Origin of the sequence: Chitinolyticbacter meiyuanensis (assembly GCF_008033135.1) — a bacterium.
Lineage (GTDB): Bacteria > Pseudomonadota > Gammaproteobacteria > Burkholderiales > Chitinibacteraceae > Chitinolyticbacter > Chitinolyticbacter meiyuanensis.
The window spans coordinates 2,314,935-2,428,241 of the sequence record NZ_CP041335.1; the positions used below are offsets into that span (position 1 = coordinate 2,314,935).

General features: G+C 62.3%; 104 protein-coding genes (2 of these 104 running past the window's edge). 51 read left to right on the forward strand and 53 right to left on the reverse strand.

Going from position 1 to position 113,307, the window contains the following annotated elements:
- The 6 genes from dapD to FLM21_RS11065 form a co-directional block, all read right to left on the reverse strand.
- On the reverse strand, positions 1-550 hold the 5' portion of the coding sequence (gene dapD, locus FLM21_RS11040) for a 2,3,4,5-tetrahydropyridine-2,6-dicarboxylate N-succinyltransferase (protein WP_148715618.1). It extends 269 nt beyond the left edge of the window; the window shows 550 of its 819 coding nt (coding positions 1-550); the start codon lies at positions 548-550; its stop codon lies off the left edge, out of view.
- A 23-nt stretch (positions 551-573) separates the two neighbouring features.
- Positions 574-1,767, reverse strand: coding sequence for a succinyldiaminopimelate transaminase (dapC, locus tag FLM21_RS11045; protein WP_148715619.1), 1,194 nt, complete (start codon positions 1,765-1,767; stop codon positions 574-576).
- Between the two features lie 169 nt (positions 1,768-1,936).
- Positions 1,937-2,464: a peptide-methionine (S)-S-oxide reductase MsrA gene (gene msrA, locus FLM21_RS11050; protein ID WP_222846680.1), complete on the reverse strand. Its 528-nt coding sequence runs from the start codon at positions 2,462-2,464 to the stop codon at positions 1,937-1,939.
- Between the two features lie 228 nt (positions 2,465-2,692).
- Entirely contained in the window at positions 2,693-3,313 is a 621-nt protein-coding gene (locus FLM21_RS11055; protein WP_148715620.1) for a Smr/MutS family protein, read from the reverse strand.
- Positions 3,314-3,340: 27 nt separating this feature from the next.
- On the reverse strand, positions 3,341-4,744 hold the full coding sequence (locus FLM21_RS11060) for a sensor histidine kinase (protein ID WP_148715621.1): 1,404 nt from the start codon (positions 4,742-4,744) through the stop codon (positions 3,341-3,343).
- Positions 4,741-5,412 (reverse strand): response regulator, encoded by a 672-nt coding sequence (locus FLM21_RS11065; protein WP_148715622.1) that lies wholly within the window; start codon positions 5,410-5,412, stop codon positions 4,741-4,743. The genes FLM21_RS11060 and FLM21_RS11065 overlap by 4 nt, the downstream gene beginning before the upstream one ends.
- Positions 5,413-5,576: 164 nt before the next feature.
- On the opposite strand from FLM21_RS11065, the gene FLM21_RS11070 reads away from it, so the two are divergent.
- From FLM21_RS11070 to FLM21_RS11080, 3 genes are all read left to right on the forward strand, one after another.
- Positions 5,577-6,683: an ABC transporter substrate-binding protein gene (locus FLM21_RS11070; RefSeq protein WP_148715623.1), complete on the forward strand. Its 1,107-nt coding sequence runs from the start codon at positions 5,577-5,579 to the stop codon at positions 6,681-6,683.
- A 128-nt stretch (positions 6,684-6,811) separates the two neighbouring features.
- Positions 6,812-7,447, forward strand: a complete 636-nt coding sequence (locus FLM21_RS11075; protein ID WP_148715624.1) for a carbonic anhydrase — start codon at positions 6,812-6,814, stop codon at positions 7,445-7,447.
- 11 nt (positions 7,448-7,458) lie between these two features.
- Positions 7,459-9,171 carry a SulP family inorganic anion transporter gene (locus tag FLM21_RS11080; RefSeq protein WP_148715625.1) on the forward strand — a complete coding sequence of 571 codons (1,713 nt, stop codon included), beginning with the start codon at positions 7,459-7,461 and terminating at the stop codon, positions 9,169-9,171.
- A gap of 71 nt (positions 9,172-9,242) precedes the next feature.
- Here the strand turns inward: FLM21_RS11080 and FLM21_RS11085 are convergent, their stop codons facing one another.
- From FLM21_RS11085 to crcB, 3 genes are all read right to left on the reverse strand, one after another.
- Entirely contained in the window at positions 9,243-9,611 is a 369-nt protein-coding gene (locus FLM21_RS11085; RefSeq protein WP_148715626.1) for a VanZ family protein, read from the reverse strand.
- A gap of 42 nt (positions 9,612-9,653) precedes the next feature.
- Positions 9,654-10,607: a thioredoxin-disulfide reductase gene (trxB, locus tag FLM21_RS11090; protein ID WP_148715627.1), complete on the reverse strand. Its 954-nt coding sequence runs from the start codon at positions 10,605-10,607 to the stop codon at positions 9,654-9,656.
- A 160-nt stretch (positions 10,608-10,767) separates the two neighbouring features.
- Positions 10,768-11,151: a fluoride efflux transporter CrcB gene (gene crcB, locus FLM21_RS11095; protein WP_148715628.1), complete on the reverse strand. Its 384-nt coding sequence runs from the start codon at positions 11,149-11,151 to the stop codon at positions 10,768-10,770.
- 81 nt (positions 11,152-11,232) lie between these two features.
- On the opposite strand from crcB, the gene FLM21_RS11100 reads away from it, so the two are divergent.
- From FLM21_RS11100 to FLM21_RS11210, 23 genes are all read left to right on the forward strand, one after another.
- Positions 11,233-11,922, forward strand: a complete 690-nt coding sequence (locus FLM21_RS11100; RefSeq protein WP_148715629.1) for an MlaE family ABC transporter permease — start codon at positions 11,233-11,235, stop codon at positions 11,920-11,922.
- On the forward strand, positions 11,922-12,521 hold the full coding sequence (locus FLM21_RS11105; RefSeq protein WP_148715630.1) for a hypothetical protein: 600 nt from the start codon (positions 11,922-11,924) through the stop codon (positions 12,519-12,521). Before FLM21_RS11100 ends, FLM21_RS11105 begins: the two co-directional genes overlap by 1 nt.
- A complete protein-coding gene (locus tag FLM21_RS11110; protein WP_148715631.1) occupies positions 12,508-13,476 on the forward strand; it encodes an MlaD family protein in 969 nt (322 codons plus the stop codon). Before FLM21_RS11105 ends, FLM21_RS11110 begins: the two co-directional genes overlap by 14 nt.
- 4 nt (positions 13,477-13,480) lie before the next feature.
- The gene (locus FLM21_RS11115) at positions 13,481-14,272 is read left to right on the forward strand and encodes a hypothetical protein (RefSeq protein ID WP_148715632.1); all 792 of its coding nucleotides are present in this window, start codon (positions 13,481-13,483) and stop codon (positions 14,270-14,272) included.
- 147 nt (positions 14,273-14,419) lie between these two features.
- Entirely contained in the window at positions 14,420-15,139 is a 720-nt protein-coding gene (gene rpsB / locus FLM21_RS11120; RefSeq protein WP_148715633.1) for a 30S ribosomal protein S2, read from the forward strand.
- Positions 15,140-15,224: 85 nt separating this feature from the next.
- The gene (tsf, locus tag FLM21_RS11125) at positions 15,225-16,109 is read left to right on the forward strand and encodes a translation elongation factor Ts (RefSeq protein WP_148715634.1); all 885 of its coding nucleotides are present in this window, start codon (positions 15,225-15,227) and stop codon (positions 16,107-16,109) included.
- 102 nt (positions 16,110-16,211) lie between these two features.
- Positions 16,212-16,931, forward strand: coding sequence for a UMP kinase (gene pyrH / locus FLM21_RS11130; protein WP_148715635.1), 720 nt, complete (start codon positions 16,212-16,214; stop codon positions 16,929-16,931).
- 93 nt (positions 16,932-17,024) lie between these two features.
- Entirely contained in the window at positions 17,025-17,582 is a 558-nt protein-coding gene (gene frr / locus FLM21_RS11135) for a ribosome recycling factor (RefSeq protein ID WP_148715636.1), read from the forward strand.
- Positions 17,583-17,598: 16 nt separating this feature from the next.
- The gene (gene uppS / locus FLM21_RS11140; protein WP_222846855.1) at positions 17,599-18,357 is read left to right on the forward strand and encodes a polyprenyl diphosphate synthase; all 759 of its coding nucleotides are present in this window, start codon (positions 17,599-17,601) and stop codon (positions 18,355-18,357) included.
- Positions 18,351-19,151 carry a phosphatidate cytidylyltransferase gene (locus FLM21_RS11145; protein WP_148715638.1) on the forward strand — a complete coding sequence of 267 codons (801 nt, stop codon included), beginning with the start codon at positions 18,351-18,353 and terminating at the stop codon, positions 19,149-19,151. Before uppS ends, FLM21_RS11145 begins: the two co-directional genes overlap by 7 nt.
- A 16-nt stretch (positions 19,152-19,167) precedes the next feature.
- Complete coding sequence (gene ispC, locus FLM21_RS11150; RefSeq protein ID WP_148715639.1) at positions 19,168-20,379, forward strand: 1-deoxy-D-xylulose-5-phosphate reductoisomerase; 1,212 nt, start codon at positions 19,168-19,170, stop codon at positions 20,377-20,379.
- On the forward strand, positions 20,373-21,710 hold the full coding sequence (gene rseP, locus FLM21_RS11155) for an RIP metalloprotease RseP (protein WP_148715640.1): 1,338 nt from the start codon (positions 20,373-20,375) through the stop codon (positions 21,708-21,710). Before ispC ends, rseP begins: the two co-directional genes overlap by 7 nt.
- Before the next feature lie 22 nt (positions 21,711-21,732).
- Positions 21,733-24,018, forward strand: coding sequence for an outer membrane protein assembly factor BamA (gene bamA / locus FLM21_RS11160; RefSeq protein WP_148715641.1), 2,286 nt, complete (start codon positions 21,733-21,735; stop codon positions 24,016-24,018).
- Positions 24,019-24,045: 27 nt separating this feature from the next.
- On the forward strand, positions 24,046-24,540 hold the full coding sequence (locus tag FLM21_RS11165; protein WP_246120707.1) for an OmpH/Skp family outer membrane protein: 495 nt from the start codon (positions 24,046-24,048) through the stop codon (positions 24,538-24,540).
- Between the two features lie 7 nt (positions 24,541-24,547).
- The gene (lpxD, locus tag FLM21_RS11170; RefSeq protein WP_148715642.1) at positions 24,548-25,582 is read left to right on the forward strand and encodes a UDP-3-O-(3-hydroxymyristoyl)glucosamine N-acyltransferase; all 1,035 of its coding nucleotides are present in this window, start codon (positions 24,548-24,550) and stop codon (positions 25,580-25,582) included.
- A complete protein-coding gene (gene fabZ, locus FLM21_RS11175) occupies positions 25,579-26,031 on the forward strand; it encodes a 3-hydroxyacyl-ACP dehydratase FabZ (protein WP_187359867.1) in 453 nt (150 codons plus the stop codon). Before lpxD ends, fabZ begins: the two co-directional genes overlap by 4 nt.
- Positions 26,032-26,051: 20 nt before the next feature.
- Complete coding sequence (lpxA, locus tag FLM21_RS11180) at positions 26,052-26,828, forward strand: acyl-ACP--UDP-N-acetylglucosamine O-acyltransferase (protein WP_148715643.1); 777 nt, start codon at positions 26,052-26,054, stop codon at positions 26,826-26,828.
- Positions 26,829-26,844: 16 nt separating this feature from the next.
- Positions 26,845-28,026, forward strand: coding sequence for a lipid-A-disaccharide synthase (gene lpxB / locus FLM21_RS11185; protein ID WP_148715644.1), 1,182 nt, complete (start codon positions 26,845-26,847; stop codon positions 28,024-28,026).
- Positions 28,023-28,598, forward strand: a complete 576-nt coding sequence (gene rnhB, locus FLM21_RS11190) for a ribonuclease HII (RefSeq protein ID WP_148715645.1) — start codon at positions 28,023-28,025, stop codon at positions 28,596-28,598. The genes lpxB and rnhB overlap by 4 nt, the downstream gene beginning before the upstream one ends.
- A 96-nt stretch (positions 28,599-28,694) precedes the next feature.
- Complete coding sequence (motA, locus tag FLM21_RS11195; RefSeq protein WP_148715646.1) at positions 28,695-29,555, forward strand: flagellar motor stator protein MotA; 861 nt, start codon at positions 28,695-28,697, stop codon at positions 29,553-29,555.
- Between the two features lie 18 nt (positions 29,556-29,573).
- Positions 29,574-30,473 carry a flagellar motor protein MotB gene (gene motB, locus FLM21_RS11200; protein ID WP_148715647.1) on the forward strand — a complete coding sequence of 300 codons (900 nt, stop codon included), beginning with the start codon at positions 29,574-29,576 and terminating at the stop codon, positions 30,471-30,473.
- Position 30,474: 1 nt separating this feature from the next.
- Positions 30,475-31,197, forward strand: coding sequence for a hypothetical protein (locus FLM21_RS11205; RefSeq protein ID WP_148715648.1), 723 nt, complete (start codon positions 30,475-30,477; stop codon positions 31,195-31,197).
- A complete protein-coding gene (locus FLM21_RS11210) occupies positions 31,185-32,651 on the forward strand; it encodes an HDOD domain-containing protein (protein WP_148715649.1) in 1,467 nt (488 codons plus the stop codon). Before FLM21_RS11205 ends, FLM21_RS11210 begins: the two co-directional genes overlap by 13 nt.
- Positions 32,652-32,659: 8 nt before the next feature.
- Here the strand turns inward: FLM21_RS11210 and FLM21_RS11215 are convergent, their stop codons facing one another.
- From FLM21_RS11215 to metG, 12 genes are all read right to left on the reverse strand, one after another.
- Positions 32,660-35,749, reverse strand: coding sequence for an error-prone DNA polymerase (locus tag FLM21_RS11215; RefSeq protein ID WP_148715650.1), 3,090 nt, complete (start codon positions 35,747-35,749; stop codon positions 32,660-32,662).
- Positions 35,746-37,182, reverse strand: a complete 1,437-nt coding sequence (locus FLM21_RS11220; protein ID WP_148715651.1) for a Y-family DNA polymerase — start codon at positions 37,180-37,182, stop codon at positions 35,746-35,748. The genes FLM21_RS11215 and FLM21_RS11220 overlap by 4 nt, the downstream gene beginning before the upstream one ends.
- Complete coding sequence (gene imuA / locus FLM21_RS11225; protein ID WP_148715652.1) at positions 37,127-37,807, reverse strand: translesion DNA synthesis-associated protein ImuA; 681 nt, start codon at positions 37,805-37,807, stop codon at positions 37,127-37,129. Before imuA ends, FLM21_RS11220 begins: the two co-directional genes overlap by 56 nt.
- Positions 37,808-37,941: 134 nt before the next feature.
- Complete coding sequence (locus FLM21_RS11230; RefSeq protein WP_148715653.1) at positions 37,942-39,195, reverse strand: DUF1615 domain-containing protein; 1,254 nt, start codon at positions 39,193-39,195, stop codon at positions 37,942-37,944.
- 68 nt (positions 39,196-39,263) lie between these two features.
- A complete protein-coding gene (locus tag FLM21_RS11235) occupies positions 39,264-40,754 on the reverse strand; it encodes a sensor histidine kinase (RefSeq protein ID WP_148715654.1) in 1,491 nt (496 codons plus the stop codon).
- A 57-nt stretch (positions 40,755-40,811) separates the two neighbouring features.
- The gene (locus FLM21_RS11240; protein ID WP_148715655.1) at positions 40,812-41,474 is read right to left on the reverse strand and encodes an energy-coupling factor ABC transporter permease; all 663 of its coding nucleotides are present in this window, start codon (positions 41,472-41,474) and stop codon (positions 40,812-40,814) included.
- A 1-nt stretch (position 41,475) separates the two neighbouring features.
- On the reverse strand, positions 41,476-42,123 hold the full coding sequence (locus FLM21_RS11245; RefSeq protein ID WP_148715656.1) for an alpha/beta hydrolase: 648 nt from the start codon (positions 42,121-42,123) through the stop codon (positions 41,476-41,478).
- 11 nt (positions 42,124-42,134) lie between these two features.
- A complete protein-coding gene (locus FLM21_RS11250) occupies positions 42,135-42,446 on the reverse strand; it encodes a (2Fe-2S) ferredoxin domain-containing protein (protein WP_148715657.1) in 312 nt (103 codons plus the stop codon).
- Between the two features lie 7 nt (positions 42,447-42,453).
- Positions 42,454-43,536, reverse strand: a complete 1,083-nt coding sequence (locus FLM21_RS11255; protein WP_148715658.1) for a hypothetical protein — start codon at positions 43,534-43,536, stop codon at positions 42,454-42,456.
- Positions 43,537-43,832: 296 nt separating this feature from the next.
- On the reverse strand, positions 43,833-44,108 hold the full coding sequence (locus FLM21_RS11260) for an acylphosphatase (RefSeq protein WP_148715659.1): 276 nt from the start codon (positions 44,106-44,108) through the stop codon (positions 43,833-43,835).
- A gap of 84 nt (positions 44,109-44,192) precedes the next feature.
- Positions 44,193-44,327 (reverse strand): DUF3096 domain-containing protein, encoded by a 135-nt coding sequence (locus FLM21_RS11265; protein WP_148715660.1) that lies wholly within the window; start codon positions 44,325-44,327, stop codon positions 44,193-44,195.
- A gap of 148 nt (positions 44,328-44,475) precedes the next feature.
- On the reverse strand, positions 44,476-46,641 hold the full coding sequence (metG, locus tag FLM21_RS11270; protein ID WP_148715661.1) for a methionine--tRNA ligase: 2,166 nt from the start codon (positions 46,639-46,641) through the stop codon (positions 44,476-44,478).
- A gap of 126 nt (positions 46,642-46,767) precedes the next feature.
- On the opposite strand from metG, the gene FLM21_RS11275 reads away from it, so the two are divergent.
- The 3 genes from FLM21_RS11275 (at position 46,768) to FLM21_RS11285 (ending at position 48,483) form a co-directional block, all read left to right on the forward strand.
- Entirely contained in the window at positions 46,768-47,142 is a 375-nt protein-coding gene (locus FLM21_RS11275) for an Hpt domain-containing protein (protein WP_187359868.1), read from the forward strand.
- A 94-nt stretch (positions 47,143-47,236) separates the two neighbouring features.
- Positions 47,237-47,863 carry a trimeric intracellular cation channel family protein gene (locus FLM21_RS11280; RefSeq protein WP_148715663.1) on the forward strand — a complete coding sequence of 209 codons (627 nt, stop codon included), beginning with the start codon at positions 47,237-47,239 and terminating at the stop codon, positions 47,861-47,863.
- Complete coding sequence (locus FLM21_RS11285) at positions 47,860-48,483, forward strand: CoA pyrophosphatase (protein ID WP_148715664.1); 624 nt, start codon at positions 47,860-47,862, stop codon at positions 48,481-48,483. The genes FLM21_RS11280 and FLM21_RS11285 overlap by 4 nt, the downstream gene beginning before the upstream one ends.
- A gap of 63 nt (positions 48,484-48,546) precedes the next feature.
- Here FLM21_RS11285 and FLM21_RS11290 read toward each other — a convergent pair whose 3' ends face one another.
- Both FLM21_RS11290 and FLM21_RS11295 read right to left on the reverse strand, forming a co-directional pair.
- Positions 48,547-49,761, reverse strand: coding sequence for a branched-chain amino acid ABC transporter substrate-binding protein (locus FLM21_RS11290; protein WP_148715665.1), 1,215 nt, complete (start codon positions 49,759-49,761; stop codon positions 48,547-48,549).
- Positions 49,762-49,866: 105 nt separating this feature from the next.
- Positions 49,867-50,106 (reverse strand): hypothetical protein, encoded by a 240-nt coding sequence (locus FLM21_RS11295; protein ID WP_148715666.1) that lies wholly within the window; start codon positions 50,104-50,106, stop codon positions 49,867-49,869.
- 186 nt (positions 50,107-50,292) lie between these two features.
- On the opposite strand from FLM21_RS11295, the gene ggt reads away from it, so the two are divergent.
- Complete coding sequence (ggt, locus tag FLM21_RS11300; RefSeq protein WP_148715667.1) at positions 50,293-52,026, forward strand: gamma-glutamyltransferase; 1,734 nt, start codon at positions 50,293-50,295, stop codon at positions 52,024-52,026.
- A gap of 47 nt (positions 52,027-52,073) precedes the next feature.
- On the opposite strand, the gene cobA is transcribed toward ggt, so the two are convergent.
- From cobA to FLM21_RS11325, 5 genes are read right to left on the reverse strand one after another with little or no spacing between them, the layout of a single operon-like run.
- A complete protein-coding gene (gene cobA / locus FLM21_RS11305; protein ID WP_246120708.1) occupies positions 52,074-52,829 on the reverse strand; it encodes a uroporphyrinogen-III C-methyltransferase in 756 nt (251 codons plus the stop codon).
- Entirely contained in the window at positions 52,808-55,582 is a 2,775-nt protein-coding gene (locus tag FLM21_RS11310) for a nitrate reductase (protein WP_148715668.1), read from the reverse strand. The genes cobA and FLM21_RS11310 overlap by 22 nt, the downstream gene beginning before the upstream one ends.
- A gap of 28 nt (positions 55,583-55,610) precedes the next feature.
- Positions 55,611-55,934, reverse strand: coding sequence for a nitrite reductase small subunit NirD (gene nirD / locus FLM21_RS11315; protein WP_148715669.1), 324 nt, complete (start codon positions 55,932-55,934; stop codon positions 55,611-55,613).
- A complete protein-coding gene (nirB, locus tag FLM21_RS11320) occupies positions 55,931-58,393 on the reverse strand; it encodes a nitrite reductase large subunit NirB (protein ID WP_148715670.1) in 2,463 nt (820 codons plus the stop codon). The genes nirD and nirB overlap by 4 nt, the downstream gene beginning before the upstream one ends.
- Before the next feature lie 13 nt (positions 58,394-58,406).
- On the reverse strand, positions 58,407-59,624 hold the full coding sequence (locus tag FLM21_RS11325; RefSeq protein ID WP_148715671.1) for a nitrate/nitrite transporter: 1,218 nt from the start codon (positions 59,622-59,624) through the stop codon (positions 58,407-58,409).
- A 359-nt stretch (positions 59,625-59,983) separates the two neighbouring features.
- Here FLM21_RS11325 and FLM21_RS11330 point away from each other — a divergent pair, with 359 nt between their 5' ends.
- Complete coding sequence (locus FLM21_RS11330) at positions 59,984-61,054, forward strand: hypothetical protein (RefSeq protein ID WP_148715672.1); 1,071 nt, start codon at positions 59,984-59,986, stop codon at positions 61,052-61,054.
- A 9-nt stretch (positions 61,055-61,063) separates the two neighbouring features.
- Here FLM21_RS11330 and FLM21_RS11335 read toward each other — a convergent pair whose 3' ends face one another.
- Positions 61,064-61,768 carry a UPF0149 family protein gene (locus tag FLM21_RS11335; protein WP_148717529.1) on the reverse strand — a complete coding sequence of 235 codons (705 nt, stop codon included), beginning with the start codon at positions 61,766-61,768 and terminating at the stop codon, positions 61,064-61,066.
- 45 nt (positions 61,769-61,813) lie between these two features.
- Positions 61,814-65,209 (reverse strand): transcription-repair coupling factor, encoded by a 3,396-nt coding sequence (gene mfd / locus FLM21_RS11340; RefSeq protein WP_148715673.1) that lies wholly within the window; start codon positions 65,207-65,209, stop codon positions 61,814-61,816.
- A gap of 162 nt (positions 65,210-65,371) precedes the next feature.
- Here mfd and FLM21_RS11345 point away from each other — a divergent pair, with 162 nt between their 5' ends.
- Together FLM21_RS11345 and rlmB are read left to right on the forward strand one after the other, a co-directional pair.
- On the forward strand, positions 65,372-67,891 hold the full coding sequence (locus FLM21_RS11345) for a bifunctional diguanylate cyclase/phosphodiesterase (protein ID WP_148715674.1): 2,520 nt from the start codon (positions 65,372-65,374) through the stop codon (positions 67,889-67,891).
- Positions 67,892-68,023: 132 nt separating this feature from the next.
- Complete coding sequence (gene rlmB / locus FLM21_RS11350) at positions 68,024-68,770, forward strand: 23S rRNA (guanosine(2251)-2'-O)-methyltransferase RlmB (RefSeq protein WP_148715675.1); 747 nt, start codon at positions 68,024-68,026, stop codon at positions 68,768-68,770.
- 1 nt (position 68,771) lies between these two features.
- Here rlmB and FLM21_RS11355 read toward each other — a convergent pair whose 3' ends face one another.
- The 7 genes from FLM21_RS11355 to FLM21_RS11385 all read right to left on the reverse strand — a co-directional run bounded on the left by FLM21_RS11355 (position 68,772) and on the right by FLM21_RS11385 (position 74,166).
- Positions 68,772-69,290, reverse strand: coding sequence for a WG repeat-containing protein (locus tag FLM21_RS11355; RefSeq protein WP_187359869.1), 519 nt, complete (start codon positions 69,288-69,290; stop codon positions 68,772-68,774).
- A gap of 65 nt (positions 69,291-69,355) precedes the next feature.
- Positions 69,356-69,754: an OsmC family protein gene (locus tag FLM21_RS11360; RefSeq protein WP_148715677.1), complete on the reverse strand. Its 399-nt coding sequence runs from the start codon at positions 69,752-69,754 to the stop codon at positions 69,356-69,358.
- Between the two features lie 36 nt (positions 69,755-69,790).
- Positions 69,791-70,405: an NAD(P)H-binding protein gene (locus FLM21_RS11365; protein WP_187359870.1), complete on the reverse strand. Its 615-nt coding sequence runs from the start codon at positions 70,403-70,405 to the stop codon at positions 69,791-69,793.
- Positions 70,406-70,416: 11 nt separating this feature from the next.
- Positions 70,417-71,256, reverse strand: coding sequence for a phosphoserine phosphatase SerB (serB, locus tag FLM21_RS11370; protein ID WP_148715679.1), 840 nt, complete (start codon positions 71,254-71,256; stop codon positions 70,417-70,419).
- 117 nt (positions 71,257-71,373) lie between these two features.
- On the reverse strand, positions 71,374-72,138 hold the full coding sequence (locus FLM21_RS11375; RefSeq protein WP_148715680.1) for a ParA family protein: 765 nt from the start codon (positions 72,136-72,138) through the stop codon (positions 71,374-71,376).
- A gap of 103 nt (positions 72,139-72,241) precedes the next feature.
- The gene (locus FLM21_RS11380; protein WP_187359871.1) at positions 72,242-73,648 is read right to left on the reverse strand and encodes a PhoH family protein; all 1,407 of its coding nucleotides are present in this window, start codon (positions 73,646-73,648) and stop codon (positions 72,242-72,244) included.
- Between the two features lie 59 nt (positions 73,649-73,707).
- Positions 73,708-74,166 (reverse strand): peroxiredoxin, encoded by a 459-nt coding sequence (locus FLM21_RS11385; RefSeq protein ID WP_148715681.1) that lies wholly within the window; start codon positions 74,164-74,166, stop codon positions 73,708-73,710.
- Between the two features lie 160 nt (positions 74,167-74,326).
- On the opposite strand from FLM21_RS11385, the gene dcd reads away from it, so the two are divergent.
- The 6 genes from dcd (at position 74,327) to FLM21_RS11415 (ending at position 81,498) form a co-directional block, all read left to right on the forward strand.
- Complete coding sequence (dcd, locus tag FLM21_RS11390) at positions 74,327-74,902, forward strand: dCTP deaminase (protein WP_148715682.1); 576 nt, start codon at positions 74,327-74,329, stop codon at positions 74,900-74,902.
- 15 nt (positions 74,903-74,917) lie between these two features.
- The gene (locus FLM21_RS11395) at positions 74,918-75,727 is read left to right on the forward strand and encodes an AraC family transcriptional regulator (protein ID WP_148715683.1); all 810 of its coding nucleotides are present in this window, start codon (positions 74,918-74,920) and stop codon (positions 75,725-75,727) included.
- 70 nt (positions 75,728-75,797) lie between these two features.
- Positions 75,798-76,412 (forward strand): LysE family translocator, encoded by a 615-nt coding sequence (locus FLM21_RS11400; RefSeq protein ID WP_148715684.1) that lies wholly within the window; start codon positions 75,798-75,800, stop codon positions 76,410-76,412.
- 83 nt (positions 76,413-76,495) lie between these two features.
- Complete coding sequence (mgrA, locus tag FLM21_RS11405) at positions 76,496-77,539, forward strand: L-glyceraldehyde 3-phosphate reductase (protein WP_148715685.1); 1,044 nt, start codon at positions 76,496-76,498, stop codon at positions 77,537-77,539.
- A gap of 74 nt (positions 77,540-77,613) precedes the next feature.
- A complete protein-coding gene (cysS, locus tag FLM21_RS11410) occupies positions 77,614-78,993 on the forward strand; it encodes a cysteine--tRNA ligase (protein WP_148715686.1) in 1,380 nt (459 codons plus the stop codon).
- Positions 78,994-79,179: 186 nt separating this feature from the next.
- Entirely contained in the window at positions 79,180-81,498 is a 2,319-nt protein-coding gene (locus FLM21_RS11415) for a serine/threonine protein kinase (protein ID WP_148715687.1), read from the forward strand.
- Between the two features lie 33 nt (positions 81,499-81,531).
- Here FLM21_RS11415 and FLM21_RS11420 read toward each other — a convergent pair whose 3' ends face one another.
- From FLM21_RS11420 to FLM21_RS11430, 3 genes are all read right to left on the reverse strand, one after another.
- Complete coding sequence (locus FLM21_RS11420) at positions 81,532-81,960, reverse strand: hypothetical protein (protein ID WP_148715688.1); 429 nt, start codon at positions 81,958-81,960, stop codon at positions 81,532-81,534.
- 109 nt (positions 81,961-82,069) lie between these two features.
- A complete protein-coding gene (gene adhE, locus FLM21_RS11425) occupies positions 82,070-84,688 on the reverse strand; it encodes a bifunctional acetaldehyde-CoA/alcohol dehydrogenase (protein WP_148715689.1) in 2,619 nt (872 codons plus the stop codon).
- A 512-nt stretch (positions 84,689-85,200) separates the two neighbouring features.
- The gene (locus FLM21_RS11430) at positions 85,201-86,202 is read right to left on the reverse strand and encodes a DNA-binding protein (protein ID WP_148715690.1); all 1,002 of its coding nucleotides are present in this window, start codon (positions 86,200-86,202) and stop codon (positions 85,201-85,203) included.
- A gap of 281 nt (positions 86,203-86,483) precedes the next feature.
- On the opposite strand from FLM21_RS11430, the gene FLM21_RS11435 reads away from it, so the two are divergent.
- From FLM21_RS11435 to FLM21_RS11445, 3 genes are all read left to right on the forward strand, one after another.
- Complete coding sequence (locus FLM21_RS11435; RefSeq protein WP_246120709.1) at positions 86,484-87,170, forward strand: NYN domain-containing protein; 687 nt, start codon at positions 86,484-86,486, stop codon at positions 87,168-87,170.
- A gap of 413 nt (positions 87,171-87,583) precedes the next feature.
- On the forward strand, positions 87,584-87,850 hold the full coding sequence (locus tag FLM21_RS11440) for a hypothetical protein (protein ID WP_148715692.1): 267 nt from the start codon (positions 87,584-87,586) through the stop codon (positions 87,848-87,850).
- Positions 87,851-88,090: 240 nt separating this feature from the next.
- The gene (locus tag FLM21_RS11445) at positions 88,091-88,975 is read left to right on the forward strand and encodes a sugar phosphate isomerase/epimerase family protein (protein WP_148715693.1); all 885 of its coding nucleotides are present in this window, start codon (positions 88,091-88,093) and stop codon (positions 88,973-88,975) included.
- Here the strand turns inward: FLM21_RS11445 and FLM21_RS11450 are convergent.
- Both FLM21_RS11450 and FLM21_RS11455 read right to left on the reverse strand, forming a co-directional pair.
- The gene (locus FLM21_RS11450; RefSeq protein ID WP_148715694.1) at positions 88,909-89,625 is read right to left on the reverse strand and encodes a hypothetical protein; all 717 of its coding nucleotides are present in this window, start codon (positions 89,623-89,625) and stop codon (positions 88,909-88,911) included. The genes FLM21_RS11445 and FLM21_RS11450 overlap by 67 nt on opposite strands.
- Positions 89,626-89,685: 60 nt before the next feature.
- The gene (locus FLM21_RS11455) at positions 89,686-90,294 is read right to left on the reverse strand and encodes a LysE family translocator (protein ID WP_148715695.1); all 609 of its coding nucleotides are present in this window, start codon (positions 90,292-90,294) and stop codon (positions 89,686-89,688) included.
- 327 nt (positions 90,295-90,621) lie between these two features.
- Here FLM21_RS11455 and FLM21_RS11460 point away from each other — a divergent pair, with 327 nt between their 5' ends.
- From FLM21_RS11460 to FLM21_RS11470, 3 genes are all read left to right on the forward strand, one after another.
- Positions 90,622-91,698: an HPP family protein gene (locus FLM21_RS11460; RefSeq protein ID WP_148715696.1), complete on the forward strand. Its 1,077-nt coding sequence runs from the start codon at positions 90,622-90,624 to the stop codon at positions 91,696-91,698.
- Between the two features lie 200 nt (positions 91,699-91,898).
- On the forward strand, positions 91,899-92,705 hold the full coding sequence (locus FLM21_RS21335; RefSeq protein ID WP_246120710.1) for a MarR family winged helix-turn-helix transcriptional regulator: 807 nt from the start codon (positions 91,899-91,901) through the stop codon (positions 92,703-92,705).
- 5 nt (positions 92,706-92,710) lie between these two features.
- On the forward strand, positions 92,711-94,414 hold the full coding sequence (locus FLM21_RS11470) for a chloride channel protein (protein ID WP_148715698.1): 1,704 nt from the start codon (positions 92,711-92,713) through the stop codon (positions 94,412-94,414).
- Between the two features lie 294 nt (positions 94,415-94,708).
- Here the strand turns inward: FLM21_RS11470 and thpD are convergent, their stop codons facing one another.
- From thpD to ectA, 4 genes are all read right to left on the reverse strand, one after another.
- Complete coding sequence (thpD, locus tag FLM21_RS11475) at positions 94,709-95,608, reverse strand: ectoine hydroxylase (protein WP_148715699.1); 900 nt, start codon at positions 95,606-95,608, stop codon at positions 94,709-94,711.
- 65 nt (positions 95,609-95,673) lie between these two features.
- Positions 95,674-96,069, reverse strand: a complete 396-nt coding sequence (locus tag FLM21_RS11480) for an ectoine synthase (RefSeq protein ID WP_148715700.1) — start codon at positions 96,067-96,069, stop codon at positions 95,674-95,676.
- Positions 96,066-97,340, reverse strand: a complete 1,275-nt coding sequence (gene ectB, locus FLM21_RS11485) for a diaminobutyrate--2-oxoglutarate transaminase (RefSeq protein WP_148715701.1) — start codon at positions 97,338-97,340, stop codon at positions 96,066-96,068. Before ectB ends, FLM21_RS11480 begins: the two co-directional genes overlap by 4 nt.
- 23 nt (positions 97,341-97,363) lie before the next feature.
- Entirely contained in the window at positions 97,364-97,876 is a 513-nt protein-coding gene (gene ectA, locus FLM21_RS11490) for a diaminobutyrate acetyltransferase (protein ID WP_187359872.1), read from the reverse strand.
- A gap of 296 nt (positions 97,877-98,172) precedes the next feature.
- On the opposite strand from ectA, the gene FLM21_RS11495 reads away from it, so the two are divergent.
- On the forward strand, positions 98,173-99,333 hold the full coding sequence (locus tag FLM21_RS11495; RefSeq protein WP_148715703.1) for a mechanosensitive ion channel family protein: 1,161 nt from the start codon (positions 98,173-98,175) through the stop codon (positions 99,331-99,333).
- A 354-nt stretch (positions 99,334-99,687) separates the two neighbouring features.
- Here FLM21_RS11495 and FLM21_RS11500 read toward each other — a convergent pair whose 3' ends face one another.
- The 3 genes from FLM21_RS11500 to FLM21_RS11510 form a co-directional block, all read right to left on the reverse strand.
- Positions 99,688-100,326: an SDR family oxidoreductase gene (locus FLM21_RS11500; RefSeq protein ID WP_148715704.1), complete on the reverse strand. Its 639-nt coding sequence runs from the start codon at positions 100,324-100,326 to the stop codon at positions 99,688-99,690.
- Between the two features lie 72 nt (positions 100,327-100,398).
- Entirely contained in the window at positions 100,399-101,334 is a 936-nt protein-coding gene (locus FLM21_RS11505) for an alpha/beta hydrolase (RefSeq protein ID WP_148715705.1), read from the reverse strand.
- A 70-nt stretch (positions 101,335-101,404) separates the two neighbouring features.
- The gene (locus FLM21_RS11510) at positions 101,405-102,319 is read right to left on the reverse strand and encodes an alpha/beta hydrolase (protein WP_148715706.1); all 915 of its coding nucleotides are present in this window, start codon (positions 102,317-102,319) and stop codon (positions 101,405-101,407) included.
- Between the two features lie 122 nt (positions 102,320-102,441).
- Between FLM21_RS11510 and FLM21_RS11515 the strand changes: the two genes are divergently transcribed.
- The 3 genes from FLM21_RS11515 (at position 102,442) to FLM21_RS11525 (ending at position 105,668) form a co-directional block, all read left to right on the forward strand.
- Positions 102,442-103,362: a LysR family transcriptional regulator gene (locus FLM21_RS11515; RefSeq protein ID WP_148715707.1), complete on the forward strand. Its 921-nt coding sequence runs from the start codon at positions 102,442-102,444 to the stop codon at positions 103,360-103,362.
- 139 nt (positions 103,363-103,501) lie between these two features.
- On the forward strand, positions 103,502-103,639 hold the full coding sequence (locus FLM21_RS21695; RefSeq protein ID WP_222846683.1) for a YegP family protein: 138 nt from the start codon (positions 103,502-103,504) through the stop codon (positions 103,637-103,639).
- A gap of 232 nt (positions 103,640-103,871) precedes the next feature.
- Entirely contained in the window at positions 103,872-105,668 is a 1,797-nt protein-coding gene (locus FLM21_RS11525; RefSeq protein ID WP_148715708.1) for a 2-isopropylmalate synthase, read from the forward strand.
- A gap of 390 nt (positions 105,669-106,058) precedes the next feature.
- Here the strand turns inward: FLM21_RS11525 and FLM21_RS11530 are convergent, their stop codons facing one another.
- A complete protein-coding gene (locus FLM21_RS11530; protein WP_148715709.1) occupies positions 106,059-107,669 on the reverse strand; it encodes a methyl-accepting chemotaxis protein in 1,611 nt (536 codons plus the stop codon).
- 492 nt (positions 107,670-108,161) lie between these two features.
- Between FLM21_RS11530 and FLM21_RS11550 the strand changes: the two genes are divergently transcribed.
- Positions 108,162-110,882: a glycosyl hydrolase family 18 protein gene (locus FLM21_RS11550; RefSeq protein ID WP_246120711.1), complete on the forward strand. Its 2,721-nt coding sequence runs from the start codon at positions 108,162-108,164 to the stop codon at positions 110,880-110,882.
- A 98-nt stretch (positions 110,883-110,980) separates the two neighbouring features.
- Here FLM21_RS11550 and FLM21_RS11555 read toward each other — a convergent pair whose 3' ends face one another.
- Positions 110,981-111,202: a cysteine hydrolase family protein gene (locus FLM21_RS11555; RefSeq protein WP_222846684.1), complete on the reverse strand. Its 222-nt coding sequence runs from the start codon at positions 111,200-111,202 to the stop codon at positions 110,981-110,983.
- A 41-nt stretch (positions 111,203-111,243) separates the two neighbouring features.
- On the opposite strand from FLM21_RS11555, the gene FLM21_RS20830 reads away from it, so the two are divergent.
- Positions 111,244-111,408 (forward strand): hypothetical protein, encoded by a 165-nt coding sequence (locus FLM21_RS20830; RefSeq protein WP_187359873.1) that lies wholly within the window; start codon positions 111,244-111,246, stop codon positions 111,406-111,408.
- Between the two features lie 17 nt (positions 111,409-111,425).
- Here the strand turns inward: FLM21_RS20830 and FLM21_RS11560 are convergent, their stop codons facing one another.
- Together FLM21_RS11560 and FLM21_RS11565 are read right to left on the reverse strand one after the other, a co-directional pair.
- Positions 111,426-111,668, reverse strand: coding sequence for a hypothetical protein (locus tag FLM21_RS11560; protein WP_148715710.1), 243 nt, complete (start codon positions 111,666-111,668; stop codon positions 111,426-111,428).
- A gap of 75 nt (positions 111,669-111,743) precedes the next feature.
- Positions 111,744-113,307, reverse strand: the 3' portion of a protein-coding gene (locus FLM21_RS11565; RefSeq protein WP_148715711.1) for a Na+/H+ antiporter. It continues 74 nt past the right edge of the window; the window shows 1,564 of its 1,638 coding nt (coding positions 75-1,638); its start codon lies beyond the right edge, outside the window; its stop codon occupies positions 111,744-111,746.

The window sequence follows — 113,307 nt, forward strand, 5'->3', positions numbered from 1 at the left end:
CGATGAAGCAGTTGTCCTCGATGATGGTGGGGTTGGCCTGCAGCGGCTCCAGCACGCCGCCGATGCCGACGCCACCGGACAGGTGCACGTTCTTGCCGATCTGGGCGCAGGAGCCGACGGTGGCCCAGGTATCGACCATGGTGCCTTCGTCGACATAGGCGCCGATGTTCACGTACGACGGCATCAGCACCACGTTCTTGGCAACGAAGGAGCCCTTGCGCGCCACGGCGTTCGGTACCACGCGGAAGCCGCCAGCGCGGAAGTCCGCTTCGGTGTAGTCGGCGAACTTGCTCGGCACCTTGTCGAAGTACTGGGTGCAGCCGCCGGCCAGTGGCACGTTGTCGTTGATGCGGAACGACAGCAGCACCGCCTTCTTGATCCACTGATGGGTCTGCCAGTCGCCGGCAATCTTCTCGGCGACGCGCAGCTTGCCGGTGTCGAGGCCATTGATGACTTCGTTGATGGCATCGCGCAGCTCGGCGGAGACGGAGGCCGGCGTGATGTCCGCGCGGTTTTCGAACGCGGTTTCGATGACGTTTTGCAGGCTCATGGTGGTTCCTGGTTGGGGATGATTTACAGGCGGCCGACGAGGCGCACGATGCGCTCGGCGGCGTCGATACAATCGGCCAGCGGGGCTACGAGGGCGATGCGCACGTAGCCGGCGCCCGGATTCACGCCGTGGGCTTCGCGGGCGAGGAAGCTGCCCGGCAGTACGGTCACGTGCTCCTCGGCATACAGCCGGCGCGCGAAATCGGTGTCGGACAGGCCGGAGGGCGTCTTCGCCCACAGGTAGAAGGCGGCATCGGGCAAGGACACCTCGAGCACCTGGCCGAGCTTGGCGGTCACGGCCTCGAATTTGGCGGCGTACTGCAGCCGGTTGTACTCGACGTGGGCCTCGTCATTCCAGGCTGCCGCACTGGCGGCCTGCACGGTGGGGCTCATCGCGCAGCCATGGTAGGTGCGATAGAGCAGAAACTGCTCGAGCACCTTGGCGTCGCCGGCAACGAAGCCCGAGCGCAGGCCGGGCACGTTGGAGCGCTTGGACAGCGACGAGAACATCACGATACGGCTGAAATCGCGACCGAGCTTGATCGCGGCTTCCAGGCCGCCCAATGGCTTGTCACGACCGAAGTAGATTTCCGAGTAGCACTCATCGCTGGCGATCACGAAACCGTAGCGATCGGACAGCGCGAACAGCGTGCGCCAGTCGTCCAGGCTGGCCACCGCACCGGTCGGATTGCCTGGCGTGCAGACATAGACCAACTGCGTGCGCGCCCAGACTGCTTCGGGCACGCTGTCCCAGTCTGGCTGGAAGCGGTTTGCCGCGAGGCAGTTCACGTAATAGGGTTCGGCTCCGGCCAGCAGTGCCGCACCCTCGTAGATCTGGTAGAACGGGTTGGGCGAGATCACCACCGGCTGCGGCGCGGTCGGGTCGATCACTGCCTGGGCGAAGGCGAACAGCGCTTCACGGCTGCCGTTGACCGGTACCACTTCGGTGGCCGGGTTGGGGGCGGCGATGCCATAGCGTTGCGCAATCCAGCGCGAGATGCTCTGGCGCAGCGCATCCGAACCCAGTGTGGCCGGGTAGGCGGCAAGACCATCCAGATTGTCGACCAGCGCATCCTTCACCAACTGCGGCGTCGGATGCTTGGGTTCCCCGATCGACAGGTTGACGTGGCTCAGCGCCGGATTGGGCGTGAGGCCGGCAAACAGTTCACGCAACTTCTGGAACGGGTAGGGATGCAGCTCGGCAAGGCGCGGCGACATGGCAGCAGGCGTAGGGGAAAACGCCGATTATAGCGGCGCGGACATCTTGCCGTAACCCGCGATGCACGCACTGTATGGCTCAGCGCCCGCCGCTACGCACTGCCGGTGCGTATGGATTGAAGCAGATATGGCGCAGCGACGGTGCCCTCTAGCGAGTTGATGCCGGGGATTACTCCGTGACCAGTGGCGCGAAATATTGCTTCAGTTTCTGCACTTTGGGCGCTGCCACGGCCATGCAATACGGCTGATTGGGGTGTTGGTTGTAATAGTTCTGATGGTGATCCTCGGCCGGATAGAAGGTCGGGGCAGCGACCAGCTCGGTCACGATGGGCACCGGCAGGCTGCTGGCGAGGCCCGCCAGCGTATGCTTGGCAACCACTTCCTGCTGCAACGTATGCCAGTAGATGGCCGAACGGTACTGCGTGCCGACGTCATTGCCTTGGCGATTCAGCGTGGTCGGATCGTGAATGGTGAAGAAAATGTCGAGTAGTGTCTCGTAGCTGACCACGGCCGGATCGAAGTGGAGCTGGACCGCCTCGGCATGGCCGGTGCTTCCCTCGCACACGCTGCGATAGTCCGGATCGGGCACATGGCCACCGATGTAGCCAGATACCACGCGTTCGACGCCGCGCACGCGCTGGAATACCGCCTCCAGGCACCAGAAACAGCCACCGGCCAGGGTTGCGATCTCGCTCATGATTGCTTCTCCTTGGATTGCGAAGTGCGCGTTAGTGGCACGTGGAAGCCAGATGGGGCCATGCACCCCCAATGCCAAGCTTGGCGCCGCCAGCAAAACCCCAGCGCAGCGGTTCTGGCAGGAGGTGCGAAACGGTCTGAGGGTCGGTCCGGACTTCGGTCAATTTAGATGCTACAAGACGTACGGCAAGGGAGCGCGACGTAGTCCGACGGGTTTTGTTTGCGTCTCTTAGTGCTCGCGCCAGCCCTTGAGCAGTACCAGCACCGCGCCACTGCCGCCGTCGACCGAGCGGGCCTGAGCAAAGGCCAGTACTTCGTCGCGCTGCGCCAGCCAGTTCTTCAGTTTGAGCTTGAGCACCGGCTGCTTCTGCTTCGAGCCCAGACCCTTGCCATGGATGACCCGCACGCAGCGATGGTTGCGGTGGCGGCAGCCCAACAGGAATTCGGCAACCGCCAGCCGCCCGGTGTCGACGGTATGGCCATGCAGGTCGAGCTCTGCCTGTACCACCCATTCGCCACGACGCAACCGCTTGAGCGTGTCGAGTTTCATGCCTGGCCGCAGGTAGAGCAGTTCCTCGCCGCTTTCCAGCTCATCCCAAGGCCAGAAATCGCTCATCGCCTCGGACATCACGCGCGCTTCGTCCTGCCAGCGTTGCAGCGGCCAGGGGCTGGGCCGCTTGGGTGGGTGGATGTAGCGATCCCAGCTGATGGGCTTGGCACCCGCCACCGCGGCGAGGAACAGCTCGTGATCGCTCGGTGGTGGTGGCGTTGCCGGCCGCACGACCGGCGCGGGTACCGCGCGCAGCGTTTTCTTCAGTTGCTTGAGCAGGCGCTTGGCGTCGTCGTCCATGCCAGGGCGTCCGGGATTGAGGTGCGCCTAGGTTAGCACGGGCCACGGCGCCGCCAGCGGCAGGGCGATACGCACGGTGAGGCCGCCGCCGGGAGAGTCGTCGAGTTGTACCTGTGCCTGATGGCGGGCGGCGACCTCCGCGACGATGGCAAGGCCCAGGCCGCTGCCGTCACCCTGCGCGGTGGAGCCGCGGTGAAAGCGTGAAAACACCAGCTCCCGTTCGGCAGGCGGGATGCCTGGCCCGTTGTCCACCACCACGATCACGGCGCATTCCGCGTCACGCTCGACGCTCAGCGTGATGGCGCTGCCAGGACCGGCGTAGCGGATGGCGTTGTCGATCAGGTTGCCGACCATGTCCTGCAGCAGTGAAGGATGGCTGCGCACCAGCAGGCTGGCGCAGTCGCCAAGGCCCAGGTCGACGCCCTGGCGCCGTGCCAGGGCCACCCAGTCGAGCGCGCATTGCCGTAGCGCGGCCGAGAGGTCGAGCACCGTCAGCGGCAGCGGGCCAGTGGCATCCTGTTCCAGCCTGGCCAGTTTCAGCAGCTGGCCGACGCCGTGCGATGCATCCTCCAGCGAGCGGCGCATGGTGCCGAGGCGGCCGCGCATGCTGCGGCTGTCCGGTTCGCGTTCGGCGAGCTCGGCCTGGGCGGTCAGTACCGCCAAGGGGGTCTTCAACTGGTGGGCGGCATCGGTGAAGAAGCGCTGCCGCGCCTTCAACATGCGCCGCAGCCGTTCCAGGTACTGGTTGAGCGCCGCCACCAGCGGCATGAGTTCTTCCGGGCGCTGCTGGGTGGGGAAGGGCGCGAGGTCATCCTCGCCGCGCCCGCGCACTTCCCGGGTGAGTAGCCACAGCGGCGCCAGACCACGCCGCAGGGCGGCGAGCACGATGGCGGTCATCAGTGCCATCAGCAGACCCTGGCGCCACAGCGCGTCGAGCAGCATGCTGCGGGCAAAGGCGCGGCGCAGCTCGCCGCTTTCGCCGACGATGACCCAGACCACGCGCGAGGGCATGGCCGCTACCGCGTGTACCGGTTGGCGCATCGCGATCAGCCGCAGCCGCTCACCGTGGTAGTCGGCATCGTAGTAGCGCGGCTGATAGAGCTCTGGCGCCGGGCCTTCCGGGTGCGGCAGGTCGCCATAGCCGGTGAGCAGCAGGCCGCGCTCGTCGCTAATGCGGTAGAACACCCGCACCGCTGCGCTGTCGTCGAAGTATTCGAGCGCCTCATGCGGCAAGGCCACATGCAGCTCGCCACGGCGTAGGGAGATACCGTCGAGGATGCTGCGTGCCGAGGCATACAGCGTGCGATCGAACCCGGTGTAGGCACCTTCCAGCGCCCGGTGATAGACGATGACCGCGTCGAGCACCAGCACCAGCAGCATCGGCAGCAGCAAGGCGACCGCCAGGCGCCGCCGCAGGCTGCGCGGGGTCATGCTGCCGCTTGCGCTTCGAGCATGTAGCCGATGCCACGCAGGGTGACGATGCCGACATCGGCGTCGCTGAGCTTGCGGCGTAGCCGGTGTACATAGATCTCGATCGCTTCGGCACTGCCCGATTCCATGCCGAACACCTGGTCGGTCAGCGTTTCCTTGGCCACCGCGCGGCCGGCGCGCAGCATCAAGAGCTCCAGCACCGAGTGCTCGCGTGGCGTGAGCGCCAGCGGGCTGCCCTTGAGCGTGAACAGCCGGCCCAGTGTGTCGTAGCCGAGCGAGCCGTAGGCCAGCTGGGCCTGTTCCAGCCCATGGGCGCGGCGGATCAGCGCGCGGGCGCGGGCTTCCAGCTCGGCGAGCTCGAACGGTTTGGCGAGATAGTCGTCGGCACCGAGATCGAGACCGCGCACCCGGTCTTCGATGGCACCGTGGGCGGTCAGGATCAGCACCGGCACGCGATTGCGCCGGTTGCGCAGACGGCGCAATACCTCCCAGCCATCGAGCCGGGGCAATGCGAGATCGAGCACGACCAGTTGATAGGACTGGGTGAGCAGTACATGGTCGGCTTCGGCACCATCGACCGCGTGATCGACTGCGAAGCCTGCCTGCTTCAGCGCCGTGACGATGGCTTCTGCCAGGGTCTTGTGATCTTCAACCAGCAGGATGCGCATGGCAGGGCTCCGGGGTGAGGCTGCGGCGAATGTGAACGAAAGGTTTCATCCTTGCTACTGCCTTCAGTCGCGGCCAGATGGTGCGCTGGTTGAAAGCGGATTGCAGGTTAAGTTGCATTACGATGTATGAAAAAGTGGATGCGTATTCTGCCACCGGAGCGCGCATGCCCTTGCTTTTCCCCTGTTCACGCCACCCGTTGCTGGCAGCGCTGAGCATTCCCTTGTTGTTGCTGCTGACCACGATCGCGTTGCTGGCGCTGCCCTCACCCGAAAAAGCGCTGTATCACCAAGCGCGCGAGGAAGGCCGCCTGCTGATCTATTCGGTGACCGACGCGCAGCGCGTGGCCCCACTGATCGCCCGCTTCACGGCCCGCTACCCCGGCATCGACGTCATCTATCGCGAGATGGGCAGCCTCGCCATGCACCGCCGCTTCCTCGACGACCTGACGCATCGCCACGCCGGCGCCGACCTGCTGTGGAGTTCGGCGATGGATCTGCAGATCAAGCTGGTGAACGATGGCCATACCCAGCCTTATCGCAGCCGCGAGCGCGCGGCATTGCCGGAATGGGCGAACTACCGCGACCAGGCCTGGGCCACCACCTTCGAGCCGGTGGTGATCGCCTACCATCGAAAGCGCCTGCCGGAGGCCCAGGTGCCGCACAGCCATCTCGCGCTGGCGCGGCTGCTGCAGGCGCAGCCGGCACGCTGGCGCGGTCGCATTGCCACCTATGACATCGAGCGCTCAGCGGTCGGTTTCAGCTTCCTGGCACAGGACGAGCGCATCGGCGGCGAGGCGATCTGGCAACTGGTGCGCCGGCTGGGCGCAGCCGATGTACGCCTGAGTACCACCACCGAGGCAATGGTCGATGCGCTGGCCAGCGGCGAGGTCGACCTCGTCTACAACGCGATCGGTTCGTACGTGCTGGCGCACGCGCAACGCAATCCGGACATCGGCTTCGTATTCCCGCGTGACTACACGCTGGTGATGAGCCGCATCGCAGTGATCCCACGTACCGCGCCGCATCCGAACGCGGCCCGGTTGTGGCTGGATTTCCTGCTGTCGCGCGAGGGCCAGCAGTTGCTCAGCGCCCAGCAGCTGTTGTCGATCCGGTACGACAGCGACGACGCACTCGGCGCGAGCGGCCTTGCCAAGGTACTGGGCGACAGCCTCAAGCCGATCCAGCCGGGGCTGGGCTTGCTGGCTTTCCAGGACCAGCGCAACCGGGCGGCATTGCTGGAGCGCTGGCGACGCGAAATCGGCCATCGCTGAGTGCTGTCGGGATGAGTGGCGCAAAACCAAGGTTGAACGTCAAATCAGTGTTGGGAAACAGACAGCTTCGATTCGGATACTGGCGCCTCCTTCGCCATGCTGCGGAGCAACACCACAAGGAGATTCCCATGCAGAAGCTGTTCGACGGTACCCGCCGTTTCCGCACCGATACCTTCCCACGTCGCCGCGAATTGTTCGACCGACTCTCGGCGCAGCAGCAGCCGGAAGTGCTGTTCATCACCTGCTCCGATTCGCGCATCGATCCCAACCTGCTGACCCACACCGAACCCGGCGATATCTTCGTGCTGCGCAACGCCGGCAACATCGTGCCGCCGCACGGCGCCAGCAGCGGCGGCGAGGAGGCGACCATCGACTACGCGGTGCAGGTGCTGGGCGTGGCGCACATCGTGGTCTGCGGCCATTCCGATTGCGGGGCGATGAAGGGCCTGCTGCACCCGGAAAAGCTCGATGAACTGCCCACGGTCGGCCGCTGGCTGGCCCATGCCGAGGCCACCCGTAGCGTGGTGCGCTGCACCTGCCATGATCGGCCGGATCATGAAAAGCTCGATGAAGCGATCCGCCAGAATGTCCGGGTGCAACTCAACCACCTGCGCACCATCCCGTCAGTGAATGCCCGTCTGGCTCAGGGCCGGCTGCAGCTCCATGGCTGGGTGTACGACATCGCCTCGGGCCAGGTCCATGTGGTCGACGAGCTCACCGGTCGCTACATCGCCAGTGCCGATGCGGCGCTGGCCACCAACTGAGGGCCGGCGCCATGCAAGCAAGCAATTCGTCCATCGCGGTCGATGACCTCGACACCGTGCTCGGTTTGCCCAGCGACAGCGACGTGCGCTTCCAGCAGCAACAGCGACAGCGCGGTGAAGGCTGGCTGGCTGGCGTGCTGGGCTGGCGGCGCACTGCCGCCGCAGACACGCTGGCGTCGGTGGTGGTGTTCCTGGTGGCGCTGCCGTTGTGCATGGGCATCGCCATTGCCTCGGGCGTGCCGGCTGCCACCGGCATTCTCACCGGCATCATCGGCGCGCTGATCGTCGGTCCGCTGGCGGGCTCGCCGCTGCTGGTGAGCGGGCCGGCAGCGGGGCTGGCGGTGATCAACTGGGAACTGGTGCAGCAGCACGGCATCATGGCACTGGGCCCGGTGGTGCTGGCTGCCGGCCTGATGCAGATGGCGGCCGGCTCGCTGCGGCTGGGCCAGTGGTTCCGCGCGGTGTCGCCCTCAGTGATCCACGGCATGCTGGCCGGAATCGGCGTTTCCATCGTCGCGGCGCAGCTCTACATCATGCTGGACATGAAGCCGCTGGGGAACGGCCTGCGCAACCTGTCCAGCTATCCCGAGCAGCTCGGCACCGTGTTGGCCGGGCTGGTGGCGGCGCCGGCCAGTCTGCTGGCTCCGGTCAATGGTTCCAGCGCGCATCTGGCTGGCCTCGTCGGCGTGGTGACCATCGTGCTGATGGTGGCCTGGGGCAAATTTGCGCCCAGGTCGATGAAGCTGATGCCGGCGCCACTGGTAGCGGTGATCGGCGGTTCGCTGTTCGCTGGCGTACTGGCTTTGCCGATTCGCTACGTGGACGTGCCGGCCAACCTGCTGGAAGGGGTGAACCTGATCAGCCCGCTGGAAATGCCCAGGCTGCTGTCGGGCGAGCTCCTGATGGCTGCGCTCGCCATGGCCTTCATTGCCAGCGCGGAGACGCTGCTGTCGGCGGTGGCGGTCGACAAGCTGCATGATGGCGCGCGCACCAAGTATTCCAAGGAGCTGTTTGCCCAGGGCGTGGGCAATACCTTGTGCGGATTGCTGGGTGCGTTGCCGATGACCGGCGTGATCGCCCGTTCCAGCGCCAACGTGCAGGCGGGCGCGAAGAGCCGCGGCTCGACCATCCTGCACGGCGTGTGGCTGCTGTTGTTCGTTGCCCTGTTGCCTTTCGTGCTGCGCAGCGTGCCCATTGCCAGCCTGGCGGCGGTGCTGGTGGTGATCGGCTGCAAGCTGATCAGCCCCAAGGATATCGTCAAGCTCAAGGAATTCGGCAAGGTGGAGCTCGGCATCTACCTGGTGACGCTGCTCGCCATCGTATGCTCGGACCTGCTCGACGGCGTGATCCTCGGCATCGGCCTTGCCTTTGGCAAGCTGCTGTACGACCTGCTGCATCTGGAAACGCGGCTGCGCATCGACCAGGCGTCACGCCGCGCGGTGCTCAAGCTCAAGGGCGCGGCCACCTTTGTGCGGCTGCCGACGCTGGCCAAGTCGCTGGAGCAGGTGCCGCACGATGTGGAGCTGCACGTGAACATCCGCGAACTCAGCTACATCGATCCGGCTTGCCTGGAACTCCTGGAGGATTGGGGACACCAACATCGCGCCACGGGGGGCTCGGTCGTGATCGAGTGGGATTCGTTGCTCGCCAAGTACCGGCGCAATACCCGCACCGGGTTGCAGCAGTTGCACGGCAGCGTGGCATCTCAGCCCGCCAAGGCTTGATTTTGTTTTCCTCCCAGTGACTATCGAGGGTAGTCCGATTTGCGCGGCGCAAGCCGCGCTTTTTTTTGCTGCTACGAGGCGCGGCGGCGCAGCGCGAGCGCGGCCAACAGCCAGAGCAACACGCCGAGCGCGGCGCCGCTGCCATTGGCCAGCATATCGAGCGCTTCGAACTGGCGGAATGGCGTGAGCAACTGGGCGAACTCGACAGCGATGCCCATCAGCGTGGCGCCGATCCATACCGGCCAGGGCCGGCGCACGGCCCACATGCCGAGCAGGGCGAGCACACCATAGCCGACAAAGTGATGCAGCTTGTCGCCGCCGGGGGCGACGGGCGCGGTGAGCGGCCACAGTGAACCGATCCAGATGGCGGCGGCCCAGAGGGCGAAGAGGGACTTGGCGAGCATGGAAATCCTGATGACGGTGAGGGCCGCGATGGTCATGAAAAAGCCGCCCGAAGGCGGCTCTTTCATCGCGCGGAGCGCTTAGCGCAGCGATTCCAGGTACTTGTCGGCATCGAGCGCGGCCTGGCAGCCCGAGGCGGCCGAGGTCACAGCCTGGCGATAGATATGATCCTGCACGTCGCCGGCGGCGAACACGCCGGGGATATTGGTGCCGGTGGCACCGCCTTCGCGGCCGCCCTTGGTGATGATGTAACCGGTCTGATCCATCTCGACCTGGCCCTTGAAGATGTCGGTGTTGGGCTTGTGGCCGATGGCGATGAACACGCCGGCAAGCTGCAGTTCGCGCGTTGCGCCGTCCTGGCTCGACTTCAGGCGCGCGCCGGTCACGCCGCTGGCATCGCCCAGCACCTCGTCCAGCGTTTCATTCAGCGCCAACGTGATCTTGCCGGACTCGACCTTTTCCATCAGGTGGTCGACCAGGATCTTCTCGGCGCGGAAGGTGTCGCGACGGTGCACCAGGGTGACATGGTCGGCGATGTTGGCGAGGTACAGCGCCTCTTCCACGGCGGTATTGCCGCCGCCGATCACGGCGACCTTCTGACCACGGTAGAAAAAGCCGTCGCAAGTGGCGCAGGCGGATACACCCTTGCCGGCGAATGCCTCCTCGGACGGCAGGCCCAGGTACTGGGCTGAAGCGCCGGTGGCGATGATCAGCGCATCGCAGGTGTATTCGCCGGCATCACCGATCAGCTTCTTCGGTGTCGACTTCAGGTCCACCGTGTGGATGTGGTCGAAGATCATCTCGGTGCCGAAACGCTCGGCATGCTTCTGGAAGCGTGCCATCAGTTCCGGGCCTTGCACGCCGTCGGCGTCGGCCGGCCAGTTGTCGACATCGGTGGTGGTCATCAGCTGGCCGCCCTGGGCCAAGCCGGTGACCATCACCGGCTTGAGGTTGGCACGAGCGGCATAGACGGCGGCGGTGTAGCCGGCCGGGCCGGAACCGAGAATCAACAAGCGGGCGTGTTTGGTGGCCATGGGCGTGGTTCCAGAGTCAGTCTGCGAAAGGCCCGTAGTGTAAACGGCGGGTACGGGCCGGGCTAATCGGAATTGTTTATGGGGTCGATTGACGGATTTCTCCAGTCACCCGGCATGTGCATGGCGTTACGGCGCGCAACGGCCCCAGACGCTACCGATCTCAGCCCTTGAGCCAGTCCACGGTGCGCAATCCCAGCCAGGTCAGCGTGAGCGAGCCTGCCACGTGGGCCATGATGCCGCCCAGCGCCCATAGCGGCTGCTGGCGCAGCATCAGCGTGGTGATTTCGGCCGAGAAGGTAGAGAAGGTGGTCAACCCGCCGAGGAAACCGGTGGTGACCAGCAGCTTGAATTCATCGGGTAGCGTTTGCCACAGGCTGAAGACGCCCAGCGCGATGCCCATCAGGTAACCGCCCACCCAGTTGGCAGCGAGCGTGCCCATGGGTAGTGCGGGAAACAGTGGGTTGAGCATCACGGAGAGCCCCCAGCGCGCCCAGGCACCCAGGGCGGCACCCAGGCCGATCAGCAGGAAAGCAGTTGGGTTCATCGCGGCAGGTTGTAAGCAAGTTTTGGCCGATTATAGGCGCGCTTTGCTATAGTCGGCGCTGATCCCCGTTTCCTGTCGGCCATGCCGCTTCCCACCGTCCTGACTTCGCTGCTCGAGTTGCGCCGCCCGCCGGTGCGCCGGGTGCTGCTGAAACAGATCTATTTCACTGGCAACGAAGCCGCCTTCATCGTGCTGCTGATCGGTTTTGCGCTCGGCGGCATCGTGGTGAGCCAGTTGCACGACCAGTACGGCCAGAGCCGTGAGGCGGCACAGCGCCTGCTCGCCATGTTGAGCTTTCGCGAGATCACGCCGCTGATGGTGGGACTGGTGCTGATCGCGCGTTCGTCGTCGGCGGTGGCGAGCGAGCTGGCCAGCATGCGCGTCCATGGCGAGCTCCGCAGCTTGATGCGCTTCGGCATCGACCCTGTTGCCTATCTGATCCTGCCGCGCGTGCTGGGTATGACCATCGCTTCGGCACTGCTGGGCTTCCTGCTGGCGACCTCGGTGCAGATCGGCGGCGCGGTGTTCGCATCCGGAGCCGATGTCAGCTACGAACTATTGCAGGTTGATCGGGTGCTGACCCCTGGCATGGTGCTCACTTGCCTTGGCAAATCCGCGTTGTTCGGCATGGCGGCCTCGTTGGTCGCCTGCGTGGTCGGGCTGCGCGCCAAACCGTATGTGACCGAGATCCCCAAAGCCTCCTCCCGCGCCGTGGTGCGCGGCCTGATCGCGGTATTCCTGATCGACCTCGTCTGGTCACTGGTGGGGTGATGGCGGACACCGACTACACCTTGCCGCTCGATCTGCCATTCGCCGTTCAACTCGGCGAGCGCTACTGGCTGGAAGTGGCTGGCGAGCACCAACGCGAGCGCCAGCTCGACCTGCTGGCCGCCGCGGCACAGCGTGTGTGGCCGGGCCTCGTTGCCAGCCTGGATGGCACTGGCGGTCTGGTTGCCAACCTGCGGGTGTGGGAGAACCTGATCTTGCCGGCCTGGTACCACCACGCCGAACCGCTCGGCTTGCTGGAGGCCGAATTGCTGCAGCTGTTCGACGAAGTCGGAATCAATGACGACGAAGCGGCCAAGCTGTGCCAGGGCCTGCCGGCTGCTTTGGCACGCGAGCACAAGCGTGAGCTGGCGCTGCTGCGGGCGGCACTGTTGAAGCCGTATTGCCTGATCGTGGATGGTGACTGGATCAGCTTCCTGTCGTATGGTCGGGGCCTGGCTTGCCGCGCGCTGTTCGAGCGGATCGCACAATCAGCGGTGACCTTTGTCGCCGCCGCGTATCCGCCCGCCGAGGCAGGCTATCGCCGCCTGGTGCTGGACGAGGCCGGGCAACTCATCGTATCGGGCGAACATGAAACTGCTTAAGGACACCGATCCCCGTTTCCAGTGGCTGAGCTGGCGCGTTGGCGCCTTCGTTGGCAGCGCACTGATGCTGGTGCTGGTGGTGATCGCGCTGCTGGGCTACAAGCAAGGCTACTTCGTGCCCAAGAACCGGCTGCACTTCGTGGCCGAGAACGGCAACGGCATGGTCGCCGGCATGCAGGTGCGGCTGTCGGGTTTCAAGATCGGCGTGGTCGACCGGGTGGCGCTGAATGATCAGGCCAAGGTCGATGTCGAGCTCCTGATCGAGGAGCGCCACATGAAATGGATCAAGCCCGATTCGACTGCGCTGATGCAGCAGGAAGGCTTGATCGGCGACCATTACATCGAGATCGCCGGTGGCAGCCCCAATGCCAAGCCGGTGGAGGATGGCGCCAAGCTCACCTACGCGCCAACGCTCGGGCTGTCGGAAATCGCCCTCGACCTGCGCCAGCGCACCATCCCGGTGATCGATTCGGTGCAGAGCACGCTTGACTACCTGAATGATCCACAAGGCGACCTGCGTGGCACGGTAGCCAATGTGCGCAAGCTGACCGAGGAACTCAGCACCACGCGCGCCGCCATCGACCAACTGCTGGCCAACCTGGACAAGCTGTCCGGCGAACAGGTGCCGCAGGCCGTGGCGCAATTGCAGGGCACCTTGCAGCGCACCGAACGGATCGCTGCCGAAGTCGAAGGCAAGCTGCCCGGCGTGATGGACAAGCTCGATGGCACCCTGAAGGAAGCGCAAGGCGCCGCCAGCGAAGCGCGCGCCGCCGCGACCACCGCGCGCAAGGCGGTGGACGAGGCCGCGCCGCGCCTGCCGTCGCTGGTGCGCAATGCCGATGATCTTGTCAGTACCGGCAACGATGTGCTCGACGGCGCCAGCCGCAGCTGGCCGCTCAAACTGTGGCTCACGCCCAACGATGCCTCGGCGCCGGTCGCCGCGAGCCGGGAGTAGGGCGATGCGCAGCCTGATTATTGTGGTGGCCCTGTTGCTCACTGCCTGTGCCAGCGAACCCAAGGTGACGCCACCGCCGCGTCTCGCCACCGCCGAATCGGCGATGAAAGCAGCGCAGCGCGCCTGGCAGGGCGAACGGTATGCCGATGCTGCTGCATCGTGGCAGGTGGCGTTCGAAGCCTATCGCAGCATCGATCATTGGCCAGGGCAGGGCGAGGCCAGGTTGGGCTTGGCCCAGGCTTTTTCCCGTCAAGGCGAAACCGCTGCGGCGCGCAATGTGCTGCTCGGCATGCCGGAGCAGGCTTTGTTCCCGGCGCCGCTGCGCACGCGTGCGGCCTATCAATTGGCATTGCTGGCAGTTTCGGCACCACCAGAGGCCGATGCCCGGCTGGCGCAGGCACGGGCGCTGTGTGCCGCGCCCTGCGCTGTGTCGGCCCAGCTCGATAATCTTGAGGCTCGCTTGAACCTGCAGCGCGATCCGGCACTGGCCGCACAGCGCGTCGCTGCAGTACTGGTGCTGGGCGAAGTGGCTCCGGCGGCCGAGCGGGCGCACGCTCTTCGTTTGCAGGCCGAGCTGTTGCTCAACGACGGTGATGCCACAACGGCGCGCATCTCGCTGCTGCAGGCGATCACCATTGACAAGCAACTGGCAGAATCCATGTTCCTTGCCGACGATTTTGCGCTGCTGGTGCGGGTGCAGCAGGCTCTGGGCGATGCAGCCGGCCAGCGCGAAGCCGAGGCCAGACTGGCCAGCCTGTGCGCGGCATTCAGGGCACCTGCTTGCCGCAATCTCTGACACGGCTTGTGGTCGACTGCGCTTGCACGCTATACTTGCACGTTCCGCAAGTCGCGGAAATCTTCCCGGTTCGCCCTTAAGGGTGCCCTGCTTGATGCAGGGTGTCGCGCGAACGGTAGGCCATAACCCTTAGTTAGGAAAAAAGTCATGTCGATCAGCATGCGCGAAATGCTCGAGGCCGGTGTTCACTTCGGCCACCAAACCCGTTACTGGCACCCGAAGATGGGTCAATTCATCTTCGGCGCTCGCAACAAGATCCACATCATCAATCTGGAAAAGACCCTGCCGCTGCTTGAAGACGCGCTGAAGTACGTGCGTCGCCTGTCGGCCAACAAGGGTTCGGTGCTGTTTGTCGGTACCAAGCGCCAGGCCCGCGAAATCGTCGCTGAAGAAGCACAACGCGCCGGCGCTCCGTTCGTCTCGCATCGTTGGCTCGGCGGCATGCTGACCAACTTCAAGACGGTCAAGCAATCGATCAAGCGCCTGGAAGAACTGCAAGCCGTGCTGGCTGATGAAAACAGCGGCTACGGCAAGAAGGAACTGCTGGACATCACCCGCGAAGTCGAGAAGCTTGAGCGCTCGCTCGGCGGCATCAAGGACATGAAGGGCCTGCCGGACGCCATCTTCATCATCGATACCGGCTACCAGCACGGCACCGTGGTCGAAGCCAAGAAGCTCGGCATCCCGGTCATCGGCGTGGTCGATACCAACAACGACCCGCAAGGCATCGACTACGTGATCCCGGGCAACGACGATTCGTCGCGCGCCATCCGCCTGTATGCCCGTGCCGTGGCCGACGCTGTACTGGAAGGCCGCAACCAGGCTGTGACCGAAATCGTCGAAGCGGCTGCTGAAGTCCAGGCGTAATCGTTCGCGGTTAGCATTCAGCGAAAAAGGGGCATTCGAGGCCCCTTTTTCGTAATCGTAAAATCCCAGAATTCAGGAGAACACCATGGCGGAAATCACCGCAAAGATGGTTGCCGAGCTGCGCGAAATGACCGGCCTTGGCATGATGGAGTGCAAGAAGGCACTGGTGGAATCGGACGGCGACGTCAAGAAGGCCGAAGAGCTGCTGCGCATCAAGTCGGGCAACAAGGCTTCCAAGATGGCTGGCCGTACCGCCGCCGAAGGCGTGGTTGTTGCCTATATCAGCGATGACAAGAAGCTGGGCGCCATCGTTGAAGTGAACTGTGAAACCGACTTCGTCGGCAAGGACGAAACCTTCGTCGCGCTGGCCAAGGCTGCCGCCAAGGCTGTTGCCGTGCACAACCCGGCCAACATCGAAGCGCTGGCCGGCTGCGCCACCGATTCGGGCGAAACCGTCGAGGACGTGCGCAAGGCGGCCATCGCCAAGCTGGGCGAGAACATGACGCTGCGCCGCTTCGAGCGCTACACCACCGAAGGTCAGCTGGCTTCGTACCTGCACGGCGCCAAGCTGGGCGTGCTGATCGACTACACCGGTGGCGACGAGCAACTGGGCAAGGATCTGGCTATGCACATCGCTGCCAGCAAGCCCAAGGCCCTCGACGCTTCGGGCGTTGATGCCGAGCTGATCGAAACCGAGCGCCGCGTCGCCATCGAGCGTGCCAAGGAATCCGGCAAGTCGGGCGAGATGCTGGACAAGATCGCCGAAGGCACCGTAAACAAGTTCCTGAAGGAAGTGACGCTGCTGAGCCAGGTGTTCGTCAAGGCCGAAGACGGCAAGCAGACCATCGAGCAACTGCTGAAGTCGAAGTCCGCCGCGGTGAATCGCTTTGCCCTGATCGTGGTCGGCGAAGGCATCGAAAAGGCCGTGGTCGATTATGCTGCCGAAGTGGCAGCGGCCGCCAAGCTGTAACCGTATCAAACGGCCCAGCGGGGCCGTTCATCCCCCGCAACACGCCGCGCGGCAACGCGCGGCGTTTCTACGCCCAGAGTCCCTATCGATAAGGAAATCCGCATGAGCCAGGCACCCAAGTACAAGCGCATCCTGCTGAAACTCTCCGGCGAGGCCCTGATGGGCGAGGATAGCTATGGCATCAACCGCGCCACGATCGAACGTATCGTCGGCGAAGTGAAGGACGTGGTCGACCTAGGGGTGCAGGTCGGCGTTGTCATCGGTGGAGGCAATATCTTCCGCGGCGTTGCGCCGGCCGCCGCCGGCATGGACCGCGCCACGGCCGACTACATGGGCATGCTCGCCACCGTGATGAACGCGCTGGCGCTGCAGGATGCGATGCGCCACGCCGGTATCGTCTCTCGCGTGCAATCGGCCTTGACCATCCAGCAAGTTGCCGAGCCTTATGTGCGCGGCAAGGCCATTCGCTACCTCGAAGAGAACAAGGTCGTGATCTTCGGCGCCGGTACCGGCAACCCGTTCTTCACCACCGATACCGCCGCCGCGCTGCGTGGCATGGAAGTGGGTGCGGACATCGTGCTCAAGGCCACCAAGGTCGATGGCGTGTATACCGACGATCCCAAGAAGAATCCGGATGCAGTGCGCTACCAGACCGTCACCTTCGACGAGGCCATCGGCCGCAACCTGAAGGTAATGGACGCCACGGCCTTTGCGCTGTGCCGCGATCAGAAGATGAACATCGCCGTCTTCAGCATCTTCAAGCAAGGCGCGCTCAAGCGCGTCGTACTTGGGGAAGACGAAGGCACGCTGGTACACTGCTGAATTCGCGACGCAGTCCATCGCCAGTCGTCCGCAAGCATTGCAAGAACAGGCGGCATCCCCGCCTGTTTGTTTTCGTAGCAAAAGGATTTAGTCATGACCGCCGAGATCAAACAGACCACCGACGCCAAGATGCAACGGTCGGTCGAGACCCTGAAGGCCAACCTCGCCAAGGTGCGTACCGGCCGTGCGCATACCGGCCTCCTGGATCATGTGATGGTCGATTATTGGGGCAGTCCCACCCCGATCAGCCAAGTGGCTGCGGTCAATCTGATCGATTCACGCACCATCGGCGTGCAGCCATGGGAAAAGCCGATGGTCGCCAAGGTGGAAAAGGCCATCCGTGATTCGGACTTGGGCCTGAATCCGGCCACCAATGGCGACGTGATCCGCGTGCCGATGCCGATGCTGACCGAGGAACGCCGCAAGGACCTGACCAAGGTCGTCCGTGGCGAGGCCGAAGATGCCCGCGTGGCGGTGCGCAACGTGCGCCGCGATGCCAACGATCAGCTCAAGCGCCTCTTGAAAGACAAGGAAATCTCCGAGGACGACGAGCGTCGTGGCCAGGACGATGTCCAGAAGCTGACCGACCGCTACATCGCCGATATCGACAAGCTGCTCGCCGAGAAAGAAAAAGAGCTGATGACCGTTTAAGGAACGCGCCGTGGCGATCTTCCGCAGTTCCACGCGCGAGGTGCCCGAGGCGGTGCCGAGCGTGCCCCAGCACATCGCGGTCATCATGGATGGCAACGGGCGCTGGGCCAAGCAACGCATGATGCCGCGCGTGTTCGGCCACAAGAAGGGCGTCGACGCACTGCGGGACACCGTGAAGCGTTGCGATGCCATTGGTGTGCGCTATCTCACGGTGTTCGCCTTCAGCAGCGAAAACTGGCGTCGCCCGGCTGACGAGGTCTCGTTCCTGATGGGCTTGTTCCTCAAGGTGCTGGGTACCGAGATCGACCGCATGCACGAACGTGGCATCCGCCTGAAGATCGTCGGCGATCGCAGCAAGTTCGTGCCCGAGCTCGTTGCACTGATCGAGGCAGCGGAGGCACGCACTGCGGACAACGCGGGCCTCACGCTGTCGATTGCCGCCGATTATGGTGGCCGCTGGGATGCGCTCAATGCGGTCAATCGCTTGCTCGCGATCCAGCCGGACAAAGCAGGGCAGGTGAGCGAAGACGATATCGCGCCCTATCTCGCCATGCATTATGCGCCGGAACCGGATCTGTTCATCCGCACCGGTGGCGAGCAGCGCATCAGCAATTTCCTGCTGTGGCAGCTCGCGTATACCGAGCTTTATTTCACCGATAAGCTATGGCCGGACTTCGATGCGGCAGCGCTCGACGATGCCATTGCCTGGTATCAAGGGCGTGAGCGGCGCTTTGGTCGCACCAGCGAGCAATTGCAGGCGGCCAGCGGATGCTAAAGGCCCGCGTCCTGACTGCTGTTGCGCTGCTGCCGCTGGTGTTGGCGGCGTTGTTCCTGTTGCCATATTCGGGCTGGGTGCTGTTCTCGGCGCTGGTTTGCGGCCTGGCGGCATGGGAATGGAGCCGCCTGTGCGGTCTGAAGGCCGGCCTGACGTTGTTGTTGCCGCTGCTCGTTGCTGGCGCGATCGTCGTGTTGGCACCCGGGCAGTTCCTGCTGTACGACGCGCCATGGTGGCCATTGGTACTGGCCGGGGCGCTGTTCTGGCTGCTGGTCGCTCCGGCTTGGCTGCGCTGGCGCTGGCCGCTGGCGCAGACGCTGGCGCGTGGCCTGCCTATCGGCTTTCTGCTGCTTTTGGCGGCCGGCCTTGCGTTGATCGCGCTACGCGGCGCAGTCGGTCCCTGGGGCGTATTGGCAGTGTTTGCCATTGCCTGGGTTGCCGATACCGCGGCCTACTTTGCCGGCAAGGCGTTCGGTCGACACAAGCTCGCACCCGCCATCAGCCCAGGCAAAACCTGGGAAGGCGTCGCAGGCGCATGGCTGGGCGTGTCGATCTATGCGCTGGTGCTTGCGGTGTTTGCCGACTTCTCCTGGTGGGCCATGTTGCTGGCAGGCTGGCTGTTGCTGGCTGTTTCCATCGTTGGCGATCTGGTCGAGTCGCTGTTCAAGCGGCAGGCTGGCCTCAAGGATTCGAGCAACCTGCTGCCGGGGCACGGCGGCGTACTCGACCGTATCGATAGCCTGATTGCGTTGCTGCCGCTGGCCTTGCCGGTCATCTACTGGCTGCCGCTCTAGTTTCCCGGATCGCTCCATGCCCCCCATCCAGACCCTGACCGTGCTCGGTGCCACCGGCAGCATCGGCGTAAATACGCTCGATGTCGTTGCCCGTTATCCTGAGCGCTATCGTGTGTACGCGCTGACCGGTGCCAGCCAGATCGACAAGCTGCTGGCGCAGGCGCTGCAGTTCCGGCCACGCTACGTGGTGGTGCTTGATGAAGCATCGGCCGATCGACTGGCGCGCGAGCTCAAGCTGGCCGGCAGCGAGACCGAGGTGCTGTGCGGCGCCGCGGCGCTGGAAGCGGTGTCGACGGCGCCCGAAGTCGATGCGGTGATGGCCGCCATTGTCGGCGCGGCCGGCATGCGTCCGACCCTGGCCGCGGCGCGAGCTGGCAAGCGGGTACTGCTGGCCAACAAGGAGACGCTGGTGCTGGCCGGCCGGCTGTTCATGGATGCGATCAATGCCAGCGGCGCTGAGCTGCTGCCGATCGACAGCGAACACAATGCCATCTACCAGGTGCTGCCGCGCGCGCATCGCGAGCATCCGTACGGGCAGACGCTGGCCGACGTCGGTGTCAAACGCATCATCCTGACAGCCTCGGGCGGCCCATTCCGTACCCGCGCGGCCGAAACCTTCGCTGCCATCACCCCCGAGGAAGCGGTCAAGCATCCGAATTGGGCGATGGGGCGCAAGATTTCGGTCGATTCGGCCAGCCTGATGAACAAGGGGCTGGAAGTGATCGAGGCGCGCTGGTTGTTCAATGCGCCGCCCAGCGAAATTGCGGTCGTGGTCCATCCGCAGAGCATCGTCCATTCAATGGTCGAATACGCCGATGGCTCGGTGCTGGCGCAATTGGGCACACCGGACATGCGTACGCCGATTGCCTACGGCATGGCCTATCCGGAACGGGTGGACGCCGGCGTGAAATCGCTGGACCTCTTCAGCGTCGGCCGGCTCGATTTCGAAGCGCCGGATCTGGCACGCTTCCCTTGCCTGCGGCTGGCTTTTGAGGCGCTGGAGGCGGGCGGCGCAGCCACCGCCGTGCTCAACGCCGCCAATGAGGTCGCCGTGGCGGCTTTTCTGGATCGCCGTCTGTCCTTCCCCGGCATCGCTGCGCTGAACGAATCGGTGCTCGGCGCGCTCGCCGGCTTGCCGGCTGACAGCCTGGAAGCGCTGATGCAGGCCGACGCGGCCGCACGCGAATCCGCCACGGCCTGGCTGGCCCGCGAGGGTGTGCCATGCTGACCTTGCTGGCCTTCGTTGTCACACTGGGGGTGCTGGTCACCATCCACGAGTACGGTCACTACTGGGTGGCCAAGCGTTGCGGCGTGAAGGTGCTCACCTTCTCGATCGGCTTCGGCAAGCCGCTGGTTAAATGGCAGCGTGGCGACACGACTTGGCAGCTGGCATTGCTGCCGCTGGGTGGCTATGTGCGCATGCTGGACGAGCGCGAGGCCGCTGTCCCCGCTGCCGAACTGGCTCGTGCCTTCAATCGGCAGCATCCGCTGAAGAAGATGGCTGTAGTGGTGGCCGGGCCGGTCGCAAACCTGATTCTCGCCTGCGGGCTGTACTGGGGATTGGGCGCCTGGGGCGTCGATGCCTTGCGCCCCATCGCCAGCGAAATTAAGCCCGGCAGCCCGGCTGCACTGGCCGGCATGCGTAGTGGCGACGAGATCCTCCGAGTCGGCGAGGCGAACATCGCCAGCTGGGATCGGTTGTTCATCGCGCTGATCGACGAAGCTGGCGGTGATGGGCCAGTGTCGGTAACCGTTCGCCGCGAGGGTGAAGGCGAGCGCATCATCGCGCTGCCGTCGGTGGCCGTGCGCGACATCGATCCGCAGCTCTTGAGCCGACTCGGGCTGAGCCCCGTGCCGATGATGCTGCGCGTGGCGCAGATCGTGCCGGGAAGCGCAGCAGCCAAAGCCGGCATGCAATTGCACGATGATCTCGTCGCCTTCAATGGCGTGCCATTGCAGTCCTGGTCGATGTTCCAGTCCTTGGTGAGTGCAGCGGCGGACCAGCGCGTGAATATCACCGTGCGGCGTGGCGACAAGCTGGTCGAGCTGGCTGTCACACCGGAGCGCACGCAAGTCGCTGGCAAGCCGGTCGGCCGGTTGGGGGTGGCCCCAGCGGTGAACGAAGCAGCGTGGGAAGCACAGCGCTTCCGCCTGCAGTACGATTTGGTCGACGCACTGGGGCAAGGCCTTGATAAGGCATGGACTTATGCGCGCATTACCTTGGTGATGTTCGGCAGGATGCTGATCGGCCAAGCGCCGCTGGACCAGATCAGCGGGCCGGTCACCATCGCCGTATATGCCGGGCAGAGTGCCGAGGCGGGCTGGACCACCTACCTAGACTATCTCGCGCTGATCAGCCTCAGCCTCGCGGTGCTGAACCTGCTACCAGTGCCGGTGCTGGATGGCGGGCATTTGCTGTATCATACCGCCGAGCTTTTGACCGGCCGTCCGGTCCCCGCCCGCGTTGAGGAAATCGGTCAACGCATCGGACTTGTCTTATTGCTGGCGCTGATGGCTTTGGCGCTGTTCAACGACTTCAATCGCTTCGTCCCAGGCTGAACCGGCCAACCGATCCGACACCATGAAACTGAAACCGCTCCATCTGCTGCTTGCTGCCGCGCTCGGCTCCCCCCTCTCTGCGGCCTGGGCATTCGATGCCTTCGTGGTGCGCGACATCCGTGTCGAAGGTCTGCAGCGCACGGACCTGGGAACGGTCTTCAACTACCTGCCGGTCAAGGTCGGCGAAACGGTGGACGACACCCGCGCCAGCGAGGCCATCAAGGCACTGTTCGCTACCGGCTTTTTCAACGACGTGCGTGTCGAGCGCGATGGCGGCACGCTGATCGTGACCGTAGACGAGCGGCCGACGATTGCACAGATCAACATCAATGGCTCCAAACTGCTGGAGAAGGACCAGATCCGCCAAGCGCTGCGCACGCAGAACTTCGCGGAAGGCCGTATCTTCGAACAAGGCGTGCTTGATGCTGCTGTCAACGAACTGAAGCAGCAGTATTACGGCAGAGGCCGCTACTCCGTCATCATCAAGACCCAGATCACCAAGCTCGAGCGTAATCGCGTCGGTGTGCAGTTCGATATTTCCGAAGGTGATGTAGCGCGCATCCAGCGTATCAATATCGTCGGTGCCAAGGCCTTCGACGAAGATGATCTGATCGAACAATTGTCGTTGACCACCCCGAACTGGATGACTTGGTACACCCGCAGCGACCAGTATTCCAAGCCGAAATTGCAGGCCGATCTGGAGGCGTTGCGCTCCTTTTACCTCGATCGTGGCTATCTCGAATTCAGCGTCGATTCGACACAGGTTGCCCTGTCCGAAGATCGTGAGGCGGTATATTTAACCATCAATATCACCGAAGGTCAGCAGTACAAGGTCAGTGACGTGAAGCTGGTTGGCGATACCGTGGTGGCGCCGGACGAGCTGTCTCGTCTGATTGAATTGAAGAGCGGCGAAGTCTTCTCCAGACAAAAGCTGAATCGATCCACTGCTGCAATTTCAGAGCGCCTCGGTGTCGAAGGATATGCGTTCGCCAATGTGAATGCGGTTCCTCAAATCGATAAAGAAAGTCGTACTGCAGCGTTTAACGTGTACGTGGATCCGGGTCGCAAGGTTTATGTGCGACGCGTCAATATCATTGGCAATAATTTGACTCGTGATGAAGTCATCCGGCGGGAGCTGCGCCAGCTTGAGTCAGCGCAGTACGACGGCAGCAAGATCAAGCGCTCGAAGCAGCGTCTGGATCAGTTGGATTATTTCTCCGAAGTAACAGTCGATACGGCCCCTGTTTCCGAAGCATCGGATCAAGTCGACGTCAATGTGCGTGTAGCGGAAAAAAAGACGGGTAATTTCAATATCGGTGCCGGCTACGGCCAATCCGAAGGGATTATTTTCGTACTCTCCTTGTCGCAAAGCAATTTCTTGGGGTCTGGCAAACAGTTTTCTGCCGAGTTCAACAACAGCAGTGCGAACAAGGTTTACTCGTTTTCTCTTCAAGAGCCGTACATGACACCGGACGGTATTTCTGTCGGGTATAACCTGTATCGACGCGATACCGATCCTTCCGAGCTCGATATCGGCGATTATTCGACCTCTTCCTATGGAGGCAGTGTCCGATTTGGCATTCCAACCTCGGAAACGAATCGAATCAATTTTGGCTTGGCTGCAGAGCATTTGAAGCTCCAAACCACATCTGAGTCGCCGGACCGGGTACTGGATTTCATTGGCCGAAATGGCGAAGTCAACACCACGTTCACGACCACTCTATCCTGGGGGCGTGATACTCGAGACAGCGCTGCTTATCCCACCCGCGGCATGCAGACGAGCATTGGTGGCGAGGTCACGATTCCTGGCTCGGACTTGGATTTTTACAAGATCAATTTCTCCAATCAGCTGTTCATTCCCATCTGGAATACCACCAGCTTGATGTGGAATCTCGATATTGGCTGGGGTGATCAATACAACGACAGCGAGTTCCCGTTCTACAAGAATTATTATGCCGGCGGTGTAACATCGATCCGTGGCTATAAGTTCGGCACGGTTGGTCCAAAGGACGAGAATGGCGACGGTATTGGCGGAAACAAAAAACTGGTCAATAACGTTGAGTTGCTGTTCCCTATCCCGGGAATGAAGGATGATAAATCCACTCGGCTCAGCTTGTTCGCAGATGCCGGTGCAGTCTGGGGCACCGGTCACGACGTCGATTTTGCAGAGCTCCGATACTCCGCGGGGATGGCCTTTACCTGGATTTCGCCGATTGGCCCGATCAAGCTTTCCTATGCCAAACCGTTCAATGAACAGGAAGGTGATAGGCTCGAAAGCTTCCAGTTCCAGCTTGGTAATGTGTTCTAAGGCAGTTGCTGTTTAAAGCAGGGTGACATGATGAAAGCGCGTTTTGCATCGATACTGGCCTTGTTGTGCTTGTTCTGGTCCGGCTGGGCAGCGGCGGAAATGAAGATCGGCTTTGTCGATACCGAGCGCATCCTGCGTGAATCGGCACCGGCCGTGCGCGCAGCCAAGCGCCTGGAGAAGGAATTCGAACTGCGTCGCCAGGATTTGCAGAAGGTCTCGGCACAGGGCAAGGCACTGCAGCAAACGCTGGACAAGAGCCAGATGCAGGAGGCGGACCGCAAGGCCAAGGAGCGCGAGCTGGTTCGGCTCAACCAAGATTTCCTGCGGATGCAGCGCGAGCTGAATGAAGATCTCAACACGCGCCGCAATGAGGAACTTGCTGGCTTGCAGGAGCGGGTGAACAACGCCATCCAGCAGATTGCCAATAGCGAGAAATATGATCTCGTGCTGCAGGAGGCGGCGTTTCGCACGCCCAAGATTGACATCACCGACAAGGTGCTGAAGCTGCTGTCCGACAAGTGAGCGTGCGATGCGTCTGTCTGAACTGGCGACCCAGCTGGGTGGAGAACTGATCGGTACCGATGTCGAGATCGGTCGCGTATCGAGTCTGGAACAGGCGGGTGCCGATAGCCTGAGCTTCGTGGCGCAAAAACGCTTCATTACCGCTGCGAGCCAGAGTGCAGCTGCTGCATTGCTGGCCCGGCCCGAGGCTGTATCGCAGCTTGGCAAGCCGTGTATCGCGCTCGCCGATCCCTACTTGGCTTATGCCCGCGCAGCCCGCTTGCTGCATCCACTACCTGCGCGAGTGCCTGGCATTCATGCATCCGCGGTGGTTTCGCCGGAGGCGCGCGTTGCTGCCACTGCACAGCTTGGGCCCGGTGTGGTGATCGAAGCCGGTGCGACGATCGGTGAACACTGCGTGCTGCAAGCCAACGTATTCATCGGTCGAGATGCAGAGGTCGGCGAAGAGACATTGATCCATCCGCATGTCACCGTTGCAGCAAGTTGCCGGATCGGGGCGCGGGTGATATTGCATCCAGGCGCGGTGATCGGCTCCGATGGCTTCGGCAATGCTTGGGCTGGCGATCGCTGGGAAAAAATTCCGCAAATTGGCAAGGTGATCATCGAGGATGACGTCGAGATCGGTGCCAATACCACGGTGGATCGCGGTGCGCTCGACGATACGGTAATTCGGCGTGGCGCGCGGCTCGATAACCTGATCCAGGTGGCGCACAACGTGGTGATCGGCGAGCATACGGCGATTGCTGCCTGTGTCGGGATCGCTGGCTCCACCCGGATCGGTGCGCGCTGCCAGATCGGCGGAGCGGCGATGATTAGCGGCCATCTCGACATCTGCGACGGCGTGACCATCCTCGGTGGCACGTTGGTGGCCAAGACCATACGCCAGCCGGGAGCTTATTCCGGCTCCTATCCAATGCAGGGACACGGCGACTGGCTGAAGAATGCGGCGCAGTTGCGGCATCTGGATGAACTGGCTGATCGCGTCAAACAACTCGAAAAACAACTGGCCGCGCGCGACGTGGCGGCAGGGGAAGCAGAATGAGCATTTTGAACATCAACGATATCGTCAAGCTGTTGCCGCACCGATACCCGTTCCTGCTGGTCGACAAGGTGATCGAGCTGGAAGAGGGCAAGTCGATCAAGGCGATCAAGAACGTCACGATCAACGAACCGTTCTTCCCGGGGCATTTCCCGCAATACCCGGTGATGCCAGGCGTGCTGATCATTGAGGCGCTGGCCCAGGCTGCTGGCGTATTGGCGTTCAAGAGCAGTGGCAAGAGCGGCGATAGCGGCACGCTCTACCTGTTTGCCGGTATCGACAACTGCCGTTTCAAGCGCCAGGTGGTGCCGGGCGATACGCTGACCCTGTGCGTCGAGATCGTCACGCAGAAGCGCGGAATCGGTAAATACAAGGCCCAGGCTTTCGTTGGCGACGAGCTCGCTGCCGAAGCCGACCTGCTGTGCGCCGAGCGCCAGCTCAACCCGGCCTGATCGATCGTTCCAGGGGGCATATGGCCAATATCCATCCCACCGCGCTGGTCGATTTGAAGGCGGAGCTGGCAGACGACATCGAGATCGGACCTTACGCCGTCGTCGGCGCCGGTGTCCGTATCGGTGCCGGCACCAAGGTGGCTGCGCATGTCGTGATCGACGGTATCACCGAGATCGGCGAGCGCAACACCTTCCATGCCGGCAGTCATATCGGCTGCGCGCCACAGGACAAGAAGTATGCCGGCGAGCCGACTAGCCTTGTGATTGGCAACGGCAATACCTTTTTCCAGAACATCACGCTGTCGACCGGTACCGTGCAGGATCAGGGTGTCACCCACATCGGTGATGACAACTGGTTCATGGCCTATGCGCACGTCGGCCACGATTGCAATATCGGCAGCCATACCATCTTCGCCAATTCGGTAACACTGGGTGGGCATGTGAACGTGGGCGACTGGGCGATCCTCGGCGGGCTCTCCGCCATCCACCAGTTTTGCACCATCGGCGCGCACGCAATGGCGGGGGGCGGCTCCATCATCGTCCAGGACCTGCCACCGTTCGTGATCTGCGAAGGCAACCGGGCCGTAGCGCGCGGCATCAACAGCGAAGGCTTGAAGCGTCGCGGCTTCACCACCGACGCCATCAGCAACGTCAAGCGTGCTTACAAGCAGCTCTACCGGGAAGGTCTGTCGTACGACGACGCGCGCGCCCAGATCGAGGCTCGCGTGGATGAGCAGCCAGAGCTGCAGCCGTTCGCCGATTTCTTCGCGCTGAGCCAGCGCGGCATCATTCGATAAGAACAACAGCTACACGATGAGCGAAAAACTGTTTGCGCCGGGCGGGCAGGGGCCCCGTCTCGCCATTGTTGCAGGGGAAGCCTCGGGTGACTTGCTGGGTGCCGACCTGATCCGCGCCGTCAAGGCACGGTTGCCGGAAGCGCGCTTCGCCGGCATCGCCGGTCCCAAGATGAAGGCAGCCGGCGCGCATAGCCTGGTGCCGATGGAAAAGCTGGCGGTGCGCGGCTATCTGGAAGTGCTGAAGCACTTGCCGGAGCTGCTGGGTATTCGCCGCAAGCTCAAGCGCGCCATCCGCGAGGAGCGCCCGGATCTCGTGATCGGCATCGACGCGCCAGATTTCAATCTCGGTCTCGAGCGGGCGGCGCGCGAGGCGGGGATGACCACCATGCACTATGTCAGCCCCTCGGTCTGGGCTTGGCGCATGGAGCGGTTGAAGAAGATCGGTCGCGCTGCATCGCATGTGCTGCTGCTGTTTCCGTTTGAGGCGGCCATCTATCGCGATGCGCGGATTGCTGCCACTTATGTCGGGCACCCGTTGGCCGACCAGTTTCCGCTGGCACCGGATCGCGACGCAATTCGTGAGCTGCTCGATCTACCCAAGGCCGGTTTGGTGTTCGCTCTGCTGCCGGGTAGCCGCGTCAGCGAGCTGGAAATGCATGCCGAGCTCTTCGTGGAGACGGCGAAGAAGCTGCATGAGCGATACCCGGAAGCACGCTTCCTGGTGCCGCTGGTCACTCGTGAGACACGCAAGCTGTTCGAGGAAACGATCTGGCGGCTGGATGCCGGAGAGTTGCCTTTCCGCCTGATGTTCGGCCACGCCCACGAGGCGATGATGGCCGCCGACGCCATTCTGGTTGCCTCCGGTACCGCTGCCCTGGAGGCGATGCTGGCCAAGCGCCCGACGGTGGTCACCTATCGCATCAGCCGGCTGACCTACTGGATCGTCAAGCGCAAGCTGAAGATCCCATACGTCAGCCTGCCCAATGTGCTGGCTGGCGAAAAAGTCGTGCCCGAGCTGCTGCAGCACGATGCCACGCCGGACAAGCTCTCCAGCCAGTTGATCGAGTTCATCGAGAACAAGGAAGCGAGCGCCGCGCTGGCCGCGCGTTTCACCGAACTGCACGAGAGCCTGCGTTGCGGCGGCGCAGAGCGAGCGGCCGACGTGATCGTACAGCTGCTGCAGGGGCGCGGCGCATGATCGTCTGCGGCGTCGACGAGGCGGGCCGTGGCCCATTGGCCGGCTCGGTCTACGCCGCCGCAGTGATCCTACCCGATACGCACGGCATAGCCGGGCTCAACGATTCCAAGAAGCTGAGCGCGGCGCAGCGCGAAAGGCTGTTCGGCGAAATCCAGCTACGGGCCACGGCCTGGGCCATCGCCAGCGCCAGCGCCAGCGAAATCGATGCGATCAATATCCTGCAGGCGACGCTGCTGGCGATGAAGCGCGCGGTTGAAGCGCTGTCGGTGGCGCCTTCCAAGGCACTGGTCGATGGCAATCGCCCACCACGGTTGACCATCCCGGTCGAGACCATCGTCAAGGGCGATGCCACCGTACAGGCCATCTCGGCGGCATCCATCCTCGCCAAGGTTGCGCGGGATCGCGAAGCACACGAGATGGAGCTGCAATACCCTGGCTATGGCTTTGCCCAGCACAAGGGCTACCCGACCGCGGCGCACCTGGAGGCACTGGCCCGGCTTGGCCCTTGCCCGCTGCATCGCCGCAGTTTCGGGCCGGTGCGTGCTGCGTCGATGCAGCAGACACTGTGGTGAAAGTTGTTCGTCCCCGCCCCAGCCACTAAGATGCCTGAGAGGCGGCAATTTTTGCCGCCTTGCTCCCGATAAAAACAAGACAGGTCCGCCTCGCCCATGTTCGTCATCATCGGCTACGTCTTTATGTGCGCGTGTATCCTCGGCGCATACGCATTCCACGGTGGGCACCTGGGCGTGCTGTGGCAGCCCTCGGAAATCGTCATCATCTTCGGTGGTGCACTCGGTGCCATGATCGCCGGCTATGGCGGCAAGCCGCTGAAAGCGGTGCTGAAGGCGATGCCGTCCGTGTTCAAGGGCTCGAAGTACGGCAAGGCGTTCTACATGGACCTCTTTGCGCTGATGTTCGAGATCCTGTCCAAGGTGCGCAAGGAAGGCCTGATGTCGATCGAGGGCGACGTCGAGGATCCGCACAACAGCCCCTTGTTTTCCAAGTACCCCAAGATTGCGCACGACCACCACCTGGTCGAGTTCATGACCGACTACCTGCGGCTGATGGTCGGCGGCAACCTCAATGCCTTCGAGATCGAGAACCTGATGGATGTCGAGCTCGATGCCCATCATCACGAGGAGGCGGTTCCGGCCAGTGCTGTTTCCAAGCTGGCCGATGGTCTGCCGGCCTTCGGTATCGTCGCTGCCGTGATGGGGGTGGTGCACACCATGGGCTCGCTGCATCTGCCGCCGTCCGAACTCGGTGGCCTGATCGGTGCTGCGCTCGTTGGGACCTTCATGGGGATCTGGCTGGCTTATGGCTTTGTCGGCCCGCTCGCCGTCATTCTGGAGAACAAGGCCGCCGAGAACAGCATGGCGTTCAATGCCATCAAGGTCACGCTGCTGGCCAGCCTGAACGGCTATGCGCCGCAAGTGGCGGTGGAGTTCGGCCGCAAGGCGCTCGGTTCCGCTGATCGCCCGTCGTTCAAGGAACTGGAAGACTTCGTCAAGAATGCCAAGAACAAGTAAGCGCGAGCCGGTGCCAGCATGAGCGACGATTCCCAACGCCCCATAGTCGTCAAGCGGGTCAAGAAGGGTGGCCATGGCCATCACGGTGGCGCCTGGAAGATCGCCTATGCCGACTTCGTGACTGCGATGATGGCGTTCTTCCTGCTGATGTGGCTGTTGGGCTCTGTGTCCAAGGGCAATCTCAAGGGCATTTCCGACTACTTCAACAATCCGCTCAAGGTGTCGTCGAGCGGTGGCGAAGGCGCAGGTGCAGCCGAATCGCTGATCAAGGGCGGCGGCAAGGATCTGACCCAGGATGCTGGTCAGATGAAGAAGGGCGGCGCTGAAGAAACCGAGATCGCGCACGATCGCAAGCGGCTGTCCGAACTCAAGCGCAAGTTCGAAGCGATCATGAACGACAAGGCGCGCGACAATACCCGTCTCAAGGAATTCAAGAGCCAACTGCGGCTCGACATGGTTGCCGAGGGCCTGCGCATCCAGATCGTCGATGCGCAGAGCCGGCCGATGTTCAAGTCCGGCAGCAGCGAGATGGAAAGCTATGCCAAGGATGTGCTGCACGAGATCGCCCAGTTGCTGAACGAAGTGCCGAACACGGTCTCGCTGTCCGGGCATACCGATGCGCAGCAGTTCGCCTCCGGGCTGCGCGGTTTCTCGAACTGGGAGTTGTCCGCTGATCGTGCCAATGCTTCGCGCCGGGAGCTGGTGTTCGGCGGGTTGGGTGAGGACAAGGTATTGCGGGTGAATGGCTTTGCCTCGGAAATCCCGCTCGACACCAAGAACATCTACAACCCTGTCAACCGGCGTATCAGCATCGTGGTGCTGAACAAGGACGCCGAGCAGGATATCCGCGATCAGGCCGGCACCGGTGACAACACCCCCGCCAGCGCCGTGGCGCAGGCCGCCGTTTCCGGGCACTGACATGCAAGTGCTTCGCCTGCTGGGCGTGCAGCTGGCCGCTCTGGTTCTCGTCGCCCTGACCGCCCATGTGCTCGATTGGCCGGCATCGGCGTGGGGCTGGGCAGGCAGCTGCGCTGTACTTGCAGCCGTGCTGGCTGGCTGGCTGCACGACGGCGGCTGGTGGCGGCTGATCCATTTGTTCTTCCCATTGGCGGCGCTGGCCGCCCTGCAACTGGATTGGCCATCCTGGGCCTGGCTGCTGGCGTTTGCGCTGACGGTGCTGGTCTACGGTGCCGTCTGGCGCACCCGCGTGCCGCTCTACCTCAGCAACGACAAGGCATTGTCGCTGCTCGCCGAGCGCGTCCCGAAAGGCGGGACATTGCTCGACCTTGGCGGCGGCACCGGTACCGTGCTCGCCTGGTTCGGCCGGCATCGGCCGGATGTGCAAACCGTCGGCGTCGAGGCTGCCTGGTTGCCGTGGCTGATCGGCTGGGTCCGCTTGTGGGGTTCATCCGCCAGATGGCTACGTGGCGATTTGCAGGCGCAGTCGCTGGCTGGTTATGACGTGGTGTACGCCTATCTGTCGCCCGCTGCCATGGGTGCACTCTGGCGCAAGGTGGAGGCCGAACTGGACGACGCTGCGCTCTTTGTCAGCAATACCTTTGAAATTCCCGACCAGCCGCCTGCCGAGCGCTTGGCAGTGGGTGACTGGAAGGGGAGCGAGCTGTTGCTATGGCGACGTTGAACGAGAGCTGGGTCGCCTACTGGTCCGGTCGGCCACTGCCTTCGCTGAAGCAAACCCGCGACAAACTGCAGCCGCTGATGCGGCGTCCGGAGCGCACCAGCCCGGCTGATGTGGCCGAGATCGTGTTGCGCGATCCGCTGTTGACCGCGCAGGTGCTGCGAGCCGCTAACCAGCGCGTGCGCTCGGGTTTGGCTGCGGACGTGGTCTCGGTGGAGTCCGCGGTGATGCTGTTCGGTGTCGCGCCGTTCTTCGAGCGCTTCTGCCGCGGACCCACGGTGGATGAGCTGATGGCAGGCGATGCTGCGCGCCTGGATGCCTTCCGCGCCACCGTGCTCGAAATCCGTTTCGCCGCGAGGCTGGCGCGGGATTATGCCTACCGCCGCTTCGATGCCCGGCTCGATGAGGTCTATATTGCCGCGCTGCTGCAGGGTGTACCGCGGCTTCTGGCATTGGTCGCGACACAGGATCCTGCAGCACCGGCACCAGTCAGCCAGGCGACCGATTTGCTGGCCAGCTGGAAGTTGCCCGAGGTAGTCATCGCGCTGACTCGTGAGGATGGCGAGGCACAGCCTCGCTTGACCTTGCAGCTGGCAGCGTTGCGACTGGCGCAGGTGCTGGGGCAGGGCTGGTGGCAACCGGAGGTGCAGCGCGAGCTCAAGCTGATCGCTCCGGTGCTGCAATGCGAGGAAGGCGCTGCCTGGGATGTGGCCACGGGGCTGATGTTGGGATTCGCCCGGCGTGAATACACCGGTGAGCCGGCTTCTCCGCCTGCCCGGTGGTTGCCCATGCTGCCAGGCCCCTGGCCCAAGCCGCCTGCGCCGAAGGCCGTGCAGCCGCTCACTGCGGCTGTTGCTGCGCCGAAGAGCGCTCAAACAGCACCTGCTTCGGCCAGTGCTTCTGTGCCCGCCTCCCCGCGTGCAAGCGTTGCGGCGCCGCCAGCAGCGCTCAACGTCATGGCCGAGCGCCTGCGTGCATTGCAGCAAGCCGGGCGCGAACGGGCTGCTGCCAACCACATCATGTCGCTGGCGGTGCGTGCGCTGGCCGATGGTCTTGCCATGCGCCGCATCATGCTTGCATTGCTCACGCCCGACGGCAGCGTGCTGCGCGCCCGTTTTTGCCACGGCGCGGCAGAGGCTGACCCCTTGCGCAATCTGGCGCTGCCGTTAGGGGTGCCCAGCCTGTTCTCGCGCCTGCTCGAGCGTCCGCAATGCGTGCGCGTCGACGTTCCCTATCGCGGCGAGATCAAATCGCTGCTCCCCACGGATCTGGTGCGACAGATCGGCGACGGGGCATTCTGTGCGATGTCGCTGTTCGTGCACGACAAGCCGCTGGGCATTCTCTACGCCGACCGTGCCCACAAGCTGGACGAGGCTGAATACCACCAGTTGCGGCAGCTGTGCCAGCTTACTTCGGCAGCATTAGCAGCTGGTGCCGTCAGCTCAGGTGGGGGCTGACGGACGGCTCAATGGAAATCCCGGCTGCGGGTATCGAGCCGGCCCAGCAGGTGGCTGAGGTTGACGAGCCGCTTGGCCAGCAGGTGCACCACGCGGCCTTCTCGCTGCACCACGCCATAGACAGCCATCAGCCGTGAGGTCAGCAATTCGCGGCGCTGGGTGTCGGCGAGGCTGCGCCAGACGATGACATTGACGTTGCCGGTTTCGTCCTCCAGCGTGACGAAAGTCACCCCGCTGGCCGTGCCCGGCCGTTGGCGCCCTACGACAATGCCGCAGGCGCGGGCAATGCGGCCATCCGGACAGGCGCGGATCTCGGCGGCGGTGAGCAGGCGCTGCGCAGCCAGTCGCTCACGCAGCAAGGTAAGCGGGTGGGGTGCCAGGGTCAGCCCCATGCTGCGGTAGTCGGCCACCAGATCATCACCCACGCTTGGGGCGAGCAGCGTGGCTGGGGCCATGTCGCTGCCGGTATGCCCCAGGTCGCCAGGGGTGACAAGGCCGGCGACCTGCCAGTGCGCTGCACGGCGGTGGCCGGCCAGGCGGGAGAGCGCACCAGCATCGGTCAGGGCATTGAGCGCGTGCGAGTCGAGCTGAACGCGCTGTTGCACGTCATCCAGCGATTCATAGCCGGTCGCAGGTCGTGCCGTGGCCAGCGCGGTTGCTGCTGCAACAGATAGCCCACGGATCCGGTTGAAACCCAGGCGGACGGCAGATTGGCCGGCGGCATTGGATTCCAGCGTGCTTTCCCAATCACTGACCTGCACATCGACCGGCCGGACCTCCACACCGTGGCGATGCGCATCCTGGATCAGCTGCGAGGCGGAATAAAACCCCATGGGCAGCGCATTGAGCAGGCCGCAGAGAAAGGCCGCCGGTTCAAAGCGTTTGAGCCAGGCCGAGATGTACACCAGGATGGCGAAGCTGGCTGCATGCGATTCGGGGAAGCCGTATTCGGAGAAACCCGCGATCTGCTGCAGGATGCGATCGGCGAATGCGCCCTCATAACCGTTGCCGACCAAGCCATCGCGCAGCTTCTGCTTGTAGTGCTCCAGCGTGCCCTTGCGGCGCCAGGAGGCCATCGAGCGGCGTAGGTCATCGGCTTGGCCTTGCGTGAAGCCGGCCGCGACCACAGCCAGCTGCATCACCTGTTCCTGGAAAATCGGCACGCCGTGGGTGCGCTCCAGCACGGCGGCCACTTCCGGAGTCATCGGCTCGACAGGCTCTTCACCGTTGCGCCGGCGTAGATAGGGATGGACCATGTCGCCCTGGATCGGCCCTGGCCGCACGATGGCGACTTCGATGACCAGATCGTAGAAACGTTGCGGCTTGAGCCTGGGCAGCATGCTCATCTGCGCGCGTGATTCCACCTGGAACACTCCGATCGAATCGCCGCGGGAGAGCATCTGGTAGACCTCGGGGATGTCGCGCGGTACGTCCTGCATGGTGGCGGGCCTGCCGGGCTGCGCCGACAGCAGCGCCAGCGTGCGGCGGATGGCAGACAGCATGCCCAGCGCCAGCACATCGACCTTCAAGAGCCCCAGCGCTTCCAGATCGTCCTTGTCCCACTGGATCACCGTGCGATCCTTCATGGCTGCGTTTTCGATCGGCACCAGCCGGGCCAGCGGACCGGCGCTGATCACGAAGCCCCCCACATGCTGGGACAGATGGCGCGGAAATCGCCGCAGTTCGCGGGTGAGTGCCAGCAGCAGCTCTACCTGGCGGTTGGCCGGATCGAGGCCCACTTCGATCATGCGCTGGGCCAGCTGCTCCGGGCTGTCCCACCAGGCCAGATTGCCGCCCAGCCGTTCCAGCTGGTCTTCGGCAAATCCCAGCGCCCGGCCCACATCGCGCAAGGCGCTGCGGGTGCGGTAGGTGATGACGGTGGCGGCTAGGGCAGCACGGTCGCGGCCGTACTTGTTGAACACGTACTGGATGACTTCTTCACGCCGGTCGTGCTCGAAGTCGACGTCGATATCGGGCGGCTCGCCCCGCTCCTCCGAAATAAAGCGCCCGAACAGCAGGTGGCTGTCTTCCGGCCGGACCTCGGTGATGCCAAGCGCGTAGCAGACGGCGGAATTGGCTGCTGAGCCCCGGCCCTGGCACAGGATGTCTTTGCTTCGGGCAAAGCGGACGATGTCGTGCACGGTGAGAAAGAAGGCCTCGTAGCGAAGCCGGCCGATGATGGCGAGCTCTTCAGCGATCTGCGGGTGCACGCTTGCTGGTGTGCCCTGCGGATAGCGTATTTTCAGCCCTTCCTCCGTCAGTGCGGCAAGGTGCTCGGTGGCGGTCATCCCTGCGGGCACCAGCTCCTCCGGGTATTCGTAGCGGATTTCCTTCAAATTGAAATTGCAGCGCGCGGCGATGCGCTCGGTCTCCGCCAGCAGCTCGGCCGGATAGATGCGGGCCAGACGGGCGCGGGCACGCAGGTGGCGCTCGCCGTTGGGAAACAGGGCCAGGCCACAGCGGGCCACCGGCTGGCCAAGCCGGATCGCGGTCAGCACATCCTGCAGCGCACGGCGAGAGCGGACATGCATATGCACATCGCCGCTGGCGACCAGGGGCAGGCCGCATTGCTGGCCCAGCCACCGGCATTGCGCCAGCCAGGTATCGTCCGCCGGACCGTGCAGCAGCGTCACCGCCAGCCAGGCACGATCGTCGAACAGTTGCGCCAACCAGCGGCCCTCATCCGGACCGGTGGCCTCGGTGGGCAGCCACAGCGCGAGCAGGCGGCGGGCATGTGCGGCCAGGTCGTCGCGATCCAGCCGATAGCTGCCTTTGCTCGCATTGCGCCGGCCGACGGTGATCAACTCGGCCAGGTCGCCATAGGCCAACCGGTCGGGCGCCAGCAGCAAGAGCTTGAGTCCGCAGGTCAGCGTGAATTCGCTTCCCACCAGCAGCTTGAGCCCGAATTTCTCGGCGCGCATGTGCGCACGAACGATGCCGGCGAGCGAGCATTCGTCGGTGATGGCCAGGGCGCTGTAGCCCAGTGCGCTGGCCCGCTCGACCAGTTCCTCGGCGTGTGAAGCGCCACGCTGGAAGGAGAAATTGGATAGGCAATGCAGCTCGGCATAGCCGGGCAGGATCGGGCCGGGTGAGGTCATCCGAACACCCCGTGCAGCCACCAGCTCTGGTCGACACGGTTGCGGAATACCCAGTAGCACCTGCCATCGGGGGCCGTGGCAATGTAGTAGTCGCGGGCAATCGGGTCGTCATCCCACCAGCCGGCTTCGATCCGCTCGGGCAGGCTGACGAGCCGCAGCGCACCGTTTTGCCAGGGATGGCCATCGCGCTCCGGCAAAGACTGGGGTTGCGGCAACAGCCAGCCGGGCCGCAAGCCCACCACCAGCGCCGGGCTACGCTGGCCTGGGGTCACAGTCGCGCTCGCATGCTCGGGCCGGTGGTCGGACGCAGTGGCGAGCCCGATCACAGCTTCGGCCCCCAGCCGAGCCGTCAGCCGGGCCAGCAGCAGCGTGATGTCGCCCCCGCTGGCATGGCCGAACAGGTCGCGGGCTTCGCCCGACAGCGGGTGCAGGTTGTCCGCAATCAGCCCGACCGATGTAGCCGGCGCCGCCAAGCGATAATGGACGACCTTTTCGCGCAGCACCTCCTGCCAAGCCGAGGCGGAGCAGCTGGTGTGGCCCATGCCGACCGTCAGCGTCGTCGGTGCCAGTTCCTCGTGGGTGAAGCGAAAACGCAGCTGTTGCACGCCCAGGCCCCGCCCGGAGAGGAAGGCTGCCAGACCATCGAGCAGCCGGCGGGCCAGCTTGAGGAAAACGTCGACGGTTTCCACTGGCCAGTCGAGATCGATGGTGCGCTGGTAGTGATCAGGCGCCACATGCAGCGCACGTGGGTCTGGCTCGGCACCCAGGGCCTGGGCCAGCTGCCGAGCCAGATCGGTACCGAAGCGGCGGTTGAGGCCGGCGCGTGGCAGCGCCAGCAACTGCGCCAGCGTGCTGATGCCCAGTTGTTGCAGCAACTGGTGCGCACTGGGATCGAGCAGCAGCACGCTGGTGGGCAATGTGCCCAGACGGGTCGGCAGATCCGCAAGTCGCAGGACAGGCGTGGTCTCGGCCTGTTGTGCCAGCCAGGCTGCAGCCAATGCCGTGGGAGCAAGCGCGCTGCGCCAACCATATTCCTGCTGGGTCAGGCCTTGCTCGATCCGCGAGCGCAGTGCGACGAGGCCACCGAAATAGGTGAGACAACCGCCGATTTCCAGCAGCAAGGTGGCAGGCGGTGAGCAGACCACGGTCGGGGTGAATTGCTGGGCCCAGGTGGCCAGGGCAGTCAGCGCTTCCTGCTCGCGATCGGGGCGGCGGCGATGGATGACGAGCTCGTTGACGAGGGCCAGTGCGGCCGAGAGTCTCATGCCCGGCTTCAGCCCCAGGCTGGCGGCCAGTGCATCCATCTGCTCCAGCCGTTCGCCGCGGCCGTGGCTGGCGACCACGATGCGGGGGCGAACGGGGCCCTCAGGCAGCGCATCAGGCGGAAAGACGTTGAGCGCTAGGGTATGTAAGTGCAGGGCCAGCCAGAGCATGGCGCACCTCAATGTCGGTCAGCAGCACGGGATGGGTCAGTGGCAGGCCGCGCCGCTTGAGGATGCGGACTTGCAGGCCACGCTGGCATGCATCGAGCGCCACACGCAGTGGAAAGGGCGAAGCTACGCCATCGCTGACGCCTTGGCGCAGCAGGAAGCCCGCCCCTTGGCCGCGCCGTGCCGCCAGTTGCAACCGGCGTGCGTGGCGGTCGTCCAGCCTGCCATGCCACCAGCCCAGTGCGGCGGCACAGTCAGGTTCTGCCAGCGTCTGCTCCAGGGCCCACAGCACGTCAGCCGGCGCCTGGGGGCGCACCCAGATCAGCCGCTCCGGTGCAATGCCGGCCTGGGCCCAGGCCGGTGCATACGGCGGCCAGGGCGGCGCCACCAGCACCACCCGGCCCCGGCTTTGGCGCAAGGCCGGCCACAATAGGCGCAACTCCCCCAGGCCAGGTACATGCAACAGCTCATTGATCTGGCCCAGCCCCCAGCCTCCACCCGGCAGTTCCGCATCGAGTGCGACATGGCCGCTGGGCAGTACGGCTTGCGTGCTGCTGCCGCTGCCTCGCCAGATGGCGGGATGCTTGAGCACGTCTTGTAGCGAAGGAGAAGGGGAGAGAACAGGCATGTCGGTCACCGGACAATGCCCTTAGATTATAGAACGATTGTTCTATAATCAATTCGACAGGATGAAAGGCAGTACCTCGTTTAACGGTGCCGGGTTGTGCATGGGCGGGCGTTATGCCCACCCATGATGGTGCTTCAGGGCCTGCGTGACAGGCAGGTCTGATAGCGCCAGTCCACGCGCTTGGCGAACCATTCGGTGGTCAGCTTGCGGGTGATCTTGGGGCTGACGAGGCGGATCTGCGGCAGGGCGGCACGTGGCAGCGGCTTGCCGGCTGCGGCATCGGCGGCAGCGAACACACGCTTGTAGGTGTCGCTGGCGCCAAAGGCATTCATCTTCTCCTGCTCCAGATCGCGGCGGATCTGGGCTTTGCTCAGGTTGAGCCGGCCTGCCACGGTATAGAGCGCGGATTCGACGCTGCTGGTGCCGACCGGCCGGCCGGCCTGATAGCGCAACAAGTCGCCATCCTCGGTGAGTTCGCGGCCAGTCAGGCGCGATACTGCGCGCTGGAAGGCCACATTGCGGCTGGCATAGCGGCCGGCGTTGTAGTCGGCGAAGCGATAGATCATCGCGTCGTACGGCGCGGGGTAGTGCAGCAGGTTGGCAATGCCGAAGTAGGTGCCGCCGCGGCGGGTGAACACTTCCTGGCGAATGCTGCCGCGCCGCGGGTAAGGATAGGGCCACACCCGGACATGGTTCTGGGCGAATTCGACACTGACCTGCATCGGGCCGCCGGTGCGGATCGGGTTGGCCATGTTGAGCGGCAGGCCCAGGTTGCGGGCTTCGCGCGCCATGTCCTCGAACAGGTCATTCATCTCGCGTTCGGTGCGCAGGTTGTCGATGCGCGCCTTGTAGCTCTGGCCGGTGGGCGAGGGCTTGAGCAGCGCCGTTTTCACCACGGACAGCGGCACATGGTAGCGACTGGCCTTGGCGTCGATGGCCTTCCAGACGATGCTGGGTAGGCCCGGCACCACCGGATCGCCCTGCCAGGTGGACTCCTGCTCGATGGTAGCGGCCGCGGCGCAGAACAGCTCGGCAGTGTAGGGCAGCTTGAGTGCGGTGAAGGCATCGAGGATATCGGCGCTCCAGCCGGCGCGATCCGGCATCTTGGCGGGCAGCAGCTGGTTCAGCAATGCCCGGCCCTGGGCTTCGGTCAGGCGCGGCTTGGTTGATGTCGCCGGTGGCGGGGTCGGCACGGTGGCTTCCACCGGTTCGCTGGCGGCCACGCTGCTGGCGTCGCTTGCCAGATCGTCGATGCTGGCTGGCATCGATGCGTTGGCTGCTTCGGAGGCGACGCTGGCTGTTGGAGTGGACGACGGCGGCGTCGTAGGGCTGGAGGTGGCGCAGGCAGCGAGCAACAGCGGGATCAGGGCAAGGCAGGAGCGCAGCATGGTGGACGTGGCACAGAGGGAAGCCAGCAAGCTTACAACTTTGGCGCTGCCGGGGTGCAACGGTTTGTTCATCGCCGCGGCGCCACCTGCGGCAGCGTGATGAAGAAGGTGGTGCCGACGCCGGGTTCGCTGCGCACGATGATGTTGCCGCCCAGGGTCTGGGTGACGAGGTTGTACACCAGGTGCAATCCCAGGCCGCTGCCGCCCTGGGCGCGGCTGGTGGTGAAAAAGGGATCGAACACCTTGGGCAGGTGCTCGGGCGGGATACCGCGGCCGTTGTCGCTGAAGGTCAGGTTGATGGTCCCGGCCTCGTGCTGCGCCACGATCAGCACATCGCCGGCGTCGTCGCCCTGGAACGCATGCGCCAGTACATTGGTCAGCAGGTTGGTCAACACCTGCGACAGTGCGCCGGGGTAGCCATCCATGGTCACCTGTTCGGGGCAATCGACGGTGATGCGGATGGGGCGGCGTTTCAACGATGGCGTGAGGCTGGTGACCACTTCGTGCAGGTAATGCTGCAGCTCGTATTCGCGCCGGGCTTCCGAGGTCTGGTCGACGGCCACCCGTTTGAAGCTCTGGATCAGCGCGGCAGCGCGTTCGGCGTTGCCGAGGATCAGCTTGGCGCTTTCGCCTGCATTGTCGCAATAGGCAACGAGGTCGGACTTCTTCACTGCACCGGCATCGAGTTGCTGGCGAAAGTGCTGCGTTTCCTCGCTCAGTACCGAAGCACTGGTGAGGATCACTCCGACCGGGGTATTGATCTCGTGCGCCACGCCGGCGACCAGACCGCCCAGCGAGGCCATCTTCTCTGCCTGGACCAGGCTGGCCTGGGTGGCCTGCAGCTTGGTATAGGCTTCGTCCACATTGTGCTTGGCGCGGCGGATGGCTTCTTCGGCGAGCTTGCGCTCGTCCAGCTCGCTGGTCAGACGTTGCGTGATGCGATTGACGCTATGGCCCAGCGCGGCGAGCTCGTCCTGCCGCTGCAGTACCGGCGCCAGGTCGTCGAGCGAGAATTGGCGCTGGTCCGCCGAGCGATCAAGCGCGCTGCGCAGCGCCGCCAGCGGCCGCAACAGGATGCTGTTGAAGGTGCGCATCAGCACGGCAACGAGGATGGCGGCGAGCAACGCGATCTCCACCAGCTTGCGCCATACCAGCACGCGCAGCCGCTGTTCGATCTGGGCATTGGAGAGCCGGTAGCGCACCTCGCCGATGCGACGCCCTTCGAACTGCAGCGCCAGCGTCTGTTCAGGTCCGACCTGGCTCGCATCGGGTTTGCGGCGCGCCGACAGCGCTTCGCCATCGGCATGGACCGCGATCTCGACGAGGTTGGGCCATTGCAGCTCGGCATTGAGCACGTTTTCCAGCTGCTTGTCGTCGAAGTTCCAGACAATGGCCGGCAGCACGGTGGCGAGGCGCTGGCGCAACGCAGCCTCCTGCAGCGCAGCCTCGCGATACAGCGTGTCGTGTCCCTGCCAGTAGCTGTAAGTGCCCGATGCGCCGAGCACCAGCACGACGATGGTGATGAGCAGGAGATTGAGGCGGGCGCGAATGCTGTGCATGGCGGGGCAAGTCAGGGTTCTGGCTCCACTGTAGCCCCCTGGCCGGACATATGCCGCTTATTTACGCGCGAGGTAGAAGCGGTCGTCGAAAGTGGCCACCCACTCGGGGCGGTAGACCACCAGCAATGTGAGATGGATGCCGGTGGTGAAGGCTTCCGGCCAGCCCATCAGAAAGTAGTAGGGTAGCTGTTCGGTGAAGAGGAAATCCGTTGCGTAGGCGCCAGCCATGGCCAGCAGCAGACAGCTTGCCAGTCCGACGGCCCACATCGACAGTGCGGCGGCGGCAAAACAGTTGAAGAACACGTAGACGAAGTAGTTGGCGGGGAGGTGGCGCTGCGCCCACGTCAGCAGGCAGCAGGTGAGCCAGCTCGGCAGCAGGCCGACCAGCAGCCACGCCAAGCCCAGGCTGGCCCAATCGCCATGGCCCTGCGCAGCCTCGGCCGCGAGCACCACGGCCATGCCGAGCTTGGCGGCATGCGGGCCGGCGATCAGTGTCAGCGCGCTGGTACCCAGTAAATGAAAAGCCAGGCCAGGATGGACTTCCGCCTTGAGCTGCCACAATGCCAGCACGGCCACAGTGGCGCCGAACCACGCGGTCAGCTGCGATTGGCGCAACGCCAGCCACGGCACGTGCCACGCCGTCTGCACCAGCCCAAGCCCGGCAAGCAGCCAGCCCAGTGCCAGCCAGTCGGCCGGGAAGTGCGCCGCAACCGGATTCATCTCAGCCCGGCAGACCGGCCCAGTGGCGTTCGACTAGCTGAGCGAGCTGGGTCAACCGGCCGTGGAAGAAGTGGCCGACACCGGGCACCACGACCACCGGCAGCTGCTGTGGGCGGGCCCAGTCCAGCACGGCGGTAAGCGATACCACTTCGTCTTCCTCGCCATGGATCACCAGCGTATCGGCCGGAACCTGCGGGAAGTCGTAGCGGCTGACGGCCGGGCCGACCAGCACCATGGCCTCGACCTCGTCGTTTGCCAACCGCTGGCGTAGCCGGCTCTGCACCAGCGTGCCGAATGAAAACCCCGCCAGCACCACCGCGCTGGCTTGCGGATGTTCGGCCCGGGTATGGGCCAGCACGGCGGCCATGTCGTCCGGCTCGTGCTCGCCACGGCTGTGTTGGCCTTCCGATTGGCCCACGCCACGCAGGTTGGGGCAATAGGCGACGTAGCCGAGCCGCGACAGCGTCTTGGCCAGCGTGTGAACGATCTTGTTGGTGAAGCTGCCGCCTTCCAGCGGGTTGGGATGGGCGACGAGGGCGATGCCGCGCACCGTGTCCAGGGCGGAATCGAGCCGCAGGCACTCCAGCCGACCGGCCGGGCCGGCGATGTCGACGGGGGTGAAGGTAGGCGCCTTGCGCGGCTGGGTCATGTCGCTGCCACTCAAAGCTTCAGCCGCTCGACGACACGGCCGTTCACGATATGCTCGTTGATGATCTCGTCGATGTCTTCGCGGTCGATGTAGGTGTACCAGGTCTCTTCCGGGTAGATCACCATCACCGGGCCTTCCTCGCAGCGGTCAAGGCAACCGGCCTTGTTTACGCGCACCTTGCCCGGCCCGGAGAGCTTCAGGATTTTGATCCGATCCTTGGCATAGGCCTGCAGTTCGCTGGCGCCGCAGCGGTTACAGCTCTGGCGCTCGCCTTCGGGGCGCTCGTTCAGACAGAAAAACACGTGGTGCTGGTAGTAGCCCATGGCGACCTCAGTGTTGGGAAACGGGGTGGTAGTGCGCGGTGACGAAGAAGGGCAGGCCGTCCTGCTGATCCGGCTGCACGGTTTCGATCACGCGGATGTCGTCGAGCTGGCATTCGCGCAGCAGGCCCTCGGCATACTCGCGCACCTGCTCGGCAGCATCGAGCGGCGCCAAGGGCCAGACGAAGCCTTCCCAGCGCTCGCCATCCTCCTGGCTGGAAAAACTGATGCGGATCTCGCCGCCCTCATGCGCGGCAATGCAGCCCACCGGCGTGCGCCGCTTGCTGCGCATGCTACGGATGGCGTTGCTTGCTGCCACCTGCAAGCGGGTTTCCAGCTGGGTGACGCGACCGGATTCCTGCGCTGCCAGCCAGGTTTGTGGTACCCGCGGCATGGCGAACAGGGTGACGCCATCCTGAGCCAGTGCCTTGCCGATCAGGTCGGCCAGCGGCATGCCCCAGGCACCGACGCTGCCGTTGAGGCGAATGGCAGGATCGGCCTGGTCGGCTTGCGTCGCCACGCCGACCAGGTAGCGTAGGAACACGCCCTCGTCCTTGCAGGTGATCGGAGCCTCGCGCACCGACCGCGCCACGGCCTCTGGCTGCGGCGCATCGCGCCATTCGGCCAGTTGCGCCGGGTTGATGGCCGCCAAATCGCCCGGATGCACCAGCGCAGGCGCAAGATAGACCTCCGCATCGGGCCGGATCACGCCATGCTGGCGCAGCAGTGCCAGCACCGCATCGGTATCAGGCAGGTGCCCAGCCAGTTGCACCTGACTGCGCGCGCCTACCACCAGGATGAGGGGGATGGCGAACGGCACGCCCCAGCTCGCGGCGCCGTTCGATCCCTCGCACAGCTCGCGCACGATCTGCCACAGCAGCTTGTAGCCTTCCTGCGAGGGCGCCTGTGTCAGCGCACCGTTCAATGCATAGTGATCGCGCGCGGCGATGAGCTCCGCCACGATGGCGGTCAAGGCCTTGCGCTTCTCGGCGGCAACCGGCGCATCGCTTTCGGTGAGGTAGGACATCAGTGCGCGGATCACCGGGTTTTGCGGATTCACGCGTGGGTAGAGGCGGGGGTCGGGCAGGTACATGCGGGCTTGGAAACTACGGTCTGCAAAGGTCCAATTATACGCCCGGCACTGCAGCCGGCGCATGGTGGATTGCCCGTGCAAGGCGCGCCGGCATTGGCCTTGTGCATCCCGCGGGGGACTGTGCACCGCAACATGGCAGCGTGCGCAATCCCTTGAATTGATTGACGATAGTGGGGGAAATCGGCTAAATTGGAAGCTCTGTTGGGATGCAGCAAGGTGCGTCTTGATAGTTTCTCCTTTGTAGATGTTGCTTGAAACCCGGAATTCGTTTTCCGGGTTTTTTTTCCCGCCTTTGGCTAAATCGTCGGCAGCTCGCGAAAGCTGCCGAGGTCCTCCGATTGGGCCGAGGTACGCTGCACTTTTTCGACACGCGCCCCCGGTGGGCCATGGTGCGCCCACTGCGCCAGCGCTTCCACCAAGGGCTCCTCGCCTTCAGCGTGCAGCTCCACGCTGCCGTCGTGCCGGTTGCGTACCCAACCTGCCACGCCGAGGCGTTCGGCTTCCAGGCAGGCGGCGAAGCGAAAGCCCACACCCTGCACCCTTCCTTCGATCTGCAAGCGGATCGCGATCATGTCCTGCTCCTTGGTACCGATTGGTCCAAGTCACGGTATACACGATGCGCGTGGCGACCATGCTGGCCAATTAGGCCGGAGAGCTCAGCGTGCGCCGAACAGGCCAACAATGCCGATGATGATCAAGTAGACGGCGATGATGTAGTTGAGCAGGCGCGGCATCACGAGGATAAGGACGCCGGCGATCAACGAAACCAATGGGCCGATGGCAACGTACATGGGTGTGCTCCCGAAGCTGCACCGAAACAGGTGCCTTCCCCGAGCTTAGCGCCACCGCTTGGCGTGCCCATGTGACAAATGCCAGCCGGGGCGGCGCCCAAGAAAAATGCGGCACCGTAGTGCCGCATTGTTTGGATCGTGGACTGGCTTACTTCACCCGCATGCCGGGCTTGGCACCGCTGTCCGGATTGAGGATGTAGAGCCCGCCATCACCGCCGGCGGCAAGCACCATGCCCTCGCTCATGCCGAACTTCATCTTGCGCGGCGCGAGGTTGGCCACCATCACGGTCAGCCGGCCCTGCAGCTCTTCGGGCTTGTAGGCGGATTTGATGCCGGCGAATACATGGCGCGTTTCCGTGCCGATATCGAGCATGAGCGACACCAGCTTGTCGGCGCCCTCAACCGCCTTGGCCTCGACGATTTTCGCCACGCGCAGGTCGATTTTCATGAAGTCATCGATGCTGATGGTATCGGCAATCGGCGGCACTTCGTAGTCGAGCGTGGGGGCGGCGGCTTCGGCTGCTGCCGGTGCCAGGCTTTGCTTGTTTTCTTCGATCATCGCTTCAATGGCCTTGGGGTCGACCCGCGTCATCAGGTGGTTGTAGACGTTGATGGTGTGGCCGAGCAGCAGACTGTCGGCATCGGCCCAGGAAAGCGGAGCGATGGCGAGGAAGGCTTCGACATCGGCGGCGAGCTTAGGCAGCACCGGCTTCAGATAAATGGTGAGCAGGCGGAAAGCGTTGATCAGCACCGAGCACACCTCATGCAACTTCTGATCTTGGCCTTCCTGCTTCGCCAGCTCCCAAGGCTTGTTCTCATCCACGTACTGATTAACCGAATCTGCCAAGGCCATCGTTACGCGAATGGCTTTTGCATACTCGCGAGATTCAAAGTGCGCCGCAATTTCAACTGCGGTACCTTGTAGATTTTGGAGCAATCTACGTCCAGATTGGCCTGGGATATAAAGTTTCTTCTGCAGTGCCGTGGTTTCGAAAATCCCACCAAGCGCTTCAGTATTCAATTTCTCTGCGACTTGGGGATCAAACACCAGCTCGTGCTCAGGCAATTCTTGCGCCAGCTGCCCGCCAAAGCGCTTGGCGATGAAGCCGGCGGCGCGGCTGGCGATGTTGATGTACTTGCCCACCAGATCGCTGTTCACCCGGGCGGCGAAGTCTTCCAGGTTGAGGTCGATGTCCTCGATCGCCGAATTGAGCTTGGCGGCGAAGTAGTAGCGCAGCCATTCCGGGTTGAGGTGGCGCAGGTACGATTCGGCGGTGATGAAGGTGCCGCGGCTCTTGCTCATCTTGGCGCCGTCGACGGTCAGGAAACCGTGGGCATTGATGCCGGTGGGCGTGCGAAAACCGCTGTATTCCAGCATGGCCGGCCAGAACAGCGCGTGGAAGTAGAGGATGTCCTTGCCGATGAAGTGATACAGCTCGGCGTCGCTGTCCTTGTTCCAGTAGCTGTCGAAGTCGAGGCCCAGGCGATCACACAGGTTGCGGTGGCTGGCCATGTAGCCGACCGGGGCATCGAGCCACACGTAAAAGTACTTGCCCGGCGCATCGGGGATCTCGAAGCCGAAGTAGGGCGCATCACGGCTGATGTCCCAGTCGGTGAGGCCGGCTTCGAACCATTCCTGCATCTTGTTGGCGGCGCCTTCTTGCAGGCGAGGGCGCTCGGCGCCGTCGACGGCGGCCGAGCCACGGGTCCAGCCGCGCAGGAAATCCTCGCAATCGCCCAGCTTGAAGAAGTAGTGCTCGGAGTCCTTCAGCACCGGCGTGGCGCCGGAGACGGCCGAGTAGGGGTTCTTCAGCTCGGTCGGGCTGTAGGTGGTGCCACAGACCTCGCAGTTGTCGCCGTACTGATCCTTGGCCGCGCACTTGGGGCATTCGCCCTTCACGAAGCGGTCCGGCAGGAACATGTTCTTCACCGGGTCGTACAGCTGGCTGATGGTGCGATTGACGATCTTGCCGTTCGATTTCAGCGCATCGTAGATACGGTAGGCGTATTGCCGGTTTTCCTCGGAATTGGTGCTGTAGTAGTTGTCGAATTCGACGTGGAAACCAGTGAAATCACGCAGGTGCTCACCGTGCACGCGCTCGATCAGGGCCTCCGGGCTGATGCCTTCTTTTTCTGCGCGCAACATGATGGGCGTACCGTGGGTGTCGTCGGCGCAGACGTAGTGACAGGTGTGGCCGCGCATCTTCTGAAAGCGGACCCAGATGTCGGTCTGGATGTATTCGACGAGGTGGCCAAGATGGATGGCGCCGTTGGCGTAAGGCAGGGCGGAGGTGACGAGGATCTTGCGTGGCATGCGGATTTCCGGAGGTCCTGTGTCTCAATCGGGCGATTATACCGCAGCCCGTCAGCTACCCCATGACAGCTTCAATCTTACGGCGCTATAGTCGGGGCACAACGATGACAAATGGGCAGAGCAACCATGGCTGATCGGGATGAGAGCGTGATCGAGCGGATCGAGGCAGAGCTGGCCAGCGTCGAGGCCATGATGGCGCAGTTGCGCAGTCAGGTCGGCATGGACCTGCGCGCCGAGCTGATCGCCGCCTTCGTACCCTTGCTGCAGGACACGTTGAGCCGCTTGCCGCCCGCCCTTGCCGGTGGCGATGCCGACAGCGTGATCCGGCTGTCGCACAAGCTCAAGGGTGCCGCGCTGCAGCTGGGTGCCGAGCGGCTCGCCAGCGGCTGTCAGCAGATCGAGGCGGCCGGCCGCCAAGGCCAGTTGCAGCTGGCGGAGGCGACCTTCGCTGGCGTGCGCGATCTGTCGCATGGGCTGTTGCTGGGCTTCAGCGCGCACTGACCCTGCTGCGGTTGCTGCATGGCAGCACGGGCTGAGCGTGCCAAGCCCCCGCAGTGACCCCTAGAATGGCGCATCGCCGTTCGCTGCCGTGGTCATGCCCACACTTCCCGTTCCCCAGTTCGATTGGTTCACCCACATTGGCACCGCTGCGTTCGCGTTCTCCGGCTACCTGATTGGCGCACGCAAGCGTTTTGATCTGCTGGGCGTGCTGATCCTGGCGCTGCTCACTGCCATTGGCGGCGGCGTGCTGCGTGATGTGCTGGTCAATCGCATCCCGCAGATCTTCATCGATTCCGCGCCGCTCTACACCATCTTCGCCTCTCTGCTGGCGGCCTGGGTGCTCAAGTTGCATCAGCAGCGTACGGGCCTGCTGCAACGGGCATTCATCGTGGCCGATTCGATTGGGCTAGTTGCCTTCAGCATCGCTGGTGCCCAGATCGGCATCGCCTTGGAACTCAATCTCTTTGGCGTGTGTTTCCTCGGCTTTGTCACCGCGGTCGGCGGCGGGCTGGTCCGCGACATGATGGTGAACGATGTGCCATTCATCCTGCACGAGGATTTCTACGGCACCGTCGCGCTGCTGATGGCGGGGCTGGTCTACCTGCTGACCCAGTACCAGATGTTCAACCCGCTGACCATGTGGCTGCTGTTCGGTTGCGGGCTGGCGCTGCGGCTGATCGCGCACGTGAGCGATCTCAAATTGCCAAGGCTGGACGAATGATCCCATCGCTCGGCAGCGCGCAGGACTGGTGCGATTGGCTGACTGCCAAGCTGGAAGCAGCGCCGCGTTTCGATCAGGCGGACTGGCATGGCCTCAGTGCGGCTACGCCGGCTGCAGTGTTGATCGCCGTTGTGCCGCACGAGGCGGGTGCCAAGGTGATCTTCACCGAACGCGCCGCCCATCTGGCGCAGCATGCCGGGCAGATCAGCTTTCCCGGCGGCCGGATGGAAGCGGATGACGTTGATGCCGCAGCGGCTGCCTTGCGTGAGGCGAACGAAGAAATCGGCCTGCCCTTGGCGTCGGCCACCGTGGTCGGCCAGCTTGGCGCTTATGTGACCATCAGTGGCTATCGCGTCACCCCGGTGGTGGCAGTGGTGGAGCCGGGGGTCGAGTACGTGAGCGATCCGGGCGAGGTCGCGGCGGTGTTCGAGCTGCCAATGGCCTGGTTGATGCAACCGGCGCGCTACGAGCGCCGCCTGATTGAGCGTGGCGGGGTACGCGGCGCTTCGCACTTCATCGAGTGCGAGGGGCGCACCGTGTGGGGTGCGACTGCCGGGATGCTGCTGATGCTGGCGACCGCGCTCGGCGCCACCGGTTCGCCACGCGATCTGGCCAGCTGAGTCGGAAAAAAAGCAAAGAAAAACGGCGCCCGAAGGCGCCGTTCTGCGTTGGTCCGCCCGGATTTACTGGGCTGCGCCGCCGCCTACGACTTCCAGCACTTCCCACTTGCCGCCCTTGACGGTGTAGATCGTGATGGCGCCGTTCTTCACGTCACCCTTCTCGTCGAAGTTGATCTTGCCAGTGACGCCTTGGTAGTCGGTCTTCGCCAGTTCCGGCAGGTACTTGGCCGGATCGGTCGAGCCTGCCTTCTTCATGGCTTCGACCAGCACCTTGACCGCGTCATAGCAGTACGGTGCGTAGAGCTGGACTTCCACGCCGAACTTTTCCTTGAACTTGCTCAGGAATTCCTTGCCGCCCGGCATGTCTTCCTTGGCTTGGCCCGGGCTCGACGAGATCTGGCCTTCGGCATCGGGACCGGCCAGCTTGATGAATTCCGGCGTCTGGGTGCCGTCACCGCCCATCACCTTGGCGGCGATGCCCAGCTTCTTGGCCTGCTTCTTCAGCGGAGCTGCCTGTGCATCCATGCCGCCGTAGAAAATCAGGTCCGGCTTGGCGCCCTTGATGCTGGTCAGGATCGCGTTGAAGTCGGTTTCCTGGTTGGTGGTGAACTCGCGCTTGACGATTTCGGCACCGGCCGCCTTGGCGGCTTTCTCGAATTCGTCGGCCAGGCCCTGACCGTAGGCGGTACGGTCATCAACGATGGCAACCTTCTTGGCACCGAGCTTCTGCACGGCGTACTCGCCGAGCACCTTGCCCTGTTGCGCATCGTTGGCCATCACGCGGAAGGCGGTCTTGAAGCCCTGGGCGGTATAGGCGACGGCGGTGGCCGACGGCGATACCTGCGGGATGCCGGCGTCGGAATACAGCTTGGAGGCCGGAATGGTGGTGCCCGAGTTCAGGTGACCGACCACGCCGACAACCTTCTGGTCGACGAAGCGCTGGGCCACGGTGGTGGCAGTCTTCGGATCGGCCTGGTCGTCTTCCGACACCAGCTCGAACTTGATCTTCTTGCCGCCGATGTCGGCGCCGCCGGCTTCGTTGATCTCGTCGATCGCCATCTTCACGCCGTACTCGTTGTCCTTGCCGAGGTGGGCGATGTTGCCGGTCAGCGGTGCTGCGTGACCGATCTTGACGGTATCGCCGCCACCGCTGCTGGATTCAGCCGCAGGCGTCGAGGCAGGGCTGGAGGCGGCCGATTGTTCGGCCGGCTGTTGTTTGCCGCAGGCGGCCAGTGCCAGGACGGCGGCCGCAATCATGCTGTAACGCGCAATGCTCATCGTGTTCCCCTTGTTGCGATACACAGGTGTTCATATCCACCATCGCCGTTTTGTGGTTCGGCTGGTGAATAACGCGACGATGATGGGGAGCGGCCCGAAACCCTGTCAAATACAGCCTTTCCCGCATGACACCCAAATCCAACACTTGTTTGGACCGAATACCACGTAGTCCTTGACGACATCGCGCAAAGCCTGATCAAGCAACGATTCCAGCGGTGCGCCATTTCGGCGTGCAGGCCACTTTGAGAATTGTCTTCTCAATTCAGCAATTTGCTGCGTTTTAAACAGTGGCGGATCGATATCGATGCGCGATTGCCCCAATTTCGCACGTTTCAGGAATCTCATCAGGGCGCAGCACGGCATGATATATGGCCCACGGCCCGATATGCCGCTTTAGATTGAATCGAGGCCAAGTTCAAGCGTCTTGTGCCCTTAGGGGTAAGCCCGGATTAAGCCTGCCGCATGCCTTGCTAGCATCGTCGCCACTGACCGGCGGGCATGTCGATCCGCTGGCGCATGCTGGAGCGAACGATGAGAAGCAAGGTACTGTTGGGTACGGTATTGCTGATGGCGGCGTTTGCCACTTGGGCCAAGCAGCCGGTGGCAACCGGTCACGGCGGGGCGGTAGCGACGATTTCGGATGAGGCAAGCCAGGCGGCGTTGGCCATCCTCAATGCTGGCGGCAACGCGGTCGACGCTGCCGTTGCGGCGACCGCGGTGCTGGGCGTGACCGATCCGTTCAGCTGCGGCATCGGCGGTGGTGGTTTCATGCTGATCTATTCGGCCAAGGACAAACGTGTGATCGCGCTCGATCATCGGGAAACAGCGCCCGCCTATTTCAGTCCGACCGTGTTCCAGGTCGATGGCAAGGAGTTGGAGTGGGACGCCGCGGTGCCCACCGGGCTGTCGGTTGGTGTGCCGGGCACGGTGCGCGGCTGGCATGAAGCGCTATCGCGCTACGGCACGATGAGCTTCTCGCAGGTGCTCAAGCCCGCGATCCGGGTGGCGGAGCAGGGCTTTGCGGTGAGCGAGAACTTCAACCGCATCAACGCGCTGAACGAAGCCAAGTTCAGCCGCTTCACCTCCACTTCGCAGCTCTATCTGAAGGACGGCAAGGCGCTGCCGGTGGGCAGCCGCTTTCGCAATCCCGATCTCGCCAACACCTACAAGCTGTTGGCCAAGGGCGGTGTGAAGGCGTTCTACGAAGGCGCGCTGGCACGCGATGTCGTGCGCGCGGTGAACCAGCCGCCGGCCACGCCAGGTGTGAAGGTGCTTTCCGCGCAGATGACGCTGAACGACTTCAAGGACTACGAGGCAAGGCTGCGCCAGCCGATTGAATCGACTTACCGCGGCTACGCGTTCTATGGCATGCCCATGCCTTCCAGTGGCGGCATCGCCATCGCCGAGGCGTTGAACATTCTGGAAAACTTCGATCTCAAATCGCTGCCGCGCGCTGAGGCGGAGCACCTGTACCTGGAGGCATCGCGCCTAGCCTTTGCCGACCGCAATGCCTATGTGGCCGATGGCGAGTTCCTCGACGTGCCCAAGGCCGGGCTGCTGTCCAAGGCCTATGCCAAGGAGCGCGCCAAGCTGATCGATCCCAAGGCGACGCAGGGCAAGCGCAACGCCGGCGACCCGTATCCGTTCCAGAACGATCTGTCGGTGCCGCTGCGCCCACAGGTCAAGCTGGCGGCGGAACCGGCGCATACCACTCACCTGACGGTGTCAGACCGCGAAGGCAATGTGGTGGCCTACACCTTTACCATCGAGGACTGGGGCGGTAGCGGCATCGTGGTGCCGGGGCGGGGCTTCCTGCTCAACAACGAGATGACGGACTTCGAGTTCAGCGGCCCGCATCCCAACGTGCCCGAGGCCGGCAAGCGCCCGCGCTCGTCGATGAGCCCGACCATCGTGCTCAAGGATGGCAAGCCAGCCTTCACCATCGGCTCGCCGGGTGGCTCGACCATCATCACCACGGTACTGCAGACCGTCGTCAACCATGTCGACCTGGGCATGAGCCTCGCTGACGCACTGGCCGCACCGCGGTTGAGCCAGCGCAACGGCGACAAGACGCAGGTGGAGAAGCTCCTGAACTTCATCGGCAGCGATCAGGCCAAAGCATTGGAAGCCTACGGTCACCAATGGAGCGAGACTGACCAGGTCGGGGCCGCCAATGGCATCCGCTTCAATGACGATGGCACGGTCACGGCCGTTTCGGAGCCGCTGCGCCACGGAGGCGGCAGCGCGCTGGTGCAAAAGCAATAGCGACTCGAATCGCCAGCAACAGCCCGGCTTGCCGGGCTGTTGTCGTTTCAGGCGGCCAAGCGTTCTTGCGTCACGGCGGCCTCGCCGATGGCGTTACCGACCAGGATGACAGCGGGACTGGCCAGTTGCAGTGCCTGTGCGGTGTTGGTGAGCCCGGCCAGTGTGCATACCAGCCGGCGCTCACGCGGCGTGCTGGCCCATTCGACCACGGCGGCCGGCGTGGTGGCGGGCAGGGCGGCAAGGAGGCCTTCGGTCACGCTGCCGATGCGGCCCATGCCCATGTAGATCACCAGCGTGGTGCCGGTGGCGGCGAGCAGCGCCCAATCCGGCTCGCCGTGATCCTGCGTATGCGCGGTGACGAAGGTGACACCTTGGCAGTGCTCACGGTGCGTCAGCGACACGCCGAGGCTGGCTGCGGCGGCGAGGCCGGCGCTGATGCCGTTGACGATCTCGACCGAGATTCCGGCGGCCTCAAGGGAACGGATTTCCTCGCCGGCCCGCCCGAACAGCAGCACTTCACCGCCCTTGGCGCGCACCACATGGCAGCCGGCCCGCGCGTAGCGCCGCATCAGCCGTTCGATAAAGGCCTGCGGCGTGGATTTGCAGCCGCCGCGCTTGCCGACATGGATCACCTTGGCCTGTGGTGCCAGCGTGGCCAGCTCCGGATTGGCGAGGTCGTCGAGCAGCAGCACGTCGGCGCTGGCGAGCGTGCGTACCGCCTTCAGCGTCAAGAGTTCCAGATCGCCCGGCCCGGCGCCGAGCAGCGTGACCTTGCCGGGTTTCATCGATTCAGTGCTTTGCATGCGTGTTTTCCTCGGGCGGCCACCGGCTGGCTGGCCAGCCGCTTCAATTCAGGTACGCACGAGCCGCAGACGGTGCCGCAGCCCAGCTGTGCCTTCAGGTCGTCGATACCGCAGCCCTGCGCCACCAGCGCGGCGATCTGCGAGGCCTTCACCTGCTTGCAGTTGCAGATCACGCGATCGCTTGCGGCAGCGGGGCGCGGGGCGAAGGCGGCAAGGCGCGAGCCTTGCCAAACCTCGCCATCGAGCAGGCGGCCCAGCAGCGCATCACCGCCGGCGATGTCGCCGGCAAAGACGAAGCCCGCCAGCGCGTTGTCGGCCTGCCAGGCCACGCGCTTGATCAGGCCGCGCCGCGCATCGTGGTAATCGAGGACGTGCTCGCCCGGCTGCAGCGCAAGTGCATCGAACAAGCGCTCCAGCCAGTCCGCTTGAGGGCTGGCACACGCAGCCCGCAGCACCAGTGCATCGTGACCCTGCAGGCTGAGCGCAGCGTAGTCGCATTCGGCCAGCAAGGGCTGGACGCTGGCGCGCAGCGCCAGCACATCGTCGGCGCGGCAAGCCGCCAGCACGCGCCAGGGTAGCTCGGCGCGCTCGACGCGCACGGCGGCGTGCTTGAGCTCGGGCTGGAACGATTTGGCATCGACCGCCTTGCTGCTGGCGTGGTTGATGCCGCCGCTGTTGAGGAACTGGCCATTCCAGTGCATGGCAGCGAACACGCTGCCGCTGGATACGTCGTCCGCGATGGCGAGCGGCAACACCAGCTCGCCGCGTTTGCTCGCCACGCGTACCAATTCCCCCACCTTGAAGCCGCGCCGCTCGGCATCCTGCGGGTGCATGGTGAGGCTGGGCTCTGGCGCATGGGCGAACAGCTGCGGCACCCGGCCGGAGCGGCTCATACCGTGCCACTGATCACGCAGCCGGCCGGTCAACAGATGGAAGGGATAGCGGGCATTGGTCGGCTCGGCCACCGGCTGGTAGCGGGTGGCATGGAAGCGTGCACGGCCATCGGCGGTTGCGTAGATGCGGTCGGTGTAGCGGCGCGGTTGGCTGCTGAGCGCGCCTTCTGGAAATGGCCATTGCTGGGGCCCCAGCGTTTCCAGCCGTTGGTAATCGAGCCCGCCGATATCAAGGTCGCGCCCTATGGTCAGTGCGCGATGTTCGTTGAAGATGGCTTCCGGGGCAGCAAAGCCGAACAGCCGAGGCTGGTTTGCTGCCCCCCTTTGGATGGGGCCCTCGAGGTCGGGCGGGTTGACCAATCGTGTTTCGATCCGCTTGGCCACTTCCGTGGCAACCCACCAATCCGGTTTTGCCTCGCCGGGCGCCGGCACTGCGGCACGCACGCGTGAAATGCGGCGCTCCGAATTGGTGACCGTGCCTTCCTTCTCGCCCCAGGTCGTGGCCGGCAGCAGCACGTCGGCGTAGGGCACGGTATCGGTCTCGGCAAAGGCTTCCTGCACCACGACGAACTCGGCAGCTGCCAGCGCCTCGTGCACCGGGCCGAGGTCCGGCAGCGAGTGGGCCGGGTTGGTACAGGCAATCCAGATGGCCTTGATTCGGCCTTCGCGCAGGGCCTCGAACATCGCCACTGCCGGCAGGCCCGGCTGCGGCGATAGCCGCTCGGTGGGCACGCCCCACAAGGCGGCTACCTCGGCGCGGTGCTCGGCGTTCTGAATATCGCGGTGCGCCGCCAGCATGGTGGCCATGCCGCCCACTTCGCGCCCGCCCATGGCGTTGGGCTGACCGGTGAGCGAGAACGGACCGGCGCCGGGCTTGCCGATCTGGCCTGTGGCCAGATGCAGGTTGATGAGCGCCAGGTTCTTGTCGGTGCCGTGCGCGGACTGGTTCAGCCCCATGCAGTACAGCGACAGGCTGCTACCTTTGTCCAGCCCGCCGCAGCCGAACCATTCCGCCGCCTGGATCAGGTCGGCTTCGAGGATGCCGCACAGCTCGGCGGCAAATTTGGGCGTGTAGTCACGCACCAGGGCCTTCAGTTCGGCGAAGCCGCTGGTGTGGCTGGCGATGTGCTCGGCATCGATCAGGCCTTCCCAGATCAGGTGGTGCAGCATGCCGTTGAACAGCGCCACGTCGGTGCCGGGCTGGATCTGCAGGTGCAGGTCGGCCATGGCGGCGGTGTCGGTGCGGCGCGGGTCGATCACGATCCAGCGCGTGGCGGGGCGAGTGGCCTTGACGGCTTCCAGTCGGCGGAACAGCACCGGGTGGGCATAGGCCATGTTGCTGCCAGCAAACAGCACGCAGTCGGCGTGTTCCAGATCCTCGTAACAGGTGGGCGGGCCATCGGCGCCCAGTGCCAGCTTGTATGCCGTCACTGCGCTGGACATGCACAGCCGCGAATTGGTATCGATGTTGTTGCTGCCGATCAGGCCCTTGGCCAGCTTGTTGAAGACGTAATAGTCCTCGGTCAGCAGCTGGCCGGAGAGGTAGAACGCCACTGCATCCGGGCCATGGCGATCGATGATGTCGGCAAAGCGGCCAGCCACCTGGTCCAGCGCCGTATCCCAGCTGACGCTCTGGCGCGGTACATCGCGCGTCAGCCGCATCTCTGGCTGCAGCGCACGGCCGGTGAGGCTGGCAGCCGTTGCTGGCAACGTCATGCCCTTGGTGCAGAGCCGGCCAAAGTTGGCCGGATGCGCCGGATCGCCCGCTATGCCGGTGATGCGCCCACCCTCGCTTTCGATCAGCACGCCGCAGCCCACGCCGCAGTAGCAGCAGGTCGAGCGGGTTATAGCCTTGGCCATAGGGATACCTCCGTCGTTGCCGACGCTGCTACAGCGCCAAAAAGACGTCGCCGTCGCGCACTTCCACCGGATAGCGCCGCGCACAGCCCACATCGGGCGCCTTGGCCTCGCCCGATTTCAGGTCGATGTTCCAGCCATGCAGCGGGCAGGTGACCGTCTCGCCGTGGACGATGCCCTGCGACAGCGGGCCGCCCTTGTGCGGGCAACGGTCGAGCAGCGCAAACACCGTGTCGTTCGCAGTGCGGAACAGCGCGATATTGCCCGGAGCGTGTTCGATCAGGCGGCTACCGAGCGGCGGGATATCGGCCAGCGCGCAGACGCGCAGCCATTGCTGGGTGGCAGGCGCGTTCATGCAGGTTCTCCTTGCGTTGCGGTATCGGCCGGTATCAGCTTGATCGGGATGTACTCGTGCTTCTGCGTACCCGCGATACGCGCGGCCCACGGGTCGGGCAGGCCTTCGAGTGCGTACAACAGCCGCTCGTACAGCGCCTTGCGATTGGCCGCGTCATCGACCACTTTCTGCTTGATGTAATCGAGGCCGACCCGGGCGATGTAATGCACGGTACGGTCGAGGTAATACGCCTCCTCGCGATAGAGCTGCAGGAAGGCGCCGCTGTATTCCTTCACCTCGTCGCTGGTCTTTACCTTGGCGAGGAACTGCGCCACCTCGGTCTTGATGCCGCCGTTGCCGCCGACATACAGCTCCCAGCCGCTATCGACGGCAATCACGCCCACATCCTTGATGCCGGCCTCGGCGCAGTTGCGCGGGCAGCCGGATACCGCGAGCTTTACCTTGTGCGGGCTCCACATATTGGCCAGCATCGTTTCCAGATCGATGCCCATCTGGGTACTGTTCTGGGTGCCAAAACGGCAGAACTCGCTGCCCACGCAGGTCTTCACGGTGCGGATCGACTTGCCATAGGCGTGGCCGGAATTCATGCCCAGGTCTTTCCACACGTTGACGAGGTCTTCCTTCTTCACGCCCAACAGGTCGATGCGCTGGCCACCGGTTAACTTCACCATTGGCACTGCGTATTTGTCGGCCACGTCCGCGATGCGGCGCAATTCGGACGGATTGGTCACGCCGCCCTTCATCTGCGGGATCACCGAGAAGGTGCCGTCCTTCTGGATATTGGCGTGCACGCGCTCGTTGACGAAGCGGCTTTGCGGGTCGTCCACCGCCTCCTTGGGCCAGGTCGAGAGCAGGTAGTAGTTCACCGCCGGGCGGCAGGTGGCGCAGCCGTTGGGCGTGCGCCATTCCAGGAAGGCGTAGACCGCCTGGTGCGTGGTGAGACGCTGCTCGCGGATCGCGCGGCGCACTTCGCCGTGGGTGTGGTCGGTGCAGCCGCAGACCGCACGGGTCTTGGGCGTTTCCTGGAAGCTCCCACCCAGCGTATTCATCAGGATCTGCTCGACCAGCCCCGTGCACGAGCCACAGGAGCTGGCGGCCTTGGTGTGCTTCTTCACGTCGTCGATGGTAAAGAGGCCCTGGCCCTTGATCGCCTTGACGATGGTGCCCTTGCACACGCCATTGCAGCCGCAGACCTCATCGCCGTCCTGCATTGCGGCGGCGCGGCTTTGGCCGGCGACGCCAACATCACCGATGGCCGATTCGCCGAACATCAGCGTGTCGCGAAGGTCGTTGATCTTGCGGCCCTCGCGCAGCAGCTTGAAGTACCAGGCGCCGTCGGCCGTGTCACCGTAGAGGCAGGCGCCGACCAGCTGGTCATCCTTGATCACCAGTTTCTTGTACACGCCACCGGCCGGGTCGCTGAGCACGATGTCCTCGCAGCCTTCGCCGCCCATGAAGTCACCGGCGCTGAAGAGATCGATGCCGGTGACCTTGAGCTTGGTCGACAGCACCGAGCCCTTGTACTGGCCGATGCCGAGCCGCGCCAGATGGTTGGCGCAGACCTTGGCCTGCTCGAACAGGGGGGCGACGAGGCCATAGGCCACGCCGCGATGGCTGACGCATTCGCCCACGGAGTAGATGCGTGGGTCGAACGTCTGCAGCACATCACTGACCACGATGCCCCGGTTGCAGTAGAGGCCGGCGCTTTCCGCCAGCGCCGTGTTGGGGCGGATGCCGACCGCCATCACCACCAGTTGGGCCGGTACTTCCTCGCCGCCCTTGAAGCGCACCGCGCAGACTTCGCCGGCAGCGTTGCCGACGATCTCCTCGGTCTGCCGGCCCAGGAGGAAACGCAGGCCACGCGCCTCCAGCTCGCGCCGCAACAGGCCGCCGGCAGTGGCGTCGAGCTGGCGATCAAGCAGCCAGTCCCCGAGGTGCACCACCGACACCGTCATACCGCGCAGTGCCAGACCGTTCGCCGCCTCCAACCCCAACAAACCGCCACCGATGACCACTGCGTGTTTCATCGTCGTGGCCGCGTCCATCATCGCCTGCGTATCGGCGATGTCGCGGTAGGCGATCACGCCGCGCAGATCCTTGCCCGGCACCGGCAACATGAAGGGCGTGGAGCCGGTGGCCAGCAGTAGACGGTCGTATTCGGTTTCGCTGCCGTCGTCGGCGATCACCAGGCGCCGCGCCCGGTCGATCCGGGTGATGGTGCGGCCGGTATGCAGCGTGATGCCGTGCTCCTCATACCAGCTGCGCGGGTTGAGCACGATATCGTCGAACTCCTGCTCACCGGCGAGCACGGGCGAGAGCAGGATGCGGTTGTAGTTGGGGTGTGGCTCGCTGCCGAACACGGTGATGTCGTAGAGGTCCGGCGCCAGCGCCAGCAGTTCTTCCACCGTGCGGATGCCGGCCATGCCGTTGCCGACGACGACGAGTTTCATTTTCTGCATGATCAGTCTCCGTTCAAACCCGTGCGGCGGCCACGGCCCAGCCGCTGCGCCATTGCTGCTTCACACTGCTAAGGCTCATCCAGCCCAGCGCGGCGAGGCTGGCGAACAACCACAGGCCGCCGGCGTAGTCGCCGCTATGCTGCTTGATTGCCGCAAGGCTCGCCGCCAGCGCAAAGCCGCCGATGCCGCCGGCCATGCCGATGAGGCCGGTCATGATCCCGATGTCCTTGCCAAAGCGGTGTGGCACCAGCTGGAACACCGCGCCATTGCCTGCCCCCAGGCACAGCATGGCGGCGACGAACAGCGCCAGCTGCACTACGGCGCCGCCAGGATTGAAGCCAGCGAGGCCGATCAGCACCGCCACAAACGCATACACGCCCAAGAGCGAGCGCGTGCCGCCGATGCGATCGGCCAGTACGCCACCGAGCGGCCGCATCACCGAGCCCGCCAGCACGCAGGCCGCGGTTGCCCAGCCGGCGAGCTTGGGCGCAAAGCCGAACTGGTCGCTGAAGTAGCCGGGCAGGGCGCTGGCGAAGCCGGAAAAGCCGCCGAAGGTGAGGGCGTAGAAGAACATGAACCACCAGGCGTCGCGGTGCGCCAGCATCCGGCCGTAGTCGGCCCAGCGCTTTTTTTGCACCACGCCCGGCGCATCCTGCGCACAGCGCCAGTAGACGACGAGCACCACCAGGAGCGGCAGCACCGCGATGCCGAACACATTCTGCCAACCAAAAGCCACGGCCAGCGCCGGGGCAAACAAGGCCGCCAGCACGGTGCCCGAGTTGCCGGCTCCCGCTATGCCCATGGCCGTGCCCTGATGCTGCGGCGGATACCAGCGTGACGCCAGCGGCAATGCCACGGCGAACGAAGCGCCGGCAATGCCGAGCAACACGCCTAGGAGCAGCGCCTCACCGAAGCTGTGCACGCCCAGCTGCCAGGCACCGAGCAGCGTGACGATGATGGCGAGCTGCGCATACAGCCCCGTGCGCTTGGCGCCCAGCCGGTCTGCCAGCATGCCCATGCCCAGCCGCAACAGCGCGCCGGCAAGGATGGGCGTGGCCACCATCAGCCCGCGTTCCTGGGTTGAGAGCGCCAGCGTCTGCGCGATCTGCACCTGCAACGGGCCCAGCAGGTACCAGACCATGAAGCTCAGGTCGAAATAGAGAAAGGCCGAAAACAGCGTGGGTGTGTGGCCGGCCCGCCAGAAGGAGCCGGCCTCGTTCGTGTTTGCCATGGTGTGTTCCTCATGCTGGCCGCGCGGTGCGCGGCAGAAAACAAAAACGGCGTCCGCTGCCAACCCCGATGGGTTGGAGGGGACGCCGTTGTCCTGTTGCCCGCGATGCGGGCCAAATCAATCCGGGAGCGGGACCTGCCTATCCCGAATGCTCGTCATCGAGCACACCTTGCAGTGCCAGCACGCCGTTGTGCGGGTAACAGGCATTGAGCAAACACCATGCCAATGGCCGAATCAGCCTGCATACGGTGAATTCATTGGGTCTGTCTGAAAACAAGCCCTGTGGATGCTGCACTGCAGCGGTGCGTGGCTGCTGGTGGCTGTGCGGTGCTGGTGCAAAAGCGCTGCACGCGGATTGCGTGTGGCAGGCGCTGCCACGCAGTTTTGCCTCGGTGGGTGCCGCAGTTTTCCCCGCTTGCGCGAAGGTGAGTTTGGCAGCTGCCTGCCGTCAAGTGCCAAGCGATGGCGTCGATAGCTGCTGCATCACCATGGAGGAACACGCAATGAACGATGCCGTCCAAACCGCCGCCGCTGTTGCTGGCCCGTTTCCCACTTCAACGTCGGTCGGCGCTCGTCGTATGCTCGGCGCCGCCGTGCCTGTCGATACCTTGCCAGCTACTGCGGGTGGACATCGCTTTACTGCACCGGATCTCTCCGTGGCTTTGAGCGAGGTTGGGCGCATGAAGGCCGAGACGGCGTCGACCGAGCCCGCCACGCCACTCCAGTTCGAGTACCTGTCCGGCACCCCAGCCTTCCAGCCGCTACTCGACGCGATCTGGCAGGATCAAACGTTGGCACCGGAACAGGCTGCCGTACTGGCACGCTCGGTCGAAGAAGCCACTGCCATGAATTTGGGCAGCAGCTGGACCGATGAAGAACAGACCGCCAAGCTTGGGGCCAATCTGGCCAAGCTCGATTACTTGTGGCAGCAATGGGTACCGGAGCACTATCGCGCGTCGTTTGCCGATGCCATCGCGACGTATCGGCAGCAGGAGTCCGAACGCTATGGAAAGATAGCGCTGTCGTTGACTCGTGCAGCTGCCGCCTTGCAACGACAGCATGGCGATCCGGATAGCGATGTGGTGAAAGCACTCGATGCGGAGGTTGCAGCGATTGAGCGCGGCGAAGGCCGAGGGATGCGCCGCACCGATGCAGTACGCAAGACCTTGCAACCAGCCGCTTCAGCGGGCGGGAAGAGCGATGAAGCCATCTGGTCGGCGGTGCGTGATGCGCTACGCAGCAATGAGGCGGGAAACGATGTCACCCAAGGATCAGCGTCGAGTGGCAATCGTCGCATCGATGCACAGCTTGCAGCCTACCGGCAACAAACAGGATGGTCCGCGGCACAGCAGCAAGACGCCAACATGGATCGCTTGGCCAGTCGCCTACGTGACGACTGGCTCGGGTTCACGGCTGGCCTGAGGCGTTAGAAGGTTGACTCAAGCGCCGTGGCACTTCTTGTACTTCTTGCCCGAGCCGCAGGGGCAGGGGTCGTTGCGGCCGACCTTGGGCTCGTCGCGCTTCACCGTCTCGACCTGGCCGTACTTCTGTTCCAGCCAGTAGAACATCGCATCCTCGACGTGCCAGGGCAGCTCTGAGACGCGCTCCTCGCGCGCCTTCACCGTCAGCACGTCCTCGTTTTCATCCTCGGGATGGTGGCCTTCCTCCAGCGCCAGGATAGCGGCAATGGTGTCGTAGAATTCCTCGTCGGCATCGAGTGCTGCCTGCCAGACCTCCTCGTCGGCGAGCATGCCGAGGCGAAAACCGGAGGCCCAGTAGGCACCGAGCGATTCCTGCCATTTCTCGTCCGCGCCTTCGTCCGACAGGATCAGCGGGTAGTACAGCGGCTCCTCGCCGACATTTTCGCGGCGCTTGGGCGCGAACGAAGCGGTGACGTGCGCTGCGTGGCGGCAGATCAAGCCAAGCACCTCATCGGCCTCCTCCTGGTCGGCGAACTCGGGCGGGGTGCCAGCGAATACCTGTGGCAGCCATTCCTCCTCTTCGATCTCGCGCGGACCGATGGCGAGCGCGACCAGAAAGCCGTCGAGCATCTCCATATCCATGGTTTCTTCTGGCGTGCGCGGCGACATCAAAAAGGCGTCGAGCCGGTCGAGTTCGTCGTCATTCAGCGGTGCGAGGGACATGATATTTCCTTGTTTCTGATTGATCGCTGGGAGTGAGTCGGGCGTTCAGCCCAATTCCTTCAGCAGTTCCTTCACCCGCACCGCGCGCAGCGCCGGTTCGGGCCAGTTGCCTTCCACCCGCAAGCGATCGGGCGGGACCATCTTGTAGTGCTTCTTGCTTTGCACCAGCGAGATGATCTTGAACGGCTCGATCACCGTGTTCTTGGCGAAGGTGATCACGATGGCGTTGTCTGCCGCGTCGATCTTCTGGATGCCGAGCGGCTTGGCCAGCATGCGCAGCCGGTGGCAGTCGAGCAGCACGCGGGCGGCGTCGGGCAACAGGCCGAAACGGTCGATCAGCTCCTGCGTCAGGTCGTCGAGCTCGTCGGCCGATTCGCAGTTGGCGAGGCGCTTGTACAGGCTGAGGCGCTCGTGCACGTCCGGGCTGTAGTCGTTGGGTAGCAGCGCGGGGGCGTGCAGATTGATCTCGGTGGTGACGCCGAGCGGCTGCGACAGATCGGGCTCCTGGCCTTTCTTCAGTGCCTTCACCGCTTCGTTCAGCATCTGCGAGTAGAGCGAGAAGCCGATTTCCTGCATTTCGCCCGATTGCGAATCGCCCAGTACCTCGCCCGCGCCACGGATTTCCAGATCGTGCATGGCGAGGTAGAAGCCGGAGCCCAGCTCTTCCATCTGCTGGATCGCCTCCAGCCGCTTCTTGGCATCGCCCGACAATCCTTCGACATCCGGCACCAGCAAATAGGCGTAGGCCTGATGGTGCGAGCGGCCGACGCGGCCGCGCATCTGGTGCAGTTGCGCCAGGCCGAACTTGTCGGCCCGGTTCATCAGGATGGTGTTGGCGTTCGGGATATCGATGCCGGTTTCGATGATGGTGGTGCACAGCAGCAGGTTGAAACGCTGGGCCGAGAAATCGCGCATCACGTGCTCGAGCTCGCGCTCGCGCATCTGGCCGTGTGCCACGCCGATGCGTGCCTCCGGCAGCAGCGCGGCGAGTTTCTCGCGCATGTTCTCGATGGTGTCGACCTCGTTGTGCAGGAAGAACACCTGGCCGCCGCGCTTGAGCTCGCGCAGTACCGCTTCGCGGATCACGCCATCGGAGAATTTGGCGACGAAGGTCTTCACCGACAGGCGCTTGGATGGCGCGGTGGCGATCACCGAGAAGTCACGGATGCCTTCCAGGCTCATCGCCAGCGTGCGCGGGATGGGGGTGGCCGTCAGCGTCAGTACGTCGACGTCGGCACGCAGCGCCTTGAGCTGTTCTTTCTGCCGCACGCCAAAGCGGTGCTCCTCGTCGATGATCACTAGACCCAGGTTCTTGAACTGCACGTCGGGCTGTACCAGCTTGTGGGTGCCGATCACGATGTCGACTCCGCCCTCGGCCAGGCCCTTGAGCGCAACGTTGACTTCCTTGGTGGTGCGAAAGCGGCTCAGCTCTGCAATCTTGATCGGCCAGTCGGCAAAGCGGTCAGAGAAGGTCTGGAAATGCTGCTCCGCCAGCAGCGTCGTTGGCACCAGCACGGCCACCTGCTTGCCGCCGGCCACCGCAGCGAAGGCGGCGCGCAGCGCGACCTCGGTCTTGCCGAAACCCACGTCGCCGCAGACCAGCCGGTCCATCGGCCGATCAATGCGCAGATCGATCAGCACCGCTTCGATCGCGGCGGCCTGGTCGGCCGTTTCCTCGAAGCCAAAGCCGGCGGCAAAGGCCTCGTAGTCGTGATGGCCCCACTCGAAGGCGTGGCCCTTGCGCGCGGCCCGCCGCGCATACAGGTTCAAGAGCTCGGCCGCAGTATCGCGCACCTGTTCGGCGGCACGGCGTTTGGCCTTGTCCCAGGCGCCCGAACCCAGCTTGTGCAGCGGCGCGGCGTCGGTGGCCCCGCCTGAATAGCGCGAGATCACGTGCAACTGGCTGACCGGCACATAGAGCTTGTCGCCACCGGCGTATTCCAGTAGCAACAGCTCGGTGGCGCCTTCGCCCAGATCCATGCTGGTCAGGCCCATGTAGCGGCCGATGCCGTGCGCCTCATGCACCACGGCGTCGCCGATCTTGAGCTCGGAGAGATCGCGCAGCATCGCATCGGTGTTGCTGCGCTTTTGCTGGCGGCGGCTGCGGCCCTGCGCCACGGTGGCGTAGAGATCGGCCTCGGTGACGACGGCGAGCTGTGGATCGGCGAGCACGAAGCCGTTGTAGAGCGGGCTGGCGGCCAGCATTACCCGCTCGCTGCTGTCGAGAAACGCCTGCCAGCTCTCGGCCAGAGCCGGCTTAAGGCCATATTCGGAGAACATCTGCGCCATCGTCTCGCGCCGGCCCAGACTCTCGGCCGTGATCAGCAAGCGGCCCGGCCAGCGGGCGACGAAGTCGGTCAGCCGCAGGATGGGGTTGTCGGCGCGGCGGTCGACCTGCAGCGCTGGCAATGGGCCGGCAAAGCCGTCGTCACGCTCGGTGAGTTCCAGCCGTGGATATTGTTTGACCAGGGCAAACAGCTCGTCAGAGGGCAGGTACAGCTCGCGCGGCGCGAGGATGGGCCTGTCCTTTTCGCCGGACAGGTTGCGATAGCGATCCTGGGTATCCGCCCAGAAGCGGGCTGCCGCGTCGTGCACGTCGCCGACGAGGCCCAGTAGCGTGCCCTTGGGTAGATAGTCGAACAGCGTCGCGGTGTGCTCGAAAAAGAGCGGCAGGTAGTACTCGATGCCGGCCGGGGTGACCCCGGCGCTGATGTCCTTGTAGAGCCGGCTCTTGCTCGGGTCGCCCTCGAACACCTCGCGAAAGCGCTGGCGGAAACGGGTGCGGCCAGCATCATCCAGCGGGAACTCGCGCGCTGGCAGCAGGCGGATCTCCGGCACCGGGTAGAGACTGCGCTGGGTATCGACATCGAAAGTGCGGATGGTCTCGATCTCGTCGTCAAAGAGATCGATCCGGTAGGGCAAAGGTGAGCCCATCGGATAGAGATCGATCAGCCCGCCACGGATCGAATACTCACCGGGGCTGTAGACTTGGGTTACGTGGCTGTAGCCGGCGAAGCTGAGGTCGGCGCGCAACTGGTCGGCATCGAACTTCTGCTTTTGCTTCAGCATGAAGGTGTAGCCGGCGAGGTATTCGACCGGTGCCAGCCGGCCCATCGCGGTCTGCAGCGGGGCGATCACGATGTCCACCTCGCCCTGGCGGATTTGCCACAGCGTGGCCAGACGCTCGGAGATCAGGTCCTGATGCGGGCTGAAGTGATCGTAAGGCAGCGTTTCCCAATCGGGCAGCAGCACGATCCGCGTCTCGGGCAACCAGAACGCCAGCTCGTCCCGAAGTCGGCTCGCGGCGGCGGCGGTGTCGGCCAGCAGCGCCAGCGGTCTGGCCAGACTGGCGTAACGGGCCAGCAACAGGCTGTCGGCGGAGCCATGCGGCGTGGCAAGGCTGAGGCGTTCTCCGGGGCGGGGCAGGGTGGGAGCGGTCACGGCGGGGACGGGCAGGGCAAAGCGGCATTATACCGGGCTGTGGGTGACACTCGCGGCAACGCGCTTGCTTTTTAGTCGATCATCCCGAATGATTTCGCACCCCCATTACTAAATAGATGGCGGACCGGCCCCCTGGGCTGAGACCGCCCTGGCCGAATTCGCATGCCGCGTTCCTTCCCCTGCTTCTGGCTACTGCTTGCCTGCGTGGTCGTGGCCCAGTTGTTGAGCTGGGGCTTGGCTGTGCGCGCCCAGGGCATGCCGACGGTGGCCGTGGCGAGCGCGGTATCACTGATCCTGGCACTGCGCGTTGGCGCCGCCAGCCTGACTCCGATCGCGCTCGGCAGTATGGTCTGGCCCTTGCTGCTTGGCATGCCGCTACTGGCTTCGGCCGCACTCGCGCTGTTGACCGCTGGGCAATTCTGGCTGATTCGCACGCTGCTGCCGCGCTCCGCGCTGGAAGGCAACTGGCGCGTGGCCGAAGGGCTGCATTTCGTCGCTGTCGGGCCCGTATTGTCTGCGGGCATCGTCGCCAGCCTGGGCTGTCTGTTCGTGCGGCTGACATTGGACGACGGCCTTGCCTCGCTGTGGAGCCAATGGCTGACCTGGTGGTGGTCCGATGCGCTGGGGCTGCTTGTGGCCGTGTCGCTGCATATCGGCTGGGGTATACGCCGGCATGATCGCCGCACCCGGGTCGAGCTCGCCACCGTGCTGTGCGTCAGTGTGGTGACTGCCGGACTGATCTATTTTCCGCCTTGGCCGGACCTGGGCAACCTTCAATTCCTGCTGTTTGCGTTGATGGCCTGGGCGGCGTTGCGCCCTGGGCTCTTTGCTGCGGGCCTCGTCGGTCTCGTCGCGGCCTGTGCTGCGGCGCTGGCGGTGCATGCGCAGACCTTGCCTTTATCCGAGCACTTGGGGGTGGTCACCATGCAGGCAGCGGTGATGATGACCGGCCTGATGTTGGCGCTGTCGCATCGCGAGGGCGTGGCGGCGGCGCGGGAGGCGCGGTTGTCGGGCCAAGTGTTCCAGAACGCCTCGGAAGGCATCCTGATCACCGATGCGCAGGCGCGGATCGTGGCGGTGAACCCAGCCTTCACCCGCATCACCGGTTTCGATGCCGGCGAGGCCATCGGTCGGCGCTCGCGTATGTTCGGCCCGCGCGGCAACGATACGGGCAGGGAGATGTTGCAAAAGCTCGCCGAGGAGGGCTACTGGCAAGGCGAGATGCCGGATCGGCGCAAGGGAGGAGAGAGTTACCCCGCCTGGCTTTCGATCAGCGCGGTGCGCGACGAGCGGGGGCAGATCTCCAACTACGTGGGCGTGTTCTCCGACTACACCAACCGCAAGGAAGCGGAGCAGCGGCTGCATTTCCTGGCCAATCACGATGCGCTGACCCGATTGCACAACCGCAGTGCCATGCACGAGGCGCTGTCGCAGGCTGTGGCGCGTTGCAGTGCCGACCAGATGCAGCTGGCGCTGCTGTTTATCGATCTGGATCGCTTCAAGGCGATCAACGATACGCTGGGCCATGATGTGGGCGACGAGCTGCTGAAGGTGATCGCCGCCCGCTTGCGCGACAGCGTGAAATCGACCGACGTGATCGCGCGCCTGGGCGGCGACGAATTCACCGTGCTGCTGGAAAACATCTTCCACATCGACGACGTGACGCATGTGGCCGAGCGCCTGCTGCAGCAGCTGTGCCAACCGATCGTGATCCACGGCCAGGAGTTGTTCGTTACCTGCTCGATCGGCATCAGCCTGTATCCGGGCGATGGCCGGCTGCCGGCGCAATTGCTGAAGAACGCCGACGTGGCGATGTACCGCGCCAAGGAACTGGGCAAGAACAACTACCAGTTCTTCTCGCCAGAAATGAACGCGCGAGCCTTCGAGCACCTGGTACTGGAAACCAGCCTGCGCCACGCGCTCGAGCGCAGCGAATTGCGGCTGCATTTCCAGCCGCAGATCGACGTGGCGACCAACGAGCTCGAGGGCGTGGAGTGCCTGATCCGCTGGGAGCATCCGGAACTGGGCCTAGTGCCGCCGGCAAGCTTTATCCCGATCGCCGAGGAGAACGGTCTCATCGTGCAGATCGGCGAGTGGGTGTTGCAGGAATCCTGCCGCACGATGCGCGAGTGGGAAGACGCGGGCTTCATGATCCCGCGGGTGGCGATCAACCTGTCAGCGCGGCAGTTCCTGCGCGAGCAGTTGCCGCAGCAGGTGGCGGCCGCGCTCAAGGCCTACGATATCGCGCCGCAACGGCTGGAGCTCGAGATCACCGAGAGCATGATCATGCAGAATCCGCAGCGCGCTGTCGGCGTGCTTGGCGAATTGCGGGCCATGGGCGTGAAGCTGGCCATCGACGATTTCGGTACTGGCTATTCCTCGCTGTCCAACCTCAAGCACTTCCCGCTCGATACGCTGAAGATCGACCGCTCCTTCATCGTGGGCGTGCCCGAGGACGAGGACAGCGCGGCCATCACCGAGGCTATCATTGCCATGGCCAAGAAGCTGCGGCTCAAGGTCGTGGCCGAAGGGGTGGAGACGCTGGGCCAGATGCTCTACATGCGCCGCAGCGGCTGCCATGTGGTGCAGGGCTATCTCTACGCAATGCCGCTCGATGCAGAGGCACTGCTGCGTTACCTCTCGCGTGAGGGGTACAACGTCACCGGTCGCGTCGACGCCTGATCCCGGCTGGCGCCGCAGGCTCGGCAGCCGGGGGCACATCCAGTACACTGCGGCCCTGTGCCTGACGCTGCGCGAGCCTGCGCAGCGGGCGGCGTTCCGCATTCACTCCTGTCGCACCCCTGATCGATCCCCATGCAGAAGAAAACCCTCCACGGCTTTCATGCCGTCAGCGCCCGCCTGAAGCGCTTCCCCGACAGCGTGCTCGAGATCTACCTCGATGCATCGCGCAATGACGCGCGCGCGCGCGACCTGGCGCGCTTGGCTGAGGCGCAGGGGGTGAAACTGCTGCATGTGGATGACAAACGCCTCGCCGGCATCGCTGGCGACAGCCGTCACCAGGGTGTTGCCGCGTTGATCGACGCCGGCAAATCCTATGTGGCGCTGGAGGATGTGCTCGATGATCTCATCGAGCCGCCTTTCCTGTTGATCCTCGATGGCATCACCGATCCGCACAACCTCGGCGCCTGTCTGCGGGTGGCCGATGCCATGGGCGTGCACGCGGTGGTTGCCCCCAAGGACAAGTCGGTCGGCATCACCGCCACGGTGTCCAAGGTGGCGTGCGGCGCCGCCGAAACGGTGCCCTACGTGATGGTGACCAATCTGGCACGTACGCTGCGCGAGTTGAAGGATCGTGAGATCTGGATTGCGGGCACCGCTGCCGAAGCCGATGTCGATCTGCACCATTTCAGTGGCGGCGCCGGTGCCATCGCCTGGGTGCTGGGCAGCGAAGGCGAGGGCATGCGCCGGCTGACGCGCGAGCACTGCGATGTGCTGGTGTCCATCCCCATGCTTGGCTCGGTGGAAAGCCTCAACGTCTCGGTTGCCAGCGGCATCGTGCTGGCCGAAACGCGCCGGCAGCGCACGCTGGCTGGCGCCTGAGTCAGCGCCCCGGCACCGGGCCGATTTCCCGGCCGGCACGATCGATGTAGAACCAGCGCCCACCACTGAGCGCCTGATGTTCCTCATCCACCCGAATGGGCTTGCAGCCCTGACAGGCGATCGCCTTGCCACCGTCAAACGGCCAGGCCCAGTCGTAATTCGGCGCAACCACTGGCTTGAAACGTCGGTTGTAGAAACCGATCTTGCCACCACGCAGTCCACGGACCAGCCCTTCAGAAAATGCATCGGCGCCGTTGTCGTAGGCCACGACGGCGAGCGAGCGTCCTGCGCGATCCAGATAGTATTGTGTTCCCTCGACCGCAACCGTAGCCAAGCCATGCGCATCGTACGCAAGCCGCCGAACATGCTCGGGGGAGATCGTGAGCTTGCCATGCCGAAGGCTGGCACAACCTTGCCGCAGATCGAGCTCGCCGATCCGATCGGTGTACCAGCACGACAACGGATAAGCCACGGACGTTTTTGCCAAGGCGACCAGCGGAACAATCAGCAGCACCGCCACGACCATGCCGCGGCAGAGCTGGCCGGCCGAACATCGCGGGGCCGGGCTTAACCCCAGACGGCGCATCAGGCCCCCGATTGCTGCAACTCGGTGTGCGTGGCGATCTTGCCGCTCAAGGTCTTGTGCACCGGGCAGGCCTCGGCGATGCGCAGCAACGCGGCACGTTGCTCATCATCGATTGCGCCGTCGATGTGGATGGTTCGGCGCATCAGGTAGGTATCGGTGGCCTTCTCATGGCCGACTTCGGTGCGGATGCTCGAAACGGGCCAGTCCTTGCGCTTGATGTAGAGCTCCAGCGTCAGCGTGGTGCAGGCAGCCAGCGCAGCGTCGAGCAGATCGTGCGGGCTGGGATGTGCGCCGCCGCCTGCTTCGGCATCAAGATCAGCTACGACTTCGCCATGCGGTAGTGCGATATCGCAGGCGGTTCGACCGTTCGCAGCGTGCCATCGTGCTTCAGCACTCATGCTCCAACTCCTTGTGGGGATGGGGAAAAAACCGCTTCAGACGGCGAGCCCCAGCACTGGGTCGGCGCCCGCCACCGCTAGGCGGGCGTGGCTGAGTTCGTGGATGGTATTGCGTGCGCCGGCGCGGTCCAGCGCGGCGATCAGGGCGGTTGCGACCCGGGCCCGCTCGATCGCACGTGCTTCCTGGGCCGCCTCGTCGACCAGCTGGCCCGGCCGGACGATAGCGTAGGGCAGACCACTATTTCGCAATGCTGCCTCGGCCTCGCCCTTGGGCGCGAAGGCGGCCAGCAGGTGCTGGGGCACGCCGGGAGTCGGCACCGCGCCGATGGTCGAGCACAGCACGAAGCGCGTCACCCCGGCGGCCTGGGCTGCGGCGACGAGGTGCAGCGTGGCGGGCAGATCAACCAAGCGCAAGCCCTCGGGCTCGCGGCTGCCCAGCGTGCTAATGACGGCGGTGATACCAGCGAAGGCCGGTGTCAGATCTCCCGAGAGCACATCGGTGGTGTCGATATCCGCATCCGGCCAGCGGGCTTGTGCTGCACTGGCATCGCGGACCAGCAGGCGCACATTCCTGCCCTGGGCCAGTAGTTGGTCGACCACATGGCGCCCAGTGCCGCCGGTAGCGCCGACGACGAGGATAAGCTCGGCCACGCGATACCCGTTCAGCGGAAGTAGTTGAGCACGCCGTCGAGGCCGACGTGGTTGATGCAGTAAGGTGCTTCGGCTTGCACCTTGGGTTTGGCATGGCAAGCCACGCCGAAGCCCGCTTCGTGCAGCATCGGCAGATCGTTGGCGCCATCACCCATGGCCACCACCTGTTCGCGCCGCAATCCCAGCTCCTCGCGGTAGCGGATCAACTCAGCCTTCTTGCGCTCGGCATCGACGATGTCACCGTTCACCTTGCCGGTCAGCTTGCCGTGCTCGATTTCCAGCACGTTCGCGATAGCGCGGGTCAGGCCCAGCCGTGATTGCAGCCGCTCGGTGAAATAGGTGAAGCCACCCGAAATCAGCAGGGTTTTGGCACCAGCAGCATGAAAACCCTTGAGCATGGCTTCCGCGCCGGCCATCAGCTTGAGGCGCTCGTCATAGACCCGGCCGAGCGCACTTTGCTCCAACCCGGCCAGCAGCGCAACGCGACGCGTCAGGCTCGCCTTGAAGTCGAGCTCGCCTCGCATGGCGGCAGCCGTGATTTCGGCCACCTGGGGCTTGATCCCGACCATGTCGGCGATTTCGTCGATGCACTCGATGGTGATCAGCGTCGAATCCATGTCCATCACCACGAGGCCGATATCGGCTACGCCAAGCTCCTCCGGGATGAAGGCATAGTCGAGCTGATTCGATTCGCAGAAATCGGCCACTGCCTCGTCATTGTCGATATGCGCGCCCAGCAGTTTGAATGCTTGCGGCGTGATCGCCTGGATTTCGTGGGCGTCGGACAGGCGGGCGAGTTGCTTCAGATCCTGAGTGGCGACTTCGGGCGCCTGGATGACGAGACGGTGCATGACGTTGCGATGGTGGCTGAAAAGGAGCCCGGATTGTAGCAGGCCCCGCCGGGCAGGGCCTGCTGCCAGCACCGTTAGGCAGCGCAGGCCGCGAATAGCTTGCCGCTCCGACCAATGCTAGAGGCGCAGCAGTTCGTTTTCGACCAGCTCGTCGAGCAGGAAGGAGAAATCGTGCGCGGCAGCGCTTTCGGGGGCGAAGGCGAAGATATCCTCGCCGGTGCCGGCGGCGGCGCCCAGCACTTCCTGTTCACGGATGCGGGTACGCATCAGTTCGTGCCCCCAACGCTGCGACAATTGGCCGAGCACCTTTTCGGAGGTGACCTGGCCGGGCACATAGCGGTTGAGCAGATAGCGGCGTGGGATGCGTGGCTGGAACTTGGCAAGGCCAGACAGCGTGCGATCGAGCAGCACGGCGCCATTGAGCGCGAGGAAATCCGCTGCCACCGGCACCAGCACGAAATCGGCGGCGAACAGTGCGGAGAACGCCAGCGGCCCGAGCATGGGGCTGCAGTCGATCAGGATGGGCACGTCGGTATCGGCGAGCATCTCGGCGGTGAGGCCGAGCTTGAGTCGCCAGACATGGTCGCGGTGGCGTACCACCTGGGTATCGACCTTGGAGAGCTCCAGGTGCGAGGGAATGAAGTCGATGCCGTGGCGGGTGTGCTGGACCAGGTCGGCAATGCCGGCGGTGCCCTGGTAGAAGCGCAAGATGGTTTCGGCAGGGCGCGCGTTCACGCGCCACATGGCGGTGAGGTGTGCCTGCGGATCGAGGTCGATCACCAGCGGCGCAGCGCCGTGGCGGGCGAGCGCAGCCGCAAGGTTGGCGGTCACGGTGGTCTTGCCGACCCCGCCTTTCTGGTTGAATACCGCAATCGTCGTCATCTTGAGGTGCGCGGACTCGGAGCTAGCGACCTTATTCCAAAATGCTGATGCAGGGAAGAGCGTGGCATGACGGGGCCAGCCGGAGCCGGCCCCAGTTCACTGCCTACAGCGTTTCTGCCGCGTAGTCCGCCAGGCGCGAACGCTCACCGCGTTGCAGTGTTACGTGGCCGCCGTGGCTCCAGCCCTTGAAGCGGTCGACTACGAAGGTGAGCCCCGAGCTGCCCTCGGTGAGGTAGGGCGTATCGATCTGGCTGATGTTGCCGAGGCACACCACCTTGGTGCCGGGGCCGGCGCGGGTGATGAGGGTCTTCATCTGCTTTGGGGTCAGGTTCTGCGCCTCATCGATGATGAGGAACTTGTTGAGGAAGGTGCGACCGCGCATGAAGTTGAGCGATTTCACCTTGATGCGGCTGCGGATCAGGTCGCGCGTGGCAGCGCGGCCCCAGTCGCCGGCTTCGGCATCGGACTGGTTGAGCACGTCGAGGTTGTCTTCCAGCGCACCCATCCACGGCTGCATTTTTTCCTCTTCGGTGCCGGGCAGGAAGCCGATGTCCTCACCCACCGGCACGGTGACGCGGGTCATGATGATCTCGGTGTAGATCTTGGATTCCAGCGTTTGCGCCAAACCCGCAGCCAGCGTGAGCAAGGTCTTGCCGGTGCCGGCCTGGCCCAGCAGCGAGACGAAATCGATGTCCGGATTCATCAAAAGGTTGAGCGCGAAGTTCTGCTCGCGATTGCGTGCGGTGATGCCCCAGATCGCGTTCTTGCCGTGGCTGTAGTCCTTCAGGCTTTCCAGCGTGGCCTGCTTGCCCTCGACCGACAGTACACGCGAGACGAAGCCATCAGCCGGCTGATACAGCATCTGGTTGGCATAGAGATCCACACAGTCCGGTCCCTTGATCTTCCAGTAGCTCTTACCGCCTTCCTGCCAGCTCTGCAGATCCTTGCCGTTCTTGTCCCAGAACGCCGGTTCGATCTCGCGCATACCGGTGTAGAGAAGATCGGTGTCCTCCAGCACCTTGTCGTTGAAATAGTCCTCGGCGGCCAGGCCCATGGCGCGGGCCTTGATGCGCATGTTGATGTCTTTGGAGACCAGGATCACCTGGCGCTTCGGTTGCATCTGCTGCAGGTGGTGCACCACGCCGAGGATCTGGTTGTCGGCCTTGCCCATCGGCAATTGCGACGGCAGCACGCTGGTGATGGCCTCGGTCTGCAGGTAGAGCCGGCCGCTAGCCTGGCCCTTGCTTGGCGTTTCCAGTGCCACGCCGTCCTGCAGACTGTGCTCCATGCCGGCGACCAGCTCTTCCATGAAGCGGCTGGCCTGACGGGCGTTGCGCGCCACTTCCGACATGCCTTTCTTGTTGTTGTCCAGTTCTTCCAGCGTCATCATCGGCAGGAACAGATCGTGTTCCTCGAAGCGGTAGAGCGACGTGGGATCGTGCATCAGCACGTTGGTATCCAGCACGAAGAGCTTGGTATCCTGAGCGCGGCGGGTTTTGCGGGCGGCCATGATTTCTTCCTTGTTGTGGTGGGCTGGAAACAACAAAGCGGCCATGCGGCCGCTTCGATCTACTTCAGACTCTGGACGAATTCGAGTACCTCCTCGACGTGGCCCGGCACCTTCACGCCGCGCCACTCCCTGATGACGCGGCCGTCGGTGTCGATGACGAAGGTGCTGCGCTCCACGCCGCGCACCTGCTTGCCGTACATGTTCTTCAGCTTCATCACGCCGAAGGCTTCGCACAGCGCCTCCTCGGGATCGCTGACAAGCTCGAAGGGAAAGCACTGCTTGCCCTTGAAGTTCTCGTGGCTCTTCACCCCGTCGCGCGAAACGCCGAACACCTGGACCCCGGCAGCGACAAATGCATCGTGGTGGATGCGAAAGTCGTTGCCCTCGGTGGTGCAACCGGGCGTGCTGTCCTTGGGATAGAAGTAGAGGATGTAGCGCTGGCCCTGAAGGGCCAAGGTATCGAAGGTGGCGCCGCCGGTCATGGCGAGCGAGAGGACAGGTACAACTTCTGGGGGCATAGGGTGTGTCCGTGAGGTGACTCGAATGCACGCCTGCTGATCCCATTCTGGCTGCAGGGCGTGCGCGTCGCAAGACGGGTCGGGCCGCTAGAGCGCCGATGCAACAGCTGCTTCATCTGCGTACAATACCCGTCAAATTTTGAACATGGTGTGACACCCGATGAGTATCAAGAGCGACCGCTGGATACGCCGCATGGCGCTGGAGCACGGCATGATCGAGCCGTTCGAGCCGGGCCAGGTGCGCTATGTGAACGACCAGAAAATCGTGTCATACGGCACGTCGAGCTATGGCTACGACATCCGCTGCGCCGACGAATTCAAGGTCTTCACCAACCTGAACAGCACCATCGTCGACCCGAAGAATTTCGATGAAAACAGCTTCGTCGATGTCTCGGGCAAGGGCTACTGCATCATCCCTCCCAACTCCTTTGCGCTGGCGCGCACCGTCGAATACTTCCGCATTCCGCGCAATGCGCTGACGGTGTGCCTGGGCAAATCGACCTATGCGCGCTGCGGCATCATCGTCAACGTGACGCCGTTCGAGCCGGAGTGGGAAGGCTATGTGACGCTGGAGTTCTCCAACACCACGCCACTGCCGGCCAAGATCTACGCCAACGAAGGCGTTGCACAAGTGCTGTTCTTCGAAGCCGACGAGGACGATGTGTGCGAGACCAGCTATCGCGATCGCGGCGGCAAGTACCAGGGGCAGGTTGGCGTCACGCTGCCCAAGACCTGAGCAGCTGGCTGAGTCATGCATGTCCCGGATACGTCGCGCTATCGCCAGCTGGCCTCGCTCGGCATCGAGGTGGCCAGCCTGCGTTTTGACGGCGTGCCGATCCCCAAGCACACGCACGATGAGTTTGTGATTGCGGCTAACCTCGGTGGCATCGAGCGGGTGTGGCTCGACGGCAAGCGCTTCGATGCGCGAGATGGCGACATTACCGTCTACAACCCTGGTGCGTTGCAGGCGAGCGACGGCGGCAGCGGAGCCTGGGGTTGCGCCAGTCTTTATCTCGCACCGAGCCGGCTGATGCCGCTGTTGGGTCGATCTGAGCACCATGAATTCGTCCAGCCACTGCTGCGCAACACCGCGTTGGCGACTCAACTGATCGCCGCGGTGGGTGCGGCACTGGATGCTGAAACCGCTGCCGATGCAGCGGAAGCGGATGAAGCGCTGCTCAGCGTGCTCGATGCGCTGTTCTCTGGCCACGCCGAAGCGGTAACGAGGGCAGTGCCGAACGGGGGCGACGTGCTATTGCTGCGGGCCGAGGCGCAATTGCTAGAACAGATGATGGATCAGCCCGATCTGGCGAGCTTGGCCGATCAACTGGGCCTGAGCGCGGTGCAACTGGTGCGCGCCTTCAATCGGCGGCATGGTCTGCCACCATTGGCCTGGCTGCGTCAGCAGCGGCTGCGTGCTGCCAAGCAGGGCTTGCTGCACGGTGAGGTGATTGCCGATGTGGCTGCCCGCCTCGGTTTTGCCGACCAGGCCCACCTTACCCGGCAGTTTCGCGCCCAGTTCGGGCTCACCCCCGCCCAGGTCCGTAGCCGTCGCCACTGAAATAGCGTTCAAGACCGGTCGCGGCCGGCTTGGCATGCTTGGCGTCATCTCTTCTCATGCTGCAACTGCCATGCTGCAACTCTTCATCTCCGCCTTCGTGCTCGGCGTGCTGTTCAACGCCACGCCTGGTGCCGTATTTGCCGAATCGTTGCGGCGTGGTCTGCGCGGCGGTTATCGTCCGACGCTGGCCGTGCAGATCGGCTCGCTTTTGGGCGATTTTCTCTGGGCGGTGCTGGCGCTGATCGGCGCGCAATGGCTGCTTGGCAATGCGGCTTGGCAGACGCCGCTCGCCATGGCTGGTGCCTTGCTCTTGGCGTGGCTGGGATGGGGGGCTGTGCGTGACGGCCTGGGCGAGCCGCCGGCGGTAGCCGAAACCGCTGTCGACCAGCGCTCGGCAATGATGGCCGGCGCCGCGCTGTCGCTGACCAATCCGTGGAATCTGGTGTACTGGGTGGCGCTGGCCGGCACCGTCGCTGCCCTTGGCCAGGGACTGCCGCCGCCGGTGGCACAAGGCGTGTTCCTGGCGGGCTTCATGCTGTCGTCGGTGTTGTGGTGCTTCATCTGCGCCGGCGCAATCGCGTGGCTGCATCGGCGGATCGAGCGCTGGCTGTGGAAGGCATTGCACTTCATCTGCGGGGGTGGACTGATCGCCAGTGCAGGCCTCGTGATGCTCAAATTGCGCTGATGGGGCAGCTAAGGCGCTGACCCGATGCCGTCGGCGAGTGTTTGGGCATAGGCTCGCAATTTTCCTCTCTTTCGGAGCCGCCCATGGCCTATATCGCCGCCGAATCCCGCTATGCCTCGATGCAATACCGCCGTTGCGGCAACAGCGGCCTGCAGCTGCCCCTGCTGTCGCTGGGCTTATGGCACAACTTTGGCGACACGGTACCGATCGAGCGTCAGCGTGCGATGGTGCGCACCGCCTTCGATCGGGGCATCACCCACTTCGATCTGGCGAACAACTACGGCCCGCCCTACGGCAGCGCCGAAACCAACTTTGGCCGGTTGTTGCGCGAGGATCTCAAACCCTATCGCGACGAACTGATCATCTCGACCAAGGCCGGCTGGGACATGTGGCCAGGGCCGTACGGCCAGGGCGGCGGCTCGCGCAAGTACGTACTCGCCAGCCTTGACCAGAGCCTTAAGCGGCTGGGGCTCGATTACGTCGATATCTTCTACTCGCATCGGTTCGATCCGGATACGCCGCTGGAGGAAACTGCCGGCGCGCTGGCTACGGCCGTGCAGCAAGGCAAGGCGCTGTATGTGGGTATCTCGTCGTACTCGGCCGGCAAGACCCGAGAGATGGCGCGGCTGCTGGCTGAATACAAGGTGCCGCTGCTGATCCACCAGCCGGCCTACAACATGCTCAATCGCTGGATCGAAGGTGAACTGCTTGAGGCGCTGCCGGAAATCGGTGCCGGCTGCATCACCTTCACTGCACTGGCGCAAGGGTTGCTCTCGGACAAGTACCTGAACGGCATCCCGGCCAATGCCCGCGTCAACCAGCCGGGTGGTGGATCGCTGCAGGCCTCGCACCTGTCGGAAGCCAACCTTGCCCACGTGCGGGCGCTCAACGCGATCGCCGCGCGGCGTGGCCAGAGCCTGGCGCAGATGGCACTGGCCTGGGTGCTGCGCCACCCGGCAGTGACCACCACGCTGATCGGCGCCAGCAGCCCGGAGCAGATCATCGAGAATGTCGGTGCCCTCACCAACCTGCAGTTCAGCGCTGAGGAGCTGGCCGAGATCGATGGCCATGCCGTTGAAGGTGGCATCAACCTGTGGGAAAAGCCGTCGACCGACCAGCATGTTTAGACGAGTGCCACACGCCCGCATCGGGCAGGTGTGGGCCTGCTAGAATGCCGGCTTTGCCTGCCAGAAAAGCGACCATGCTGAGCCTCTTCAACACCCTCACGCGCGAAAAGGAAGTCTTCCAGCCCATCCATCCGGGCAAGGTGAACATGTATGTCTGCGGCATGACCGTGTACGACTACTGTCACTTGGGGCATGCGCGCGTGATGGTGGTGTTCGATATGGTGACGCGCTGGCTGCGCGCTTCCGGTTATGCCGTGAACTACGTGCGCAACATCACCGACATTGACGACAAGATCATCAAGCGGGCGCTGGAGAATGGCGAATCGATCAACCAGCTCACCCAGCGCTTCATCGATGCGATGAACGAGGATGCTGGCGCACTGGGCGTGATCCGGCCGGATCACGAGCCGCGTGCCACCGAGCACGTGGCGGACATGCACGCGATGATCGCCCGGCTGGTCGACAATGGGTTGGCCTATCCCGCACCCAATGGCGATGTCTACTATGCGGTGCGCAAATTCGATGGCTACGGCAAGCTTTCCGGCAAGTCACTGGAAGACCTGCGCGCCGGCGAGCGCGTTGATGTCGATCCGAACAAGCAGGATCCGCTCGACTTTGTGCTGTGGAAGGCCGCCAAGGCTGACGAACCTCAGGATGCCAAGTGGGCATCGCCCTGGGGCGAGGGCCGTCCGGGCTGGCACATCGAATGCTCGGCGATGAGCTGCCATCACCTCGGCGCGCATTTCGACATCCATGGCGGCGGTGCCGACCTGCAGTTTCCGCATCACGAGAACGAGATTGCCCAAAGCGAAGGTGCCAGCGGCCAGCGCTACGTGAACTACTGGATGCATAACGGCTTCATCCGGGTGGACAACGAGAAGATGTCGAAAAGCCTCGGCAACTTCTTCACCATCCGTGAAGTGCTGCAGAAGTACGATGCCGAAGTGGTGCGCTTCTTCATCCTGCGTGCGCATTACCGCAGCCAGCTCAATTACAGCGACGCGCATCTGGATGACGCCAAGAACGCGCTGACCCGGCTCTACACCACGTTGAAGACCGTACCGCCGGCAGAGATGGCACTGGATTGGTCCTCGCCCTATGCCGCGCGTTTCCAAGTGGCAATGAACGATGACTTCGGCTCGCCGGAGGCGGTGGCTGTCTTGTTCGAGCTCGCTGCCGAAGCCAATCGTCAACATTCGTCGGCGCTTTCCGGCGAGCTGAAAACGCTGGCCGCACTGCTGGGCTTGCTGCAGCGGGCCCCCAATGCCTTCCTGCAAGGCGGCACGGGGGAGGGCGAGTGGTCTGCCGAGCGCATCGAGGCCGCCATTGCCGCGCGCAAGGCGGCACGGGTCGCCAAGGACTTTGCCGAGTCCGATCGTATTCGCGACGAACTCACCGCAGCGGGTATCGTACTGGAGGATACCGCGCAAGGCACAAGCTGGCGAAAATTGTAAGAATTTGAGTATTGGCCATGCAGGGAGGTTGTGACTGCAATCCCGCTGCAGGCGGCAGCCAGACATACGATGATGTATCCAAAAGGGGCAGCATGGCTGCCCCTTTTGTCACTTTATTGCTTTCAAACTGCAAGCGCTTCCATACGCTGACAGTTGCTAGGGCTATGATGCACTGACGGAGGCGTCATGGCGGAAAAACTGCTGAATCGGTTCGAAATCGTGCGCACGCTCGGCGAGGGCGCGCAGGGCAAGGTATTGCTTGCGCGCGATACCCAGCTCGATCGACTGGTGGCACTCAAGGCATTACGCAAAGGTCAGGGCAACGCCAACGAGGCAAGGTTGGCCAGTCGGCTGCAGCACGCCAATATCGTGACGCTGCATGATGCTTTCGAGGCGCAGGGTCAGCAATGGCTGGTGTTCGAGTATGTGGAGGGCGACACGGTGGCTGCGCTGCTCAAGCGCGATGGCCCGATGAAGCCAACCCGTGCCGTCGCCATCGCCTGCAACGTGCTGGAGGGCCTCGCCTGTGCGCACCAGGCCGGCGTGATCCACCGCGACATCAAGCCGCACAACATCATCGTCGATACTACCGGCCGGGCGCGCATCATGGATTTCGGCATTGCCGTGGCTGCAGGCAGCCCGGCGGATTTTTCCGGCACCGTGAGCTACATGGCGCCGGAGCTGCTGAAAAAGATGCCGGCCGACGCGCAGGCCGATCTCTTTGCCGTCGGTATGACGTTGTACCAGATGCTGACCGGCAAGACCGCGGCCGAAGGCGAATCGGCGTTCTCCATCCTCTACCGCATTGCCAACGAGCCGTTCACGCCACCATCCAGCCTGCGCGAAGGCATTGACGAGAAACTCGATCATCTGGTGATGGTCGCGCTGTTCAAGGAGCCGCGGGAGCGGTACGCCGACGCCGAGGCCATGCTGGAAGCGCTACGTGGCTGGCAAGGCACACAAGGCGGGGAAAGCGAGGAGGGCGGCGGTCAGAGCACGCTGGAATTCCTGCTGCGCCGTATGCGGCATACCGCCGATTTTCCGGCACTGTCGCAGGCGATTTCGGCGATCAACAAGATCAACGAGAACGACAGCGAGCGACTACAGGTGCTGTCCGAGGTCATCCTCAAGGATTTCTCGCTCACCAACAAGCTGCTGCGCATCGTCAATTCGGCCACCTACAGCCAGTTCGGCGGCACCATCAGCACGATCTCGCGCGCCATCGTGATTCTCGGCTTCGACGCCATCCGCAACCTGGCGATCACGCTGTTGCTGTTCGAGCACATGCACAACAAGGCGCAGGCCAGCAGCCTGCGCGATAGCGTGCTGCGCGCCTTCTTCGCCGGTCTGCTGTGCCGCGCCATCGGCAAGCGCATCGGCGCGCGCGACGCGGAAGAGGCACTGATCTGCGGCATGTTCCATCACCTGGGCAAGCTGCTGACCATCTACTACTTCCACGAGGAAAGCGTGGAGATCGCCAAGCGCACCGAAACCGGCACACAAGAGGAGCTGGCGGCGACAGCCGTGCTGGGGCTGTCGTACAGCGAGCTGGGCATCGGCGTGGCGCAGCACTGGAGCTTTCCGGAGCGCATCATCAACAGCATGCGCCTGCTGCCGGAAGGGCGACAGCGCGAGCCGCAAAGCAATCTGGAGCGGCTGCGGCAATACGCCAATCTCAGCGCTGAAATCCAGCGCGTGATCGGCGCCAGTGCCAAGGATGCGGCGCGCATCCAGAATGCAGTGGTTGACCGCTATGGCATCGCACTCGGCCTCAACCAGCGTGACCTGAATGAGTTGATGCAGGAAACGGCGGACAGCTTCGTAGGCTACTTGGGCGCGATTGGCGTTGACCACACCGGCAGTGAATTCATCCGCCAACTGCGCCGTGCCAGCAAGCCGGCCGCCACGAGCAATGACAACCAGCCGGACGACACGCTCGACCGCGCCACGCTGGAAACCGAGCTGGAAAGCGGCAGCAAGGTGCAAACCACTGCCGTGCTTTCAGCGGGAGTACAGGACATCACCAACACGCTGGTCGGTGATTTCAAACTGAATGATCTGCTGCGCATGATCCTGGAGACCATGTACCGTGGCATCGGCTTCGAGCAGGTGGTATTCGGCACCCGCGATGCCAAGCAACCGATGATCCAGGGGCGCTTCGGCTTTGGTGAGGACGTGAATGCACTGGTGCAGAATTTCCGCATTCCGCTCGGCCCCGTGCACGATGTGTTTCAGGTTGCACTGGAGCGCAACGCTGACATCCTGATCGAGGACATCGACGCCGAGAGCATCTGCGACCGGATCCCGGATTGGTATCGCCAGCTGGGATCGAGCAAGACGTTCATCGTGTTCCCGCTCAAGCTCGAGAAGCGCATCATCGGCTGTTTCTACGGCAATCGCAGCAAGGCGGGATCGCTGAAAATCGCCAACGACGAGCTCAATTTGCTGAAAACGCTGCGCAACCAGGCGCTGCTGGCCATCCGCACCAAACAGGTCACCGGCTGAAGCGCTTCATCGCTTGGAATCCGCCACCATGCTTTACAGCGCAAGCACTTGGCGAATGCGCACCAGCTGGTTCGCGGCAAACCAGTGACGCGACAGGATATCCTCACCGCCCAGGCGATACGCATCGCGAAGGTAGGGCAGAGCTGCCTCCATGCCTTCCAATTCCAGGTGCGCGCGCGCCAATGTCAATGCTGTCAGCGGCTGTTGCTGTTCCAGATGCCAGGCATGCGCCGGCAGCGCGCGCCCAATGGCGTGCTGCCACTCGCCCATTTGGCAAAGCGCTTGCGCGTAGCCCGCCATGACCCAGTGATGAAATGGCTCGTTGCGCAGCCCTGCATCGGCGATCATGGCAGCAGCATGCCAGTGCTCGACACTGCGCGGCCAATCGTGATCACAGTCCGCCTTGATGCCATGCTGGGCATGTTGAAAAGCTTGCTGCTCCAGATCATCCCGCTCGGCCATGCGTTATTCCCTATAAACAAGCGTCGACCGACTGTGCTTTTGCGTTGTTCCGCGCTGGGCAGGAAAGGCAAAACCCGGCCGAAGCCGGGTTTGTTGGCGTAGCCAACGCCTACTTCGGTTCGCGGGCGTAGGCTTCGAGGTAAGGCCGGCCGTAGTAGCTATCCAGCAGCAACTGCTTAATCTCGCTGATCAGTGGGAAGCGCGGGTTGGCGCCGGTGCACTGATCGTCGAATGCTTCTTCGGCCACTTCATCCAGCTTGGCGAGGAATTCCTTCTCCGGCACACCTGCAGCCTGGATCGATGGCGGGATTTCCAGCGCGGTCTTCAGGCCCTCCACCCAAGCCACCAGGCTTTCCACCTTCTCGTCGTCGTTGCGGCCCTTGAGCCCCAGATGCTCGGCGATATCGGCGTAACGACACTTGGCGATCGGCCGGTCGTACTGGCTAAAGGCGGTCTGCTTGGTCGGGATGTCCGCCGCGTTGTAGCGGATCACGTTGGAAATCAGCAGAGCGTTGGCCAAGCCGTGCGCCAGGTGGAACTCGGCGCCGATCTTGTGCGCCATGCTGTGGCACACGCCAAGGAAGGCATTGGCAAAGGCAATCCCCGCAATGGTGGCGGCGTTGTGCACCATCTCGCGTGCCTTCGGATCATTGGCGCCGTTGGCGTAGGAGGAGGGCAGGTATTGCCCCAACAGCTTGAGCGCCTGCAGTGCCTGAGGATCAGAGTACTCGTTCGCCATCACCGACACATAGGCTTCCAGCGCGTGGGTGACCGCGTCGATGCCGCCATAGGCCGTGAGGCTCTTGGGCATATGCATCACCAGGTTCGGATCGACGATCGCCATGTTCGGCGTGAGCTCGTAATCGGCGATCGGATACTTCATGCCGGTTTTTTCGTCGGTGACCACGGCAAACGGCGTCACTTCCGAGCCGGTACCCGAGGTGGTCGGGATGGCAACGAGCTGCGCCTTGATGCCGAGCTTGGGGAATTTGTAGATCCGCTTGCGGATATCCATGAAGCGCAGCGCCAGATCCTCGAAATGCACGTCCGGGTGCTCGTACATCACCCACATGATCTTGGCGGCATCCATCGGGCTGCCCCCACCCAGCGCGATGATTACGTCCGGCTTGAAGGTGTTCAGCATATGCGTGCCCTTGCGCACCACTTCCAGCGTTGGGTCGGCTTCCACTTCATAAAACACTTCAACTTCCAGCCCCATCTGCTTGAGGATACGGATGGTTTCGTCGCAATAGCCGTTGTTGAATAGATAACTGCCAGTCACGATGGCGGCGCGCTTCTTGTCCGAGAGTTCCTCCAGCGCAAATGGCAAACTGCCGCGGCGGAAATAGATGCTCTTGGGCAGTTTGTGCCACAACATGTTCTCGGCCCTCTTGGCGACGGTTTTCTTGTTGATCAAGTGCTGCGGGCCGACGTTCTCGGAAATCGAGTTGCCGCCCCAGGAACCGCAACCGAGCGTCAGCGACGGGGCCAGCGCAAAGTTGTAGAGGTCGCCAATGCCGCCTTGGGAGGAGGGCGTGTTGATCAGGATGCGCGCGGTCTTCATCTTGTCGCCGAAGTACTTGATGCGCTCAGGCTGCAGATCCTGATCGGTATAGAGCGAGGAGGTGTGGCCGATGCCGCCCAGTGCCACCAGCGCCTCGGCCTTGGTCACGGCGTCGTAGAAATCCTTGGCGCGATACATGCCCAGCGTGGGCGAAAGCTTTTCGTGGGCAAACGCTTCCTCCTCCCCGACCGAGATCACCTCGCCGATCAGCACTTTGGTATACGGCGGCACCTTGATGCCAGCCATCTCGGCGATTTTCAGTGCGCTCTGGCCGACAATATCGGCATTGAGCCCACCGTTCACCAAGATCACCTTGCGCACTGCCTCGGCATCCTTCTTGGTCAGGATATGGCCGCCGTTCTGGATGAAGCGCTCGCGCACCTTGTCGTAGATCGTATCGACCACGATCACAGCCTGCTCGGAGGCGCAGACCACGCCGTTATCGAAAGTCTTGGACATCAGGATGGAGGCCACCGCACGCTTGATGTCGGCGGTTTCGTCGATCACCACGGGGGTATTACCGGCGCCGACGCCAATGGCCGGTTTGCCACTGGAATACGCCGCACGCACCATGCCTGGGCCACCCGTGGCCAGGATCAGGTTCACATCCGGGTGACGCATCAGGTGATTGGACAGCTCGACCGACGGCTTGTCGATCCAGCCGATGATGTCCTTGGGGGCACCAGCCTTGACCGCCGCTTCCAACACCAGCCGCGCCGCTTCATTGGTCGACTGCTTGGCACGCGGGTGTGGGCTGAAGATGATCGCATTACGCGTCTTCAACGAGATCAGCGCCTTGAAGATCGCGGTGGACGTCGGATTGGTGGTCGGCACGATGCCGCAGATGATGCCGATCGGCTCGGCAATGGTGATGGTGCCGAAGTTGTCGTCGGTGGAGACGACACCACAGGTCTTGTCGTCCTTGTACTTGTTGTAAATGTACTCGGAGGCAAAGTGGTTCTTGATCACCTTGTCCTCGACCACGCCCATGCCAGTTTCGCTTGCAGCCATCTTGGCCAGCGGAATCCGCGCATCGGCAGCGGCCAGAGCAGCAGCCCGGAAAATCTCATCGACCTGCTGTTGGGAATACGTTGCAAACAACTGCTGCGCCTTCTTGACCCGAGCGACCAGTGCGTCCAGTTCCTGCACGGTGGTGACAGTCATCGGTGTTCTCCTAGCTTGTACGTTGATTGGCATCCGGATGGCATGTTGTCCTGATAGCGCCTGCGCCAGCTCCGTGCCGCGCTTTCGTCGCTTCCTTCCGACGACCGCATGCTCAAGATACGCCAGCGCTATGAGAAAGAAATTGATCTGGCACAGAGATTTGCTTTAACTGCTACATGACATGTAATAATGTATATTATGTAAAGTGATATCCAGAGTAACAACGCTGCCGCAGCGTCACTTGCGCCTTGTAAGCTTGGGTTGGCCGCCCCAAGCAACATCCCCACCAGCGCCAGGCACACGGCCAACTTCCCAAACCGCTGGTTCCAAAAACCCTGCCAGAACTCCCGCTTCTTCTCGTCCTTCTCGCGGGCCAGCTCCGCGGCCGCGATGATGAGGGATGGCAGGGAAACGTGAAAAAAACAGCCGTTTATGACTTAAATTATTGATTTGTATGAATTGTTTTTGCATTTTTGACGGGGTTTTTCTTGCCCCTTCCTGGTGCTCGTCATCTACCCTTGAGGGCCTACCGCAGCCAGAGACGCGAGCAATTTTGCTTGGATGTCGACCGTTGCTTGCAGCCGTATGCCTTCTGCGTCGCGGACCCGCAGAAGATCAGCGCTCTCGACCAGCCGCTGTTCCACTGCCTCCGTGGCTAAGCGCTGCTGCTCTAGATGGGCGACCAGGTTCTCATTGGCAGTTTCGAGGCTCGATATTCGCTGCGTGCTTGTGGCGTAGGCCTTTTCCAGCTTGCCAAGCGCCTCTTCTGCCTGCCGGGCTGCTTTACGTGCCGCGGGTAATTCAGTTGTCGTCCGCGCCAACTCTTGAAGACTCCGCGTGAGCTCATCTTGCTTGATTACCAGCGATTGATTCAACGTTCGGATCTCGACCTGCAACTGCTGAATCTGGTGCTCATGTCGACGTAGCTCCTGCTCCCGTTGCTCCTTGTTCGACTGCCGATAGTGCTCCAGAGCCTCTCTGGCATGCTGATGCTTCTCATCAAGGGAGCGTTGGTGAGTTCTGCTGTCCTCAAGGTGGCTCGTTAGGTTCGAGACCTCTTGTGAGAGGCGTTGTTTCTCGACGTGGGTGCCGGCGAGCTCTTGTTCGACAGCCGCTCTGCGGGCGGTTTCTTCTCGCAGCGCCAGTTCGGTTCGTTGTAGCTGATCACTTAGACCCGTGTTTTCTTGGCGCAGCTGCGTAATTGCGCCCTCTTTCTCGTGCAGTTTTGCTTCGAGCTGCTGGCGCTGTTCAACCCACCGTGCTTCCGCCTCTTCATGCAAGCGCGCGCCGAGGCGACTTGCCAGCTCTTGGATTGCTTCGCTTACCGCGACGGATTTGCCTGTGCCGCCGCCGTCCTCTTCTTCCAGCTCGCGTAAATAACGCTGAATCGTGGTACGCGACCCGGTATTGCCGAGCTCGGCGCGTACCGCATCGATCGAAGGGTTTCGTCCTTGCGATACCAGGCGCTCCCTCGCCCGTTGCACCTCGCTTTTGTGGATTCCGCTTCGCGCCATGACTGCCTCACTCGAATTTCATACGTGGTATGTATCATGTACATACACAAAAATATTGGCAAACTTATATCGACAATCGGCATATATATCACACGTGATAATGAAGGATTATCACGTGTTATGGCCTAGGCTGTGCACTTAGCGAGCTTTGCTGGGTACGAAACCGCTATATCGACTGCTTTTGAAGCTACCACCTATGCATACCGTGTTCACGACGACACGACGCGGCAATAGCGGGAGACATTGCGCATATCGTTACCCGGTTGGCCCGCTATCCATACTTGATCATTGATGCCGACAATGCACAGGCTTCCGCTGTGACCGAGTTGTTCGCCGAGGTGTCCCATTACGGCGTGGCCAGCGTGAAGCGCGCCTATGGCGACTGGACCACGCCCAACCTCAAGAGTTGGAAAGACACGCTCCACAAGATGGCCATCCAGCCAATCCAGCAGTTCCGGTACACCACCGGAAAAAACGCTACGGATTCCTCGATGATCATCGATGCGATGGATCTGCTTCATGCCGGCAACCTTGAGGGCTTTTGCCTGGTGTCCTCAGATAGCGACTTCACACGCCTGGCCACACGGATTCGCGAAGCCGGCCTGTTGGTCTATGGGTTCGGAGAGAAGCACACGCCGGCCCCGTTTGTCGCAACATGCGACAAGTTCATCTACACGGAAATCCTGAAGGCAGAAACGGCCCCGATCGCCAGCACCAAGGAAGCGCAATCGTCGCTGGAGAGCATGTTGCGCGCTGCTGTCGAAGCGGCAGACCGGGACAATGGCTGGGCAAGGCTTGCAGCCGTAGGCAACATGCTGCTGAAGCTCAGTCCATCATTTGACCCGCGCAACTACGGTTTCAAGAAGCTCGGTGAGCTAGTGAAGGGTCAGCCCTTTCTGGAAATCATGCAGCCGCCGCAAGGCGCCGATACCGCCAACGTGCACCTCTATGTTCGTCTTCGCGAATAACGTTGCGCGTTAGGCACCCCAGAAGACAGTGGCGTAGATAAACACCACGAGCAACAACAGCAGCAACAAGCCAATGACCGGCGTGACCTCGCCTCGCATATTGCGGTGGGACATAGGCACCTCCTTCACGCGATTGCCCGCAGCCGTAGCCATCTTCTACTGCCGCACATGGCAATGAAAAAGCCCCCGCGGTAGCGCGGGGGCAACGTTTGGGGGTATGCGCTCAAGCATTGCGCTCTACCGGTATAGCACGGGCTGCGGCATAGTGCGCCACGTCCGCCGCCTACCGAGCACCGCCGAGCCGGAATGGGCCTCGTACCACAGCAGACATTGCAGTACGTATAGGCTGGGTCCATTATGAGCACGGCATAAAACGGTAATCGACTCAGCCAAGTGCAATACGGGACATTGCGATGACTACCTTTGACGAAACCAAACGGCAGCCCATTCAACGGTATACGGAGCACTACCCTGCGCCGCAGTTCCCGCACTACCCTTTGGCCATCTTCCTCAAAGGCGAACAACAGGAGGACGGTTCATGGATCATTGGCGCGAACTTCCCCATATCCAACAGCAATTTCTTCAACGGCGTAGTTGGCAGATATGCTGAGTGGGAAACCGGTAGAGAAGCCGCCCTGCAGTTCGCCAAAGCCATGATCGGCGAAAGCACCTACATCTAGGCTAGCCCGGCAGTCGATAGTTCGTGGCCACGCCGTGTTGGTTGGGCAGTTCACCTCCGAGCGGGCTCACAGCATGTCGCTTAAAGGCTGCCGACGGTGACCGGCCATTGGCGATTTTGCGCTGTGCACAGCTCCGCTGTTCGGTTTGCAAACCACCGGTTACGACAATGCGAACAACGCCTGCGTTTATCTAGCTTCGGCTCTGGTGAGAATGGGAACCCCACCGCCAAGACCAACACCATGCGCCTCGCTTGCACCACACGCCCCTACGCCGACTTGGATTTACCCCGCTCCTGTGATGCGATTGCCGTGGCAGGCTTTACCGATATCGGCCTGTTTCCCACACTGCAGCCCAGTGGGCAGCACGCTGTGCCGGTGCGTGCATCCACGACTGCAGCTCAACTCATGGCCGTCCGCAGTGCGCTAAATGGCGCCGGCCTGCATGCTTCGCTGTTGCTGGCGTTGCCCGACGAGCCACCCACTTCCGCAACCGCAGCCGATGCCTACCCTCATCTGATCGATCAGGCCGCAAGTCTGGGCGTACGATACCTGCTCGATTTGGGCTGCGCTGCCCCCGCCCAATACAATGCCTATCGCCAGTTGCTCATGTCTGTGGCGCCTCATGCGGAAGCAGCAGGTATCGTCATCCTCATCAAGCACCACGGTGGCATTTTTGATACCACCGCCAACATGCTTGCATTTCAACGGCAGGTCGCCAGTCCATCACTACAGCTCGCGTTCGACCCCGGCAACGTGCTGTATTACAGCAACGGGCAAGACGATTCGGTCTCGAGTTTTGTCGAAGCTCGAGATATCTTCGCCGCAGTGTTTGTCAAAGATTGCCGGCAGGTAAACAACCAGCCGGATGTGGCTATCAATGCCGGTGATGGCAACGCCAACTGGCCCGAGCTCATCCATCAACTCGGCGATCGTGCTTTCGACATGCCGCTCTACCTTGAAGGTGTGGGCGGCACCAATGCGCAAGAGCGCAATGAAAATGTCGTCCTTTCACACCTGCGACTAAAGGAATGGCTGCAGCTAAGCACCCAAGCGCGCGCCTACGAGGCTGGTGGCTGTTCGGGGAACGGCGCAAGCAGCGCGGCGATTTCTTCTTCCGCAAGATGAAGCGATAGCGCTCGGCGCAATTCTGCCGTGTCGGTTACCTTGTGAAATGCTCCGGCGCGTTCGCGCACTGTTTTCAGCACCGAATCCGGCACTTTCCGAACGATCCGAAGAGCGTTTTGATACGCAGCTCGCGTTTCTTCAACGTGAAGGATCAAGGTCTCGCAGCCGGGAATCTTCGAAACATATTGCTCGTAGCATCGTTCCGCAAACTTCAACGCCACGGCCTCTTCAATGACGCAAACCCTGGGTTGATCAACCAATGCGTTGGGGTCCAGCAGATGGATCACAGCACGGCAAATTTCGTAGAAAACCTGTTCCCAAGTCTGAGCTGCGTGCCGAATCAGGATGCCATATGTCCGCTGTGGAAAACGGAATGGGACAACCAGTGTGTTGCTGCCATTCCGGCTGAACTCGGGGCGTGGGGCAAACTGCTTTGCCTGCAACCGGCCGAGACCATACAGTCGCTCAGCCCTGTTATATGCAAGTAATTGAAGGCAGCTACGAAACCAGATTGTGCTTTCGGTACGGTCATGCGGGTCTTCAGACAGACGCCAATCATTGCGACTGAGCTGCTGGCTCAGCACGCTCCTGATATCCTCGGTCAGGGCCGCATCATTCAGCATGGATTGCATCGCTTTGACGATGAGCATAGGGCCTCCGCTACTCAGCCCCCTGAGACGGCCAGTATATCGCGGCGCATCACGTGTTGGTCAGCGTAGACCTATTGCGAGCGAGTCGGCGATTGTGAGCACACCAAAGCCGGCCAAAACCAGCGCCAGCAACTTCATCGCCAACAGATATCCACGCCCCTCCAGCGCAGAGAAAAACTGCGCGGCCAAGAGAGCGACGAACATTTTGGACAAAATCAACGTGCCGATGGCCGTCACGACAAACGCGGTGCTCTCCCAAGCATTGCCGCGGATGATGTAGCTTCCACCCACCGTGAACCAGAACAGATACGGCCCCGGGTTCAAGAGGTTCACCTTGATGGCGGTCGCAAGCGAACCTTGCGCATTGAGCTTGTTAGAGAGCGAGATCTTGTCGACGCGGAGCATCTTGGTCGACAGCCAGATCAGGTAGGCACCACCGACCAGCCCTAGCATCACCGTGAACAGATCGATCTGCTTGAACTGAGTGAGCAGCCACAGTGCTGCTACGATGATTGGCCCGTCAGTCGCCAGTGGCGCCAAGCTGGCGCGCACCCCGGCCGGCAGCCCTTTGGACAGCGTTTGCTGAATCACGATGATGCCGAGCGGGCCAGGCTTCAGGCCAGCAGCGAGCCCGAAAGAAAGAGCTGCCAAGAAAAACTCGCTCACCATACAAGTCTCATGTACGCCAGAACAGGCGAAGGGAATTGGAAACGGCTGATTTCCGACCTGCTCGAGATGATCGCACTCCAAGCAAAGATCGGCTTTGCTGCTCTTGCTTTTCAAGGGTCGGCAGGAGCTAAAAAAACGTTCTCTTGATCCCGAAAACTCTCGCTGAGGCCGCGCTTCGAGGGTTGTTACGAGCTGGCGAGCCGTCCTCGGTGCTTGGAATAAACATCACAACATGATATTTTTTCGAGCCTCAAACACCCTACCCGAGCCCGCATGCAACCCGAGGTTCAACGTCCCACCTGGTGGAGTAACTTCTGGCCCCAGCCCATGCTGACGCGTCGACGGGACCGGATCCTGGCGAGCGTCGGCGCATGCATCGGCATGCTAGTTACAGCGTGGGCTTGCCAGCTTACGACCGCCTCAAATACGCCTTGGTTTATCGCGCCAATGGGGGCGTCGGCGGTACTTTTATTCGCAGTTCCCGCAAGCCCGTTGGCACAGCCTTGGTCGCTGATCGGGGGTAATCTGTTGTCTGCCCTAATCGGGGTCACTTGCGCACAGTGGATTACCAGCCCGATTTTGGCATCAGGCTGCGCAGTCGCTTTCTCGATCGCAGCGATGCACCAGTTCCGCTGCATTCACCCTCCAAGCGGCGCAGTAGCACTTACGGCAGTCTTGGGGGGCGAGCCCATTCACCAATTGGGCTACGCATTTGTTCTGCACCCCGTGCTTCAGAATTCGTTGTTTTTGGTCGTCGTTGCAATCTTCTACAACAACATCGTTCGTCGGCCTTACCCACATAAAGTGCACCCGCCGGCCACGCACAAGACAACAGATCCTCCCCCGATCGAACGATCAGGCATAACACGAGAAGATCTGCATGCGGCACTCGAAAAACAGGGAGAGCTATACGACATCAACGAAGAGGATTTGCAAGAAATTCTATTGCAAGCGCAGCTGCAGGCGCATCGCCGCAGGTTTGGCGAGTTAACCTGCCGTGACTTTATGGCGAAAGACGTGGTCTTCGTGAATGCCAATGATCCGACTCAAATCGCATATGACAAGCTACGAGAGCATAAAGTCTCTGCGCTGCCTGTATTGGGTAATGAAAAGCAACTTGTGGGTATTGTCACGCTGCATGATTTGTTTGCTGCCTACGACCGCATCAGCCTGACGGCAACCAAGGTATGGCAAATCATGACCGGCCATGTCGTTATCGCAAAGGCAAGTGACCCGATTACTTCACTGGTCGAGCCATTCTCGAATGGTGGGCTCCACCACATGCCGGTGCTGGATGAAACAGGCGGCGTAGTAGGAATGGTTACCCAATCCGACCTTGTTGCTGCGATGTTTCAAGAGCAGCTGGAGCTCACATCAAATAACGTCGGCATGCGTAGCAATTGAGCATGCACGCACAAGCAACTCAAACCCGGACCCCGCTGAGTAGATCGAGCCTTCTTGTCGGATGGCTGGCGTTGCTCGCCTCAGAAACGACATCCAGGTATGTGATGGGGGCGTTCGAAGCATTGCTGGTACTCCCGTTTTGGCTCTCTATCGGGCTGATACTCGTCAAGCCCCGAGCGAGTTATACACGGTGCACTGCCTTGATCAGTAGCTATCTGATTTCCATCGTCGTGGGTTCGGCCCTACAAACCCTGATGCCCCATACCTTTTGGACAGCGCTGCTGGCCGCTCTACTTGTTCTGGCACTGTTGGCGGCGCTGAAGTTTCATCACTTTCCTGCAACGCTTGTGCTACTTCCGTTGGTTTCAGGCGAAACCAAGATCGATGCGCTGGAAAGTACAACGTTGCCCTTCCTGCTTTTCATCAACTTATTCATCGTGGCTACCCTTGCCTGGTTTATTTCGCGACCGTGCACCGCACACAAAAAAACGCCGCTGCTTGATGTCCCCACAAAAAGCTACCAATCCGTAAGCACACTCACTCAAGCATCTTCTATGTCTGAACAAAACCTGAGCAAGGCCCAATACGAAGCCCTTTCTGAATTCCGCTATCAACTTCGTCGCTTCATCCACTTTAGCGAATCAGCAGCCAAAGCTGCGGGGGTAACGCCTCTGCAGTACTTGCTCATGCTGCATATACGCGGCTTCCCAGGCAAGGATTGGGCAACGGTAGGCGAGTTGGCGGAACGTCTTCAGCTGCAACACCATGGGACTGTCGCTTTAGTGACACGTTGCGAAGAAGCTGGATTAATCAAGCGGCAGAAAAGCGAGGCAGATCGGCGGTCAGTTGAGATTCATCTGGAACCCAAAGGGTTGGAACTACTCTCTCAGCTTGCTTCACTTCATGAGCTGGAACTGCAGTCTCTTCGAGATACATTCCAGGTGGCACGTATCACTGCATTCAATGATGCAGATGGTGTGGATTCAGAACGATTGAAGTCAGAGTAAAGTCAATGCGAGATTATGCGGTCAACCGACGAGTTGTTTTTATATCCTTTATTGCTGTCGTGATTGGGGCGATCAGCACGGTAGCAGCAAAACTCCTTTTACTGCTCATCAACCTGTTCACCAACCTGTTTTTCTACCAATCCTTCACGTTGGTCGACCACGCGCCGGTAGGCCATCATCTGGGTGCCTGGGTGATCGTTGTTCCTGCGTTGGGCGGGCTGCTCGCCGGCTTGATCGCCCGCTACGGTAGCGAAAAAATTCGCGGGCACGGCATTCCAGAAGCGATGGAGGCCATTCTGTTCGGCAAAAGCCGCATGTCCCCCCGGGTCGCAGTGCTCAAGCCATTGTCGTCAGGCATTGTGATCGGAAGCGGTGGACCGTTTGGTGCGGAGGGGCCAATCATTATGACCGGTGGATCGCTGGGGTCTTTACTAGCCCAGTACCTCCATGTGAGCGACGGTGAGCGCAAAGCTCTGCTTGTCGCGGGCGCATGTGCAGGGATGACGGCCATCTTTGGTACGCCGATTGCCGCCATTCTGCTGGCTGTGGAGTTGCTGCTATTCGAGTTCCGCCCGCGTAGCCTTCTACCAGTCGGCATAGCTTGCTCGGTCGCCGGATTTCTTCGATTGTATTTCTTTGAGGCTGGTCCGCTCTTCCCATTGCACTCAGCCCCCAACTACACCCATAACTTTCTGCTCTTTGCCACCGTAGGTATCGCCATAGGGCTGTTTGCAGCCTTCATCTCCAAGAGCCTGCATTGGGTCGAGGCCCTGTTCGACCACCTGCCGATTCACTGGATGTGGTGGCCTGCGCTGGGGGGGCTGGTGGTTGGCTTGGGCGGCTACATCGCCCCGGAGACCATGGGAGTCGGCTACGGTCTGATCGGGGACTTGCTGAACAACAGGTTGGACATTTCAATTGTCCTGCTTCTGGTAAGCATCAAGCTCGTCATTTGGCTGGTCGCGCTGGGCTCCGGCACTTCCGGCGGTGTACTGGCGCCGTTGCTGATTGTGGGAAGTGGCATAGGTGTATTGATCGCATCCGTGTTTCCGGAGAGCGCACCTGGCATTTGGGGCGTAGTGGGCCTGTCCAGCCTGCTCGGGAGTGTCTTGGGCACGCCACTGACTGCGATCGTGTTTGCATTTGGCCTGACACACGATACAGCTGCGCTCTTGCCAGCCCTACTCACGACCTTTGCCGCTTGGGGTACTACTTCTATTTTGCTCCGTCGCTCCATCATGACGGCGAAGATCGCGAAGCGGGGGCTGCATGTTTATCGGGAGTACTGCGTCAACCCACTTGAAGGCAAAACGGTCGAGAAGCTTATGAATCGGGAGACGTGCGCGCTCGATGTCGATCAAACAGTAGCCCAAGCACTCACGCTCATACAGAAGCAGCCCCATTTACCTGCCTATCCTGTGCTCTCAAAGAACATGCTGCTCGGCACTGTCCAACCAAGCGACCTGCGCCACGCACCCGGCGGAACACTACTCCGGCAGGTGATGAAGCAGCCACCCGACGAGCACCTCTATGCCAATCAGCCTGCACAAGCCGCAGCCATGACACTCGCACGTCAAAAGATGCTGTGGCTGCCGGTGCTTCAGTCTGAAGCAGAGCCTATCTATGTGGGGGTACTTTCTTCAATGGATCTCTTGTTGCCTACCGTGGTCACGTTTGAGCAAGAACTGGTTTTTGAAAAACTCAGATAACGTCGTAGCGCTACAGTTGCGGCCTTCCGATTTTCCTGTTCAGCCAGCATCAATGCGGACAGTCTGTACAAATTCCACTTTCAAGAATCTGCGCATGCTGGACACCTAAGCCGAACCGCTAGCTGCAGCGATTCAGGCGGATGCGCATCAACCAGTCAGGAGCGACACTTTACACACGGGAACGGGTCTGCAATTTGTCGCCCTGTGTGACCCGGAGCGAGAATTGGGTTGGACTCGCGGAGCAAAGAGCTGCGAAACATAGCAGCTCTTCTTGCGATGCAGCTTTTGTGTATATCAAACGACCGTGAGCGCAACACATTGCTCCCGCGCCGCGATGTACTCCGGGCGGGGCGCCAAGCCATACTTCGGTGAACCCAGCGCATTGTCGATATGGTTGTAAACCATGAAGACGTTGCTGCGTGGCAGCGGCGAAATATTACTGTTTGAACCATGCATCGTATTGCAATCGAAGAACACGACCGAGCCGGGTCCACCCGTTGGCATGGCAATACCAGCGCCTGCACGAGTCAAAAATTCCAGGCTCGCCGCGTCAGGTACTCCGTACTCCTGCTTCTTGAGTGATTGCTGATAGTGATCGGATGGTGTGTGCCCCGCGCATGCAATGAAGTAGCGGTGCGAGCCGGGAATCAACATCAATGGACCATTATGCGGCGTGTTCTCTGTCAGCGCGATCGCGCAGCTGACCGCACGCATGGCCGGCATGCCATCTTCCACATGCCAAGTCTCGAAGTCGGAGTGCCAAAAAAACTCACGGCCAACCAGACCCGGCTTATAGTTAATCCGTGATTGATGGATATACACCTCCCCCCCCACGATTTGCTGTGCAATGCCCAACAAGCAAGGATGCCGCGCCAAGGCACTGAACACTGCATTGCTGCGATGGACATTGAACACCGAGCGCACCGCGCCACTTCCTCGTTCCGTAATCGCTTCAGGCCGGTTCGCGCCAGCAAAATCGTCGCGCACCCGCTGCATTTCTTCGTAAAGTGCCTGCACTTCATCCGCAGCAAACAGGTCAGGCAGAAACAAAAAGCCATCCTGCTCGAATTGATCCAGTTGTCGTGGGGACAGCGGGCCCGGGTAGGTCGGGTTAGGCACCACCGGCTCAACCCGACTCAAGATCGCGGCCTCATTGCCACGCGAGGGGTACGATTCACTCACTTTGAACATCATTGCAGTCTCCAAGGAGGCCGCCACCATGTGGCGGCCTGGATTTAGATCACGAGAAGCGGCATGAGTCAGGCGGGATCGACTAGAGGCAGAGGATATGTGCCGTCTTCATCGTGAACTTCACGCCCGGTAAGCGGAGGATTGAACACGCAGACCAGACGCAGCTGGGTAGTGGCACGTAACAAATGCTTGTCGTGTTGGTTAAGGGCATACAGCATGCCTGGCTCGATTCGGTGTTTGACGCGTGAGGGGACGAGCTCAATCTCACCTTCACCCTCGATGCAGTACACCGCTTCGAGATGATGCTGGTACCAGATCGAGGTTTCAGTCCCTGCAAAGATCAGCGTTTCATGCATGGAGAAACCCATGCCGTCTTCAGCCAGCAAAAGACGGCGACTGGCCCACGTCTTGGCGACCACGTCGCGATCAGTGTCGATAATCTGGTTCAGATGGCGCACGATCATGCGGAAACTTCCTCTTTGATGGGTTCAAGTACACGTCGCGTGAGGGTTTCAAGAAGCTTGAGGCCTTGCTCAAGCTCCTCGAGTGGGATGGTCAGCGGCGGCAGCAACTTGAGCACCTCGTCGAAAGCACCGCAGCCTTCGATGATGAGTCCTTCATCGAAGGCTGCTTGCGCGACCTGTGCGGCCTGCCTCGGGTCCTGGAACACCAGCCCTTGCATCAAGCCCACGCCGCGGCGCGATAACTTTTGCGGGAATTCACGCACCAAGGGTTCAAGCCGACTGCTGACCAATCGCGCCTTGGCTTCAATTGCCTGCTGGAATCGACGATCGCGCCAAAACGTATTTAAGGCAGCCGTTGCGGTGACGAAGGCCAAGTTGTTGCCCCGGAACGTGCCGTTGTGCTGCGATGGCTTCCAAATGTCGAGCTCGGGCTTCAGCAGAACCAGCGCCATGGGCAAACCCAGACCCGACAACGATTTGGACAATGTGATGATGTCCGGCACGATGCCGGCGCGTTCGAAACTGAAAAAACTGCCGGTGCGGCCACAACCCGCCTGGATGTCGTCCACGACGAGCAGGATGTCATGCTCCCGGCAGAGCTTGGCTATCGCTTGCAACCATTCGCTGCTGGCGACGTTCACACCACCTTCGCCCTGCACAGTCTCCAGCAGCACTGCCGCTGGCATATCAAGGCCACTGGATGGATCTTCGATCATCTGCCTGAGCAGCTTGGCGGTATCGATGCCTGAACCCAGATAACCGTCAAAGGGCATGAAGGTGACGTGGCTGCCAGGGGGCACCCCACCTGCTTCACGAAACTTGTTGTTCGCAGTGCAAGCCAGTGCGCCTTGTGTCATGCCGTGAAAGCCGTGGGTAAACGCCACGATCCGGGTACGACCGGTGACATTGCGAGCCAGCTTGATGGCCGCCTCCATTGCATTGGTCCCGGTGGGACCGGTGAACTGCAGTTTGTAGCGCAGGCCACGTGGTTCCAGGATGCATTCGTCAAAGGCTTGGAGGAATGCCGCTTTTGCAGTGCTGGCCATATCCAGGCCATGGACCAGGCCATCGTGGGTCAGGTATTCAATGGCAGCCGCCTTGAGGTCCGGGTGATTGTGGCCATAGTTCAAAGTGCCAGCGCCAGCGAAGAAGTCGAGATAGTGCCTCCCCGATTCATCGGTCATTTGGGCGCCACGCGCGGTGGTAAAGATGGTGGGAAAGGCACGAATGTACCCTCGCACCTCGGATTCGAGGCGTTTGAAGATTTCCATAGGTAACTCCGGGGATGGGCTGATCAGGCTGCCGGGGTAAGCGGCCCCAAACGATAGAGCGTTTCCGGTGGATGTCCTGACTCCGGAAATAGCGAACCTGACAATTCGGAAACCGGCTCGATGCCGATCTCCAGCTGTCTGGCAAGCGCTCGGAATACGGCCAAGGAAGCTGTATTACTTGGCGTAATCGTGGTTTCCAGCCAGCGCAGGTTTTGCCCGCGGCCTACCAAATGCCGCAGCATGGCAAGCGCCAAGCCATCTCCTCGCCAAGCAGACGACACGGCGAGCTGCCAGATGAACAGTGTTCTCGGCTGACGGGGATGGAGATAAGCGCTCAGATAACCCGCCAAGCCATTCTCACCTTCGGCGACGACGCAAGTTGGCGCGTGATGCATGGCTTGTATCAGATAGGCGTAGACCGAATTCAGGTCTAAGGGAGGGCAACTCGCAATCAGCTGGTGGATGGCAATGCCATCCTCAAGGTTGGGAGATCGAAGGCGGATGCTGCGACGACTTCGGGTTTCGATGACGGTCAATGAACACTCCTTGTTCGTCTTGGTTGAGGTTGCCGCGATGCGACAGGAGTGGGTCCGGATCCGCCGCCTCAGCGTTGGATGCACCTTTTTTATCCTAGTCATCGATATACATTTGTGCAAATATATCGATCGCACAAGCGCCGAACCATCGAACTGATCGCGCTCAAGCCCAGTCAAATCGCGCCCTAAAACAGGGTAGCCCCGCCGCAATATCGCCTCACAACGTGCAGCCCTTCTGTATCGCCCCTCCGCGGCAGGCCTAGCTCCGTTTTCTGTGGCGCCTACCTGGAGGCACCATGTCCAATTTTGTCGCCTGGCTTCAGTCCATCTACCGCACGGAGGCCTGGGTGTATCCGCTGTTTGCCGTCGTGCTGATAACAATGCTGGTTCATGCGGCCACGCGTGTCGTGATGAAGCGGCTGGCCGTCCGGCTGGCACGGACCAGGACATTCTGGGACGACGCCCTCATCCTTGCCGCCCAAGGGCCGGCCGCAGTCTTGACATGGGTGCTTGGTCTTTCCATTGCATGCGAGTTGGTGGCGCCCCACGCACGATCAGATGTGTTCGATTACATCGACCCTGCACGGCGACTCGCAATCATTGCGCTGCTGACGTGGTTTCTGGTCAATCTGATCAACCGTTCTGCAGAAGCCTTAACTGCAGGGGATCAGGACAGAACACCCGTTGATGTGACGACGGCGACAGCCATCAGTCGGCTGCTGAAGATGTCGGTGTGGGTTACCGCTGCGTTGGTGGCGCTGCAATCGTTGGGGATATCGATTTCCGGCGTACTGGCCTTCGGCGGCGTCGGTGGTATCGCCGTTGGCTTCGCAGCCAAGGATTTACTGGCCAATTTCTTTGGTGGCTTGATGATCTATCTTGATCGCCCGTTTGCCGTTGGCGATTGGGTACGCTCCCCCGATCGAAATATCGAAGGGACGGTGGAACATATTGGTTGGCGCTTGACGACGATCCGGACCTTCGACAAGCGCCCGCTCTACGTGCCGAACTCTGCTTTCGCCACGATCTCTGTGGAAAACCCTTCACGGATGAGCCACCGACGCATCCATGAAACGATTGGTCTGCGCCGCGAAGATGCCCGTTTGCTACCGGACGTCCTGGCAGCAGTTCAAGGCATGCTGCAGCAGCATACCCAGATCGATGCAAATCAGACGTTAATGGTGCATTTCGATCGTTTTGGCGACTCTTCGCTCGACTTCTTCGTCTACTGCTTTACCAAGACCACCGTATGGACCGAATACCACCAAGTGAAACAGGATGTCTTGCTCAACATTGTCGAGATCGTGCATGCGCATGGTGCAGCAATTGCTTACCCAGTACGTCGGCTATCAACAGAGCTGCGTGCGGATAGTTCGCTCGACGCAAGAGTGGGTCAGTGCTCGCCGATGAAGGACACCCACCAAGCGGATCGCGCTATCACCCTAAGTCGCAACTGAAGTTCCTTCTGTTTCCGGACATCCCATGGCATGCAACCGCTGTATTGCAAACCGCACCATTGATCTTATGTGCAGTTCCTCATGCCGCATCAGCAGGCGTCGATAGCCTGATTAAACCTCACGGCGGAATTCTCGGATGGCTGCGGACTTGTGGCCCTAGAGCGAGAGGGTAGCGAACCCGGCGCTGCAGTTGGCATTCGATCCTGGGAATGTGTTGTATTACAGCAGTGGAGAAGATGCCCCGGTGGCCAGCTCTGCATAGAAGGCGTGGGTGGAACAAATCAAGAAGAACAGCACACCAATGTCGCGCTTACTAAATCAAGATTGCAACGCTGGTTGCATAACCTGCTCGCTCTACATGAAATACGGCTTGTCCCCGTCGCTGCCGGGTTTGCTCATACCCAGGCTTTCGCCGACGTGTCGCTTGGGCGACTGGATGATCTGGGTAATCAAATCCCCCACGCTTTTGCGCGAGACGACGGTGCCTTTGAATGGCTCTTCCTTCACCGTCAGCTCGTAGCTGACCTCGTCCTCGTCCGTCAGCCACGCGGGACGCACGATGGTGTAGGCCAATCCCGAGGTTTCGATCAGATCAGCCGCACGGCGATACGGCTTCAGGTCATCGCCGATGGTGGCATTGTTCCATTCGCCAAATTTGCCTGGCACTTCGTCGTAGATGCCGAGCGAGAGCACGAAAATCAGGCGCCTCACGCCCTTGGCCTGCATGGCCGTGATGATGGCGTGCGCCTGCTTGTCCAGGTCGTCGCCCGACAGGTTGGCATAGACGATGTCCTGCCCGTTCATGAGCGACTTGAGCAACTTGGCATCCAGGACATTGCCAATCACGACCTTGGCATTTGCGGGCTCCTGACCGGTGAGTTTGCGGGGATTGCGAAGCAGCAAGGTCTGGCTGATGTGCCGGTCATGCGCCAGTTCCTGGATCACCCACTGGGCGATCTGGCCGCTGGCACCGAGGATGAGAACATTGGTCATATTGGATGTTTTCCAAAATCACAGCGGGCACCTCGGTGCCCGCTGGGTATGAGGCGGAATGCGGTGGAAGGACTAGAGGCTGGCCTTGAAGAACGGCACGACCTTCGCCATGGCCAGTGCCACCGGCTCGGGCTGGTCATACAAGTCGTAGTGCGACCAGCCTTCGGCGACGACGATGTGCTTGTCGGTGGACGCAGCACGACTGTAGATCTCCCAACCATCGCGGAAGGCGCCAAAGCCGCCCGGCTTGTCCCCGATCACCACCATCAGCGGTTGGGTGAGCAGCACTTCGGCGTGCAGGAAAGCATCCCATCCCATGGCTGCGCCGCTGAACGACATCAACTGGCTGGTCGCGCCATTGGGCTGCTGGCCACGCTCGGTCTTGTAGTAGTCGGTGGCTTCGAGCACATCGATGTCGGTGATGCCGGCAGCCTTCGCTGCGGCCACGGACTGCGGCAACAGATCAGCGACCTTGCGTTCGGCACCTTGAGCCTGTGCCTTGCGCATCTGGGCAATGCCCTGGGCCAGTGCGAGCGGCTTGAACTGGGCAAACCCCTCGCGGATCAGGCGGCCGTAGTTGACGCCGGTGATCGACACCAGCGCCTTCAGGCGGTGATCGGTGATGCCTGCGTGGATGGTGTACGCACCGCCACCGCACACGCCTATGGCTCCGATGCGTTCGGCATCCACGTAGGGCAGCGATTGCAGGTAATCGACGGCGAAGCGGATGTCGGACACGCGGATGGCCGGGTCTTCGATGAAGCGCGGCTCGCCGCCGCTGGCGCCCTGGAAGCTGGCGTCATGGACCAGGACGACGAAGCCGGCTTCGGCCAAGCCCTTGGCGTAGATGTTGCCCGCGGTCTGCTCCTTGCAACTGCCGATGGGGTGGGTGCTGACGATGGCGGGGTACTGCTGCTTCTCGTCGAAGCCCGGCGGCAGGTAGAGGTCGGCGACGGTCTGCCAGCCCAGGTTCTGGTAGCCGACGGTCTGCAGGGTGATGTTGCTCATGAGGGAGGCTTCCCGTGTGTCTGGTCGCCAGCGCTTGTCGGGCGAGCGCCGGCAGCCGTTGATCGGAGGGTTACAGCTTGGTGCTGAAGAATGGCGCCAGCTGCGACACGGCTTCATCGACGTACTTAGGCACGTCGTACAGATCCATGTGGTCGGCGCCTTCGACGACGTGCAGGGTCTTGTCCTTGCTCGCCGCGCGGGCGATCAGGTCATCGCTCATCCACTTGCTGCCGGCGTTGCTGCCCGCCACCGCCAATATGGGCTGGGTCAGGAAGGCTTCGGCCTTGAAGTAGGCGTCGTAGGTGATGATCTGCGTGAGGCAGCGCGCCAGCGTGAAACCCGGTGCATTGGGATGCTCACAACGCGGCGTGTGGTAGTACTCCCAGGCGCCGCGCAGTTCAGCGTTGGGAGCGTCCTCTTCCTTCAGCGGCGCCAGCGGCATAGTGGCCAAGGCGCTGTTGCCGGCATCGGCGGTGCGCGCCTGCGAGCCGGCTTCGATATACGGCAGCGCGTCGGCGTCCTTCACCGAGCCATCCCAGCCGTTGCGGAACATCTGGCCGATGTTCACCGCGCTCACCATACCGAGTGCCTTGATCCGGCGGTCGTTGATGGCCGCGTTGGCGCTGTAGCCGGCACCGGCACAAATGCCCATCGTGCCGATCCTGTCGTTGTCCACATAGGGAAGCGTGGTCAGGTAATCGATGACGGCACTCACGTCTTCGGTGCTGATGTGGGGATTCTCCAGCTGTCGCGGCTCACCCGTGCTCTCGCCCTGGTACGAGCGATCGAACGCGATCGCGACCAAGCCGTGCTCGGCGAGCTTCTTCGCGTACAGGCCGGCGGTCTGCTCTTTCACACCACCACCGGGGTGCGAGACGACGACGGCTGGGTACCGCTTGCCGTCGTCAAAGTCGGCGGGGACGTGCAGGACGGCAGCCATCGTGATGCCTTGGCCGTTGAGGTTCTTGAAGCTGACTTTTTTCACGAGCTTGCTCCTGTTGGAGAGGGGGTGACGGAACCGGTCCGATGTGGATTCCATCGTAGAGAGCGAATTGAACCGGATAAACCCGCTTAACAAGACATCAGTGTTTAGGATAACTTCGCAATATGCCGATCGATCCCGCCCTTCTGCCAGCCCTGGCGTGGTTCAGCCACGTGGCCCGTCACCGCAGCTTCACCAAGGCCGCCACTGAAATGGAGGTGACCCGCGGGGCGCTGTCACAGCACGTCAAGGCGCTGGAGCAGCATCTGAATGTGCGGCTGCTGCATCGGACCACACGTGATGTGTCGCTGACCGAAGAAGGCCAGCAGGTCTATGACGTGCTGCAGACCTCCTTGGGCAACATCGAACGGGTTCTCGCCGCGCTGGGTGAAGCCAACGTCGAACCTTCAGGGCTGATTCGCCTGAACTCGTCCCGCATCGCCACCCGACTGCTGATCGAGCCGCACTTGGGCGAGTTTCTGGCGCGCTACCCGAAGCTGCGGCTGGAGCTGGTGATGAACGACGGCTTCTCGAACATCGTCGCCGACGGCATGGACGCCGGCCTGCGCCTGGGGGAGAGCCTGGACGAGCACATGGTGGCCGTACCGGTCACGCCCCCGATTGAAATGGCCGTGGTGGGCTCACCGGGCTATTTCGCGCGGCATGGGATACCCGAGACACCGGCCGACCTGATGCGACACAACTGCCTGGCTTATCGCTTCACCTCCAGCGGCACGATAGACCGCTGGTCGTTCACCTCACCGGATGCGGAAGAACGCACGCTGGTGTTCGAGCCCAGCGGCAGTGCCGTGTTCAACGACGACGACAACATGCTCAATGCCGCGCTGCAGGGGGTGGGCCTGATCAAGTATCTGGATCTCTGCGTTCGCCAGCACCTGACTGATGGCCGGCTGGTGCGGGTATTGGCGCCCTGGTGCCGGCCGTTCCCCGGCTTCTACCTGTATGTCCCGTCGCGCGCGCAGATGCCGGCCAAGACCCGGGCGCTGATGGACTTCCTGATCGAGCAGCGCGGGCGATTCGGGTAGCAAAAGCACCACGCGGAGGTCACAGGCCAACGCCATCTGTCAAACACTCCATCCAAAAATACCAATAGCCCCTCCGGGAAAGCAAAAAGCTAACGATTCAATTCAATACATTGCACCCTCAGAGAACGGCATCTATTCGGTGCAGGCCAACAGCCCATTGGACGAGCGCTATGATCGAAAGACATCGACGAACGGGAAAGCCTACTTCACGCTGAAGGCTGCGAACCATCAAGTCATCGGCGCCAGCCAGATGTATGCAACAACCCAGTTACGGTAGGTTGGTCTGTCTCAGTCCAGACAAATGGACCGACGAAGACGTAAATGACCTCACATAACTCACCGAACCGGGCTCGGCAGCCATGCTCACACGGACAAAAAGTATAAATTCTTCTGTACCCCTGACTAAGCCCCCTCCGGAAGGCAGCATGCAACTTCTAGGAACGGCCATTTTTTGACATTAAGTCCAAAACGCCCTTATCCTGAGCTAATTTACTAGCCAGGAGAGACGCGTGCAATTCGACATCGACCGCCTGATCGCCGACTTCGGCGGCCCCGCAGCCCTTGCGGACGCGCTGAATCAGGCCTTCCCCGATGATCCTGTCAGCCGCGCCGCAATCTACAAGTGGCGCGAGCGCGGCAGCCTGCCGCTCTCGCAGATCGACAAGCTGGCTCGCCTCGCCGCGCGCCAGAATCGCGATTTCAACATTCACAGCTATCGCGTCGGCGAAGTGCCGACGAACCACACCGGAGCCAGTGCCATGGGCGATCGTTTGTACATTTTCGACACCACCTTGCGCGACGGCGAGCAATCGCCCGGCGCCTCGATGACCAAGGAAGAGAAGATCCGCATCGCCCGCCAACTGGAAAAGCTGGGCGTGGACATCATCGAGGCCGGCTTTGCCGCGGCAAGCCCGGGTGATGCCGACGCGATCCGCGCCATTGCCGAAGTGATCGAAAACAGCACCGTCTGTAGTCTGGCCCGTGCTAACGAGCGCGATGTGCGCGCCGCGGGCGAAGCGATCAAGCCAGCCAAGCGCGGCCGCATCCATACCTTCATCGCGACCAGCCCGATCCATATGGAGAAGAAGCTGCGCATGAGCCCCGACGAGGTGGTCGAGGCGGCGGTGAAGGCGGTGAAGATCGCTCGTGAATACACTGACGACGTAGAGTTTTCAGCTGAGGATGCGTCGCGCAGCGATTTTGACTTTCTCACCCGCGTGTTCAGCGCGGTGATCGAAGCTGGCGCCACCACAATCAACGTGCCTGATACCGTTGGCTATGCCGTACCGCAAAGGACAGAGACTTTTTTTCGTGAGCTCATCTCCAAGACCAAGGGGGGCGACCAAGTGATTTGGTCAGCACATTGCCATGACGACCTCGGAATGGCTGTAGCCAACTCACTGGCCGCCATGCTTGGTGGCGCGCGCCAAGTGGAATGCGCCATCAACGGCCTCGGCGAGCGCGCGGGCAATGCCTCGCTCGAAGAAATCGTGATGGCGGTGAAGACGCGCAAGGATATCTTCGGCGTGGAAACAGGTATCGACGCCAGCCAGATCGTGCCAACCAGCAAGCTGGTTTCGACCATCACCGGCTATCCGGTGCAGCCGAACAAGGCCATCGTCGGCGCCAACGCGTTCTCGCACGAATCTGGCATCCACCAGGATGGCGTGCTCAAGCACCGCGAAACCTACGAGATCATGAGCGCCGAATCGGTGGGCTGGTCCGCCAACCGGCTTACGCTCGGCAAGCTCTCGGGCCGCAACGCGTTCAAGACGAAATTGCAGGAACTCGGCATTGTGCTCGATACCGACGAAGCGCTGAATGCGGCCTTTGCCCGCTTCAAGGATTTGGCCGATCGCAAGCGCGAGATCTTCGACGAGGACCTGCACGCGCTGGTGTCGGATGAGATGGTGTCCATCGAGCAGGAAACCTACCGCTTGAGCTCGCTCAAGGTGGTGTCGGAAACCGGCGAAGTACCGAGCGCGCAACTGGTAATGGTCGACGACGGCGCGGAGCGCCAAGCCCATGCCGATGGTGACGGCCCGGTCGATGCCACCTTCAAGGCGATCGAATCGGTGGTGAACAGTGGCGCCGAGCTGCTGCTCTATTCGGTGAATGCGATCACCCAAGGCACCGACAGCCAGGGCGAAGTGACAGTGCGGCTTTCCAAGGCGGGCCGGGTAGTGAACGGCCAGGGCGCCGATACCGACATCCTGGTCGCCAGCGCCAAGGCTTATATCTCGGCGCTGAACAAGCTCTCGAACAAGAACACCCGCGTCAATCCACAATTTGGCGAAGTAGCTTAACTCGACCTGAAGCGCCGTGCCTTGGGCACCGCGCTCCAGCCCTTAGAAGCAAGCGTACTACTTCACGAATTACGAAGGAGCCCCCATAGCAAGAGACCAGCCTTGACTGCTCTCTTGCCAGTCCTACTCAAGACCTTGCTACTTGGGGCACTACATCCATTTTGCCCCGTCGCTCCATCATGACGGCGAAGGTCGCGAAGCGGGGGCTGCATGTATACCGCGAGTACAGCGTCAATCCGCCTGAAGGTAAGACGATAGCCACGCTTGAACGCGACGAGGTTTTTGAGAAATTGCGGTAGATCGAGTAACGCTCGGGGAGTCCTTTACCCTCCTAACGGCATGCACTACCGCGCAGGAGAAACCCTGAACGAAAGCACCCCGAGCTACGCTTCATACTTGGTATCTAGCGACGTCCTGCTGCAGAGAGTCAGCCAGTTGGTTCACGCGATGCGCAGATGTCGCGCCGCCGGCTGCGGCGCTGCTTGTTTGCTCCGACATCTGTGCGATGCGTTCCACCTGCTGTGCAATTGCGGTGCTGGCAACCCCTTGCTCTCGGATCGCGTTGCTGATTTCGGACACATGAGCTACCACCTGAGACGATGCAGCACGGATTTCCTGGATTGCATCCCCCGCCACACGGGCCTGGTCGACACCATCTTCGACTTGGGTCACAACCCGTTCCATTGCGCCGACCGCACGGTCGGCCCCTTGTTGAATTGTGCTCACCGTTTGGGTGATCTCCTGTGTTGAAAGTGAAGTACGCTCGGCTAATTTACGTACTTCATCAGCCACAACAGCAAACCCGCGGCCTTGTTCTCCCGCGCGGGCCGCTTCAATGGCAGCATTGAGTGCCAATAAATTGGTTTGGTCAGCAATCTCTTTAATCACTACAAGTACTGCTTTGATATCCGCGCTATTACTACGCAGTTGCGCCAACTCGTTGGCTGCAGTACGTACGGTATCGGCTATACCATCGATCTCGCGAATGGTTGCCTCTATAATCTCCCCGCCGCGACCGGCCAACTGCCCCGATTGCTTGGAGCGTTGATCTGCCTCTTCGGCGCGCTCGGCCACGTGGTTGATGCTGACCGTCATCTGTTCAACACTGGCGGCCATATGGGAAGCCGAATCACTTGCGACGTCTGCTGCGATCGCTAATTCACGAGTTGCACCCGCCATTTGGTTGGAGGAGCCAGCCAGCTCGACGCTGCTGTCCCTCACACCACGCAATGTACGGTGCATTGCTTCGATCAGTCGGTTGAAGCTGTTCATCATACGTCCAATCTCGTCCTGAGAACGAACCGGAACTCGACGAGTAAAATCCAGCCGAGCCTCTATTTCACCGATTGTGGTCAACGCAGATAACAATGGCAGTCGGATAGCACGGACAATGAACCATCCCCAGACTGACAAGAGTCCGATAAACGCAAGAACAATGAACAAGAATAGCATTTCGGTTTTAAACGCAGCATCGCCCGCCTGCTTCCGCGCATCGTGCGCGAAACGTGTGTTCTCGGCCACCAACTTATCAAGCGTGCCTTCTGCGTTTCGATAGGCTCCGTAGCTCCCCTCCAAAGCTGTCCGTGCCCCGTCGACATCACCCAGATTGGCTTGCTGCCGCACCCCGTTGAACAGAGGCTGATAAACGCTGATTTGTGTCTTTAATTGATCATAGAGCCGCGTATCCTCAGGGCTATGAAGTACTCCTGCATATTCGCTCAGTGCGCTGTCAAAAGCCCGTTGCTCTGAAGTGATTTCGCTATCGAGCTCTCGATTCCGCTCAGGCGTCGTCGCCTGTAGCTGCACCATGATTTTTGAGCGCAGCTCCTTGTAGCTCTTATTGATGCTACTGATGATTAGCACGCTTTCCAGTGACTCGTCATTAATGCGCTCAACGGTCTCTTCGATCTGCTTGATTTGATAAATGCCAATGCCGCCAATTAAGAGAAGCGCAGTGATGGATAGCGCAATCAACAACCAAAGGCGCTGAACAATACTCATAAGATCAATCTCCAGGGGCCGATCAAGATGCTCAGTGTGTATAGCACATCGTGCTGGCGTCGGACGACTCACGCCATCCGCATAATTGACTTTCTCTTATTTTGAAGGGCCATTGCTTATGTGCTGAAGGCGCACTGATTTTTGCCGTTCCAAATGGTTCCAGAGGGCCATCTGATGCTACTTAGATAAAATTGTACATCTTGCTCGATGTACCTGATCGCAGCGTAGGCGAGAATGGCTTTCATTCAGCAATCATTTTGCACTGGTTGTGCTATTTCATCCGAAGCGCGATTGCGAGTACACATTCCCTTGGCAAAGTTCCGCCACTCGATAGCTTAAAAACCGCCGTCCAACACCTTTCTTTGACACCACTCCGCCCTGGGCAAATGCTGCCCGCGCGCAGGACCGCCTGGGAAATCAAATATAAGAACCCTCTAAATAGCGGCCGCGTAGTTGTTCCATTTCAAACAACAGGTTTGGAGTACCCTCGCCATGATCAAAACCTCGCCTGGACGCTTGCCGTCCAAGGGCCGTACGTTGGCCCTGTCCGTCGTTGCCGCATTCGCCGGCAGCGTGTTTCCCACTGCCGCATGGTCGGCCTCTTGTAGCGGGGTCCCTGACTGGGATGCTGCCAAGGTCTATGCCAGCGGCGGCACCTCAGTCACCCAAGGGGGGCACCTCTACCAGAACAAGTGGTGGACCCAAGGGGACGACCCGACCAAGTCCGGAGAATGGGGTGTCTGGACTGACAAGGGCGCCTGCGATAGCAGCGCAACGCCGACGCCCGTCAGTCCTACGCCGGCAACGCCGACGCCTGTGACTCCGACGCCAGTTACGCCTCCGGTCACGGCCACGCCTACGCCGATCAAGCCAAGCCCGACACCGGTTACCCCACCACCGGCCAGCTGCGCGCCTTGGGCTGAGAGCAACACCAAGGCCTATAACGTCGGCGATGTGGTGAGCTACAGCGGCAATACCTACACCGCGCTCGTCACCCATTACGCCTATGTCGGCGCAGGCTGGAACCCCGCAACCAGCACGACGCTGTGGAAGACTGGGGGTAGTTGCTCAGGCACTACGCCAACGCCGGTGACCCCCAGCCCGGTGACCCCAACACCCGTAACGCCGAGCCCGGTCACTCCGACGCCGCTAACCCCGACACCGGTTACGCCAAGCCCAACGCCGGTCACCCCCCCGCCGGCCGGCAGCCAGGATGCATGCCGCCCTGAAGGAATGGCGGTTTCGGCCGTGGCCAACGTGCCGTACTGCCTCGCCTATGACAGCAGTGGCCGCGAGGTGCTGGCCAATGGTCTCAAACGCCGCAACATCGGCTACTTCACCAGCTGGCGTACCGGCAAGGATGGTCTGCAGCGCTATCTGGCCAGCGACATTCCGTGGGAGCACCTCACCCACATCAACTACGCCTTTGCTCACATCGATAGCGCCAACAAGGTATCGGTCAACCAGGATGTCGCCGGCAATGAAGCCACCGATACGACCTGGACTGGTGTGACCGGTGCTGAGATGGATGCCACGTTGCCGTACAAGGGCCACTTCAACCTGCTGACCAAGTTCAAAAAGCAACACCCTGGCGTGAAGACACTGGTGTCGGTCGGCGGCTGGGCAGAAACCGGGGGCTACTTCGGTGCTGATGGCAAACGTGTGGCGTCGGGTGGCTTCTATTCGATGACGACCAACGCCGATGGCACCGTCAATACGGCGGGTATCAACACCTTTGCCGACTCGGCGGTGGCCTTCATCCGTCAGTACGGCTTCGATGGTGTCGACATCGACTATGAATACCCGACCACAATGCCGGACTCGGGCAATCCGCTCGACTTCAGCGTGGCCAGCCCACGCCTGAAGGGCTTGCAGGCGAGCTACCGTGAGCTGATGAAGACACTGCGCGAGAAGCTGAATGCGGCTGCAGTGGTCGACGGCAAGTACTACCAGCTCACCGCAGCAGTACCGGCCTCTGGCTACTTGCTGCGTGGTATGGAAGCCTACCAGTCGAACACGTATCTCGATTTCGTCAACGTGATGAGCTACGACCTGCACGGCACGTGGAACCAGTTTGTTGGCCCGAACGCTGCACTGTTCGACGATGGCAAGGATGGCGAGCTGGCGTTCTGGAACGTCTACGGCGATGCCCAATACAAGAACATTGGCTACCTCAATACGGACTGGGCGTTCCACTACTACCGTGGCGGCATGCCAGCCGGTCGCATCAACGTCGGCGTGCCGTTCTATACCCGCGGTTGGCGTGAAGTGAACGGGGGCAGCAACGGCCTGTGGGGTACCTCGCAAACCAATACTTGCCCGGTGGGCACCGAAGCGCCATGCGGTGTGGGGGCGACCGGTATCGACAATATCTGGTTCGATGTCGACGACAAGGGCGCCATCGAGGATGCCGGCTCCAACCCGATGTGGCACGCCAAGAATCTGGAGCGGAACATCGCTGCAGACTACCTGCCGCAGTACAAGCTGAAGGCCACCGATCTCACCGGTAGTTACGCTCGCTACTACGACGCAACGTTGGTGGCGCCATGGTTGTGGAACGCGCAGAAGAAGGTGTTCTTGTCGACCGAGGACGAGCAATCGATCCAGAAGAAGGCCGACTGGATCATTGCCAACGGCGTGGGTGGTGCGATGAACTGGGAACTGGCCGGCGACTACGACTGGGATGCTAGCCGCACGACATTGACCGGCTCCAAGGGGCAGTTCGTGCCGGGGGCGACGCTGACGCGCCTTCTGGCCAACGCCTTCCGCAGCGCAACGCCATATGGCGCCACGCTGTCCAACGGTGCCATGCCGAGCCAGGTCGTGGATGTTTCTGTGTCGCTGACTTCGTTTGCTCTGGGTGAGAACAACTACCCCATCGAACCCAAGCTGCATATCGTCAACAACACTGGGGCCATCATCCCGGCCGGCGCCATTTTGCGGTTCCAGTATTCGACGTCGGCGCCGGACAATCTCGAAGCCAGCAACATGGTGGTGACGTCGGGCCATACCGGCAACAACATCGGCGGTCTGAAGGGTGATTTCCATACGGTGGACTACACGCTGCCCAAGCTGGCAGTAGGTGCCACCAAGGACATCAAGATCACCTATCGGCTGCCAATCTCGGGCCCAGCCAACTTCCAGCTGATCGTAAATGGCAAGGCGTTCGCGTTGAAGCAGGAATTTCCGGCCAAACCAACTGGGCAGTTCTAACTAGCAGCGCGAAGAGCCCCCACTAAAGCGGGGGCTCTTCGCGAAAACACTAAGCTTAAACACTTATCTGCGTTGGGAGTCCAACTGTTCCTGGTTGGCTACCACGGCTTGAGCCTTGGCATAGCTTCGATCAGCAGTTGGTACGGCGGAAAAATCTGGGTGTAGAGCTCCGCCCATCGCAGCGCATCCTCGCGGTTCCAAGTGCGCTGCAGTTCCGAAGCGACCACTGCGGTGTCCATTGGCACTGCACCTGCTTGAACGATGCGGTCCAGCGTGCGCTCCTCGGCCATCTTGGAGTAGGTACCTGAGGCATCAATCACCGCAAACACCTACGACGCTCAAAGTACTGAGAGGAATCTAGATGTTCAGTATGGGGCTGACCTGGGATGTGCTGGTTGCCGCAACTATTGGCAACAAGAGGGTTATCCGACGGTTTACGCTTCTGCTGTCGACGCTGGAGCGTCTCGCCGGCGCGACGCTGATTCTGCTGGCTGCCAGCGCAATTGCAATGCCACTGGTGAAATAATACAGGGCAACCCTGCCCTACTTTCCCCAACGCCATGAAGGGGGCTCGCCTTTCTTCCAGCAAATAACTACTGCAATTACACTCAGCAATGCCGTGTAGGTTAGAAACCCGATGATCGTCTCGCCCAGGGGTAGTATCGCGCCGAAGGCGAGCAGGGCAATGTAGCCCCAGAACACGACCAGTCCTTGCCAGCGCACCGGGTAGCCCCAACCCCAGCCGTACTTCTTGGCAGGAAACCAGTACTTCGGATCGTCGTGCATGGGCGCCTCCCAGCTGTCATGTCGTTAAGGCATCGGGCGTTTGTCTTGGTTCCTCACACCTACCGGGGCGGTGGCTCACACCATGTACTGAGCTTCGAGCAGGTCGATCTGCCGGATCAGCTTGCGCGCAGCCTCCTCGTCCAGTTGCCCGGTGCGGGTGAGCCGGAACAGCTCACCGCGTTCAGCGCGCAGGCCGGCCAGTCTCAAACGTTGTTCAATCTCTTCAATCTGAGCAGCGGTTTGCCGGGCTTCTTCTTGATCGGTCACGACCTGGGTATCGATCCGATACCGGTAGAGGTCGGTCAGTCGGCTGGCCGCATCAATGTAGCGATCCGCATCCGGCTTGCCTTCGCTCATCTCGTGCTGCGCCTGCTCGATGGCCTGGATAGCGGCACCGGCAGCCAGCTTGCGCGCCTGCTCCGTAGCCAGGGCGTGCTCCGGTTCGGCGGGCAGGTCAAGGCCATGCTTGAGCAGGATCGGCATGCCAATGCTGGCGACGATCAACGAGACGATGATGACGCCGGCAGCCAGCAGAATGGCCAAGTCCCGCGCTGGGAACGCGGCACCGTCGGTCAATAGCAGCGGCAAGGTCAGCACACCAGCCAGCGTGATGGTGCCGCGGGCTCCGGCCACCGAGGTGGTCGCAGCCACCCGCCACATTGATGCGGCTGTTGTTGGCCGATCACGATAGAGCGTGAAGCGCATCATCAGCCAGACCCAGATGAAGCGCACTGCGCCTAGGGCCAGGTTGATCACCACGATGTAGAGCAGCAACCAGATCGGTTGATGATGGCCGGTTTCCTGCACCACCCGACTAGCGCCAGCGATGATGCCTGGCAACTGCTCTCCCAGCAGCACGAAGATCATGCCGTTGAGCGAGAATTGCAGCGTGTCCCACACGGCGGTGCGCCTCACCCGGGTGACGGCCAACGCCTTCCCGGACAGCTCGGTGTAGCTCATGCTGATGCCAGCAGCGACTGCAGCCAGAATGCCGGAGCAATGCACATGTTCGGCCAGCATGTACGCGACGAAGGGAATCAGCAGGCTGATCAGGATCTGCGCCCCGGTCTCCTCGCCATACTGCCGGGAGATCCACTCCTTGAGTCGGGTGATCAACCAAGTGACCACCACCCCGATCACGATGCCACCCAGTGCCAATCGTGCAAAGCTGACCACGGCTTCGGTCAGCACAAAGCTGCCAGTCAACGTTGCGGCGATCGCAAAGCGCAGGCAAACCAGGCCGGAGGCATCGTTCAGCAGCGATTCGCCCTCCAGGATGTGCATCAGCCGCTTTGGTACCGATACCCGCGCGGCGATGGCAGAGACCGCGACCGGATCGGTGGGCGACACCACCGCAGCCAGCGCGAACGCCACCGGCATTGGTATCGCGGGGATCAACAGGTGGATGAAGTAGCCAACCCCGAGCACAGTGATGAATACCAGACCCAAGGCCAACGCAAGAATGATGCCCTTGTCGCGGAACAGGCCCTCTTTAGGAATGCGCCAGCCATCGAGAAACAGCAACGGTGGCAGAAACAGCAGGAAGAACACCTCCGGATCGAGCTCGAGCCGCCAGTTGGCAACCATACCGATACCAGCACCCAAAGCGATCTGAATCAGCGGCAGTGGCAAGGGAATC

What these genes read in the sequence shown, in the direction of transcription:
- ggt (WP_148715667.1), top strand. Translation starts at nt 50,293, where the DNA reads ATGAGAAGCAAGGTACTGTTGGGTACGGTATTGCTGATGGCGGCGTTT.
- FLM21_RS11230 (WP_148715653.1), bottom strand. Translation starts at nt 39,195, where the DNA reads ATGCTGCGCTCCTGCCTTGCCCTGATCCCGCTGTTGCTCGCTGCCTGC.
- ectB (WP_148715701.1), bottom strand. Translation starts at nt 97,340, where the DNA reads ATGGAAATCTTCAAACGCCTCGAATCCGAGGTGCGAGGGTACATTCGT.
- FLM21_RS11215 (WP_148715650.1), bottom strand. Translation starts at nt 35,749, where the DNA reads ATGACCTCACCCGGCCCGATCCTGCCCGGCTATGCCGAGCTGCATTGC.
- FLM21_RS11205 (WP_148715648.1), top strand. Translation starts at nt 30,475, where the DNA reads ATGCAAGTGCTTCGCCTGCTGGGCGTGCAGCTGGCCGCTCTGGTTCTC.
- FLM21_RS11495 (WP_148715703.1), top strand. Translation starts at nt 98,173, where the DNA reads ATGTCCAATTTTGTCGCCTGGCTTCAGTCCATCTACCGCACGGAGGCC.
- fabZ (WP_187359867.1), top strand. Translation starts at nt 25,579, where the DNA reads ATGAGCATTTTGAACATCAACGATATCGTCAAGCTGTTGCCGCACCGA.
- crcB (WP_148715628.1), bottom strand. Translation starts at nt 11,151, where the DNA reads ATGAACCCAACTGCTTTCCTGCTGATCGGCCTGGGTGCCGCCCTGGGT.
- motA (WP_148715646.1), top strand. Translation starts at nt 28,695, where the DNA reads ATGTTCGTCATCATCGGCTACGTCTTTATGTGCGCGTGTATCCTCGGC.
- imuA (WP_148715652.1), bottom strand. Translation starts at nt 37,807, where the DNA reads ATGCCTGTTCTCTCCCCTTCTCCTTCGCTACAAGACGTGCTCAAGCAT.
- FLM21_RS11440 (WP_148715692.1), top strand. Translation starts at nt 87,584, where the DNA reads ATGACTACCTTTGACGAAACCAAACGGCAGCCCATTCAACGGTATACG.
- FLM21_RS11385 (WP_148715681.1), bottom strand. Translation starts at nt 74,166, where the DNA reads ATGCCCCCAGAAGTTGTACCTGTCCTCTCGCTCGCCATGACCGGCGGC.
- mgrA (WP_148715685.1), top strand. Translation starts at nt 76,496, where the DNA reads ATGGCCTATATCGCCGCCGAATCCCGCTATGCCTCGATGCAATACCGC.
- FLM21_RS11450 (WP_148715694.1), bottom strand. Translation starts at nt 89,625, where the DNA reads ATGCTCATCGTCAAAGCGATGCAATCCATGCTGAATGATGCGGCCCTG.
- FLM21_RS11335 (WP_148717529.1), bottom strand. Translation starts at nt 61,768, where the DNA reads ATGTCCCTCGCACCGCTGAATGACGACGAACTCGACCGGCTCGACGCC.
- FLM21_RS20830 (WP_187359873.1), top strand. Translation starts at nt 111,244, where the DNA reads ATGTTCAGTATGGGGCTGACCTGGGATGTGCTGGTTGCCGCAACTATT.
- FLM21_RS11560 (WP_148715710.1), bottom strand. Translation starts at nt 111,668, where the DNA reads ATGCACGACGATCCGAAGTACTGGTTTCCTGCCAAGAAGTACGGCTGG.
- rpsB (WP_148715633.1), top strand. Translation starts at nt 14,420, where the DNA reads ATGTCGATCAGCATGCGCGAAATGCTCGAGGCCGGTGTTCACTTCGGC.
- FLM21_RS11220 (WP_148715651.1), bottom strand. Translation starts at nt 37,182, where the DNA reads ATGCTCTGGCTGGCCCTGCACTTACATACCCTAGCGCTCAACGTCTTT.
- trxB (WP_148715627.1), bottom strand. Translation starts at nt 10,607, where the DNA reads ATGGCCACCAAACACGCCCGCTTGTTGATTCTCGGTTCCGGCCCGGCC.
- serB (WP_148715679.1), bottom strand. Translation starts at nt 71,256, where the DNA reads ATGCACCGTCTCGTCATCCAGGCGCCCGAAGTCGCCACTCAGGATCTG.
- FLM21_RS11240 (WP_148715655.1), bottom strand. Translation starts at nt 41,474, where the DNA reads ATGAATCCGGTTGCGGCGCACTTCCCGGCCGACTGGCTGGCACTGGGC.
- FLM21_RS11060 (WP_148715621.1), bottom strand. Translation starts at nt 4,744, where the DNA reads ATGACCCCGCGCAGCCTGCGGCGGCGCCTGGCGGTCGCCTTGCTGCTG.
- pyrH (WP_148715635.1), top strand. Translation starts at nt 16,212, where the DNA reads ATGAGCCAGGCACCCAAGTACAAGCGCATCCTGCTGAAACTCTCCGGC.
- lpxB (WP_148715644.1), top strand. Translation starts at nt 26,845, where the DNA reads ATGAGCGAAAAACTGTTTGCGCCGGGCGGGCAGGGGCCCCGTCTCGCC.
- FLM21_RS11055 (WP_148715620.1), bottom strand. Translation starts at nt 3,313, where the DNA reads ATGGACGACGACGCCAAGCGCCTGCTCAAGCAACTGAAGAAAACGCTG.
- rnhB (WP_148715645.1), top strand. Translation starts at nt 28,023, where the DNA reads ATGATCGTCTGCGGCGTCGACGAGGCGGGCCGTGGCCCATTGGCCGGC.
- FLM21_RS11345 (WP_148715674.1), top strand. Translation starts at nt 65,372, where the DNA reads ATGCCGCGTTCCTTCCCCTGCTTCTGGCTACTGCTTGCCTGCGTGGTC.
- dcd (WP_148715682.1), top strand. Translation starts at nt 74,327, where the DNA reads ATGAGTATCAAGAGCGACCGCTGGATACGCCGCATGGCGCTGGAGCAC.
- thpD (WP_148715699.1), bottom strand. Translation starts at nt 95,608, where the DNA reads ATGATGTTCAAAGTGAGTGAATCGTACCCCTCGCGTGGCAATGAGGCC.
- FLM21_RS11085 (WP_148715626.1), bottom strand. Translation starts at nt 9,611, where the DNA reads ATGACCATCGCGGCCCTCACCGTCATCAGGATTTCCATGCTCGCCAAG.
- lpxD (WP_148715642.1), top strand. Translation starts at nt 24,548, where the DNA reads ATGCGTCTGTCTGAACTGGCGACCCAGCTGGGTGGAGAACTGATCGGT.
- cysS (WP_148715686.1), top strand. Translation starts at nt 77,614, where the DNA reads ATGCTGAGCCTCTTCAACACCCTCACGCGCGAAAAGGAAGTCTTCCAG.
- dapC (WP_148715619.1), bottom strand. Translation starts at nt 1,767, where the DNA reads ATGTCGCCGCGCCTTGCCGAGCTGCATCCCTACCCGTTCCAGAAGTTG.
- FLM21_RS11110 (WP_148715631.1), top strand. Translation starts at nt 12,508, where the DNA reads ATGAAACTGCTTAAGGACACCGATCCCCGTTTCCAGTGGCTGAGCTGG.
- FLM21_RS11325 (WP_148715671.1), bottom strand. Translation starts at nt 59,624, where the DNA reads ATGGCAAACACGAACGAGGCCGGCTCCTTCTGGCGGGCCGGCCACACA.
- FLM21_RS11395 (WP_148715683.1), top strand. Translation starts at nt 74,918, where the DNA reads ATGCATGTCCCGGATACGTCGCGCTATCGCCAGCTGGCCTCGCTCGGC.
- FLM21_RS11470 (WP_148715698.1), top strand. Translation starts at nt 92,711, where the DNA reads ATGCGAGATTATGCGGTCAACCGACGAGTTGTTTTTATATCCTTTATT.
- FLM21_RS11105 (WP_148715630.1), top strand. Translation starts at nt 11,922, where the DNA reads ATGGCGGACACCGACTACACCTTGCCGCTCGATCTGCCATTCGCCGTT.
- cobA (WP_246120708.1), bottom strand. Translation starts at nt 52,829, where the DNA reads ATGCAAAGCACTGAATCGATGAAACCCGGCAAGGTCACGCTGCTCGGC.
- FLM21_RS11360 (WP_148715677.1), bottom strand. Translation starts at nt 69,754, where the DNA reads ATGAGTGCTGAAGCACGATGGCACGCTGCGAACGGTCGAACCGCCTGC.
- FLM21_RS11530 (WP_148715709.1), bottom strand. Translation starts at nt 107,669, where the DNA reads ATGAGTATTGTTCAGCGCCTTTGGTTGTTGATTGCGCTATCCATCACT.
- lpxA (WP_148715643.1), top strand. Translation starts at nt 26,052, where the DNA reads ATGGCCAATATCCATCCCACCGCGCTGGTCGATTTGAAGGCGGAGCTG.
- FLM21_RS11100 (WP_148715629.1), top strand. Translation starts at nt 11,233, where the DNA reads ATGCCGCTTCCCACCGTCCTGACTTCGCTGCTCGAGTTGCGCCGCCCG.
- FLM21_RS11460 (WP_148715696.1), top strand. Translation starts at nt 90,622, where the DNA reads ATGCTGACGCGTCGACGGGACCGGATCCTGGCGAGCGTCGGCGCATGC.
- FLM21_RS11415 (WP_148715687.1), top strand. Translation starts at nt 79,180, where the DNA reads ATGGCGGAAAAACTGCTGAATCGGTTCGAAATCGTGCGCACGCTCGGC.
- frr (WP_148715636.1), top strand. Translation starts at nt 17,025, where the DNA reads ATGACCGCCGAGATCAAACAGACCACCGACGCCAAGATGCAACGGTCG.
- FLM21_RS11245 (WP_148715656.1), bottom strand. Translation starts at nt 42,123, where the DNA reads ATGACCCAGCCGCGCAAGGCGCCTACCTTCACCCCCGTCGACATCGCC.
- FLM21_RS11080 (WP_148715625.1), top strand. Translation starts at nt 7,459, where the DNA reads ATGCAAGCAAGCAATTCGTCCATCGCGGTCGATGACCTCGACACCGTG.
- FLM21_RS11445 (WP_148715693.1), top strand. Translation starts at nt 88,091, where the DNA reads ATGCGCCTCGCTTGCACCACACGCCCCTACGCCGACTTGGATTTACCC.
- rlmB (WP_148715675.1), top strand. Translation starts at nt 68,024, where the DNA reads ATGCAGAAGAAAACCCTCCACGGCTTTCATGCCGTCAGCGCCCGCCTG.
- FLM21_RS11065 (WP_148715622.1), bottom strand. Translation starts at nt 5,412, where the DNA reads ATGCGCATCCTGCTGGTTGAAGATCACAAGACCCTGGCAGAAGCCATC.
- FLM21_RS11380 (WP_187359871.1), bottom strand. Translation starts at nt 73,648, where the DNA reads ATGGCCGCCCGCAAAACCCGCCGCGCTCAGGATACCAAGCTCTTCGTG.
- FLM21_RS11235 (WP_148715654.1), bottom strand. Translation starts at nt 40,754, where the DNA reads ATGCACAGCATTCGCGCCCGCCTCAATCTCCTGCTCATCACCATCGTC.
- FLM21_RS11260 (WP_148715659.1), bottom strand. Translation starts at nt 44,108, where the DNA reads ATGATCGCGATCCGCTTGCAGATCGAAGGAAGGGTGCAGGGTGTGGGC.
- ispC (WP_148715639.1), top strand. Translation starts at nt 19,168, where the DNA reads ATGCCCCCCATCCAGACCCTGACCGTGCTCGGTGCCACCGGCAGCATC.
- FLM21_RS11255 (WP_148715658.1), bottom strand. Translation starts at nt 43,536, where the DNA reads ATGTACCTGCCCGACCCCCGCCTCTACCCACGCGTGAATCCGCAAAAC.
- nirB (WP_148715670.1), bottom strand. Translation starts at nt 58,393, where the DNA reads ATGCAGAAAATGAAACTCGTCGTCGTCGGCAACGGCATGGCCGGCATC.
- FLM21_RS11420 (WP_148715688.1), bottom strand. Translation starts at nt 81,960, where the DNA reads ATGGCCGAGCGGGATGATCTGGAGCAGCAAGCTTTTCAACATGCCCAG.
- metG (WP_148715661.1), bottom strand. Translation starts at nt 46,641, where the DNA reads ATGCCACGCAAGATCCTCGTCACCTCCGCCCTGCCTTACGCCAACGGC.
- tsf (WP_148715634.1), top strand. Translation starts at nt 15,225, where the DNA reads ATGGCGGAAATCACCGCAAAGATGGTTGCCGAGCTGCGCGAAATGACC.
- msrA (WP_222846680.1), bottom strand. Translation starts at nt 2,464, where the DNA reads ATGAGCGAGATCGCAACCCTGGCCGGTGGCTGTTTCTGGTGCCTGGAG.
- motB (WP_148715647.1), top strand. Translation starts at nt 29,574, where the DNA reads ATGAGCGACGATTCCCAACGCCCCATAGTCGTCAAGCGGGTCAAGAAG.
- nirD (WP_148715669.1), bottom strand. Translation starts at nt 55,934, where the DNA reads ATGAACGCGCCTGCCACCCAGCAATGGCTGCGCGTCTGCGCGCTGGCC.
- FLM21_RS11210 (WP_148715649.1), top strand. Translation starts at nt 31,185, where the DNA reads ATGGCGACGTTGAACGAGAGCTGGGTCGCCTACTGGTCCGGTCGGCCA.
- FLM21_RS11310 (WP_148715668.1), bottom strand. Translation starts at nt 55,582, where the DNA reads ATGGCCAAGGCTATAACCCGCTCGACCTGCTGCTACTGCGGCGTGGGC.
- FLM21_RS11505 (WP_148715705.1), bottom strand. Translation starts at nt 101,334, where the DNA reads ATGAGCAACATCACCCTGCAGACCGTCGGCTACCAGAACCTGGGCTGG.
- FLM21_RS11275 (WP_187359868.1), top strand. Translation starts at nt 46,768, where the DNA reads ATGGCTGATCGGGATGAGAGCGTGATCGAGCGGATCGAGGCAGAGCTG.
- FLM21_RS11400 (WP_148715684.1), top strand. Translation starts at nt 75,798, where the DNA reads ATGCTGCAACTCTTCATCTCCGCCTTCGTGCTCGGCGTGCTGTTCAAC.
- FLM21_RS11480 (WP_148715700.1), bottom strand. Translation starts at nt 96,069, where the DNA reads ATGATCGTGCGCCATCTGAACCAGATTATCGACACTGATCGCGACGTG.
- bamA (WP_148715641.1), top strand. Translation starts at nt 21,733, where the DNA reads ATGAAACTGAAACCGCTCCATCTGCTGCTTGCTGCCGCGCTCGGCTCC.
- FLM21_RS11375 (WP_148715680.1), bottom strand. Translation starts at nt 72,138, where the DNA reads ATGACGACGATTGCGGTATTCAACCAGAAAGGCGGGGTCGGCAAGACC.
- FLM21_RS11280 (WP_148715663.1), top strand. Translation starts at nt 47,237, where the DNA reads ATGCCCACACTTCCCGTTCCCCAGTTCGATTGGTTCACCCACATTGGC.
- FLM21_RS11075 (WP_148715624.1), top strand. Translation starts at nt 6,812, where the DNA reads ATGCAGAAGCTGTTCGACGGTACCCGCCGTTTCCGCACCGATACCTTC.
- FLM21_RS11550 (WP_246120711.1), top strand. Translation starts at nt 108,162, where the DNA reads ATGATCAAAACCTCGCCTGGACGCTTGCCGTCCAAGGGCCGTACGTTG.
- FLM21_RS11265 (WP_148715660.1), bottom strand. Translation starts at nt 44,327, where the DNA reads ATGTACGTTGCCATCGGCCCATTGGTTTCGTTGATCGCCGGCGTCCTT.
- FLM21_RS11070 (WP_148715623.1), top strand. Translation starts at nt 5,577, where the DNA reads ATGCCCTTGCTTTTCCCCTGTTCACGCCACCCGTTGCTGGCAGCGCTG.
- FLM21_RS11145 (WP_148715638.1), top strand. Translation starts at nt 18,351, where the DNA reads ATGCTAAAGGCCCGCGTCCTGACTGCTGTTGCGCTGCTGCCGCTGGTG.
- rseP (WP_148715640.1), top strand. Translation starts at nt 20,373, where the DNA reads ATGCTGACCTTGCTGGCCTTCGTTGTCACACTGGGGGTGCTGGTCACC.
- FLM21_RS11515 (WP_148715707.1), top strand. Translation starts at nt 102,442, where the DNA reads ATGCCGATCGATCCCGCCCTTCTGCCAGCCCTGGCGTGGTTCAGCCAC.
- adhE (WP_148715689.1), bottom strand. Translation starts at nt 84,688, where the DNA reads ATGACTGTCACCACCGTGCAGGAACTGGACGCACTGGTCGCTCGGGTC.
- FLM21_RS11285 (WP_148715664.1), top strand. Translation starts at nt 47,860, where the DNA reads ATGATCCCATCGCTCGGCAGCGCGCAGGACTGGTGCGATTGGCTGACT.
- FLM21_RS11295 (WP_148715666.1), bottom strand. Translation starts at nt 50,106, where the DNA reads ATGAGATTCCTGAAACGTGCGAAATTGGGGCAATCGCGCATCGATATC.
- FLM21_RS11250 (WP_148715657.1), bottom strand. Translation starts at nt 42,446, where the DNA reads ATGGGCTACTACCAGCACCACGTGTTTTTCTGTCTGAACGAGCGCCCC.
- FLM21_RS11165 (WP_246120707.1), top strand. Translation starts at nt 24,046, where the DNA reads ATGATGAAAGCGCGTTTTGCATCGATACTGGCCTTGTTGTGCTTGTTC.
- FLM21_RS11500 (WP_148715704.1), bottom strand. Translation starts at nt 100,326, where the DNA reads ATGACCAATGTTCTCATCCTCGGTGCCAGCGGCCAGATCGCCCAGTGG.
- FLM21_RS11290 (WP_148715665.1), bottom strand. Translation starts at nt 49,761, where the DNA reads ATGAGCATTGCGCGTTACAGCATGATTGCGGCCGCCGTCCTGGCACTG.
- FLM21_RS11115 (WP_148715632.1), top strand. Translation starts at nt 13,481, where the DNA reads ATGCGCAGCCTGATTATTGTGGTGGCCCTGTTGCTCACTGCCTGTGCC.
- FLM21_RS11455 (WP_148715695.1), bottom strand. Translation starts at nt 90,294, where the DNA reads ATGGTGAGCGAGTTTTTCTTGGCAGCTCTTTCTTTCGGGCTCGCTGCT.
- FLM21_RS11430 (WP_148715690.1), bottom strand. Translation starts at nt 86,202, where the DNA reads ATGGCGCGAAGCGGAATCCACAAAAGCGAGGTGCAACGGGCGAGGGAG.